Annotated in this window: 111 protein-coding genes, 4 tRNA genes and 2 pseudogenes (1 of these 117 cut by a window edge); 24 read left to right on the top strand and 93 right to left on the bottom strand. The window is 69.0% G+C overall.

Annotated elements, in window-relative coordinates:
* The 9 genes from ACZ63I_RS31775 to eccD form a co-directional block, all read right to left on the bottom strand.
* Nucleotides 1-7,234, bottom strand: the 5' portion of a protein-coding gene (locus ACZ63I_RS31775) for a lonely Cys domain-containing protein (protein WP_469342750.1). Its footprint begins 39,860 nt before the window's first position; the window shows 7,234 of its 47,094 coding nt (coding positions 1-7,234); the start codon lies at nt 7,232-7,234; its stop codon lies off the left edge, out of view.
* Nucleotides 7,235-7,645, bottom strand: coding sequence for a hypothetical protein (locus tag ACZ63I_RS31770; protein WP_469342748.1), 411 nt, complete (start codon nt 7,643-7,645; stop codon nt 7,235-7,237).
* Complete coding sequence (locus ACZ63I_RS31765; protein WP_469342747.1) at nt 7,642-8,106, bottom strand: YbaB/EbfC family nucleoid-associated protein; 465 nt, start codon at nt 8,104-8,106, stop codon at nt 7,642-7,644. The genes ACZ63I_RS31770 and ACZ63I_RS31765 overlap by 4 nt, the downstream gene beginning before the upstream one ends.
* A gap of 28 nt (nt 8,107-8,134) precedes the next feature.
* Nucleotides 8,135-11,671, bottom strand: coding sequence for an AAWKG family protein (locus ACZ63I_RS31760; RefSeq protein WP_469342745.1), 3,537 nt, complete (start codon nt 11,669-11,671; stop codon nt 8,135-8,137).
* Between the two features lie 89 nt (nt 11,672-11,760).
* The gene (locus tag ACZ63I_RS31755) at nt 11,761-12,276 is read right to left on the bottom strand and encodes a type VII secretion system-associated protein (protein ID WP_469342743.1); all 516 of its coding nucleotides are present in this window, start codon (nt 12,274-12,276) and stop codon (nt 11,761-11,763) included.
* 130 nt (nt 12,277-12,406) lie between these two features.
* Nucleotides 12,407-12,739 carry a WXG100 family type VII secretion target gene (locus ACZ63I_RS31750; RefSeq protein ID WP_469342741.1) on the bottom strand — a complete coding sequence of 111 codons (333 nt, stop codon included), beginning with the start codon at nt 12,737-12,739 and terminating at the stop codon, nt 12,407-12,409.
* Between the two features lie 44 nt (nt 12,740-12,783).
* Nucleotides 12,784-13,113, bottom strand: a complete 330-nt coding sequence (locus tag ACZ63I_RS31745) for a hypothetical protein (protein ID WP_469342740.1) — start codon at nt 13,111-13,113, stop codon at nt 12,784-12,786.
* Between the two features lie 41 nt (nt 13,114-13,154).
* The gene (eccB, locus tag ACZ63I_RS31740) at nt 13,155-14,684 is read right to left on the bottom strand and encodes a type VII secretion protein EccB (RefSeq protein ID WP_469342738.1); all 1,530 of its coding nucleotides are present in this window, start codon (nt 14,682-14,684) and stop codon (nt 13,155-13,157) included.
* A gap of 15 nt (nt 14,685-14,699) precedes the next feature.
* Complete coding sequence (gene eccD, locus ACZ63I_RS31735; RefSeq protein WP_469342737.1) at nt 14,700-16,100, bottom strand: type VII secretion integral membrane protein EccD; 1,401 nt, start codon at nt 16,098-16,100, stop codon at nt 14,700-14,702.
* 240 nt (nt 16,101-16,340) lie between these two features.
* Here eccD and eccCa point away from each other — a divergent pair, with 240 nt between their 5' ends.
* Nucleotides 16,341-20,300: a type VII secretion protein EccCa gene (gene eccCa, locus ACZ63I_RS31730; RefSeq protein ID WP_469342773.1), complete on the top strand. Its 3,960-nt coding sequence runs from the start codon at nt 16,341-16,343 to the stop codon at nt 20,298-20,300.
* Nucleotides 20,301-20,532: 232 nt separating this feature from the next.
* Here the strand turns inward: eccCa and ACZ63I_RS31725 are convergent, their stop codons facing one another.
* On the bottom strand, nt 20,533-21,756 hold the full coding sequence (locus ACZ63I_RS31725) for a S8 family serine peptidase (protein WP_469342736.1): 1,224 nt from the start codon (nt 21,754-21,756) through the stop codon (nt 20,533-20,535).
* A 297-nt stretch (nt 21,757-22,053) separates the two neighbouring features.
* Here ACZ63I_RS31725 and ACZ63I_RS31720 point away from each other — a divergent pair, with 297 nt between their 5' ends.
* Nucleotides 22,054-25,368 (top strand): right-handed parallel beta-helix repeat-containing protein, encoded by a 3,315-nt coding sequence (locus ACZ63I_RS31720; RefSeq protein WP_469342734.1) that lies wholly within the window; start codon nt 22,054-22,056, stop codon nt 25,366-25,368.
* Nucleotides 25,369-25,462: 94 nt separating this feature from the next.
* On the opposite strand, the gene ACZ63I_RS31715 is transcribed toward ACZ63I_RS31720, so the two are convergent.
* Nucleotides 25,463-26,482: an SGNH/GDSL hydrolase family protein gene (locus ACZ63I_RS31715; RefSeq protein ID WP_469342732.1), complete on the bottom strand. Its 1,020-nt coding sequence runs from the start codon at nt 26,480-26,482 to the stop codon at nt 25,463-25,465.
* A 347-nt stretch (nt 26,483-26,829) separates the two neighbouring features.
* Here ACZ63I_RS31715 and ACZ63I_RS31710 point away from each other — a divergent pair, with 347 nt between their 5' ends.
* Entirely contained in the window at nt 26,830-27,729 is a 900-nt protein-coding gene (locus tag ACZ63I_RS31710) for a hypothetical protein (protein WP_469342730.1), read from the top strand.
* On the opposite strand, the gene ACZ63I_RS31705 is transcribed toward ACZ63I_RS31710, so the two are convergent.
* The gene (locus tag ACZ63I_RS31705; protein WP_469342729.1) at nt 27,724-28,131 is read right to left on the bottom strand and encodes an ATP-binding protein; all 408 of its coding nucleotides are present in this window, start codon (nt 28,129-28,131) and stop codon (nt 27,724-27,726) included. The genes ACZ63I_RS31710 and ACZ63I_RS31705 overlap by 6 nt on opposite strands.
* Before the next feature lie 112 nt (nt 28,132-28,243).
* Between ACZ63I_RS31705 and ACZ63I_RS31700 the strand changes: the two genes are divergently transcribed.
* The 3 genes from ACZ63I_RS31700 to ACZ63I_RS31690 are packed head-to-tail and all read left to right on the top strand — an operon-like array spanning nt 28,244 to nt 30,331.
* Nucleotides 28,244-29,077, top strand: a complete 834-nt coding sequence (locus ACZ63I_RS31700) for a helix-turn-helix domain-containing protein (RefSeq protein ID WP_469342727.1) — start codon at nt 28,244-28,246, stop codon at nt 29,075-29,077.
* Entirely contained in the window at nt 29,062-29,292 is a 231-nt protein-coding gene (locus ACZ63I_RS31695) for a DUF397 domain-containing protein (protein WP_469342725.1), read from the top strand. Before ACZ63I_RS31700 ends, ACZ63I_RS31695 begins: the two co-directional genes overlap by 16 nt.
* A gap of 37 nt (nt 29,293-29,329) precedes the next feature.
* Nucleotides 29,330-30,331, top strand: a complete 1,002-nt coding sequence (locus ACZ63I_RS31690) for a hypothetical protein (RefSeq protein WP_469342723.1) — start codon at nt 29,330-29,332, stop codon at nt 30,329-30,331.
* Between the two features lie 63 nt (nt 30,332-30,394).
* On the opposite strand, the gene ACZ63I_RS31685 is transcribed toward ACZ63I_RS31690, so the two are convergent.
* From ACZ63I_RS31685 to ACZ63I_RS31650, 8 genes are all read right to left on the bottom strand, one after another.
* Nucleotides 30,395-31,051 (bottom strand): contact-dependent growth inhibition system immunity protein, encoded by a 657-nt coding sequence (locus ACZ63I_RS31685; protein ID WP_469342722.1) that lies wholly within the window; start codon nt 31,049-31,051, stop codon nt 30,395-30,397.
* A 12-nt stretch (nt 31,052-31,063) separates the two neighbouring features.
* Nucleotides 31,064-31,363: an RNase A-like domain-containing protein gene (locus ACZ63I_RS31680; RefSeq protein WP_469342721.1), complete on the bottom strand. Its 300-nt coding sequence runs from the start codon at nt 31,361-31,363 to the stop codon at nt 31,064-31,066.
* 22 nt (nt 31,364-31,385) lie between these two features.
* Nucleotides 31,386-31,670: a hypothetical protein gene (locus ACZ63I_RS31675; RefSeq protein ID WP_469342720.1), complete on the bottom strand. Its 285-nt coding sequence runs from the start codon at nt 31,668-31,670 to the stop codon at nt 31,386-31,388.
* Between the two features lie 313 nt (nt 31,671-31,983).
* Nucleotides 31,984-32,580: a hypothetical protein gene (locus tag ACZ63I_RS31670; RefSeq protein WP_469342718.1), complete on the bottom strand. Its 597-nt coding sequence runs from the start codon at nt 32,578-32,580 to the stop codon at nt 31,984-31,986.
* A gap of 8 nt (nt 32,581-32,588) precedes the next feature.
* The gene (locus tag ACZ63I_RS31665; RefSeq protein ID WP_469342717.1) at nt 32,589-32,873 is read right to left on the bottom strand and encodes a hypothetical protein; all 285 of its coding nucleotides are present in this window, start codon (nt 32,871-32,873) and stop codon (nt 32,589-32,591) included.
* A 307-nt stretch (nt 32,874-33,180) separates the two neighbouring features.
* Nucleotides 33,181-33,510, bottom strand: coding sequence for a hypothetical protein (locus ACZ63I_RS31660; protein WP_469342715.1), 330 nt, complete (start codon nt 33,508-33,510; stop codon nt 33,181-33,183).
* Nucleotides 33,511-33,774: 264 nt separating this feature from the next.
* Nucleotides 33,775-35,559 carry an RNase A-like domain-containing protein gene (locus tag ACZ63I_RS31655; protein ID WP_469342713.1) on the bottom strand — a complete coding sequence of 595 codons (1,785 nt, stop codon included), beginning with the start codon at nt 35,557-35,559 and terminating at the stop codon, nt 33,775-33,777.
* Nucleotides 35,559-35,864, bottom strand: coding sequence for a WXG100 family type VII secretion target (locus tag ACZ63I_RS31650; protein ID WP_328583202.1), 306 nt, complete (start codon nt 35,862-35,864; stop codon nt 35,559-35,561). Before ACZ63I_RS31650 ends, ACZ63I_RS31655 begins: the two co-directional genes overlap by 1 nt.
* Before the next feature lie 161 nt (nt 35,865-36,025).
* On the opposite strand from ACZ63I_RS31650, the gene ACZ63I_RS31645 reads away from it, so the two are divergent.
* Nucleotides 36,026-36,493, top strand: a complete 468-nt coding sequence (locus ACZ63I_RS31645; protein ID WP_469342711.1) for an SAM-dependent methyltransferase — start codon at nt 36,026-36,028, stop codon at nt 36,491-36,493.
* A gap of 33 nt (nt 36,494-36,526) precedes the next feature.
* Here the strand turns inward: ACZ63I_RS31645 and truA are convergent, their stop codons facing one another.
* Nucleotides 36,527-37,411 (bottom strand): tRNA pseudouridine(38-40) synthase TruA, encoded by an 885-nt coding sequence (gene truA, locus ACZ63I_RS31640; RefSeq protein ID WP_469342710.1) that lies wholly within the window; start codon nt 37,409-37,411, stop codon nt 36,527-36,529.
* A gap of 10 nt (nt 37,412-37,421) precedes the next feature.
* Complete coding sequence (locus ACZ63I_RS31635; protein ID WP_469342709.1) at nt 37,422-38,600, bottom strand: methyltransferase domain-containing protein; 1,179 nt, start codon at nt 38,598-38,600, stop codon at nt 37,422-37,424.
* 407 nt (nt 38,601-39,007) lie between these two features.
* Between ACZ63I_RS31635 and ACZ63I_RS31630 the strand changes: the two genes are divergently transcribed.
* Nucleotides 39,008-39,376, top strand: coding sequence for a hypothetical protein (locus tag ACZ63I_RS31630; RefSeq protein ID WP_469342707.1), 369 nt, complete (start codon nt 39,008-39,010; stop codon nt 39,374-39,376).
* Here the strand turns inward: ACZ63I_RS31630 and ACZ63I_RS31625 are convergent.
* The 33 genes from ACZ63I_RS31625 to ACZ63I_RS31465 all read right to left on the bottom strand — a co-directional run bounded on the left by ACZ63I_RS31625 (nt 39,318) and on the right by ACZ63I_RS31465 (nt 59,095).
* Complete coding sequence (locus tag ACZ63I_RS31625) at nt 39,318-40,601, bottom strand: MFS transporter (RefSeq protein ID WP_469342706.1); 1,284 nt, start codon at nt 40,599-40,601, stop codon at nt 39,318-39,320. The genes ACZ63I_RS31630 and ACZ63I_RS31625 overlap by 59 nt on opposite strands.
* 241 nt (nt 40,602-40,842) lie before the next feature.
* Nucleotides 40,843-41,379 (bottom strand): 50S ribosomal protein L17, encoded by a 537-nt coding sequence (gene rplQ, locus ACZ63I_RS31620; protein ID WP_469342705.1) that lies wholly within the window; start codon nt 41,377-41,379, stop codon nt 40,843-40,845.
* Between the two features lie 136 nt (nt 41,380-41,515).
* Entirely contained in the window at nt 41,516-42,538 is a 1,023-nt protein-coding gene (locus ACZ63I_RS31615) for a DNA-directed RNA polymerase subunit alpha (protein ID WP_003956430.1), read from the bottom strand.
* A gap of 162 nt (nt 42,539-42,700) precedes the next feature.
* The gene (rpsK, locus tag ACZ63I_RS31610) at nt 42,701-43,105 is read right to left on the bottom strand and encodes a 30S ribosomal protein S11 (protein ID WP_003956432.1); all 405 of its coding nucleotides are present in this window, start codon (nt 43,103-43,105) and stop codon (nt 42,701-42,703) included.
* 67 nt (nt 43,106-43,172) lie between these two features.
* A complete protein-coding gene (gene rpsM, locus ACZ63I_RS31605; protein WP_469342704.1) occupies nt 43,173-43,553 on the bottom strand; it encodes a 30S ribosomal protein S13 in 381 nt (126 codons plus the stop codon).
* A 201-nt stretch (nt 43,554-43,754) separates the two neighbouring features.
* Nucleotides 43,755-43,868 (bottom strand): 50S ribosomal protein L36, encoded by a 114-nt coding sequence (rpmJ, locus tag ACZ63I_RS31600; protein WP_003956441.1) that lies wholly within the window; start codon nt 43,866-43,868, stop codon nt 43,755-43,757.
* 55 nt (nt 43,869-43,923) lie between these two features.
* Nucleotides 43,924-44,145, bottom strand: coding sequence for a translation initiation factor IF-1 (gene infA, locus ACZ63I_RS31595; protein WP_014047798.1), 222 nt, complete (start codon nt 44,143-44,145; stop codon nt 43,924-43,926).
* A 176-nt stretch (nt 44,146-44,321) separates the two neighbouring features.
* Entirely contained in the window at nt 44,322-45,158 is an 837-nt protein-coding gene (gene map, locus ACZ63I_RS31590; protein ID WP_469342701.1) for a type I methionyl aminopeptidase, read from the bottom strand.
* A 144-nt stretch (nt 45,159-45,302) separates the two neighbouring features.
* Nucleotides 45,303-45,965, bottom strand: a complete 663-nt coding sequence (locus ACZ63I_RS31585; protein ID WP_469342700.1) for an adenylate kinase — start codon at nt 45,963-45,965, stop codon at nt 45,303-45,305.
* Nucleotides 45,965-47,284, bottom strand: coding sequence for a preprotein translocase subunit SecY (secY, locus tag ACZ63I_RS31580; RefSeq protein ID WP_469342699.1), 1,320 nt, complete (start codon nt 47,282-47,284; stop codon nt 45,965-45,967). Before secY ends, ACZ63I_RS31585 begins: the two co-directional genes overlap by 1 nt.
* 226 nt (nt 47,285-47,510) lie before the next feature.
* Complete coding sequence (gene rplO, locus ACZ63I_RS31575; RefSeq protein ID WP_041985696.1) at nt 47,511-47,966, bottom strand: 50S ribosomal protein L15; 456 nt, start codon at nt 47,964-47,966, stop codon at nt 47,511-47,513.
* A gap of 1 nt (nt 47,967) precedes the next feature.
* Nucleotides 47,968-48,150: a 50S ribosomal protein L30 gene (rpmD, locus tag ACZ63I_RS31570; RefSeq protein ID WP_041985698.1), complete on the bottom strand. Its 183-nt coding sequence runs from the start codon at nt 48,148-48,150 to the stop codon at nt 47,968-47,970.
* Nucleotides 48,150-48,755: a 30S ribosomal protein S5 gene (gene rpsE, locus ACZ63I_RS31565; protein ID WP_041985700.1), complete on the bottom strand. Its 606-nt coding sequence runs from the start codon at nt 48,753-48,755 to the stop codon at nt 48,150-48,152. The genes rpmD and rpsE overlap by 1 nt, the downstream gene beginning before the upstream one ends.
* Before the next feature lie 46 nt (nt 48,756-48,801).
* Nucleotides 48,802-49,185 carry a 50S ribosomal protein L18 gene (gene rplR, locus ACZ63I_RS31560; protein ID WP_041985701.1) on the bottom strand — a complete coding sequence of 128 codons (384 nt, stop codon included), beginning with the start codon at nt 49,183-49,185 and terminating at the stop codon, nt 48,802-48,804.
* Between the two features lie 3 nt (nt 49,186-49,188).
* Complete coding sequence (gene rplF, locus ACZ63I_RS31555) at nt 49,189-49,728, bottom strand: 50S ribosomal protein L6 (RefSeq protein ID WP_041985705.1); 540 nt, start codon at nt 49,726-49,728, stop codon at nt 49,189-49,191.
* A 24-nt stretch (nt 49,729-49,752) separates the two neighbouring features.
* Nucleotides 49,753-50,151 carry a 30S ribosomal protein S8 gene (rpsH, locus tag ACZ63I_RS31550; RefSeq protein ID WP_041985707.1) on the bottom strand — a complete coding sequence of 133 codons (399 nt, stop codon included), beginning with the start codon at nt 50,149-50,151 and terminating at the stop codon, nt 49,753-49,755.
* Between the two features lie 209 nt (nt 50,152-50,360).
* Nucleotides 50,361-50,546: a type Z 30S ribosomal protein S14 gene (locus ACZ63I_RS31545; RefSeq protein WP_003948630.1), complete on the bottom strand. Its 186-nt coding sequence runs from the start codon at nt 50,544-50,546 to the stop codon at nt 50,361-50,363.
* 2 nt (nt 50,547-50,548) lie between these two features.
* Complete coding sequence (rplE, locus tag ACZ63I_RS31540) at nt 50,549-51,109, bottom strand: 50S ribosomal protein L5 (protein WP_041985714.1); 561 nt, start codon at nt 51,107-51,109, stop codon at nt 50,549-50,551.
* Nucleotides 51,109-51,432 (bottom strand): 50S ribosomal protein L24, encoded by a 324-nt coding sequence (rplX, locus tag ACZ63I_RS31535; protein ID WP_469342696.1) that lies wholly within the window; start codon nt 51,430-51,432, stop codon nt 51,109-51,111. Before rplX ends, rplE begins: the two co-directional genes overlap by 1 nt.
* A 2-nt stretch (nt 51,433-51,434) precedes the next feature.
* Complete coding sequence (gene rplN / locus ACZ63I_RS31530) at nt 51,435-51,803, bottom strand: 50S ribosomal protein L14 (protein WP_041985720.1); 369 nt, start codon at nt 51,801-51,803, stop codon at nt 51,435-51,437.
* 132 nt (nt 51,804-51,935) lie between these two features.
* Complete coding sequence (gene rpsQ, locus ACZ63I_RS31525) at nt 51,936-52,223, bottom strand: 30S ribosomal protein S17 (RefSeq protein WP_041985724.1); 288 nt, start codon at nt 52,221-52,223, stop codon at nt 51,936-51,938.
* A complete protein-coding gene (gene rpmC, locus ACZ63I_RS31520) occupies nt 52,223-52,447 on the bottom strand; it encodes a 50S ribosomal protein L29 (RefSeq protein WP_041985727.1) in 225 nt (74 codons plus the stop codon). Before rpmC ends, rpsQ begins: the two co-directional genes overlap by 1 nt.
* The gene (rplP, locus tag ACZ63I_RS31515) at nt 52,447-52,866 is read right to left on the bottom strand and encodes a 50S ribosomal protein L16 (RefSeq protein WP_041985730.1); all 420 of its coding nucleotides are present in this window, start codon (nt 52,864-52,866) and stop codon (nt 52,447-52,449) included. Before rplP ends, rpmC begins: the two co-directional genes overlap by 1 nt.
* Nucleotides 52,867-52,871: 5 nt before the next feature.
* On the bottom strand, nt 52,872-53,726 hold the full coding sequence (rpsC, locus tag ACZ63I_RS31510) for a 30S ribosomal protein S3 (protein ID WP_469342695.1): 855 nt from the start codon (nt 53,724-53,726) through the stop codon (nt 52,872-52,874).
* Nucleotides 53,726-54,073, bottom strand: a complete 348-nt coding sequence (rplV, locus tag ACZ63I_RS31505) for a 50S ribosomal protein L22 (RefSeq protein WP_041985736.1) — start codon at nt 54,071-54,073, stop codon at nt 53,726-53,728. Before rplV ends, rpsC begins: the two co-directional genes overlap by 1 nt.
* Nucleotides 54,074-54,115: 42 nt before the next feature.
* On the bottom strand, nt 54,116-54,397 hold the full coding sequence (rpsS, locus tag ACZ63I_RS31500; protein WP_041985739.1) for a 30S ribosomal protein S19: 282 nt from the start codon (nt 54,395-54,397) through the stop codon (nt 54,116-54,118).
* Nucleotides 54,398-54,409: 12 nt separating this feature from the next.
* Complete coding sequence (gene rplB / locus ACZ63I_RS31495; protein WP_041985742.1) at nt 54,410-55,246, bottom strand: 50S ribosomal protein L2; 837 nt, start codon at nt 55,244-55,246, stop codon at nt 54,410-54,412.
* 47 nt (nt 55,247-55,293) lie between these two features.
* Complete coding sequence (gene rplW / locus ACZ63I_RS31490; protein ID WP_469342693.1) at nt 55,294-55,704, bottom strand: 50S ribosomal protein L23; 411 nt, start codon at nt 55,702-55,704, stop codon at nt 55,294-55,296.
* A complete protein-coding gene (gene rplD, locus ACZ63I_RS31485; RefSeq protein WP_469342692.1) occupies nt 55,704-56,363 on the bottom strand; it encodes a 50S ribosomal protein L4 in 660 nt (219 codons plus the stop codon). Before rplD ends, rplW begins: the two co-directional genes overlap by 1 nt.
* A complete protein-coding gene (rplC, locus tag ACZ63I_RS31480) occupies nt 56,363-57,013 on the bottom strand; it encodes a 50S ribosomal protein L3 (RefSeq protein ID WP_041985750.1) in 651 nt (216 codons plus the stop codon). Before rplC ends, rplD begins: the two co-directional genes overlap by 1 nt.
* A gap of 14 nt (nt 57,014-57,027) precedes the next feature.
* Entirely contained in the window at nt 57,028-57,336 is a 309-nt protein-coding gene (gene rpsJ / locus ACZ63I_RS31475) for a 30S ribosomal protein S10 (protein ID WP_003948644.1), read from the bottom strand.
* A 456-nt stretch (nt 57,337-57,792) separates the two neighbouring features.
* Entirely contained in the window at nt 57,793-58,155 is a 363-nt protein-coding gene (locus ACZ63I_RS31470) for a DUF1304 domain-containing protein (protein WP_469342691.1), read from the bottom strand.
* A gap of 61 nt (nt 58,156-58,216) precedes the next feature.
* A complete protein-coding gene (locus tag ACZ63I_RS31465) occupies nt 58,217-59,095 on the bottom strand; it encodes a sigma-70 family RNA polymerase sigma factor (RefSeq protein WP_469342690.1) in 879 nt (292 codons plus the stop codon).
* Between the two features lie 76 nt (nt 59,096-59,171).
* Between ACZ63I_RS31465 and ACZ63I_RS31460 the strand changes: the two genes are divergently transcribed.
* Entirely contained in the window at nt 59,172-59,840 is a 669-nt protein-coding gene (locus tag ACZ63I_RS31460) for an FMN-dependent NADH-azoreductase (protein WP_469342688.1), read from the top strand.
* A gap of 7 nt (nt 59,841-59,847) precedes the next feature.
* On the opposite strand, the gene ACZ63I_RS31455 is transcribed toward ACZ63I_RS31460, so the two are convergent.
* The 15 genes from ACZ63I_RS31455 to ACZ63I_RS31385 form a co-directional block, all read right to left on the bottom strand.
* On the bottom strand, nt 59,848-60,474 hold the full coding sequence (locus ACZ63I_RS31455; protein ID WP_469342686.1) for a hypothetical protein: 627 nt from the start codon (nt 60,472-60,474) through the stop codon (nt 59,848-59,850).
* 144 nt (nt 60,475-60,618) lie between these two features.
* Nucleotides 60,619-61,812 (bottom strand): elongation factor Tu, encoded by a 1,194-nt coding sequence (gene tuf / locus ACZ63I_RS31450; protein WP_328583193.1) that lies wholly within the window; start codon nt 61,810-61,812, stop codon nt 60,619-60,621.
* A 154-nt stretch (nt 61,813-61,966) separates the two neighbouring features.
* On the bottom strand, nt 61,967-64,096 hold the full coding sequence (gene fusA, locus ACZ63I_RS31445; RefSeq protein ID WP_041985776.1) for an elongation factor G: 2,130 nt from the start codon (nt 64,094-64,096) through the stop codon (nt 61,967-61,969).
* Nucleotides 64,097-64,134: 38 nt separating this feature from the next.
* Entirely contained in the window at nt 64,135-64,605 is a 471-nt protein-coding gene (gene rpsG / locus ACZ63I_RS31440; RefSeq protein ID WP_469342684.1) for a 30S ribosomal protein S7, read from the bottom strand.
* A gap of 2 nt (nt 64,606-64,607) precedes the next feature.
* Nucleotides 64,608-64,979 carry a 30S ribosomal protein S12 gene (gene rpsL / locus ACZ63I_RS31435; RefSeq protein ID WP_003948652.1) on the bottom strand — a complete coding sequence of 124 codons (372 nt, stop codon included), beginning with the start codon at nt 64,977-64,979 and terminating at the stop codon, nt 64,608-64,610.
* 327 nt (nt 64,980-65,306) lie between these two features.
* Complete coding sequence (locus tag ACZ63I_RS31430; protein WP_041985781.1) at nt 65,307-69,212, bottom strand: DNA-directed RNA polymerase subunit beta'; 3,906 nt, start codon at nt 69,210-69,212, stop codon at nt 65,307-65,309.
* 99 nt (nt 69,213-69,311) lie between these two features.
* Nucleotides 69,312-72,794: a DNA-directed RNA polymerase subunit beta gene (gene rpoB, locus ACZ63I_RS31425; RefSeq protein WP_469342683.1), complete on the bottom strand. Its 3,483-nt coding sequence runs from the start codon at nt 72,792-72,794 to the stop codon at nt 69,312-69,314.
* Between the two features lie 578 nt (nt 72,795-73,372).
* The gene (gene rplL, locus ACZ63I_RS31420) at nt 73,373-73,756 is read right to left on the bottom strand and encodes a 50S ribosomal protein L7/L12 (protein WP_469342682.1); all 384 of its coding nucleotides are present in this window, start codon (nt 73,754-73,756) and stop codon (nt 73,373-73,375) included.
* A gap of 83 nt (nt 73,757-73,839) precedes the next feature.
* Nucleotides 73,840-74,397, bottom strand: a complete 558-nt coding sequence (gene rplJ, locus ACZ63I_RS31415) for a 50S ribosomal protein L10 (protein ID WP_041985792.1) — start codon at nt 74,395-74,397, stop codon at nt 73,840-73,842.
* A gap of 271 nt (nt 74,398-74,668) precedes the next feature.
* Nucleotides 74,669-75,598 (bottom strand): SCO4651 family lipoprotein, encoded by a 930-nt coding sequence (locus ACZ63I_RS31410; RefSeq protein ID WP_469342681.1) that lies wholly within the window; start codon nt 75,596-75,598, stop codon nt 74,669-74,671.
* Nucleotides 75,599-75,760: 162 nt separating this feature from the next.
* The gene (gene rplA / locus ACZ63I_RS31405) at nt 75,761-76,483 is read right to left on the bottom strand and encodes a 50S ribosomal protein L1 (protein WP_041985798.1); all 723 of its coding nucleotides are present in this window, start codon (nt 76,481-76,483) and stop codon (nt 75,761-75,763) included.
* Between the two features lie 83 nt (nt 76,484-76,566).
* Nucleotides 76,567-77,001 carry a 50S ribosomal protein L11 gene (rplK, locus tag ACZ63I_RS31400; protein ID WP_041985801.1) on the bottom strand — a complete coding sequence of 145 codons (435 nt, stop codon included), beginning with the start codon at nt 76,999-77,001 and terminating at the stop codon, nt 76,567-76,569.
* Between the two features lie 186 nt (nt 77,002-77,187).
* A complete protein-coding gene (nusG, locus tag ACZ63I_RS31395; protein ID WP_469342680.1) occupies nt 77,188-78,144 on the bottom strand; it encodes a transcription termination/antitermination protein NusG in 957 nt (318 codons plus the stop codon).
* A gap of 71 nt (nt 78,145-78,215) precedes the next feature.
* Complete coding sequence (gene secE / locus ACZ63I_RS31390; RefSeq protein WP_041985804.1) at nt 78,216-78,503, bottom strand: preprotein translocase subunit SecE; 288 nt, start codon at nt 78,501-78,503, stop codon at nt 78,216-78,218.
* Nucleotides 78,504-78,612: 109 nt separating this feature from the next.
* Nucleotides 78,613-78,685, bottom strand: a tRNA-Trp gene (locus ACZ63I_RS31385).
* Between the two features lie 225 nt (nt 78,686-78,910).
* Here ACZ63I_RS31385 and ACZ63I_RS31380 point away from each other — a divergent pair.
* Both ACZ63I_RS31380 and ACZ63I_RS31375 read left to right on the top strand, forming a co-directional pair.
* Nucleotides 78,911-80,137 (top strand): pyridoxal phosphate-dependent aminotransferase, encoded by a 1,227-nt coding sequence (locus ACZ63I_RS31380; protein ID WP_469342679.1) that lies wholly within the window; start codon nt 78,911-78,913, stop codon nt 80,135-80,137.
* 129 nt (nt 80,138-80,266) lie between these two features.
* On the top strand, nt 80,267-81,295 hold the full coding sequence (locus ACZ63I_RS31375) for an adenosine deaminase (protein WP_469342678.1): 1,029 nt from the start codon (nt 80,267-80,269) through the stop codon (nt 81,293-81,295).
* A 15-nt stretch (nt 81,296-81,310) separates the two neighbouring features.
* Here ACZ63I_RS31375 and ACZ63I_RS31370 read toward each other — a convergent pair whose 3' ends face one another.
* From ACZ63I_RS31370 to ACZ63I_RS31335, 8 genes are all read right to left on the bottom strand, one after another.
* Entirely contained in the window at nt 81,311-82,366 is a 1,056-nt protein-coding gene (locus ACZ63I_RS31370; RefSeq protein ID WP_469342676.1) for a UDP-N-acetylmuramate dehydrogenase, read from the bottom strand.
* A gap of 98 nt (nt 82,367-82,464) precedes the next feature.
* On the bottom strand, nt 82,465-83,928 hold the full coding sequence (locus ACZ63I_RS31365; protein WP_469342675.1) for a DHA2 family efflux MFS transporter permease subunit: 1,464 nt from the start codon (nt 83,926-83,928) through the stop codon (nt 82,465-82,467).
* Between the two features lie 97 nt (nt 83,929-84,025).
* Nucleotides 84,026-84,649, bottom strand: coding sequence for a TetR/AcrR family transcriptional regulator (locus ACZ63I_RS31360; protein ID WP_469342673.1), 624 nt, complete (start codon nt 84,647-84,649; stop codon nt 84,026-84,028).
* 120 nt (nt 84,650-84,769) lie between these two features.
* Nucleotides 84,770-85,198 carry a MaoC family dehydratase gene (locus ACZ63I_RS31355; protein WP_469342672.1) on the bottom strand — a complete coding sequence of 143 codons (429 nt, stop codon included), beginning with the start codon at nt 85,196-85,198 and terminating at the stop codon, nt 84,770-84,772.
* Nucleotides 85,199-85,203: 5 nt separating this feature from the next.
* Nucleotides 85,204-85,656: an FAS1-like dehydratase domain-containing protein gene (locus ACZ63I_RS31350; protein ID WP_469342671.1), complete on the bottom strand. Its 453-nt coding sequence runs from the start codon at nt 85,654-85,656 to the stop codon at nt 85,204-85,206.
* Nucleotides 85,657-85,743: 87 nt separating this feature from the next.
* The gene (rpmG, locus tag ACZ63I_RS31345) at nt 85,744-85,908 is read right to left on the bottom strand and encodes a 50S ribosomal protein L33 (protein WP_003956487.1); all 165 of its coding nucleotides are present in this window, start codon (nt 85,906-85,908) and stop codon (nt 85,744-85,746) included.
* Between the two features lie 129 nt (nt 85,909-86,037).
* Nucleotides 86,038-86,110 (bottom strand) — tRNA-Met (locus ACZ63I_RS31340).
* A 47-nt stretch (nt 86,111-86,157) separates the two neighbouring features.
* A tRNA-Thr gene (locus ACZ63I_RS31335) sits at nt 86,158-86,230 on the bottom strand.
* 242 nt (nt 86,231-86,472) lie between these two features.
* On the opposite strand from ACZ63I_RS31335, the gene ACZ63I_RS31330 reads away from it, so the two are divergent.
* The 3 genes from ACZ63I_RS31330 to ACZ63I_RS31320 all read left to right on the top strand — a co-directional run bounded on the left by ACZ63I_RS31330 (nt 86,473) and on the right by ACZ63I_RS31320 (nt 89,077).
* Nucleotides 86,473-87,699, top strand: a complete 1,227-nt coding sequence (locus tag ACZ63I_RS31330) for an amidohydrolase family protein (RefSeq protein ID WP_469342670.1) — start codon at nt 86,473-86,475, stop codon at nt 87,697-87,699.
* A gap of 99 nt (nt 87,700-87,798) precedes the next feature.
* The gene (locus tag ACZ63I_RS31325; RefSeq protein WP_469342668.1) at nt 87,799-88,458 is read left to right on the top strand and encodes an NAD(P)H-binding protein; all 660 of its coding nucleotides are present in this window, start codon (nt 87,799-87,801) and stop codon (nt 88,456-88,458) included.
* A gap of 73 nt (nt 88,459-88,531) precedes the next feature.
* Complete coding sequence (locus ACZ63I_RS31320; RefSeq protein ID WP_469342667.1) at nt 88,532-89,077, top strand: GyrI-like domain-containing protein; 546 nt, start codon at nt 88,532-88,534, stop codon at nt 89,075-89,077.
* 128 nt (nt 89,078-89,205) lie between these two features.
* Here the strand turns inward: ACZ63I_RS31320 and ACZ63I_RS31315 are convergent, their stop codons facing one another.
* Nucleotides 89,206-90,204, bottom strand: a complete 999-nt coding sequence (locus ACZ63I_RS31315; protein WP_469342666.1) for a glycoside hydrolase family 64 protein — start codon at nt 90,202-90,204, stop codon at nt 89,206-89,208.
* Between the two features lie 549 nt (nt 90,205-90,753).
* Nucleotides 90,754-91,296 (bottom strand): hypothetical protein, encoded by a 543-nt coding sequence (locus tag ACZ63I_RS31310; RefSeq protein ID WP_469342665.1) that lies wholly within the window; start codon nt 91,294-91,296, stop codon nt 90,754-90,756.
* A 992-nt stretch (nt 91,297-92,288) separates the two neighbouring features.
* Here ACZ63I_RS31310 and ACZ63I_RS31305 point away from each other — a divergent pair.
* The 3 genes and pseudogenes from ACZ63I_RS31305 (at nt 92,289) to ACZ63I_RS31295 (ending at nt 94,807) form a co-directional block, all read left to right on the top strand.
* Complete coding sequence (locus tag ACZ63I_RS31305; RefSeq protein WP_469342772.1) at nt 92,289-92,831, top strand: AAA family ATPase; 543 nt, start codon at nt 92,289-92,291, stop codon at nt 92,829-92,831.
* Nucleotides 92,832-92,963: 132 nt separating this feature from the next.
* Nucleotides 92,964-94,201 (top strand): annotated as a pseudogene (locus tag ACZ63I_RS31300) (IS701 family transposase).
* A gap of 237 nt (nt 94,202-94,438) precedes the next feature.
* Nucleotides 94,439-94,807, top strand: coding sequence for a hypothetical protein (locus tag ACZ63I_RS31295; RefSeq protein WP_469342663.1), 369 nt, complete (start codon nt 94,439-94,441; stop codon nt 94,805-94,807).
* A gap of 202 nt (nt 94,808-95,009) precedes the next feature.
* Here the strand turns inward: ACZ63I_RS31295 and ACZ63I_RS31290 are convergent.
* Nucleotides 95,010-95,091: transfer RNA gene (locus ACZ63I_RS31290), tRNA-Tyr, on the bottom strand.
* 219 nt (nt 95,092-95,310) lie between these two features.
* On the opposite strand from ACZ63I_RS31290, the gene ACZ63I_RS31285 reads away from it, so the two are divergent.
* Both ACZ63I_RS31285 and ACZ63I_RS31280 read left to right on the top strand, forming a co-directional pair.
* Complete coding sequence (locus tag ACZ63I_RS31285) at nt 95,311-95,799, top strand: YajQ family cyclic di-GMP-binding protein (protein WP_041985827.1); 489 nt, start codon at nt 95,311-95,313, stop codon at nt 95,797-95,799.
* 107 nt (nt 95,800-95,906) lie between these two features.
* Nucleotides 95,907-96,629 (top strand): alpha-ketoglutarate-dependent dioxygenase AlkB family protein, encoded by a 723-nt coding sequence (locus tag ACZ63I_RS31280; protein ID WP_469342662.1) that lies wholly within the window; start codon nt 95,907-95,909, stop codon nt 96,627-96,629.
* Here the strand turns inward: ACZ63I_RS31280 and ACZ63I_RS31275 are convergent.
* Entirely contained in the window at nt 96,586-96,858 is a 273-nt protein-coding gene (locus ACZ63I_RS31275) for a GlsB/YeaQ/YmgE family stress response membrane protein (RefSeq protein WP_469342660.1), read from the bottom strand. The two genes, ACZ63I_RS31280 and ACZ63I_RS31275, sit on opposite strands and share 44 nt — an antisense overlap.
* 214 nt (nt 96,859-97,072) lie before the next feature.
* Here ACZ63I_RS31275 and ACZ63I_RS31270 point away from each other — a divergent pair, with 214 nt between their 5' ends.
* Nucleotides 97,073-97,492, top strand: coding sequence for a YccF domain-containing protein (locus tag ACZ63I_RS31270; protein WP_469342659.1), 420 nt, complete (start codon nt 97,073-97,075; stop codon nt 97,490-97,492).
* A gap of 39 nt (nt 97,493-97,531) precedes the next feature.
* Here the strand turns inward: ACZ63I_RS31270 and htpX are convergent, their stop codons facing one another.
* The 11 genes from htpX to ACZ63I_RS31215 form a co-directional block, all read right to left on the bottom strand.
* The gene (gene htpX / locus ACZ63I_RS31265; RefSeq protein WP_469342657.1) at nt 97,532-98,395 is read right to left on the bottom strand and encodes a zinc metalloprotease HtpX; all 864 of its coding nucleotides are present in this window, start codon (nt 98,393-98,395) and stop codon (nt 97,532-97,534) included.
* A 161-nt stretch (nt 98,396-98,556) separates the two neighbouring features.
* Complete coding sequence (locus ACZ63I_RS31260; RefSeq protein ID WP_469342655.1) at nt 98,557-100,158, bottom strand: NADH-quinone oxidoreductase subunit N; 1,602 nt, start codon at nt 100,156-100,158, stop codon at nt 98,557-98,559.
* A complete protein-coding gene (locus tag ACZ63I_RS31255; RefSeq protein WP_469342653.1) occupies nt 100,155-101,798 on the bottom strand; it encodes a complex I subunit 4 family protein in 1,644 nt (547 codons plus the stop codon). Before ACZ63I_RS31255 ends, ACZ63I_RS31260 begins: the two co-directional genes overlap by 4 nt.
* A 3-nt stretch (nt 101,799-101,801) precedes the next feature.
* Entirely contained in the window at nt 101,802-103,808 is a 2,007-nt protein-coding gene (locus ACZ63I_RS31250; RefSeq protein WP_469342652.1) for an NADH-quinone oxidoreductase subunit 5 family protein, read from the bottom strand.
* Nucleotides 103,805-104,155: an NADH-quinone oxidoreductase subunit NuoK gene (gene nuoK / locus ACZ63I_RS31245; protein WP_469342650.1), complete on the bottom strand. Its 351-nt coding sequence runs from the start codon at nt 104,153-104,155 to the stop codon at nt 103,805-103,807. Before nuoK ends, ACZ63I_RS31250 begins: the two co-directional genes overlap by 4 nt.
* Nucleotides 104,155-104,745, bottom strand: coding sequence for an NADH-quinone oxidoreductase subunit J family protein (locus ACZ63I_RS31240; RefSeq protein ID WP_469342649.1), 591 nt, complete (start codon nt 104,743-104,745; stop codon nt 104,155-104,157). The genes nuoK and ACZ63I_RS31240 overlap by 1 nt, the downstream gene beginning before the upstream one ends.
* The gene (locus ACZ63I_RS31235) at nt 104,742-105,272 is read right to left on the bottom strand and encodes a 4Fe-4S binding protein (RefSeq protein WP_041995359.1); all 531 of its coding nucleotides are present in this window, start codon (nt 105,270-105,272) and stop codon (nt 104,742-104,744) included. The genes ACZ63I_RS31240 and ACZ63I_RS31235 overlap by 4 nt, the downstream gene beginning before the upstream one ends.
* Before the next feature lie 59 nt (nt 105,273-105,331).
* Nucleotides 105,332-106,300: a complex I subunit 1/NuoH family protein gene (locus tag ACZ63I_RS31230; RefSeq protein WP_469342647.1), complete on the bottom strand. Its 969-nt coding sequence runs from the start codon at nt 106,298-106,300 to the stop codon at nt 105,332-105,334.
* Nucleotides 106,297-107,184 (bottom strand): NADH-quinone oxidoreductase subunit C, encoded by an 888-nt coding sequence (locus ACZ63I_RS31225; protein ID WP_469342646.1) that lies wholly within the window; start codon nt 107,182-107,184, stop codon nt 106,297-106,299. The genes ACZ63I_RS31230 and ACZ63I_RS31225 overlap by 4 nt, the downstream gene beginning before the upstream one ends.
* A complete protein-coding gene (locus tag ACZ63I_RS31220; protein WP_469342644.1) occupies nt 107,181-107,876 on the bottom strand; it encodes an NADH-quinone oxidoreductase subunit B in 696 nt (231 codons plus the stop codon). Before ACZ63I_RS31220 ends, ACZ63I_RS31225 begins: the two co-directional genes overlap by 4 nt.
* On the bottom strand, nt 107,867-108,259 hold the full coding sequence (locus tag ACZ63I_RS31215; RefSeq protein WP_041985867.1) for an NADH-quinone oxidoreductase subunit A: 393 nt from the start codon (nt 108,257-108,259) through the stop codon (nt 107,867-107,869). The genes ACZ63I_RS31220 and ACZ63I_RS31215 overlap by 10 nt, the downstream gene beginning before the upstream one ends.
* Nucleotides 108,260-108,438: 179 nt before the next feature.
* Between ACZ63I_RS31215 and ACZ63I_RS31210 the strand changes: the two genes are divergently transcribed.
* From ACZ63I_RS31210 to ACZ63I_RS31195, 4 genes and pseudogenes are all read left to right on the top strand, one after another.
* The gene (locus ACZ63I_RS31210; protein WP_469342642.1) at nt 108,439-109,626 is read left to right on the top strand and encodes a sensor histidine kinase; all 1,188 of its coding nucleotides are present in this window, start codon (nt 108,439-108,441) and stop codon (nt 109,624-109,626) included.
* A 150-nt stretch (nt 109,627-109,776) separates the two neighbouring features.
* A complete protein-coding gene (locus ACZ63I_RS31205) occupies nt 109,777-111,093 on the top strand; it encodes a sensor histidine kinase (protein WP_469342640.1) in 1,317 nt (438 codons plus the stop codon).
* A gap of 194 nt (nt 111,094-111,287) precedes the next feature.
* Nucleotides 111,288-111,947: a response regulator gene (locus ACZ63I_RS31200; protein ID WP_469342771.1), complete on the top strand. Its 660-nt coding sequence runs from the start codon at nt 111,288-111,290 to the stop codon at nt 111,945-111,947.
* A 249-nt stretch (nt 111,948-112,196) separates the two neighbouring features.
* Nucleotides 112,197-112,447: pseudogene (locus ACZ63I_RS31195) on the top strand (2-oxoacid:acceptor oxidoreductase subunit alpha); the annotation flags it as partial.

Below are 112,447 nucleotides of genomic sequence, written 5' to 3'. Positions count from 1 at the left end.
ACTCCAGCAGCCGCGTCAGATGGTCGGCGGCGAGCCCGTTGATCTGTTCGACGTGATCGTTGAGGAACGTCCGGGTGCGGGGCCGCAGTGCCCTCAGGAGGTGCTCGAAGGAATGCCGGGACGCCGCGGGGAGGAAGTTCTTGATGAGGATGTGGCCGGGTGTCCGCTCCGAGATCGGCTCGGCCGCGGCTTCGTTGAACAGCAGCCAGGAGTATCCCCACACCTCCTCGACGTCCGGGACAGCGGCGAAGAAGGGGGTGAGCGCGTCCACCTGCGCCGGGTCGGCGTCGATGAGTCCGCGCACGTACTGACGGGCCAGGACGCGGCCGATGTCGCTGCCGCTGCGGAGGATCGGCTCCAGGGTCGGCACCGTCAGCCGGCGCAGGACCAGGTGCTGGACCGCCCGCAGACCGAGCACGCTCACTCCCGCCGTGAGCTGCGTGTAGTCGCCGGGGTCCTCGTCGGGGAAGGCCGGATGGACCTCGGTGGTCCGCGTGCCGAGATCGGTCAGCGTCCACCCGTCGGCCGACCGCAGGAGCGCGCTCAGCGGCAGCGGCTCCCCCAAGGCGTCGACGGTGCTCAGCCGCGACTGGGCCCGTTCCAGGGCCGACAGACCCTCTTCGACGGTCTGCCGCTCTTCCTCCTCCATCACCTGCATCGGATCGACGACAAGCTCGACGATGTAGGCGTATTCGGACGTCGGCGGGTCCTCCCCCGCCGCGACCTCCGGCGGCTTGGCCTGGAGCCTTCCGGTGCCGGGGTTCCGATAGACCGCCCTTCTGTCGACGACGGCCATCAGACCGTGCCCGTGGGCCAACGGGTGATGTACGAGATCGTCGGGGTCGCCGTCCCTGTGCTGGATCGTGATGATCCTGCGGTCCTCGACCTCCGGCCCCCACCCGGCGTATCCGTGGTTCGTCGGCGCGTCCACCAGCGCCTGCCAGGAGTCGGCGGACGGCGCGCCCTCGGACAGCGGCAGCGCCTCCGGCAGCACCTGCCCGGCAGGACCGACGATCACGGCCCGCGCGTCCAGCGGAACGGTCTCCGGCGGCCCGTCGCTCAGCCGGCTGTCCAGCGCCCGAGTCAGATCCGCCCAGGCCACACCACCGTCAGCGAGGCGGTACGCGGCCCACGCGTGCCCCAGCCGGCCGCCCTGGGCCCCCGCCAGTACGAATGCCACCGACCCGGGGCCCGCGCCCCTGGCGGCCAGCCCTGCGGCCACCTGGTCCCACGCCCGCACCGGCCGCCAGCCGGGACCCGCCGCCAGCGCGTGCTCCGTGGCGCTCCGGCCCACCGCCAGGTCGTCCAGCGCGACCGCAGCCCGTACCCCTTCGGGGAACAGCGCGTCGCCCAGACCCCGTACCAGCGCGGCGCACCGGCCGAACGTCGGCACGCCCACCGCGCCCCGCGGGATCACCTCGGCCACCAGGGCCGACAGTCCGTCCCGGGTCAGTCCGGCGCGGAAGGCCGCGCTCTCGGGCGGCGGGGGCAGCGCGTCCACGCGCGGCGCGCCCCCGGGCAGAGCTGTCGCCCGGTCCGGCGGCGGCACGGCCGGAGCCGCGGCGTCGCTGCCCTCGTAGTGGTCGGTGCCCGACGGGACCCAGCGGGCGGTGGTGACGCCGTTCTCGGTGACGGTCCGCCGCGCGTAGGACGCGGTGTGGAACAGCTCGACCGTGCGGGTGGCGTCCGCCGGGCCGACGGGCTGGTGCGTCCGGAAGTCGAGCGGCCCCGCCTCGCCGTACCGGCCGGCCCTGAAGACGTCGAGGCGCGCGTCCAGGACGTGCGCGAGCAGCGGCGCGAACGCCTCGCCCTCGGCGGAGTTCCAGTGCTCGGCCCAGTTCAGGACGGCGTCGGTGAGGGCGGTCAGCTCTCCGTCGCCGAGCGGTTCGTGACGCAGCCACAGGTCGGCCAGTTCGCCGCGCAGCCCCTCGTCGGTCGTGAAGCGGCCCTCGTCCGGCAGCGGGACACCCAGCTCGCCCAGCCTCGTGACCAGCTCCGGTACGTCCGTCCCGGCGGCGCGGGCCGCGAAGGAGCCCTCTCCGAGGGCGCTGAGGCGGTACTGCCACAGCGCCTCGCCCGCGCCCACGCCGCGGTGTGCCGACAGGCGGTCGGCGACCAGCCCGCGGGCGGCGGCGAGCACGGAGGCGTACGGGGTGTCCGCCAACGCCTCGGCGGGACCGGCCAGATCGCGCCTGACCCGCGCCGGGTCGGACAGCCACGCGTGCGCTTGCGGGTCGCGGCCCGCCAGGCCCGTCAGCCGGTCACGCAGCAGCGCGGGGTCGCTCGCCATGACGGCGGACAGCAGGCCGTTGCCGTCCTGCGGCACCGGTTGCACGGCACCCCGGGGACGGGACGCGGGTACGGTCTCCGCGACGGGTACGGACTCGGAGGCGGGTATGGACTCGGAGGCGGGTATGGACTCGGAGGCGGGTACGGGCTCCCCCGCGCGGTCGGCGAGGTCCTCCGGCAGGTGCGCTTCGGCGGTGTCCCACAGCGCGCGGAAGTCCGCCCACAGCTCGTTCTCCGCCCGCGTCCGGCGGTACGGGTTCGCCGGGGTGCCCTGCCCCGCTCCCGGATCCGGTCCGAAGAGCCGCTCCAGCAGGGGCAGCAGCGCGGGGTCGTTGTCCCGTACCCACTGGGCGCCGTTGTTGCGCGGCTGGCCGGTGTAGTGGTCGACGCCGTGATTGGTGCCGAGGTAGGCGTTGGTCAACTGGGCGAAGTACTCGAACTCGTCGCGGGACGAGTAGTTGGTCCACGGCCTGCGCCCGGTGGGGTCGTGCCGCGGTCCGTCCGGCCACGCCACGGGCGTGGCGTGCTGGCCCCGCCCGAGCCGCTTCGCGTTCTTCCGCTCCCTGTTGATCTTCGCGTCGTACACGTGCTTGATCCAGGCGCGGACGACCGGATTCAGCCCATCCCTGTGGAGGGCGTGCGCGAACTCGTGGGTGGCGGTGGAGTATCCGTCGGGGAAGTGACTTCTGAGCCCCACGCCGGTCTTCTCACCGAGCAGGTTCTCCTCGGTGAACGCGACCTGGCCGTTGTGGTGGCCGCCGCGGGTGGTCTCCCAGGAACGGCCGTCCGAGGTGGCCGCCCCGGCCAGCTCGGTGAACCGGCCGTGCGACGTCAGCGGCTCGTCCCGGGGCACCACCAGCACCCGCGTGCCCTGGCCGAGCAGGCGCAGGGCGACGTTCGGGCCCCTTCGCATCTCCTCGTTCGCGTCGGTGGGGGGCGGAGTGGACGAGTCACGCGGCGGGCCGTCCTGGTCCGCCAGCATCCCGGCGACCAGCTCCTCGGCCACTCGCCGTGCGGTGTACGGCTGCTGTACGCCGTCGGCCACGCGCACCATCAACTGGGCAGCCGTGGCCGCGAAGTCCTCCCGCGAGAGACCGTCGTACAGGGCCCGCACCAGCGTCTCGTCCGCGGCGAGGTGGTTCCGGTCGGGCTGCGAGAGGACCGCCAGCTCTCCCGCGCGCTCCCGCGCGGACATGCCGGGCAGCCGGCCTGCCAGGTCGGCGAGCACCGGCGAACGCGGGGAGACCGCCTCCAGGTCGCTCACCGACTCGCCGGTGGACGGCGCGGACCCGGGCACCGGCGCCGTGTCGAACGGCAGCTCGGGCAACGGCGGCTCGGACTGGGACGACGGCCCCGACTCCGGGGGCGCGGGCAGCGCGCCGGGGCGGCCGGAAGGTGCGCCGCCCGGGAGGCCGGAGGCCAGACCGAGACCGCGCCGGAGGCGGCCGGCGAGCACGGTGGCCGCGTCGTGGCTGCCGCCCGCCACCAGGAGCGCGGCAACCTGCTCCACGGAGTGCCGGTACGGATCGGCCGCGTACCGGAAGAGGGACTCCCGCTGGTACAGCTCGCGCGGCAGGATCAGGCCCATGGCCTTCTCCCAGGCCCGGGAGACGGTCGCTCCGGAACCCTGCCCCGCGCTCGTCACGAACTCCGCGCGGGTCTCCTGCCACTTCCTGCGCGCGACCTGCGCAGCGACGGTGTCGAGTGCGGAGGGCCACGGGCCCGGCCGGGTCATCAGGACCCGCACCCGGTCCACCGGCGGCAGGGTCCCGAGCGGCGTACCGCCGGTGGCCGGCCGTCCGGGCGGCATGGTGACGCCCGCCGCGCGCAGTTCGTCGGCCGTGACGAGAAGCCGCGGGTCGACCTCCGCCTCCAGCCGGTCCACCGGCACGTCCTCGGCCGTCACCTGCGCCGCGAGAACACTGCGGGCGGCGGCGTCGTAATCATCCCTGGGCACGGGCGGCTGCTCGCCGAGGCCCAGCAGCCGCGCCTCGGCGTCCGTCCAGTTCCGGTACGCCCGCACGGCGCGGGAACGGGCGTCGGCGAGCGCGTCGGAGAGGCCCACGCGCGGCGGGGAGCCGGCCGCCGCGTGCTGTTCCAGCGTCTCCAGGGCGCCGACGGCGGCGGCGTAGTCGTTCCACGCGGCGGTCAAGTCGCCCCGCACGAGCGCGATCTCGGCCTCGCGCGGGTCGGGAGCGGTGTCGTCCGGCGCGGGTCCCGGTGCCGGTGCCGGTGCCGTCCCGAGCATGGCCTCGGGCACGGGAAGCGCGGTCTCGTCCGCCGGACCGTCCGAGGTGGTGACGGTGGCGGCGGCGCGGGCGGTCGGCGGCAGCGGGGTCGCCTGGTCCGTGGAGCCGAAGTCGGGTTGCCCGGAGTCGAAGTCGGTGTCGGTCGACGTGGTCGCCGGACGTGCGGTCGCCGGGCGTACGAGGGGTGGCAGGCCCAGTTCACCGCGGGCCCGGTCGGCGAGCGCGATGCCGGATCGCGTGTCGGGTCCGGCGCTCAGCAGGTGGTCGGCCACCTTCCGTACGGCGCTCGGGAAGCCGGCGCCCACCGGCCGGGAGCCGGCCGGCGCCGGGCGCGCGTCCGGGTCCGAGGGCAGCACCAGGGAGAGTGCCGTGTCCCAGGCCCCTGCGACGTCCTCGGGCGCTGCGTCCGCGTAGTCCTCACCGGTGGCGAAGTCCTGGTACGCCGAGTCCCAGATCCGCGCGGAGGCGCGGGCGGCGACGGTGTCGAGCGGCGCTGTCCAGGGACCCGGCCCCGCCATGAGCAACCGCGCCTGCTCCAGGGGCGTGAGCCCGCTGTCCCGCACGGTCAGCGTGCCCCCGCTCAACGCGGCGACCGTGCGCTGGACGTTGTCGGGCGTGAGGCCCGCCGCCTCCATGTCCTCGACGCTGATCATCTCGTCCGGAGCGAGCGGCGGAGGGCTGCCCGCCAGGTCGCCTTCGACCAACTGGTCGGCGATCCAACGGCGTTGGGAGTCGTCCCGCTGGACGCGGGGCGCCTGGTCGCCGGGGACACGGCCGCCGGTGTCGGCCGGTGAGCCGCCACCTTGCGTGAGCGCGGGTGCCGGTGCCGGTGCTGGGTCGGGGGTCAGGTCACGGTCCGTCACCGTCACCTCGTCCGTCGCCCCGTCCGGGCGGACACCCGGCGACGCGGCCGCAGGACCGGAACCGAAAGCGGGAACGGGACCCGGGGCGGCCAGACCCGAGAGGTTCTTGTCGGCGTCCAGCCCGGCCGCCTCCGGCCCCACGCCGTACGGCAACGGGTTGACCGTACCGCTCTGACCGGGCAGCGGGCTGTAGCCAGGGATGTCGCCGAAACCCTTGGTCAACGGCGGGTTGAGGTTCGCGACCTGCGGCGGACCGCCCAGGAAGGACCCGGAACCGGACCAAGAACCGGACCCGGAACCGGAACCTGAACCGAACTCCGACCCGAACTCCGACCCGGAACCGAACTCCGACCCGGACTCGAACCCGGAAACGGACCCGAAACCGGACCCGGACCCGGCGTCCGACCCGCCGAACACACGCTCGTTGCCGCCGGTGTAGCGCGTCAGGTCCGTGTCGTGGCCGAGGTCCGAGGACACCGTGCCGGGCGTACGGGAGGGGGCGGCGGGCGGCGCCGAGTACGGCGTGGCTCCCGTACCGGGAAGCGGCACGGACCCGGCGAGCGGATCACCTCCCACCACCGGGGGCGGCGGCGAGGCGACCGGCCCGGGGGGAGGCATGACCGGCGTCGTGAACGCCCCGCTGGGGCCGCCCGCCGTGTTCACACCCCCTCCCGGACCGCCCGACCCGCCGGTGGGGCCGTTCGAACCGCCGGAAAAATGGGTGGTGTTGATGTACCGGGTGAACAGATTCCCGTTGCGGAAAGCCTTGCCGTGCAGCCAGCTCGCCGGCCCCGTGATCCCGGAATGCAGACCACCGTGCACATTGCCGCTGATGCCCGCACCCGCGAAGTCAAGGGCGCTGAAGTTCCACGTACCGAACAAGGCACCCTGGATGATGTACCCGGCCAGCGCCTCGCCGAGGCCCTGCGTCAAGAACGTCTCCGGCACGTTGTACAGGGTGTTCGCCACCGGGTCGGGCCTCTTGAAGAAGTCCCGCAGATTCGGGTTGTCGAAGTAGTCCTTGCCGTTGAACAAGTCCTTGTCGACACCGGGAAACCTGGTCTTGTCGAACTTGTTGAACAGATCCGTGTCGAAGTTCTTCTTGAAGACGTCCGAAAGACCGTCCTTGAAGATCCTGCTGATCTTCGTGAACACCTTGATGAAAGCTGCCGCGCCCGCACCGAACAGGCCGCTCTGCCAGATGTTGTCGCCGTTGATGCCGTCCGGACGCTGCTCGGCCGGGTTGATCATCAACTGCGCCAGATTGACCGCGAGGGCCTGGATCATCTCCTCCAGCGCCTCCATGATGCTGGAGCCGATCGGCAGGTAACTCATCATCCGGTGCAGCGTCATGAGGATGTTCATCGCCGCACGCGCCCGCGCGAAGACGGCCCCCATCATGGAGGCGCCACCGGTGAAGAACGCCATCGCGGCGGCTGCCGCCAGCTCGATCAGCAGCGTCGCCAGCTCGGCCCAGATCTCCCACTGCCCCGCCTGCAGTTTCTGCGACAGCGTCATCTGCTGATCGCCGAGCCGGCGCAACTGACCGCGGAACTGGTCGAAGACATTGTTGCCGCCGTAGATACCCGTCAGCGACTGGATACCGTCCTTGAACGGACCCGCCACCTCGTCAGGAAACGCGTCCGCGGCCTTCGCGACAGCGTCCTGGATCTGCGACTCGTACGCCGAAACCTTCTCGATCATCCCCGAGAACAGATCGACGCTGTCGAAACCGAGATCCGGCACGCCGGAAGGCGGCAACTCCCCGATAAGACCGAACATCAACCACCGCTCTTCCTCGGTGTAGATGTCGTTCTCGTACTTCTTCAGCATCTAGTGCTTCCCACCGCCGGTGCCGCCGTCGCTGCCGGAGCCGGAGTCGTCCGACAGGTCCAGCGACTCGGTGTCACTCGTCGCGTCGTGGATCAGGTCGTCGGCCAACCCCTTGGTGCCGTCGATGCTCTCGACCTGCTTCAACACAGCGAGAGACAGTGCGGAAACAGCGCCCCCGATGGCGTTGAGGAACGTGACCGGCGCGTCTTTCGCACCCGTCCAATCCGGTTCCGTCTGCTGCTTGAACTGGTCGACGACACCTTCCTGGCCGTTCCACCCGTCGTAGAAGCGGCTCTCCTGCTGGAAGTCGTCCACCATCTTGCCCGGGGCGCCCGCCACGGAACGGAGTTCCTCGGCCGCCTGCCGCGCCTTGACCGGGTCGCTGTCGTACGTGCCGCTCGTCGCGCTCATGCCCGGCCTCCCGGCGCCGTGTCGGTGTCGTCCTCGTGGATCTCGTCGCGCAGCCGGTCGCTCGGCCGTCCGCCCGCCTGCCGTCCACCGGAGAGGGCCGAGCCGAAGATCCCCTCCCAGTCGATGTCCACGCCGCGAGATCCCGGCACCTGCGGATTGCCGCCGGTCAACGGCGCGAACGTCGCCATGACGCGCTCGGCGATCCGCCTGCGCCCCTCGTCGCACGCCTCCAGCACGGAGGCGGCGAGCTGCGGTCCCGTCAGGGCGGCGAACTTGTTGTCGGGGAAGGTGAGTCCGGTCAGCTCGCCCTGTGCTCCGACGGTGACCTCCACCACGCGGTCACGCGAGCGCACGGTCTCCGATGTGCCGCGCAGATCCTGTTCGGCACGGGCGATCGCCGCCTGGGTCGCCTCCAGATGAGCACGGGCCTTGGCCATGCGCTCCGCCATGGACTCCGTCATCGTGTACTCCCCGCCGTCCACTGGTAGTTCATCGTCCGATCACCGCCGGCGCGCCGCCTTCGTCGGAGCCCCACACGTCCTCGTCCTCCGGCACCCAGGCCTCACGCTCGCGGTCACCGCTCTGCGTCTGCTGCCGGCCGGGACCTCCGCCCGGACCGCCGCCCGCGGCAGGCAGGTAGGGGTTGCCACTGCTGGTGTTGATCACGGCTTCCCGGTCGTCGTAACGCCCGTTGCCCGGGAGGCTGTTCGCAAGACGCCTGCGGCTGCTGACCACATTGGCGCTGTCGAAGACATTCCGGGCGCGCTCGCTGGGCCCGCCCTCGCCCCCGCGGCCGCCGCCACCGCCCATGCCGCCCATGCCGCCGCCCATCATTCCCGGGCTCATCGGAGCGCCGGGGGATGACCCGCTCCCGCTCGACGAGGACCCGCCGAGGCTGGCGGCGGCGTTCGCGGCGCCCAACTGCTCCCCGGCGCCACCGGACTGCGGGTCGTACAACTCCTGCTCGTAGTCCGGCATACCGCCGCCGTACGAGCCGAGGCCGCCGCCTCCCTGCGGAGCGCCGGCCCCCGAACCGCCGTTCAGGTAGCCACTGGTCGTCGTACCGTCAGAACCGGTGATCGAGGTGGCGCCGCTGTGCGGGTCCACGGTGGTCCTGCTGCCGTCCGGGTACTCGGTGACGACCTGGCCCTGCGAGTCGAGGTGCGAGACGCTGCCGTCCGGGTTGGTGAGCAGGTCACCCGCGTTCAACGGCCCTGAGTGGGTCGAGCCGTTGGGGTCCATGACGGTCGACGTCTGTGTCTGCGGGTCGATCGTGGTCGAGCTGGTGTCCGGGTACTCGGTGACGACACGGCCGTGCGAGTCCACGTACGAGTGGCTGCCGCCGGGATTCGTCAGCGAATCGTCGCCGTTCACCGGCCCGCTGATGTCGTCCGGATAAAGGCTCTGCCGGTAGTCGCTGTTCGCGTCGCCCTGCCGGTCCAGGATGTCGCTTGCCCTGTCCTGGTACTGCTGCTGCCGCTGCTCCTGCTTGGCCTGCAACTCCTCCTGACGCTTCTGCTGCGCGTCCTGGCGCTGCTCCTCTCGGCGCTGCTGTTCGTCCTGGCGCTGCTCCTGGTGCCGCTGCTGCTCGTCCTGGTGCTGCTGCTGTTCCTTCTGCTGCTGCTCCTGCCTGGCCTCCTGCTCCCGCTGCTCCTGCTTCTGCTCCGCCTCCTGCCGCTGCTGGCGCGCCAGGTCCTCGGCGCGCTGCCGGTCGGCCTTCGCCTCCTGTTCCTTCTGCTGCTGCTCCTGCTTGGCCTCTTGCTCCTTCTGCTCCTGCTTCTGCTCCGCCTGCTGCTGTTCCTGCTTCGCCTCCTGCTCCCGCTGCTCCTGCTTCTGCTCCGCCTCCTGCCGCTCCTGCTTCGCCTCCTGTTCCTTCTGCTGCTGCTCCTGCTTGGCCTCTTGCTCCTCCTGTTCCTGTTTCTGCTCCTTCTGCTGCTGCTCCTGCCTGGCCTCCTGCTCCTTCTCCTTCTGCTCCTGCTTGGCCTCCTGCTCCCGCTGCTCCTGCTTCTGCTCCGCCTCCTGCCGCTCCTGGCGCGCGAGGTCCTCGGCGCGCTGCCGGTCGGCCTTCTCCTCCTGCTCCCGCTGCTGTTGCTGCTGCTCCTGCTGCTGCTTCTGCTGGTCTTTCCGCTGCTGATCCTGCTGGGCCTTCTGCTGATTCATCTGCAGGATCTGCATCTGCTCCTGGCGGCGCTGCTGTTCCTCCTGTTTCTGCTCCTGCTCCTTCTGCTGCTGTTCCTGTTTGGCCTCCTGCTCCTTCTGCTGCTGCTCCTGCCTGGCCTCCTGCTCCCTCTGCCGCTGCTCCTGTTCCTTCTGCTGCTGCTCCTGCTTGGCTTCCTGCTCCTTTTCCTGCTGCTCCTGCTTGGCTTCCTGCTCTTTCTCCTTCTGTTCCTGTTCTTTCTCCTGCTGCTCCTGCTTGGCTTCCTGCTCCTTCTCCTTCCGGTCCTGCTCGGCTTCCTGCTCCTTCTCCTTCCGGTCCTGCTCCGCCTCCTGCTGCTTCTGGTGCGCGAGGTCCTCGGCGCGCTGGCGATCGGCCTTCTCCTCCTGCTCCTTCCGGATCTTGTCCTGCCGCTCCTGCTCCGCCTTCTGACGCGCGAGTTCCTCCGCGCGCAGGCGTGCGGCTTCCTCCTCCTGCTCCTTCCGGAGCCTTTCCTGCTCGGCCTTGTCCGCCGCCCGGTCCTTCGCCATCTGGTCCAGGTAGGCGTCCATCTTGGCCTGGTTCTCTTTGTTCTCCTTGTCCTGCTTGTCCTTGTCGGCCTCCGCGTCCCTCTTGTCCTTCTTGGCTTGATCGTCCTGGAGGCTGGTCTGGAGGTCCTGACCCGACGGCGGGCGGATGTCACCGATATCGAGATTGGTCCCGTTCCACGCGTTGGTGACGTTCCTCAGCGCGGTCTCCGCAGGTTTCCCCAAGTCCTCGCGTACCGCCCTCCACCAACGGTTCTTCGCCTCTTCGCCGATGGCTTTCCAGGTGCCCATGCTGTCCAGCGGACCGTACGTTCTCTCGTCGTCCCTGGCCATGTTCTCGAAGCCCGGCTGCGGTTCGAGGCTTTCCGTATCGGGCATGTAGCCGCGCGCGGCGTTGTCACTTCCGCTGGTGTTCGACGTGTATTCCGTGCTCACCTTGAAGAGGTTGTTGTCCCAGACGTTGTTCATGACGTCGTAGAGGATGCGGTTCAGGAAGAACAAGGGGTTGGCCCTGTCCCAGCCCGACCAGTCGTCCCACGCGTCGTAGAGATTCTGGGCCTCTTTCCTGAACACCTCGCTCGCATAACGGACCGCGGCCCCCTGCTTCGATCCGCGCGACTTTCCTGTGGTGTTCTCCATGTCATCGGCCAGGCGGTCGTACCGATGCACGATCAGATGGACCAGATTCCACCAGACACCGGCCGCCTGCCCCTGCCAGTTCTCGTTCTCGACCGCACCGAAGATCTTCTCCCAGCCGTCGAGATCGGCCTTGCGGTCGTTGACGAATATCTGGACACGGTCGAAAGCCTGAGCCGTCGCCTCGAAGGTGGACAGATCCACGTAGCTGGAGTCAGGGACAGCCGGCGACCAGTCGAAATCCTTCGTGCCCCGCTCCTTGGTGAGCAGCCAGTCCAGCGCATGGCCCGTACCGAAGGAGTACCGGGCCAGGTCTTTGCTGTCCCAGTCCGTCTTGTCCGTCTCGTCCTTGCCTTCGATCGACCCGCTGGAACCTCCGCCAGATATGGCACCCTTCGTGTCCTGGATACCGATAAGGGTGATCTTGGCGTAGTGCTTCAAGATGCCGTCGTTGTCCGTGTAGAACGGGATGGAGATATCCATCGTCTTGATGTCGTCGACGACATTCACCCCCTGCCAACTGGTCTCCTCCAGCTCGGGCAGGTCGTTGTTGTCCGCTTCCTCGACCGTGACCCGCATCAGCGGAATGTCGTCATTGCCCGTCAGGCTCTTGAAAAGAGTGTCGACCTTCGGCGCCGAATATCCGGTGAAGGTGCTGACGACTTTCTGCCAGTCATCGTTGTCGGGACTGATCGGCACGTCATCCATGGCGGAACTCCAACGGCAGAAATACGGGCGGGACTCAGGCTCGGCGGTGTACGGCGGGAAGAGCTGTCAGCCGGTGACGGTTCAGCGGTTCACGCGTCGCCACCGCCACCGCCACCGCCGCCACCGCTGCCGCCCAGGGAGTCGGTGATGTCGTCATTGACGTCCTCGAAGACATCGAGGAACTTCTCGCCGTCGATCTTGTTCAGGCTGTCGCCCTCGGTCTTGAGCAGCGTCTCCATCGCGTCCCGCAGATTGCTCTCGATGTCGTCGAAGAGCGTCTTCTGGTCCTTGACGAACTCCGCGAGCTGGTCGGCCGTGTCCTTGACCGCCTTCACCAGATCCCCGGCGAGACCGTCGTCCCCGGCCAGGGCGCCGATCGCGAGCGGGATCGCGTTCCCGGTGTGGATGCTGCTCGGGCGGATGTGTCCGAGATTGACGATGCTCTGCACATCGGCTCCGTGCATGTCGCTCGCGAACCGCTCCGAGGGCGCGTCGGCCAGTATTTTCCCGATCGCCGTCTGGAACTCGTGGAGATCGCCGTTGATGAAGCCCTTGATCCACTCTTTGTTCAGGACGAGCGGTCCGTCCTTGCCGCCGTCTGCCATGGTGCCGCTCCTCTTTCCACTCCGGTGGTCCGCCGCGGCGCCGCCCTCTCGCGCCTTTGCGCAGGTGGGGGCGGCCATCCACGTCCGCCATCGACGCCGACAGCCGCCCGTCACCGCGATTCCTCGCCGGTCAGGCGCCGATCCGCACGCCTTCCCAGCCCTGGGCGGAGCGCTTCTGGTTCTGGTCGAAGGCGTTCGACACGTCGTCCAGTACCTGGGCGTGACTGGTGAGCAGCTTGCTCATGGCGTCGGCCGCGTTGTTCCACGCCGTCTGCTTCTTGTGGTAGACCTCCGCGTCGTCACCGACCCAGCTCTCGTTCAACGCGCCCAGCTCCTGGTTCAACTGCTGGAGCCAGCTCTGAATCTGGTTGGTCTGCACGCGCATGTCTTCGACCGCGTTGTTGGAGCGGCTGAAGTCGACGTAGATATTGCCGTCTGTGAAGTCGTTTGCACCACCGGGCATGGCAAACCTCGTTTCGATCGGTGGGTACGTTCAGGGAGATGCGCTCAGCCTGCGAGAGCGTTGAAAATCGAGTCGGACCGCTGGTACGCCTGATTCACGTCGTCGTTCGCCGAACCCCGGGTCTGACCGCTCTGCTGCAACGTGTTGTTCAGCTCGTTGACCATGTCGCGGAGGTTCTTCGAAATGATCTCGGCCTGGTCGTCCCACTTGTCGAGCAGCGCACGGTAGTTACCGCCGACGTCACCGCCGACACCCACGTTGTTCTTGGTGTTTTCGAGTTCCTGCCGGCTCCGCTGCACACCTGAGAACGCCTGCTCCAAGGCGTTGATGCCGTTCCGGGTGGCATTCTCTTCCTGCTGTGAAATTCCTTGCATGGTGTCCCCTTCGGCTGGAATCTGCCCCGTGCAACGCGATACTAGAAGCCCGTCAACCCCTTTCGCAATAGCGTCTGTTGTGAATCGGAGTGATTCGCACGACGCTGCGGCGATGCTATTTCGGATTCATTTCCGCACAGCGCCGCCGTTGTTTTCGCCTGCCCGGAACTCGCCGCCTCGGGCGTGAGATCGGGGCCGGTCGGAATCATGGAAAGCAGTGCGGAGGGAAGGCCCTGTGCGCGGGCCTCCGTATAACCGAGCGCCTTCAACGACTCCTGCGAAGGAAGCCGGTACTTCATTCCGGTGTCGGTCACCAGGTACAGCGTGCTGCCGACGTCGCCGCCACCGGCGCCGAGCGCGTGGACGAGGGCGCCGCGGCCGGGCCGTACGGCGATCCGGTTGACCGTCACGCACGCCGGGGTCAGGCCCTCGGCCGGTGGCTGCGCGGTGGGACCGAGATCGCCGGGGTCCGCCAGGGACACGCTCACCCGGGTGCCGTCGCCGGCCGCCCGCACCCCGACGCAGGGTGTCTGCCCCAGGCCGAGGTCCACCGGCTCCGGCGGCGCCTCCGGCATGCCCTCCGCGCGGTTGACCGGGTCCGTGTCCTTGGCCAGGTTCCCGTTCAGCGCGTCGGTGCCCAGGCTGCGCGCGGCGGTCGAACGCCCGCCGTACGCCTTCTGCTTGGTCTCGGGGTCGCCGAGCACGAGGGCAGCGCCGGTCGCGGAGAGCGGGGCCAGGCCGCCCTTCTGCAACTGGTAGTAGTGGGTCCGTGCGCCGGAGGCGGTGACCTGGTAGATCTCGCCGACCTTGGTCTGCCGGCCCGCCAGCTCCCGGCCGGGTTCGCCGAGCCCCGGCACGTCGGGCGGGGTCAGGTCGGGTCCTGACGGCAGTGAGTTGAGGAGTGCGGCCGAGACCGGTACGGGCCTCTCCTGGGCGTACCCGAGCGCCTCGGTGGCGTTCGCCTTGTCGTCCAGCCGCAGCTTGCGGCCCTGCCACACCAGGTAGCCGGCCTTGTCGGGCCCGGTGACCAGCAGTCCCTGGTTCTCGTCGAGCCCCGGTCCTGACGGCTCGGCGCCCACGGCGACGGTGGTGCCGGTCGAGCCGGTGGTGGTCCCCGAGCACACCTGCCAGGGGCCGTCGTCGAGGTCGCCTGCGGCCGGGGTCTCGTCCGGGGCGCCGACGATGCCGACGGGCGCCCCGTGCGGGGTGCCCTCCAGCGACGTGCCGCCGATCGACAGCACCTTCATCCGGTCGCCGGCCAGCAGCGCGGCCGAGGTGAAGTTGCGGACCGGTCGCAGCCGGCCGTCGAGGTAGAAGTAGCGGGCGCCGGTGTCCTTGTTGACGACCAGCGTGCCCGGGTCCCGCCAGGAGGTCTTGGTGCCGGGCTTCAGCAGTCCGAAGACGAAGGCGCCCGCGCAGATCAGGATCGCGACCAGCACGCTGATCGCGATGCCTCGGTTGGTGCGGCCCTGCGGGCTCTCCGGGGCGTCGGGATCGGCGCGCAGCATGCCGGAGGTCAGCCGCCCCATCATGAACATGTGCGCCTGTACCTGGTCGCGTCGGTCCTGCATCGCTCACACCCCCGCTCAGGCCATCAGTCCGCGCAGGGCGCCGTACACGCCGAGCACCCACAGGGCCAGCGGCAGCAGGCTGACCGCCGCCAGGGTGTGCAGGATCTCCGCGAGCCGGCCCCAGTACGGCACGAGCCGGGCACCCGGCACGGTCCAGGACGCGATGGCGATGGCGGCGGTGAGCGCCAGCAGCGCTGCCAGCAGCAGGGGCCGCCGGTCGGGTGCGTAGGAGACGGCGCCGACGAGGATCAGCAGCAGCGGGCCCAGCGCGCCGGGGACGGTCAGCGAGAGCCGCTGCCAGGCGTTGCCGAGGCCGCGGCTGTGCAGCAGCAGGAGCAGTGACAGCGCGCAGACCAGGAAGACGGCGGCCAGGTCCGCGTACCACGCGAGCACGCCGAGGCAGCCGGCGCAGACCGCGCCCACGGCCCCGTACAGCGAACTCATCCAGCCGTCGCCGAGGATCGCGCGGGCGGCGACACCGCTCGGCGAGTGCGGCTCGATGCCCTCCTGCAACTGCTGGGCGTTGGTGGGCAGGGGCGGCATCCGCAGCCCGGCCATCCGGAAGGACAGCGAGGGGACGAAAGCGCCGAGGATCACCGCCACCAGGGCGACGACCCCGGCGACCTGATGGGGCGCCAGGTCGGCGGCGATCATCAGGGTGCCGGCGAGCGCACCGAACACGGCGAAGACCGCGACACCGAGGAAGAGCGCGGCGAAGGCCGAGACCGCCGCGAGTACGACGATGGCGCCGCCGGCGCCCGCCGCGCAGGCGGCCAGCAGCCGGGAGCCGACCACCTCGTGCACGTGCGGCCCGGTCAGCTCACCGCCGGGCAGCACCCACCCGGCGTACGCGAGATACGGCGCGGCCATGACGCCCAGTGCCGCACCGGCCCCCGCGTCACCGACGGCGCGGCTGGCCGATCCGGCCCCGGCTATCAGCAGCAGCGCGACGACCGCCGCGCACAGCGCACGCGACTCCGTCGAGCCGCCGGGCAGCGCCAGGAGGACCAGCCCGCCGGTGAGGGCGAGCACCGCGAGGCCCAGCAGCAGTCTGCGGCTGGCCTTCGGGCTCCAGCCGTAGGGACTGCCCGCCATGGTGGTGGAGATGCCGTCGACCAGGTCGTCGAGCTGGACCTCGGGCAGGGCGGCGATGCGCGGCCTGAGGTAGAGGTCCTCGCCGTCGCGCAGGTCGTACGAGTCGAGGGTGCGCTCCTCGTCGAGGGGTTCGCCGCCGAGGCGTTGCAGGACCCAGCCGCCGTGGTCGATCCCGGTCTCTTTGAGGTCGTCGCCGGCGTAGCCCACGACAGCGGGCAGCAGGTCGGCGACGGGAACGTCGGAGGGCACCCCGAGGTCGATGTTCCTGCCGGGCGCGCGGACGGTCAGACGGCACAGACCGGCCGTCTGGGTGCCACTCATCGCACGTACTCCCGCTTCTGGTACTGGTTCACAGCTCTCCGGACGTGTCTGGTTGGGGGATACACATGCCGGTGCAGCCACAGTAAGCAGCAGAAAAGCCAACTGGCGTGGCTAATGAGCACGTTGGACCGAAGTTGGCAATGGAATGAACATGCCGATCAGGTCAACGGCCTCGCGCGTCCTTGAGGATTCACCTTGAGTCGCGTGAATGCCGCCCCGTGAGGAGACCGTCCGTTGAGTGTGGTCCTGTTCCGCAGGCCGGCCCGTCGCCGTGGCCCGGACATGCCCGAAGGGGAGTTGTCCCTGCAGGAGCCGCCGACGCTGCCCGAAGTGGTGCCGGACAGCTCCGCCGTGTGGACGTATCTGCCCATGGCGATGATGTCGGTCTCCATGATGCTGATGTTCATGCGGCCGGGCATGAGCGGCGCCTCGGGGGGCCACTTCATGTACCTGGCCATCGGCATGATGGTGCTGGCGTCCGGCGCGATGATGGTCGGCCAGATGATGCGCAAGGCCAGTGAGCGCAAGCAGCGGCTCAAGGGCGAGCGCCGGGACTATCTGCGCTACCTCACCCAGACCCGGCGCAAGGTGCGCACCGCGGTGGCCGACCAGCAGAAGGCGCTGGCCTGGCGGCACCCGGAGCCGGCCGCGCTGTGGTCGATGGTGGGCACCACCCGGCTGTGGGAACGCCGCCCGCAGGACGAGGACTTCGGCGAGGTACGGGTGGCCGTCGGCGAGCAGCAGCTAGGTCTGCGGCTGGTGCCGAACTCCACCACGCCGGTGGAGGACCTCGAACCGCTGTCCGCGCACGCGCTGCGCAGCTTCATCCGGACCTACGCCACCGTGCCCGAACAGCCCATCGCCATCTATCTGCGGGCCTGGGCCCGGGTGCTGCTGCGCGGCGACGAAGAGAGCATGCGCTCGCTCGCCCGTGCCATGGTCGCCCAGTTGGCGACCTTCCACGCGCCGGACGACGTGTGGGTGGCCCTGTGCGTCTCGGACGAGCGGCGCGCGGACTGGGAGTGGGTCAAGTGGCTCCCGCACAACCTGCATCCGCAGGAGACCGACGGCGCGGGCCAGGCCCGGATGTTCGTCTCCGCCTTCAACGAGCTGGAGGATCTGCTCGGCGCCGAGTTCCTGGAGCGTCCTCCGTTCGACCCGGAAGCCGCCGCCGGGCGCGAGGAGCCGTTCACGGTGATCGTGCTGGACGGCGGCGGTGTCCCGGCCGGGCACCGGCTGGACGGCGCCGGCTTCCGCAACGCCGTGGTCATCGACCTGGAGGGGGCGCTGACCTGGCGGCCCGGCCGGGTCACGCTGCGCTTCGAGGTGTCGGAGAACGACTTCGCGCTGGTACGCACCGACCGCGACCGCAAGGAGCAGACCACCCGGCTCGGTCGGCCCGACCGGTTCGGCCCGACCGGCTCCACGGCGCTGGCCAAGGGCATCGCCCCGTACCGGATGGGCGTGGGGTCCGACGCCTCGGCGCCCCTCTCCTCCGATCTGGAGCTGACCACGCTCCTGGGCATATCCGACCTCTACCGCCATGAGCCGCACGCCCATTGGGAGCGCAGCACCGGACCCGCCCGGCTGCGGGTGCCGATCGCGGTGAGCGCCGACGGGGCGCCGGTGGAGCTGGACATCAAGGAGTCGGCGCAAGGCGGCACAGGACCCCACGGCATGCTCATCGGGGCCACCGGGTCCGGCAAGAGCGAGCTGCTGCGCACCCTGGTGCTGGCGCTGGCGCTGAACAACTCGTCGGAGACCCTCAACTTCGTCCTCGTCGACTTCAAGGGCGGCGCCACGTTCCTCGGCCTGGACGAACTGCCGCACACCTCGGCCGTCATCACCAACCTGGCCGGCGAGGCCACGCTGGTCGGCCGGATGCAGGACGCGCTGCACGGTGAACTGATGCGCCGCCAGGAGCTGCTGCGCTCGGCCGGCAACTACACGTCCGCGCTGGACTACGAGAAAGCGCGCGCCTCCGGCACTGCGCTCGCGCCGCTGCCCAGCCTGTTCGTCGTCGTCGACGAGTTCAGCGAACTGCTCGCCGCGCACCGGGAGTTCATGGAGCTGTTCGTGATGATCGGACGGCTCGGGCGCAGCCTGGGCGTGCATCTGCTGCTCGCCTCCCAGCGGCTGGACGAAGGCCGTATGCACCAGTTGGAGAGCCACCTCTCCTACCGGATCGGGTTGCGTACCTTCTCCGCGATGGAGAGCCGCGGCGTGCTCGGCGTGCCGGACGCCTACCAACTGCCGCCGCAGCCGGGCAACGGCTACCTCAAGTCCGGCGTCGAGGCGCTGACCCGCTTCCGCGCCGCCTACGTGTCCGGCTCGTACCAGGAGCGCCGCTCCAGCGCCAACAAGGCCAGGGTGGCCAGTCAGACCGTGCCGTGGACCGCCGGCTACGTGGTGCCGCGCCAGGTGCCCGACCTGCCAGGCCCTGAGCCGGCGGAGGAGGAGGAAGAGACCACCGACACCCTGCTGTCGGTGGCTGTCGACCGGCTGCGCGGCGCGGGGCCGCCGGCCCACCAGGTGTGGCTGCCGCCGCTCGACCGGCCCGCCACCCTCGACCAGATCCTGCCGCCGCTGGTCCCCGACCCGGAGCTGGGGCTGACCACCGTCGGCTGGCCGGGCCGCGGCAAGCTGGCCGTGCCCATCGGCATCGTCGACAAGCCGTTCGAGCAGATGCGCGACCTGCTGACCATCGACCTGTCCGGGTCCGGCGGCCATGTGGCCATCGCCGGCGGCCCGCAGAGCGGCAAGAGCACCCTGGTGCGCACCTTGCTCACCGCTCTCGCCGTCACCCACACCCCGCGCGAAGTGTCGTTCTTCTGCCTGGACTTCGGCGGTGGCACGCTGGCCGCGCTGGCCGAACTGCCGCACACCGCCGGTGTGGCGGCGCGGCTGGAGAGCGAGCGGGTGAGCCGGACGGTCGCCGAGATCACCTCGCTGCTCGCGTCGCGGGAGCGGTTCTTCCTGGAGCACGGCATCGACTCGATGCCGACCTTCCGGCGCCGCAGGGCCGCGGGCGAGTTCCCGGAGCAGCACTACGGCGACGTGTTCCTCGTCATCGACGGCTGGTCCACGGTGCGGGCCGACTACGACCGCTACATCCAGACGTTCAACGGGATCGCGGCCCGCGGCCTGAACTACGGCGTGCACATCATCGTCACCACGTCCCGCTGGGTCGAACTGTCCGCCGGCGTACGCGACCAGGCCGCCACCCATCTGGAGCTGCGGATGGGTGACGCGATGGACTCCGAGATCGACACCCGGCGCGCCTCCACCGTGCCGCGGCTGCCCGGCCGCGGTCTGACCCGCGAGGGCAAGCTGCACTACCTCGGCGCGCTGCCCCGTATCGACGGCATGGAGAGCGCCGACGACCTCGCCGACGGTGTGTCAGGTCTGGTGTCCGCCCTGAAGGAGAGCTGGCCGGGGCAGCGGACCCCGCAGGTGCGGATGCTGCCCACCAGGCTGTCGGTCGGGCAACTGCCTTCACCTGAGGGCAACTTGCGGATGCCGATCGGTCTGGAAGAGGAAGAACTCTCCGTCGTCTGGCACGACTTCGCGGAGAATCCGCACCTGTTCGCGGTGGGCGACGCGGAGAGCGGCAAGACGAACCTGCTGCGGCTGACCGCCAAGGCCATCATGGACCGCTTCACCCCGGCCGAGGCCCGGATCATGGTGGTCGACTACCGCCGCGACCTGGTCGAGGCGATCCCGGACGAATACCGCCTGGGGCACGCCGTCTCCATCGACGCGCTGAAGGACCTGGTCGACGGCGCGGCCCGCGCGGTCCGCACCCGGCTGCCGGGAGAAGAGATCTCCCCGGCCCGGATGCGGCTGTGCGACTGGTGGACGGGGCCGCGGCTGTTCATCCTCGTGGACGACTACGACATGCTGGGCACCGGTATCGGCAACGCACCGTTCGACCCGCTGCTCCCGCACCTCGCGCTCGGCTACGAGGTCGGACTGCACATGGTGGTCACGCGCTCGGCGTCCGGCGCCGGCCGGGGTCTGAGCGAGCACTTGCTGCGGCGCTTCCAAGAGGTCAACACCCCGGCCCTGCTGCTGTCATGCCCGCCGACCGAGGGCTATCTCATCGGCAACATCAAGGGCCGCACGATGGCACCGGGCCGAGCCACCCACGTCGTACGCCGGAAGGCGACCCAGGTCCAGACGGCGCTGGTGGACACGTAAGCCCGCATTGAGAGCCCACCCGGCGCCCCATCCCCAACCGCCGGCCAGGCCGCTTTCAGAGCCCGTCCGGCGATTGAGGACAAACCGGCCCACCGGACGGACCCGGTCAACCTCACCGGACACGACCCAGGGCCCATCCCCAACCGCCGGGCAGGCCGCATTTTGAGCCCGTCCGGCGATTGAGGACGAACCGGCCCACCGGACGGACCCGGTGAACCTCTCCGGACACGACCTAGGGCCGGTCGCCGGCGCCCGCGTCACCCTCAGCCGCCCCCGCCGGCTGCCAGCCCCTCGCCCGCCCCCGGGGAATCACCACCGCACCGCCCGCCACCAGCAGCACCAGCGCACCGCCCCCGCCCGCGATCATCAGCGCCCGGTTACGCGGTCCCGTGGCGGCCGCCGCCGGGACGTGGGCCGCCGCCTCCCGGGGCGCGGTGCCCTGCGGGTCGGTGAGGAGTGTCGTCAGCGCCCCGTACGGGTCGAGCCGCGGCGGGTCGTCCGGGTAGCCGGCCACCGTGAGCTGGTCGGCGACCTGCGCGGCCGTCATCTTCGGCTGCCGGGCCCGGACCAGCGCCGCGGCCCCCGCCACATGGGCGGCGGCCAGCGAGGAGCCCGAGCCGAAGTAGTGCCCCGATCCGGTGGGCCCGACGCTGACCACCGCGTCGCCGGGGGCCGACAGGTCCGCGTTGTGCGCGGGCGGGGCGGCTTCGGGGCGCAGGCCGCCGGGGCCGTAGTCCACGACGGAGAGGACCCCGGGCGCGGCCCCGGGCCAGTACCAGGGGGCGGGCTGCGCGGTCTTGCCCGTATTGTCCTTCGGGAGGTAGTCGGGGACGTTCGGCGCGACGACGAGGGAGTCGTGCTTCGCCGCGTACGCGACGGCCTCGGTCAGCTCCTCCTTGCCGGTGGCGATCGCCCGCGCGACGTAGATGACCCCGGCGCCCCGGTCGGCCGCCGTACGGATACCGGCCGCGAGTCGCGACGCGGTCGTCTCGCCCCGGGTGTCCGTGCCGCGCACCGCCAGGATGCGGGCCCGCGGGGCGAGTCCGGCCACCCCGACGCCCTCACCCGGCGCGGCGGCGATCAGCCCCGCCGCGAAGCTGCCGTGGCCCACGCAGTCCTCGCCCGCGTCGCCGACCGCCTCGACCCGGCCCGAGAGGGCGGGGATGCCGGTTCCGACCCCGGTGTCCACGACGGCGACGGTCACCCCGTCGCCCTGGCTGAACTGCCAGGCCTTGGTCATCCCCAACGTCTGCCAGGTCCAGGGCTGTTGGCCGGCCTTGTCGGTGGATGCCTTCGCGCACGGCGCACCGGCGGGCAGTACCGACGAGACGACGGGGAGCTGGATGTCGTCCGCCGCCGCCGGGACGGCTCCCGCGGCCGACGAGAGTGCGGCCAGCACCACGGCGGCCACCGCCCGCGGCACCGGACGGCGGTGGGAGGGAGCTGCGCGTCGCATGTGCGCAGAATACGTGGGTCGTTGTCCAGCCGGTCGGCCCGAACTGTCCAACTTCTGCTCAGTGTTGTGTCGTCGGCGTGGGCAGAAAAACCCCCGGGTGGGCGCCGTGACGGCATCGGCCCACACCGGCGGCCTGCGCCGTGTCACACCCCCCGTGAGCAGCCCTGACATGCCTGGCTGAGGGGCAGTGGGTTCCCGTAGCCTGCAACGAGTGCGCGTCCCGCTGATCCCGCCCGCCACGACCGCTTCCCCTCAGGTCGCCGGGGCCGGCGCGCACCACAACGAGGAGGTCCCAGCGTGTCACGGCAGTTGCTCAGGGTCGATCCGGACGGGAGGGACAGCTTCCCCACGATCGGCGAGGCGCTGGCGCAGGCGCGCACCGGAGCCGTCATCCGCGTCAGGCCCGGTCGTTACCGGGAGAACCTCACCATCAACACCCGGCTGACCATCGCCGCCGACGGGGAGCGCGGCAGCGTCGAGATCTGCCCGCCCCGCGGCACCGCCGTCGTCCTGGTCGCGGACGCCGTGATGCTCACCGACCTGACACTGCGCGGCGGCAGCGAGGACCTGCCGGTGGTGGACGCGCCGCGCGGCCAGATCGTCATGGACGGCTGCACGGTGGTGGGTTCGGGCTGGACGGCGGTGCTGGCCAGGGAGAGCGGTTCGCTTGCCATGCGCGACTGCCGGGTCTCCAACCGGCAGGGCGCGGGTGTGGTGGACACCGCGAGCGCCGAGAGCGTCGTCGCCGACTGCCTGATCGAGCACCTCGGCACCTCCGCCGTCGTCATCGGCGAGCAGGCCCGCACCACGGTGCGCGGCTGCCGGATACGGGACGCCAAGGGCAACGGCCTGCTGGCCAACGGCGAGGCGCAGGGCCGGGTGGAGGAGTGCGACATCTCCGGTACCGAGAAGCCGGCCATCGCGCTGGAGGGCCGGTGTGCCACCCGCGTGTCGCGTGTGACCGTGCACGACACCTCGGTCGGCGTCTATGTGACCAGTGGGTCCCGGCCCACGCTGGAGGACGTCACGGTCACCGACACCACGGGGCCCGGCATCGTGCTGTCGGCCGGCGCCGACCCCGAGCTGCTGCGCTGCGTCACCCAGCGGACCCAGGGCAACGGCCTCGCGGTGACGGAACGCTCCCGCGGCACCTTCGACGGCTGCGAGTTCACCGCCGCCACCGCCTCGGCGATCCGGGTGAACGGCTCCAGCGCGCCGCTGCTCACCGGCACCGTGGTGCGCGACTGCGCCGACAAGGCGGGCGCGCTCCTCCTGACGGAGGACTCCTCCGCCGAATTCGACCGCCTGGAGGTGCTGGACGCGGCAGGCGTCGGCGTCTCCGTCCGCACCGGCGCCGACCCGCTGCTGCGCAAGGCCCGGATCACCGGCGCGGGCGGCCACGGCGTCGAGGTCCTGGAGGACGGCCGCGGCCGGCTGCACGGCTGCACGGTCGAGGGCTCAGCCGGCGCCGGGGTGTTCGCCGCGAACGGCGGCGCGCCCGAACTGCTCGACTCCGTACTGCGCTCCACCACCCAGGCCGGCCTCCGGGTCGGCGCCGACGGGCGGGCCACGGCCGCCGACTGCCACATCGACGCGTGCGCCACCACCGGCCTGCACGTGGAGACCGGGGGCGAGTTGACGGCCAACAGGACCCATGTGACGGGCTCGGCGGCGCACGGCGTGCTGGTCGCGAACGGCGGCCGGGCCACCTTTGAGGGCTGCCAGGTGAGCGGCGCGGGCGGCGACGGTGTCCGGGTCGACAGCTCGGAGCAGGTCACCCTCACCGACTGCGTCGTACGGGACAACGGCGGCGCCGGGCTCAAGCAGTCCCGTGCCACCGGGCGGCTCACCGTCGAAGGACTCGTCAGCAGTGGCAACACGGCCGAGGACGCCTGGGGCGAGACGGCAGGCGACCTCGCGGCGGAGGGCGCGGCCACCGACGCGGCGAAGCAGGGGCCGCAGAGCCCGCTGAAGGAGCTGGAGTCGCTGGTCGGGCTCGGCGACGTCAAGCACCAGGTACGCACCCTGGTCAACCTCAACCAGCTCGCGCAGCGCCGCGCCAGCCTCGGCATGCCCGTCCCGCCGATGAGCCGCCACCTCGCGTTCTCGGGCCCGCCCGGCACCGGCAAGACCACGGTGGCCCGGCTGTACGGCGGCATCCTGGCCGAGCTGGGCGTCCTGCCCTCCGGCCACCTGGTCGAGGTGTCACGCGCGGACCTGGTCGCCCAGGTCATCGGCGGGACGGCCATCAAGACCACCGAGGCGTTCAACGAGGCGCTCGGCGGTGTGCTGTTCGTCGACGAGGCGTACACCCTGCTGTCCGACGGCAAGGGCTCAGGCGCCGACTTCGGCAAGGAGGCCGTCGACACCCTGCTCAAACTCATGGAGGACCACCGGGACGACGTGGTGGTCATCGTCGCCGGCTACACCGCCGAGATCGCCTCGTTCCTGTCCTCCAACCCGGGTCTTGCCTCGCGCTTCACCCGCACCGTCGAGTTCGCCAACTACTCCGTGGCCGAACTCGTCACCATCACCGAGAACATGTGCCGGGCCCACCGCTACGAGCTGGCCCCGAGCACCCTGGACGCACTCGCCCGGCACTACGAACGGATGCCGCGCGACGCCGGGTTCGGCAACGGCCGCGCCGCCCGGCAGGTGTTCGAGGAGATGGTGGACCGGCAGGCGTACCGGCTCGGTTCGCAGTCCGACGCCGCGTGGAACGACCTGTCGCTGCTGCTGCCCGAGGATGTCGCCGACGAGTCGGCGGACGGGCGGACGGCGGACGGCCGCGGCGCCGACGAGCTGCTCGCCGAACTCGACGCGATGGTGGGGCTGCACGCGGTGAAGCGGGAGGTCACCGACCTGGTCAACCTCCTCTCCGCCACCAGGCAGCGGCAAGCGGTCGGCCTGCCCACTCCGAAGATCAGCAACCATCTGGTCTTCGAAGGCCCGCCCGGCACCGGGAAGACGACGATCGCCCGGCTCTACGCGGACCTGCTGCACTCCCTCGGCGTCCTGCGCACCGGCAGGCTCGTGGAGGTGGCGCGAGCGGACCTGGTGGGCCGCTACGTGGGCCACACCGCGCAGCTCACCAAGGACGCGTTCGAAAGCGCCCTGGGCGGCGTGCTGTTCATCGACGAGGCGTACACCCTCACCCCCGAGAACGCCGGATCGGACTTCGGCAGGGAGGCGGTGGACACCCTGCTGAAGCTGATGGAGGACCACCGCGACGAGATCGTCGTCATCGCCGCCGGCTACACCGAGGAGATGCGCCGCTTCCTCGCCTCCAACCCCGGCCTGGCCTCCCGCTTCGCCCGCTCGGTGAAGTTCGAGAACTACTCCACCGACGAACTGGTGGACATCATGAACGGGTACGCGACCGCCTCGGGCTACGACTGCGCCCCGGAAACCCTGGAGGCGCTGCGCGCCTACGTGTCCCAGCTCCCCCGGGACCGCTCCTTCGGCAACGCCCGCACGGCCCGGCAGACCCTGGAGTCGATGATGACCCGGCAGGCCCGCCGCATCGGCACGATCGCGGCACCGAGCATGGACGACCTGCGGCTGCTGGCGCCCGAGGACCTGCCGGAACGGGCGGGACTGGCGGCGGGGTGACGGATGACGGGGTGACGGGCCGGGGCCCGCCCTCCGGCCCGCTGTCTCGCGCGGGCCGGAGGGCGGGTCGGCGGGCGGGCCGGAGGGCGGCCGGTCAGCGGTCCAAGAGAGCGACGCGGACGGCTCGTTCGACGTGTGCGGCGGTGTTGGCGTATCCCGCACCGTTGGGGTGCACCAGGGTGACGCGCTTCTGAATGAGGCCACAGTTCAGCGGGGTGCCGGTGAGCTTGGTGGGCCAGTAGTCCTCGGCGTCGCCGCAGATCCCCTCGACCCACTTCGTGGCCGCGGGCTGGCAGGCGTCGTGGCCCACGCTGGAGGAGTAGATGTCGACGTAGCGGTCGCCGAAGAACGAAGAGACCTGCTGGATCGTGCTGTTCAGCCGCTTGAGGACGTCGTCACGGAGCCAGTCGATGTCGGCGTGCTTGATCGAGCCCAGCTCCGTGAGGGAGAGGCGGTTGCAGGCACTGGCCTCCTGCGGCAGCACGGCCGGGTAGCCGACGGTGATCACCTTGGCGTTGGGTGCGGCCTCATGCACCTTGGACAGCATGTCGACGTACTCGTCCTGAACCCTGCCCAGCTTGGCCTGGATGCTTTCCTCCCCGGCGGGCGGGTCGGTGTAGTACTCACGGCAGGACCCGCCGAGCGTCGCGCCCAGTTCGAGGCACTTGAGGAGCATGCCGCCGAAGGGCAGGCTGTTGCCGCCGACGCCGATGGTGACGACATCGGTCTGGTCGTTCAGGTTCGCCCGCTGGATCTGCGGGTCGACCGCGGGCCACCCGTCGGCGGGGGGCTGGACCGGGCTGATCGGTGTCTGCTTGGTGGCGGCGATGTTGTCGATGGTGGCGTTGCCGCAGCTCACGTTGGTCAGGTGCACGTACTTGCCGGGCGGGAACTCGTCGAGCTCCCGCTCGACAAGGCCGGGGTACGCGCCGCTGGTGCGGTCGCAGCCGTCCCGCGACGCGTCACCGAGCGCGGGCTGCGGGTCCCCGACGAAGCCGCCGGCCGTGTAGGAGTCGCCCAGGGCGGCCCACTGATACTGATCCGCCGCACCGGCGGAGCCCGCGGGCACGAGTGCGCCGGCAGCCAGGACAAGCCCGACCGCCAACGCTCGCATGCGCAGACGAGAGACAGGGTGTCGCATCGATCCTCCAGAACCGAGGTGGGACGCCCCGGAGCCTTGATATGCCCCACACAAGGAAGGCGCCTCACCCAAGAGCGTCCACACCGCCGTTCCACCGCTCCACTAAATGGGACCTATCAGACCCGATCGAGCTAAAAGATCAGATCTTCACGCTAATCGCCCGCCACCAGCCGACACAGCCGCCGGACCGGCGAGTCGGCCGCGGGCGACCGGGCCCCCGACACAGCGTGCAGACCCCGGACCCAGCTCTCTGCCACCCCCCATTTCGTTGGCCACAGCAGCGACTTGGGCCGTCACCTCTGGGGTCTAAACTGCGCGCTATGAGCTTTGGGCAAGGGGGACCCCAGTGGGGCGGTCCTGGGGCACCAGGACAGAGACCGTACGGGTCGCAGGACCGCGACACACCGGACTGGGCAGCGCTGGCCGACGCCTCCGCCGCGCGCGCCCGCCGCAAGCGGTGGCTGCTCGCGGGCGGCGGTGTACTCGCGACCGCCGCGATAGCCGCCATCGTGGCGACGGCCGTGGTGTCCACGAGCAACGGCAGCGACGCGAACGCTGCCAACGCCTCGGAAACCGCCGCCACCACACTCCCCCCGGACTCCGCCCTGCCCGGCGGGGCCGGCGAGCCCGAGCCGTCCTTCTCCTCGGTCGCCCCGCAGGCACCGCCGACCCCGAAGGACTTCATCGACAGCGCGGACAAGGACAAGGCCCCGCTCAGCGCCGAAACCCTCTTCCCCGGCGCCAAGTTGACGATGCCCGGCAACCACGTCTACCTGAAGGCCGCCACCGCCCGCACCACCAACTGCGCGGCAGCGGCCCAGGGCGCCCTCGGCTCGATCCTCGCCTCCAACAGTTGCGACCAGGTCATCCGCGCCACGTACCACGACGGCGGAGTGGCGGTGACGGTCGGCGTCGCCGTCTTCAACAAGGAAGCGCAGGCCCTGAAGGCGAAGTCCGAGGCCAGGGACGGCATCGCCTCCCTCTCCGGCGCGGGCGTCCCGACCTACTGCCGGGCCGGCGCGATATGCCGGAAGACGACCAACTCCTACGGCCGGTACGTCTACTTCACCGTCAGCGGCTTCACCAACCGCAAGGACGTGACGAAGGCCGACAAGGACGTCTTCGCCATCAGCGACGACCTGGCCCAGTTCACGTTCCAGCAGATCGTCCAGCGCGGCGAGATGCAGGCATCAGCGGCGGCGACGGCCCCCATCTCATAGCCGGGGCCGCCCCCACGAACACCACACGATCTTCCCGGGGTTCCGCTCCCCCACCCCCCACTCGTCGGCGAGCGCGGACACGAGCATCAACCCGCGCCCCGCTTCGTCCCCGCTGTCGGGATGCCCCTCCTTCGGCGCACCGTCCCCGCTGTCATGCACCTCGACGGTGAGCACGTCCCCGTCCCACCGCAGAAACAGCCGAAAACCGCGCCCCGGCGGTACGCCGTGCAGCAGCGCGTTGGTGCACAACTCGCCCACGCAGAGCAACACTTGCTCGGCGTACGACCCCAACTCCCACGCCTCCAGAGCAGCGGCGGCGAACCGCCGCGCGGCGGGGATGGACCGACGTTCCCGCCGGTAGAAGCGTTCCCTGACGGACGCGAATTCGGTATGTGTGTTCACGGTACGAGGGTCGCGGAGAGTGACTAGTCTCTGGCAGTGAGCGAGGTCGTACAGATTTTTTGTACGGGTTCCCGGTGTTAGAAGCACGCGCGTGTTGGGGGAGTTGGCCGGTATGCACCCAAAGAACCGCCGCCGCAAGAACGGCTCGGCGATGAAGATGCTCGGAGCGCAGCTCGCCAACTTCCGTAAGATCGCGGGCTACACACAGGAGTCGCTGGCGGAGACGGCGCTGATGGGCGTGGACTTGATCGCGTCGATCGAGCAGGGCCGAAGGGCGCTGAAACTGGATCAGGCGATCCTGCTGGACAAACTGCTCGACACCAAGGGCGCGCTGGAGGCAGCGCTGGAGTTCATGCCAGAGATCGACAGGTTTCCGGCGTGGACGGCGGAATTCGTGGACCTGGAGGAGCAGGCGATCACCCATTCCTCCTACGAGAACCAAGTACTGCCCGGCCTGTTGCAGACCGAGAACTACGCACGAGCAGTACTGGGCAACCGGCTCCCCCCGTTCAGCGAGGACGAGTTGGCGACGCAGACGTCAGGCCGTCTTGACCGTCAGGCCATCCTGCAACGCAAGAATCCTCCGACCGTCAGTTTCGTCATCTGGGAGCCGGTGCTTTCCCTTCGCCTGACCAACGACGCGGACTACGCAGCGCAAATGCGGCACCTACGCGAATATGCCGACCTCCCCTGCCTGACCATCCAGATCCTGCCCCTCAACGCCCGGACCCACGCGGCTCTAAGCGGCACGTTTGTCCTGCTGGAGACGCCCGATCACCAGCACGTTGCTTATGCCGAATCTCCGCGCGCGAGTTCGCTCATCTCGAACCCCGATGAGATCAGCATCCTTGCCCGGAAATATGCAATGCTGCGGACACAGGCCCTCAACGCTGAGGATTCCAGGGACCTGTTGGATCGACTGGGAGCAGCATGCGAGCAGTACTGACGTGGTTCAAGTCCAGCTACAGCAGCGAGGAAGGCAACTGCCTCGAAGTCGCCTACGACTGGCGCAAGTCCAGCTACAGCAGCGATCAGGCCGGCCAGTGCGTCGAAGTCGCCGCGCACCCCACCACCATCCACGTCCGTGACAGCAAGAACCCGGACGGCCCGACACTCACCCTCTCCCCCACCACCTGGGCCGCCTTCACCCGGCACGCGTAACCCGTAAGCCGCCCGCGCCGCGGTCACGGAGGTACTGGTGGTACACCCTGACCGCCGCGCATTCCTCGCGCTCACCACGACCGCCCTCGTCGGTGTCGCCCAGGCATGGGCGGCGATCGAGCCCGGCCGACTGGCCAGTGCCCTGCACGGCCGACGTGTCGACGCGACCACGCTGGCCTGGCTGGAGGCCCGCGTGGACGAATTACGGGCCATGACCAACGGCGGCCCCGAGTTCGCCACGCTGGTGCGGGCCCTGCTGACGACCACGATCCAGCTCGTCGACAACGGGGTCTACGACCAGGCCGCCGGCCGGCGGCTGCACCAGGTGTTGGCGGCTGCCGCTCAGAGTTCCGGATGGCTCCATTTCGACCAGGGCGAGTACGCCGCCGCCCAGCGGCAGTGGCATGTCGCACTGCACGCGGCACACGCCGCCGCCGACCGCGACCTCGGCGCCGGGGTGCTCTCCGACCTCGCGTACGCCGCTACGTGGCTCTCCCACCCGGACACAGCCGTGAGCATCCTCGAACACGCCCGCACCAGAACCCGGTCCGAGGCCGCCTGCTCGCTCCTGGACCTGCGCCGCGCCCGCGCGCTCGCCGTTCTCGGCGACGGCCGTGCCACCGGCCGCGCCCTCGTCTCCGCCGAGAAGGCGCTCGACCGCGCGCAGCCCGGCACCGCGCCGTCCTGGGTGGCCTGGATGAGCCAGGCCGACCTGACTGCGGACGCCGGCCGCGCCTGGCTGGACCTCGGCGATCCGGACCGGGCCGACCTCTCCCTGGACGAGGGGCTCGGACTGCTGGATCCCACCCGCCGGCGCACCCGTTCCGTCATCCTGGCCTATCGGGCCGAAACCGGCCTCGCCCGCCACGACATCCCTGCGGCAGCCGCCGCCGCGCGCACGGCGCTGGACACCGCACTCGGTACCCGAGCGGCCCGCTGCATCGGCCTGGCACGGACCACGATCAGCCGGTTCGGGCCGTACCGGAACGAAGCCGCTGCCCGGGAGCTGTACGAATACGAGCGCCACGCCTACCGCTGATCGACTCGGCCGCTCTCTCCCCCGCCTGGGCCGCCTTCACCAGGCACGCGCACGCGTAACGCTTCAGGTGCTGGCCAGCGTCGTCGCCAGTGACTGGAACCACGCGCCGTGCGAGAACGGCTCGGGCGGGGCGATCTCCATGCCGAACTCGGCGGCTGCCAGGGCGTAGTCGCCGTCGTCCAGTGGGAGGGCGAGCAGTTCGTGGAGTTCGCCCACGAGGCGCGCGACCACTTGGGGGTGGGTCGTGGCGGCGTAGTCGGTGACGGCGGCGGCGTGGTCGGGGAACTCGTCCACGATGTCCTGCGAGAACCAGCCGCCGAGGAGTTGCGCGGTCTCGGGGAAGCGGGCGTGCCACTCCCAGTGGGTCTGCGGTGTGGACGGCTCCGGGACCTCGCCTTCCTCGATGCTCTTCTTCAGGTGGTCGGCGAGCACCGTCAGCCAGTCGCCGATGTCCGCCTGGGGCAGCCCGGTGTCGGGGATCGCGTAGAACTCACCCAGGTCGCGCCGGACACGGCCCGGCGGATTGCGGCTGTACTCGCGAAGCTGGCGCTCCGCCTCGGCGAGGGCCTGCGGGCGGGTGTGCCAGGTGTGACGGAGGTACGCGTCCAGGGCGCGGCTGCGCCGCTCCGGGGTGTCGTCGGCGGGCTGTCCCAGGTAGGCGCGCATCACCTGGTCCAACTCGCCGTACCGGCGGTCGTGTTCGAGGGGCTTCATGGACATGGGGTGCGGCCCCTACAGGTAGAACGGAACGGTCGTCTGGACGACGAAGCCGTGCGGGCTCGACGGCTCGCGCCGCAGCACCACTCGTGCCGCACGGACATCGACGGGCCCATGGCCCGCGAGCAGGTCCCCCTCCAACTGGACCCGGCCCACGGCGCCCTCACGGGAGGGCCAGGCGGCCTCGATGGTGAGCCGGGCCCGGGTGTTCTGGGCGAGCCAGCGATGAACGGCCTGCTCGTTGGCGGTCACCACCTGCTGGGTGGCCCATTGGGCGGTCTCCCGATCGGGATAGGTCGCGGCTCGCGTCAGCATGGGGGCATCCTCTCGCACAAGATCACCAGTCGGCGAAGTTCCAGAACATGCCCACCTCGGTATCGGTCACGACGACGAGGCCGGTGTCCTCCGTGTAGACGGTCAGCGGGTTGTACCCGAAGCTCTCCAGCGTGAAGTCGACTGTGCCGGGCGGGCTGCCACGCTTGATGACGTTGGTGTGGTAGCCGGCCTTGTCCCCGTAACGCGCGAGGACCGTCAACGCCATCGCCCGCAGCTCCTCCTGGCTCTCCGTGAAGCGCGCCAAGTTGGCCAGGGTGGCTCCGTCGTCCGTGAGGGCCAGGAGCAAGTTCTCGGCACTCTCCCGGTCGATCTTCCAGAGGCGCTCAGCGACATACTCAGAAGGGTGGACAGCGAAGGGGTACGTGTCCCCCGCTCCCCCGTGCTGCGGGTCCCGAGCCGCCGGGTCGAGACCCGTCCAGCCCCGAGGATCCGCAACAGACCGGGACATCAACGCAAAGACATCAAGCACCCAGTCCTCATGAAGCCGGGGACCCGTAGCGATGAACGCGTACGCGTCGTCGTACAGATGGAATACCGCCGCTTCCCACGACGACTGATCAACAGACACGTACTGCTGGCCTTTCTCGGCGGAGCAATCGTTAATCGGAAAAGGTCCAGAACATGCCCACCTCGGCGTCCGTCACGGTGACGAGACCGCAGTCCTCCATGTAGACGCCCAGAGGGCTGTATCCCACGCCATCCTGCGTAAAGTCGAGTGTGCCGGGCGTACTTCCGTGGGTGCTGACATTGGTATGAAAGGCAACCTCGTCCCCGTAGCGCGCGAGGACCGTGCGGACCAGCACCCTCAGCTCGTCAGGTGATTCGGTGAAGTATCTGAGGTTGGCCAGGGTGCACCCGCCGTCCGTGATGGCGAGCAGCAAGTTTTCGGCACTGTCCCGGTCGATCTCCTGGAGGCGCTCCGCGACGTACTCCGGAGGGTGGACGGCGAAGGGGTACGTGGGGAACCCCGCGCGCTTCGGGCTCTGAGCCTCGTCGTCGAGCCCGGTCCAACCCCGGGGATCGGGGACGGTCCGAGCCATCAACGCAAGGACATCGAGCGTCCAGTCCTCATGGAGCCGCGGGCCCGTAGCGGTGTACGAGACCGCGTCCTCGTACAGGCGACGCACCGCGGCTTCCCAGGACGGCTGATCGACAGACACGTGCTGCTGGCCTTTCTCGGCAAGGGCGTTCAGCATCGGCAAGGTCACCAGTCGGCGAAGTTCCAGAACATGCCCACCTCGGTATCCGTCACGACGACCAGGCCGGTGTCCTCCGTGTAGATGGTCAACGGACTGTACGACCAGTCCGACGTCGTGAAGTCGAGCGTGCCCTGCAGGTAGCCGGGCTTCTTGACGTTGGTGTGGTAGCCGGCCCCTTCTCCGTAACGCGCGAGGATCGTCACCACCATCGCACGCAGCTCTTTCTCGCTTTCCGTGAAGCGCGCCAGGTTGGCCAGGGTGACCCCGTCGTCCGTGAGGGCCAGGAGCAAGTTCTCGGCACTCTCCCTGTCGATCTCCCGAAGTCGTTCAGCGACATACTCACCAGGGTGGACAGCGAAGGGGTACGGGTCCCCCGCTCCCCCGTGCTGCGGATCCCGAGCCGCCGGGTCAAGACCCGTCCAGCCCCGAGGATCCGCAACAGACCGGGACATCAACGCAAAGACATCAAGCACCCAGTCCTCATGAAGCCGGGGACCCGTAGCGATGAACGCGTACGCGTCGTCATACAGATGAAACACCGCGGCTTCCCACGACGACTGATCGACAGACACGTGCTGCTGGCCTCTCTCGGCAAGGTCACCAGTCGGCGAAGTTCCAGAACATACCCACCTCGGTATCCGTCACGACGACCAAGCCAGTGTCCTCCGTGTAGATGGTCAACGGGTTGTACCCGAAGCTCTCCAGCGTGAAGTCGAGTGTGCCGGGCGGGCTGCCACGCTTGATGACGTTGGTGTGATAACTGGCCTTGTCCCCGTAACGCGCGAGGACCGTCAGTACCATCGCCCGCAGCTCCTCCTGGCTCTCCGTGAAGCGCGCCAGGTTGGCCAGGGTGGCTCCGTCGTCCGTGAGGGCCAGAAGCAGGTTCTCGGCACTCTCCCGGTCGATCCCCCGGAGTCGCTCAGCCACGTACCCCGGGGGGTGGGCGGCGAAGGGGTACGTGTCCCCCGCTCCCCTGTGCTGCGGATCCCGAGCCGCCGGGTCGAGACCGGTCCAACCTCGAGGATCCGCGACAGACCGGGACATCAACGCAAAGACATCAAGCACCCAGTCCTCACGAAGCCGGGGACCCGTAGCGATGAACGGGTAAGCGTCGTCGTAGAGGTGAAACACTGCGGCTTCCCACGACGACTGATCAACAGACATGTACTGCTGGCCTTTCTCTGCAAGGGGCTAGGGCTGGTAGGGCATCGACGTCATCACGGTGAACGGCGGATTGCGGCTGCTGTCGTACCGGAGTCGCGTCTCGATGCCGTTCACGTCGTACGCCTTGGCGTTGAGTCCACCCTGCCTGTACCCGGACAACGGGTCGTTCGGGTCCACCAACTGCTTCTTTACGCTGCGTCCGCTGATCTCACCGTCCGGCGCGGTTGACTGAAACTTTTCGACAGTCCCCTCCCCCGGCGGAGGTGGGCCCTTGATCCACGCCTCAATGTCAGGCTTCCTCTGGTTGAGGGTGTATTCAGTCAGTTTCTCCGCCCGCTGGTAGTCCGGGAAAGCCGAAGCGCTGCCGATCCCCGGCCTGCGCCCCTCCGGCCAGTTGTTGTGAGGCTCCCCCTGGTCACGCAGACGCTGCGCCAACTGCTCGTCCGTCTTGCCCACATGCCTGTCCAGGGTATGGCCGCCGTTCAGGTACTCGTTGGAGGCCAGATTCAAGTCGTACTTGCCGTTCGAGTCGACCTTCAGCCAGTCCTGGGGCTCCTTGAACTCCCCCAGCGCCCGCTTGCCGAAGCCATGCGCGCGGGCGATGCCCGCCTCGAACTTCGGGGCGCTGCGGTACGCCTCGTCCAAGGGGCCCTTCAGCGCGTTCATGCGCGTGGTCAGGCCCCCCAGCGTGCCGGTGTATCTGTCGACGATTCCGTTGAGCTTGGCCGTGTTGATGTTCAGGACGGTCTTGACGTCGAACGACAGGAGCAGGCCCGCGCCCTTGCCGATCACGGATGTGACCGTGCCGAGGAGGCTCTTGGGGTCCTTGGGCTTGGCCAGGTCGTCGATGACGTCCTTGGCCGCCGACAACAGCGCGCGCCGGAGTTCCTCCCACACGTCGCGGTTCAGGTCGACGGCGGCCTCCGCGTACTCGCGCAGGATGGTGGCGATCTCGTCGGCCGTGTCCTTGAGCACGGTGATGACGGGCTCACTGCCCGTCGGGACGCGCGGCGTGCCGTGGCCGGAGTTGGCCGTGTGCGCCCACTGGTAGCCGCCGAGCGACTGTCCCCACGACGTCCCTCCCCACAGCGCGCTGCAGAACGTCCGCATGGCCGCTTCCCACTCGGCCTGCTGGTGGTTGGTGATCATTCCGATCGCCTGGGTGAGCTGGTCCGCACCCGTCATCCCGACGATGGAGACGTTCATCCAGCTATGGCACAGGGAGTTGAGATAGTGCTGCTGCGGGAAGGGGTAGACGTCCGCGACCCTGCCGACCCGGAACACGTGCTTGCACAGGGGCTGGAGGATGTCCCGGACGATCTCCGGGATGCCCTCCATCAGGCCGCGCAGAAAGTCGTCGCCGCCGTCGTCGTCACCCCACTTGATGTCGGGTATCGGGCCCAGCTTCGGGGCCTGGTCGATGACCGCCGGCCGGGGGCGCTGCTCGGCCACCACGCCGGGCTTGGGGTGGGCCGCCGCGTCCGCCTTGCTGTACGTGTTGGCGGTCTCCGTGAAGCCCACGGCGACGCCGCCGACGCTCACCACGGACCGGCCCCAGACGTCGAGCCAGCGGTCGCCGATCGTCTTGTACGCCTGGGCGAACGTCTGCGCCTCGGTGCCCGCGCCTCCGGCGTCGGGGTACTGGCCCAGCTCCTCCAGGAGCTGGTTGACGCCCCGCATCAGGAAGTCCTGCTGCATGGCGACCCGCCCGGAGACCGTCCACAGGTCGCTCGGCTTGACGTCGATGGTGCCGCTGCCGCCCGGCCCCTGGGCAGGGGTGGCGCCCTGGGCAGGGGTGGCGGGGCCCGCCATCAGCCGCCGCCTCCCCAGCCCTGGAGCACGGATCTGTGGGCCGCCGCGTAGTTGAGGTGCCCGTTGACCACGACGTCGTGGAGCCATGCCTGGGTGGCCTTGAGGTCGTCGGCCGAGCGGCTCCACTTGTCCAGCTCGTCGATGAACGCCTCGCGGGCTTCGCCGTCCCAGCTCAGTACGACCTTGGTGGCCCGTTCGTACAGCGCGTCCAACTTCTCGTTCAGGGCGCGGAGGATGTCCTCCAGGTCCGCCGAAAGCCGTTGCAGAGTGGCGAAGCTGACGGTTATCCGGTCGTCGTCCTGCATGGTGCTGATCCCCCGTGGTTCAGACGTCCAAGGTCCGGTGCCCGTCCGTACGCGTCCGGTGCTCGTCCGATGCATTCTTGTGGATCAACGTCGCGATCTGAACAGGGTTTACGGTCATCGGCGCGCTCGACGGCAGCCAAGCGCAGAGATAGAACGTTGCTATGCCACGCTTCGAGATCACATCGATCGGTACGGTCCGCAACGACCGGACGGACGTCCAGCACACCGACAACTGGGGTGCCGTCCGGAGCACGATCACCGTCGACGAGCAGTTCGGGGAGGCATGCCTCCAGGGGCTTGAGGGCTTCTCCCACGTCGAAGTGCTGTTCGTCTTCGACCAGTTCGCCGAGGCCGACGACTACCGCGAACCCCGTCCCTACCGCGGCCGCGCCGACCTGCCGCCCGTCGGGATCTTCGCCGGCCGCGGCCCCCGCAGACCGAACCGCATCGGGGTCACCTGCTGTGCCATCGAGTCGGTGCGCGGGCGCGAGTTGACGGTGGTGGGCCTCGACGCGGTGTCGGGTACGCCGGTCATCGATCTGAAGCCGACGATGGCGGAGTTCCGCGCGGTCCACACCGAGCAGCCGGAATGGGTGACCCGGATGATGTCGGAGTACTTCAAGCCGTAGGCGGACCGACCCGGCCGAGCCGCAGCACGCTGCCTAGCCGCAGCACCCGGCGCCGTCCCCGGCGCCCGAAACCCCCGGCAGCGTGCGCTTGTTGCGGGCTTCGCGGCTGCGGGACAGCAGCAACTCGTCGGCCGGGTAGCCGACTTCCTCCAGGGTGAGGCCGTGCGGGCGTACGACGTGGACCGCCGAGTCGCGGACGCCCGCTGCGAGCACCTTCGCGGGCCAGTCGACGCCACGGTGGCCGTCGCCCACGAACAGCAGCGCGCCGACCAGGGAGCGCACCATGTTGTGGCAGAAGGCGTCGGCCCGCACGGTCGCGGTGATGATGCCGTCGCCGCCGCGGACCCACTCCAGCCGCTGGAGCGTACGGATCGTCGTCGCGCCCTCGCGGCGCTTGCAGTACGCGGCGAAGTCGTGTTCGCCGACCAGGCCGGCCGACGCGGCGTTCATCGCGTCGACGTCAAGTGCCCAGTCGTGCCAGAGGACATGGCCGCGCAGCAGCGGGTCGACTCCCCCCGGGTTGTCCGTGACGCGGTACGCGTACCGCCTCCAGACCGCCGCGAAGCGGGCGTTGAAGCCAGCCGGGGCCTCGGCGACGCTCCACACCCGTACGTCGTGCGGCAGCCGCCCGGCGAGGCGCCTGACGAGTTTGTCGCCGTGCTCGGCCCACACCTCGTCCGGCAGGTCCACATGCGCCACCTGCCCGCGCGCGTGCACCCCCGCGTCCGTCCGCCCGGCCACGGTCAGCTCGTACGTACGCGCCGACCGCGTCACCGTACGCAGCGCGTCCTCGATCTCGCCCTGCACCGTGCGCCGGGTGGTCTGCTTCGCCCAGCCGGAGAAATCCTTGCCGTCGTACGACAGATCCAGCCGCACCCGCACATGCCCGGCCGCCGCGCCCTCGTTCTCTTCGCTCACCGACCCATTCTCACAGGCCGCGACGGTAGCCAGGCCCGGCGACCGGGTTGTCCGGTCCGTCGAGCCAGACCGTCGTCCGGCCCCCCGGGCCGACATCGAGCCCGTACCGGGTCCGCGCGGGCGCCCCAAGGCGCTGCCACGCCTCGTACGCGGCCATCATCCCGTCCCACACCCGGCGGGGCCCGAACTGCTGGATCTCGAACTCGGTCGCCCCCGGCTCGTAGTCCACGGACGCCCATGAGTCGGACGCGGAGTCGGCCAGCCAGAGGGTGAACTGCCCGTCCGGGCCGTGCCCGACCGAGTACCGCACGGTCGGGCAGCCGACACCGACGGCGAACGCGGCGTCGGCCACGCCCAGCACGTAGCGGGGGTCCAGCGGGCCGTGCGAGGTGTCCGCCAGCTCCTGGTCATGGACGGAGTCCATGACGTCCCGGCGCGCCTGCGGCTCGGCGGTGGCGTGCCGCCGCATCCACATGAACGCGGAATCTCCGATCACCGGCCCGGAAGCTACGCGGCCCTCTTCCCCCTCCGCGACGGTCAGGCGCACCAGGACGCCGTTGTAGAGGCCCGTGCCCCACGGGGCCACCACGATCCCGCCGGGGGCGCTCTGCTCGACCAGCGGGTACGGGACGTCCGCCAGGGCGCACGTCACGACGACCCGGTCGTACGGGGCCCCGCCCGGCAGACCGGCCGCGCCGTCCCCGACGGCGAGCGTCGGCTGCCACCCGGCGGCCGCCAGCCGGGCCCGCGCGGCTTCGGCGAGCAGCGGGTCGATCTCGATGCTGGTCACCCGGGTATCGCCGAGCCGGTGGCACAGCAGGGCCGCGTTGTACCCCGTACCGGTGCCCACCTCCAGGACCCGCTGCCCGTCACGGACGTCGAGCGCGGCCAGCATGCCGGCGACCATCCGAGGCATCGAGGCCGACGAGGTCGGTACGCGGGCCACGTCCGCGTCCGGGGTGTCGACCTGCACGACGACCGGCACATCCCCATGGACGGCGGCCTCCCACCGGCCGGGGGCGCGGGTGCGGTCGACGGGCCGGTAGCCGTCGTCGTCGCGCAGCCAGATCCGGTCCGGGATGTAGTGGGCGCGGTCGACGTCGAGGAACGCGGCAGCCCAGCCGTCCGGGAGGTGACCGTCGGCCTTGAGCAGGGCGGTGAGCGCGGCCGAACCGACGGAGCCGGCCACGCTCACGGCTTCTTGGGTGGTGGCGGCGGGATCGGCCGGTCGGGCTTGTGCCCGTCGCCTTCCGCGTTGTCAGGTTTGCCGCCGTGCTTGCCCATGGCGTGCTCCCGTGAGGAAGGGCTGGTCAGACCCCCACGCTAGCCAGCCGGGGGCCGGTCGGGCAGGGGCGCACGGAGCGCGAAGCAGCGGCCCGAGCCCCCTCCCACGCCCCCGTCCGCCGGTCGCCGGTCGGCCGGTCGCCGGTCGGCCGGTCGCCGGTCGGCCGGTCGCCGGTCGGCCGGTCGGCCGGTCCGCCGGTCCGCCGGTCCGCCGGTCGCCGGTCCGCCGGTCACCGGTCTGCCGGTCGCGGTTGCCGGTGCCCCGCGCCGCGCGCGGAACCGCGCACCATCCCCGCCGCGTCCCTTGCCGGCATGGACGACGAAACCACAGGAGCGACCCCGCGCCCGAAGAGCGACCTCGGCGGGGCCGGGTGTCTGCTCGCCGGGGTCGGGGCGGCGGTCGCGCCGATCGTCTGGGCTCCGCAGGCCGCCGTCAGTATCGACGGCGGGTTCGAGGGGCACGCGCGCGATCTGAGCGTGCTCTTCATCGATCTGCCGCTCATCGTGCTCGGCGGCGCCCTCGTCCCGCTCTGCACCTGGGCGTTGGCCACCCGGTGGGGCCAACGGCCCTACGTCGCCGTGCTCGTGGCCCTCGGCTCGCTCGCCTTCGCCGTATGGGGGCTCACGGAATGGTGGACCCCCCGGAAGCAGCCGGACCCCGGCTACGGTCCCGGGCTCTGACCCGCAGCGCACCCACGGCCAGTAGCGCCATCACCATCGTGGCCGCCGCCCCGATCGCGAAGCCGCCCCGCGCGCCGAACGCGTCCACCGTCCGGCCGGACAGCGCCGCCGCAGCCGCCGCGCCTGCCGCGCTCGCCGAGTTGAGCCAGGTGAAACCCTGCGTCAGAACAGCCCGGTCGACGGCGGATTCGGCCAGGACCGACAGCAGCACCAGGACGGGCGGCACAGCGGCGCCGGTGAGTACGGCCACGGAGCCCAGCGCCAACGGCGAACCGGCCGCGAGCAGCAGCAGGCTGCCGAGCGCCAACACGGCTGTGGCCACGGCCAGTTGCGTCCGTGGCGGGGTACGCCAGCGCCGCAGCCCGTACAGCCACCCGGCCAGCAGACCGCTGCCGCTCGACACCGCGAAGATCGGCGCCGCGGTGGCCGCCGCGTGGTGTTCGGTCGCGAAGGCCGTCACGGACACCTGTACGGCGCCGAAGTACACGCCGATGGCGAGGTTGAGCCCGACCAGCACCGCGAACGCGGGCCGCAGCAGCGAGCTGCCCGGCCCCGCGACCGACGCGACCGACGCGACCGACGCGGACGCCGCCCCCGCCCCCGACACCGCCCCCGCCCGCACAGGCCGCGGCGCCGTACCCCGCTGCGCGGCGAAGGCCCCTCCCCCGGCCACCACCAAGGCCGCCGCCAGTACGGAACCCAGCGCCGGATGCCCGCCCGCTCCCAGCGCGCTGACCAGCGTCGGCCCCGCCAAGTAGCCCAGCGCGTTGCTCAGCGACTCCAGCGCGAAGGCGCTGGGCAGCTCGGCCGGCCGCTTCTCGCTCAGCAGCGCCACCCACCGCGCTGCGGACAGCGCGCCCAACTGCGGGATCGTGGCGCCCGCCAGCACCCCGCCCGCCGTCATGAGCCACGCCGGGCTGCCGGCGGCGACCAGGGCCAGCAGCGCCGCCACGGCCGCCGCGTGGCCGAGCAGCGCGGGCGGCAGTACCCGGGTCTGGCCGAAGTGGTCGATGAGACGCGCCAGTTGGGGCCCGGCCAGGGCCTCGGCGACAGCGAACCCGCCGCTCACCAGCCCCGCCGTCGCGTACGAGTCCGTCCGGCCGTGCACCAGCCAGACGATGCCGAGGCTGGTCATCGCGATACCGATACGGCCCGCTGTGGCGGTCAGGAAGAAGGCTGCGGCACCAGGCGTGCGCAGCAGATGACGATAAGGCGCCGACGACACGGCGTATCCTCTTCGCTGCCCGGCGGGGCGCGCGACCACTCGGGGTCGTCGCCTGGAGCCGTCCAGTTGTGGCGCGGAGCGGGAACACACACCCCACGCCGACTCCGTCACCGGGCAGAAATCTCTGTCTTTCGTAGTCCGCAACTCTCGTACGGTTGCGTCATTCAAACACAAGAACGGGCCCGCCCCCCAAGGGGAGCGGGCCCGCTCGTCAGTCGTCAGCCGACAAAGGCGTCGGACCTCAGGCGTCCTTGGACTCGTCCGCCGCTTCCGCGGGCTTCGCGTCCTCGACCGGCTTCGCGTCCTCGACCGGCTTCGCGTCCTCGACGGTCTCGGCGGGGGCGCCCTTCTTCTGGGCGTCCTCCTTGACCGCGCGCTTCGTCGCCGCCTCGGCCTCACCCGTGGCAGCCTGCGCCACGGTCAGGGCCTCGACCAGCTCGATGACCGCCATCGGGGCGTTGTCGCCACGACGGTTGCCGATCTTGGTGATACGGGTGTAGCCACCGGGGCGGTTCTCGTACCGGGGCGCGATCTCGGTGAAGAGGGTGTGCACGACCGACTTGTCGGTGATCGACTGCAGCACCTGGCGACGGTTGTGGATGTCGCCCCGCTTCGCCTTGGTGATCAGACGCTCGGCGACGGGCCGCACACGGCGGGCCTTCGCCTCGGTGGTGGTGATACGGCCGTGCTCGAAGAGCGACTTCGCGAGGTTCGCGAGGAGAAGCTTCTCGTGCGCGCCGCTGCCGCCCAGACGGGCACCCTTGGCGGGCTGAGGCATGGTGTTACTCCTTCATATCTGCACCGGCCGTGTCAGGTACCGATGTCAGTTCCCCCGGAGCGGCCGCCCCGGGAAAGTCAGGTCCAGCGATGATGCGGTGAGGACTGCTCGTACTGCTCGTACTGCTCCGTACCGCTCAGTACTGCTCGGTCTCCACGAAACCCGCGTCCGCGTCGTCGTCGGCGCCGAAGGCGTCGGCGGCGGCGGTCGGGTCGAATCCGGGCGGGCTGTCCTTGAGCGCCAGGCCCATGCCGGCCAGCTTCGCCTTGACCTCGTCGATCGACTTCGCACCGAAGTTGCGGATGTCGAGCAGGTCGGCCTCGGAGCGGGCGACCAGCTCACCCACAGAGTGGATGCCCTCGCGCTTGAGGCAGTTGTACGACCGAACGGTGAGCTCAAGCTCCTCGATCGGCAGGGCGAGATCGGCGGCGAGCGCCGCGTCCGTCGGCGACGGGCCCATGTCGATGCCCTCGGCGTCGATGTTGAGCTCGCGCGCCAGACCGAACAGCTCGACCAGCGTCTTACCTGCGGACGCCATGGCGTCGCGCGGCCGCATGGCCTGCTTGGTCTCGACGTCGACGATCAGCTTGTCGAAGTCGGTGCGCTGCTCGACACGGGTCGCCTCGACCTTGTACGTGACCTTGAGCACCGGCGAGTAGATGGAGTCGACCGGGATCCGGCCGATCTCCTGGCCCACCTGCTTGTTCTGGACGGCGGAGACGTAGCCGCGACCGCGCTCGACGGTCAGCTCCATCTCCAGCTTGCCCTTGCCGTTGAGCGTGGCGAGGACGAGGTCCGGGTTGTGCACCTCGACACCGGCCGGGGGCGCGATGTCGGCGGCGGTGACCAGGCCGGGACCCTGCTTGCGCAGGTACATCACGACCGGCTCGTCGTGCTCCGAGGAGACGACGAGCTGCTTGATGTTGAGGATGAGGTCGGTCACGTCCTCCTTGACGCCCGGCACGGTGGTGAACTCGTGCAGGACCCCGTCGATCCGGATGCTGGTGACAGCGGCACCGGGGATCGAGGAGAGGAGCGTACGGCGGAGGGAGTTACCGAGCGTGTAGCCGAAACCCGGCTCCAGCGGCTCGATGACGAACCGGGAGCGGTATTCGTCGACGACCTCTTCGGTCAGCGACGGACGCTGAGCGATAAGCATGCGTGATTCCTTCTTTTGGGGACGCCCGCTATTTGACGTCCTTCAGTACTGCTCAAACTCACCGTGCAGCCAAAACCCACTGCACAGTCTCAAGGGTACGGGCGGCACGGCCCTTACGAGCCGTACCGCCCGGACACTCGGAGCGTGCGAGACAACCTGGCCTCAGACGCGGCGGCGCTTGGGCGGACGGCAGCCGTTGTGCGGGGTGGGGGTGACGTCCTGGATCGAACCCACCTCGAGGCCGGTGGCCTGGAGGGAGCGGATCGCGGTCTCACGGCCGGAGCCGGGACCCTTGACGAAGACGTCGACCTTGCGCATGCCGTGCTCCTGCGCGCGACGGGCGGCCGACTCGGCGGCCATCTGCGCGGCGAAGGGGGTGGACTTGCGCGAGCCCTTGAAGCCGACGTGGCCGGCGGAGGCCCAGGAGATCACGTTGCCCGAGGGGTCGGTGATCGAGACGATGGTGTTGTTGAACGTGCTCTTGATGTGGGCGTGCCCGTGAGCGACGTTCTTCTTTTCCTTGCGGCGCACCTTCTTGGCTGCGCCCTGACGGCCCTTCGGAGGCATGTCTTTACTCCTGCGTGGAGGTGGTCGGTCCTACAGCGAAGACCGCTGATAAGCGTCCGGCTGAGGACTACTTCTTGCCCGGCTTCTTCTTGCCGGCAATGGCGCGACGCGGACCCTTGCGGGTACGGGCGTTCGTGCTGGTGCGCTGACCGTGCACCGGCAGGCCACGACGGTGCCGAAGACCCTGGTAGCAGCCGATCTCCACCTTGCGGCGGATGTCGGCGGCGACCTCACGGCGGAGGTCACCCTCGGTCTTGAGGTTGGCGTCGACGTACTCGCGGATCTTGACGAGGTCTTCCTCGGCAAGGTCGCGGACGCGGACGTCGGGGTTGACTCCCGTGGCGGCGAGCGTCTCCTTGGACCGGGTGCGCCCGATACCGAAGACGTACGTGAGGGCGACCTCGACGCGCTTTTCGCGCGGGAGGTCAACGCCTGCGAGGCGTGCCATTCATGGCTCCTGATGATGTCGGAGGTCTTCCGCAGTGTCGGTCCCGGTGTCCGCGGCGGCTTCACAGCGACTGCGGTCGGGTCTCCGGCCCCCGCCGGAGGTGTCGGCATTCGCACACCAGGTGTGCTCGATGTCGGACACTGCGTGATTACGATTGCTCGCGTCGCGCGAAGTACTGCGGTAAGGCAGGGGGGTCGTACGTCAGCCCTGGCGCTGCTTGTGGCGCAGGTTGTCGCAGATGACCATGACCCGGCCGTGACGGCGGATCACCTTGCACTTGTCGCAGATCTTCTTGACGCTCGGCTTGACCTTCATGGGATTGAGGTTCTCCGGGTCAGTGCCAACGCCCAAGAACGGGCGGCGGCAAGATCTACTTGTATCGGTAGACGATCCGGCCACGCGTCAGGTCGTACGGAGACAGCTCCACCACGACCCGGTCATCGGGAAGGATCCGGATGTAGTGCATCCGCATCTTGCCGCTGATGTGCGCGAGGACCTTGTGACCGTTCTGGAGCTCCACCCTGAACATGGCATTCGGGAGGGACTCGATCACGGTGCCCTCAATTTCGATGGCACCTTGCTTCTTGGCCACGCTTCGCCCTTCGAATCGGCTACCTTGATCGACTCCGGCCACTCGGCGTCCTCATGCGTTGCTGCATGCGGACGCACGGATACACCAGAGCCGACGCGTCAGTCTACGACAGCCCTCTCGAAAACACGAATCCGAGAAGTTTGCCCACTACCAGAGATTTTTAAGCAACGAGCACATCAGGCCAGCGGATCGGGCGCCGCCGTCACGCCCAGCTCGGCCAGTTTCGCCTTGCCGCCGTCGGGGGCCGTCAGGACCAGCGGGCCCTCCTCGGTCAGCGCGATCGAGTGCTCCCAGTGCGAGGACCAGGTGCCGTCGGTCGTGATGACCGTCCACTCGTCCGCCAGCACCTCGGTGTGCGGGGTGCCGAGCGAGACCATCGGCTCGATCGCGAGGCAGAAGCCGGGGACCAGCTTGGGGCCCTTGCCGCGCTTGCGGGAGACATAGTTCAGCAGGTGCGGGTCCATGTGCATCTCGGTGCCGATGCCGTGGCCGCCGTAGTCCTCGACGATCCCGTACTTGCCGCCGCCGGGCCGCGGCTGGCGGCGGATGTACGTCTCGATCGCGCGCGACACGTCGACCAGCCGGGCGCCGGCCCGCATCGCGGCGATGCCCGCCCACATCGACTCCTCGGTCACCCGGGACAGCTCGACCAGCTCGGGCGCGTGGCCCTCGCCGACGAACGCGGTGAAGGCGGCGTCGCCGTGCCAGCCGTCCACGATCGCGCCGGCGTCGATGGAGATGATGTCGCCGTCCTTCAGGACGGTCTTGTCGTCCGGGATGCCGTGCACCACGACCTCGTTCACGGACGTGCAGATCGTCGCGGGGAAGCCGCCGTACCCGAGGAAGTTCGGCTTCGCGCCATGATCGGCGAGCACCTTGCGGGCGACCAGGTCGAGATCCCTCGTGGTGGCACCGGGAACCGCGGCCTCCGCCGTGGCCGCGTGCACTGCGGCGACGACCAGGCCCGCCTCGCGCATCTTCGCGATCTGCTCGGGGGTCTTGATCTGCACCATGGTTGTGCGCCTTCCACCTGACTCGGGACGATCCGTACGCCGACGATCCGTGCGCCGACGATCCGTACTCAACAGTACGGCCGCGGGGTCCGGGGACACCGCGGCCGTAACGTCACTCTGAACTGCACACACCCGCCGGAGGCGCTACGCGGCCTCGACGTCGCGCCGGAGCGCCTCCATCGCGCGGTCGGTCACCTCGGTGACCTTGCCGAGCGCGGAGATCGTGATCACGAGGCCCTGGGACCTGTAGTGGTCGATGATCGGCTCGGTCTGCGTGTGGTAGACCTCAAGACGGGTCCGGACGGTCTCCTCGGAGTCGTCGTCCCGCTGGTACAGCTCGCCGCCGCACTCGTCGCACACACCCTCCCGCTTCGGGGGGCTGTACGTGACGTGGAAGACGTGCGAGCTGTCGTTGCGGCAGACCCGCCGGCCGGCGATCCGCTTCACGACCTCGTCCTCGGGGACCTCCAGGTCGAGCACCGCGTCCAGCTTCACACCGTCCGCGGCGAGCGCCGCGTCCAGTGCCTTCGCCTGCGACACGTTGCGCGGGAAGCCGTCCAGCAGGAAGCCGTTGACGGCGTCCGGCTGCTTCATCCGGTCCTGCGCCATGGCGATCGTGATCTCGTCGGGGACCAGCTTGCCCTCGTCCATGAACGACTTCGCCTGTTTGCCCAGGTCCGTGCCTTGACTGATGTTGGCACGGAAGAGGTCGCCCGTGGAGATGTGCGGAATCGAGAGGTTCTTGGCAAGGTACGCGGCCTGCGTTCCCTTGCCGGCACCGGGCGGTCCGACGAGGACGATTCGCATCAGCGGAGGAACCCTTCGTAATTGCGCTGCTGAAGCTGGCTCTCGATTTGCTTCACGGTCTCCAGACCCACACCCACGATGATCAGGATGCTTGTCCCGCCGAACGGGAAGTTCTGGTTCGCGCCGCCGTATCCCGCCAACGCCAGTGTCGGCACAAGAGCGATCAGTCCCAGGTACAGCGAGCCTGGCCAAGTGATCCTGTTGAGCACGTAGCTCAGGTACTCGGCGGTGGGCCGGCCCGCCCGGATACCCGGGATGAAGCCACCATACTTCTTCATGTTGTCAGCGACTTCTTCAGGGTTGAACGAGATCGCCACGTAGAAGAAGGCGAAGAACACGATCAACAGGAAGTACGTGACGATGTAGTACGGGTGGTCGCCCTTGACGAAGTGGCCCTCGATCCAGGTCTTCCAGCCCGACTGCGAGTTGGAGAACTGCGCCACCAGCGCCGGGATGTAGAGCAGCGACGAGGCGAAGATGACGGGGATCACACCCGCCTGGTTGACCTTGAGCGGGATGTAGGTCGACGTACCGCCGTACGACCTGCGGCCGATCATGCGCTTCGCGTACTGCACGGGGATGCGGCGCTGCGCCTGTTCGACGAAGACCACGAGCCCGACCATCACGAAGCCGATGAGGATGACCGTCCCGAACTCGATCCAGCCCTTGGCCAGGTGACCGCTCTGCTTGATGGCCCAGAGCGAACCGGGGAAGCCGGCGGCGATCGAGATGAACATGAGGATCGACATGCCGTTGCCGATGCCCTTGTCGGTGATCAGCTCACCGAGCCACATGACGGCGCAGGTACCGGCGGTCATGGTGACCACCATCACGACGGTGGTGAAGATCGACTGGTCGGGGACGATCTCCGAAGCGACCGGACAGCCGCTGAAGAGCGCTCCGCTGCGGGCGGTGGCGACGAGGCCGGTGCCCTGCAGGATGGCGAGGGCCACGGTCAGATAACGCGTGTACTGCGTGATCTTCGTCTGACCTGACGAGCCCTCCTTCTTGAGGGCTTCCAGCCTGGGGATGACCACGGTCAGAAGCTGGAGAATGATGCTCGCTGTGATGTACGGCATGATGCCGAGTGCGAAGATCGTGATCTGCAGCAGTGCCCCGCCGCTGAACATGTTCACCAGACCGAACAGGCTGTTGTTGCCCTTCTGGGCCGCGTCGACACACGTCTGGACATTCGTGTAGCTGACACCGGGGACGGGGATGTGCGCCCCGAGCCGGTACACCACGATCATGCCGAGTGTGAAGAGCAGCTTCTTGCGCAGGTCGGGCGTCCTGAACGCCCGGGCGAACGCGGTGAGCACGGTGCCTCCTGCGACCCCCGCGCTACTGCGTCAGAGGTGACGGTATTGAGGATCGACGGATACGGTCCGAGAGCGAACCCTCGGTGTGATGCAGCGGCAATGCAACGCCACCATACCGGCGGCAGTGCGTCAGGTGGAACGGCCAACCAACGACCAACCGGGGATGCCCCCTTAGTAGAGGCATCCCCGGCTGGTTGAATCAATCCACCGACGTGTCCGAAAAGTCTCAGACCAGCTCGGTGACGGTGCCGCCGGCGGCGGCAATCTTCTCCTTGGCGGAGCCGGAGACGGCGTCAACCGAAACCTGCAGCGCCACGGAGATCTCGCCCTGGCCCAGGACCTTGACGAGGCTGTTCTTGCGAACCGCGCCCTTGGTGATCAGATCGGCCACCGTGACCTCGCCGCCCTCGGGGTAGAGAGCGCCGAGCTTGTCCAGGTTGACGACCTGGTACTCGGTACGGAACGGGTTCTTGAAGCCCTTGAGCTTCGGCAGACGCATGTGGAGGGGCATCTGCCCGCCCTCGAAGCGCGCCGGAACCTGGTAACGGGCCTTGGTGCCCTTGGTACCACGACCCGCGGTCTTACCCTTGGACGCCTCACCACGACCCACACGGGTCTTGGCGGTCTTGGCGCCCGGGGCAGGCCGGAGGTTGTGGACCTTCAGCGGGTTGTTCTCCGCCATGTCAGTCGACCTCCTCGACCGTGACGAGGTGCCGCACGGTGTTCGCCATGCCGCGGAACTCGGGACGGTCCTCCTTGACAACCACGTCGTTCAGGCGCTTGAGCCCGAGCGAACGCAGGGTGTCGCGGTGGTTCTGCTTGCTGCCGATGTACGACTTCGTCTGCGTGATCTTGAGGCGAGCCATTACGCACCCGCTCCCGCACGCGCACGGAGCAGAGCCGCGGGGGCGACGTCCTCAAGGGGCAGACCGCGGCGGGCCGCGATCTCCTCGGGACGCTGCAGGCCCTGGAGGGCCGCCACGGTCGCGTGCACGATGTTGATGGGGTTCGAGGAACCGAGCGACTTCGACAGGATGTCGTGGACGCCGGCGCACTCGAGCACGGCACGCACCGGACCACCGGCGATAACGCCGGTACCGGGGGAAGCAGGCTTCAGCAGGACGACGCCCGCGGCCTTCTCACCCTGGATCGGGTGCGGGATGGTGCCCTGGATACGGGGGACCTTGAAGAAGTGCTTCTTGGCCTCCTCAACACCCTTGGCGATGGCGGCCGGCACCTCCTTGGCCTTGCCGTAACCGACACCCACGGTGCCGTCACCGTCACCCACCACGACGAGCGCGGTGAAGCTGAAGCGACGACCACCCTTGACAACCTTGGCGACGCGGTTGATCGCGACGACGCGCTCAACGTACGCGGTCTTCTCGGCGGCAGACGCGCCGCCGTCACGGCCCTTCCGGTCCCGCCGCTCGCCGCCACCGGCACCGCTTCCGCGGCGCTGGGGTCCAGGCATTTGTTTACCTCTCTCTGTTACGTCCGCTTTGCGTAGGAACCGGGGCTCAGAACTTCAGCCCGGCTTCGCGGGCGGCGTCAGCCAGAGCGGCAATCCGCCCGGCGTACTGGTTGCCACCACGGTCGAAGACGACAGCCTCGATACCGGCGGCCTTGGCGCGCTCGGCGACCAGGGCCCCGACCTGCTTCGCCTGGGCGCTCTTGTCGCCCTCGGTGCCGCGGATCGAAGTGTCCAGTGTCGACGCCGAAGCGAGCGTGTGGCCCGCGATGTCGTCCACGACCTGAGCCACCATGTGGCGGTTGGAACGCGTCACGACGAGGCGGGGGCGCTCCTGCGTGCCCGACACCCTCTTGCGGACGCGAATGTGACGGCGCTTGATGGCAGCGGCCTTGTAGGCCTTGCCCTTGGCGATCTTCACACCGTATGCCATGGCTTACTTACCAGCCTTTCCGACCTTGCGGCGGATGACCTCGCCCGCGTACCTGACACCCTTGGCCTTGTACGGGTCAGGCTTCCGCAGCTTGCGGATTTTGGCGGCGACCTCGCCGACCTTCTGCTTGTCGATGCCCTCGACGGAGAACTTCGTCGGGTTCTCGACCTTGAAGGTGATGCCCTCAGGGGCCTCGATGAGGATCGGGTGGCTGTAGCCAAGCGCGAACTCCAGGTTGGAGCCCTTCGCCTGGACACGGTAACCAACGCCACTGATTTCGAGCGCCTTGACGTATCCCGTGGTCACGCCGGTGATCATGTTCGCCACCAGCGTGCGAGACAGGCCGTGGAGGGCCTTGTTCTGACGCTCGTCGTTGGGGCGCAGCACCGAGATGATGCCGTCATCGCCCTTGGTGACCTCGATCGGTGCCGCAACAGTGTGCGTGAGGGAACCCTTGGGGCCCTTCACAGCGACCGTACGGCCATCGATGGTGACGTCCACACCGGCGGGAACCTGGATGGGGAGCTTGCCGATTCGCGACATGAGCTTTTCCTCCTCCGTTCCCGACTACCAGACGTAGGCGAGGACTTCCCCACCTACGCCCTTCTTGCTGGCCTGCTGGCCGGTCAGGAGACCGTGGGACGTGGAGATGATCGCCACGCCCAGGCCGCCGAGCACCTTCGGCAGACTCGTGGACTTCGCGTACACACGCAGACCGGGCTTGGAGATGCGCTTGATGCCGGCGATCGAACGTTCACGGTTCGGGCCGAACTTCAGCTCCAGGACGAGGTTCTTGCCGACTTCGGCGTCCTCGACCTTCCAGCCGGTGATGAAGCCCTCCTGCTGGAGGATCTCCGCGATGTGCGACTTGATCTTGCTGTGCGGCATCACGACGTCGTCGTGGTATGCCGAGTTCGCGTTACGCAGACGCGTGAGCATGTCTGCGATGGGATCAGTCATGGTCATGTATTGGCCTTCGGCCTCTCTCGCCGGGGTTTCCTGTATGCGCCATCCCTCTCCCCGATCAGAGCCGGGACGGGTGCGGTGCGGGGACCTACGGCGTAGTAAGTCGTTTGGGACGGCGGGCGCCCAACCCCACTAGCCTACGGCATTTGGGGGTGGGCTCCCGCCAACCAATTACTTACCGAGAGCTTCGGGGAATCCCAGGAAAGGGATTACCAGGAGCTCTTGGTCACGCCCGGCAGCTCGCCGCGGTGGGCCATCTCACGAAGGCACACACGGCAGAGGCCGAACTTGCGGTAGACGGAGTGGGGCCGGCCGCAGCGCTGGCAGCGGGTGTAACCGCGCACGCCGAACTTCGGCTTACGGGCGGCCTTAGCGATCAGAGCCTTCTTCGCCACGGTCAGTTCTCCTTGAACGGGAAGCCGAGGTGACGAAGGAGGGCACGACCCTCGTCGTCGTTGGTCGCCGTGGTGACCACGGTGATGTCCATGCCCCGGACCCGGTCGATCTTGTCCTGGTCGATCTCGTGGAACATGACCTGCTCCGTGAGACCGAAGGTGTAGTTGCCACGGCCGTCGAACTGCTTCGGCGACAGACCGCGGAAGTCACGGATACGCGGAAGCGCGAGCGACAGCGTACGGTCCAGGAACTCCCACATGCGGTCACCACGGAGTGTGACGTGGCAGCCGATCGGCTGACCCTCGCGCAGCTTGAACTGCGCGATGGACTTCCGGGCCTTGGTGACGGCCGGCTTCTGGCCGGTGATCGTGGTGAGGTCGCGGATGGCGCCCTCGATCAGCTTGGAGTCGCGGGCGGCGTCGCCCACACCCATGTTGACCACGATCTTCACAAGACCGGGGACCTGCATGACGTTCTCGTACTTGAACTGGTCACGCAGCTTGCCGGCGATCTCTTCGCGGTAGCGCGTCTTCAGACGCGGCGAAGTGGTGGTGGTCGTCATCAGATGTCCTCACCGGTCCGCTTGGCAACGCGGATCTTGTTGCCCTCGTCGTCAAAGCGGTAGCCGACGCGCGTGACGACCTTCTTGCCGTCCTTCTCCACAACGAGCTGAACGTTGCTGATGTGGATGGGGGCCTCGGTGGTGACAATGCCGCCGGTCTGCGAACCGCGGGCCGTCTGACCGGCCTTGGTGTGCTTCTTGACCCGGTTGACACCCTCGACGAGGACGCGGTCGCGCGTGGGGTAGGCCACGATGACCTTGCCCTGCTTGCCCTTGTCCTTACCGGTGATGACCTGGACCAGGTCGCCCTTCTTGATCTTCATGCTTACAGCACCTCCGGCGCGAGCGAGATGATCTTCATGAACTTCTTCTCGCGCAGCTCACGGCCGACCGGGCCGAAGATACGGGTGCCGCGAGGGTCGCCGTCGTTCTTCAGAATGACGGCGGCGTTCTCGTCGAAGCGGATGTACGAACCGTCCGGACGGCGGCGCTCCTTCACGGTGCGAACGATGACCGCCTTGACGACGTCACCCTTCTTCACGTTGCCACCGGGGATCGCGTCCTTGACGGTGGCGACGATGACGTCACCGACGCCCGCGTAGCGGCGACCCGAGCCACCGAGAACACGGATGCAAAGGATCTCCTTGGCACCAGTGTTGTCGGCGACACGCAGTCGCGACTCCTGCTGGATCACGTCTATCTCCTGATCGTCTGCCGGTTCCCGGCGAGGTCCGTGAGTCGACTCACGCAGCTCGACTTGCGGACCTCGCCGAGCCTGGCGGAACTGCTCCGGGGGAATGCCCCCGGAGGGATTACTGCCTGGGGACTACTTGGCCTTCTCGAGGATCTCGACGATGCGCCAGCGCTTCGTGGCGGACAGCGGCCGGGTCTCCATCAGGAGGACGCGGTCGCCGATGCCGGCGGCGTTCTGCTCGTCGTGGGCCTTGAGCTTGTTCGTACGGCGGATGACCTTGCCGTACAGGGCGTGCTTCACGCGGTCCTCGACAGCGACGACGACGGTCTTGTCCATCTTGTCGCTGACGACAAGGCCCTCACGGGTCTTGCGGTCGCCGCGTGCGGCCGTGTTGTTGTCGGTCACGTTGCTCTCAGTCATCAGGCGCTCTCCACCGTCTCGATGCCCAGCTCGCGCTCACGCATCAGGGTGTAGATCCGCGCGATGTCCTTACGGACGGCCTTAAGCCGACCATGGTTCTCGAGCTGTCCCGTCGCCGCCTGGAAGCGGAGGTTGAACAGCTCTTCCTTGGCCTCGCGGAGCTTGCCAACAAGCTCCTCGCTGCCCAGCTCGCGCAGCTCGGATGCCTGGGTACCGGCCGCCATCACGACTCACCTGCCTCGCGCCGAACAATCCGGCACTTCATCGGAAGCTTGTGAGCAGCGCGGGTAAGCGCCTCACGCGCAATCTTCTCGTTCGGGTAGGACAGTTCGAACATCACCCGACCGGGCTTGACGTTCGCGATCCACCACTCGGGCGAACCCTTACCGGAACCCATGCGGGTCTCGGCGGGCTTCTTCGTGATGGGACGGTCCGGGTAGATGTTGATCCAGACCTTGCCGCCACGCTTGATGTGGCGGGTCATCGCGATACGAGCGGCCTCGATCTGACGGTTCGTCACGTACGCCGGGGTCAGCGCCTGGATGCCGTACTCGCCGAACGAAACCGCCGTACCACCCTTGGACTTGCCACTGCGGCTGGGGTGGTGCTGCTTACGGTGCTTGACCCTACGGGGGATCAGCATGTCGGTCAGGCCTCCGATCCGCCGGTAGAAGTGGGCGTCGCCTCCGCGGCGGGAGCTGCTGCCGCTGCCTCGGCCTTGGGGGCCTCGGTCGCGGGAGCGCCCTGCGGCTTGCGGCCACCGCGGCCGCCACGCTCGCCACCGCGGCCACCGCGGCCGGCCGGACGGTCGTTGCCGCCGCCACGTGCCGGACGGTTGCCCGCGCGCGCCGCGGCGTTCTCGGCGCGCACCTCGGCGATGTTCTTGACGTCGCCCTTGTAGATCCAGACCTTCACGCCGATGCGGCCGAAGGTCGTCTTGGCCTCGAAGAAGCCGTAGTCCACGTTCGCGCGGAGCGTGTGCAGGGGCACCCGGCCCTCGCGGTAGAACTCCGAGCGGGACATCTCGGCGCCGCCGAGGCGGCCACCGCACTGGATCTTGATGCCCTTGGCGCCGGCCTTCATCGTCGACTGCATGCTCTTACGCATGGCGCGACGGAAGGAGACACGCGAGGAGAGCTGCTCGGCGACGGCCTGGGCCACCAACTGAGCGTCCACCTCGGGGTTCTTGACCTCAAGGATGTTGAGCTGCACCTGCTTGCCGGTCAGCTTCTCCAGCTCGCCGCGGATACGGTCGGCCTCGGCGCCGCGGCGGCCGATGACGATGCCCGGACGCGCGGTGTGGATGTCGACGCGGACGCGGTCGCGGGTGCGCTCGATCTCGACCTTCGAGATGCCGGCCCGCTCCATGCCCTTCGTCATCATGCGACGAATGGCGACGTCCTCTTTGACGTAGTCCTTGTACAGCTTGTCGGCGTACCAGCGGGACTTGAAGTCCGTGGTGATGCCGAGCCGGAACCCATGCGGGTTAACCTTCTGGCCCATTACCGGGTTCCTTCCTTGCTGCTGAGGACCACGGTGATGTGGCTGGTCCGCTTACGGATCCGGTAGGCACGCCCCTGGGCGCGCGGCCGGAACCGCTTGAGGGTCGGACCCTCGTCCACGTACGCCTCGCTGATGACCAGCGTGTTGGCGTCGGAGTGGTCGTAGTTGTGCGCGGCGTTGGCAATGGCGCTGTCAAGCACCTTGCCTACCGGCACGCTCGCGGCCTGCGGGGCGAAACGCAGGACCGCCTGAGCCTCCGTGGCGTCCATGCCACGGATGAGGTCCACCACGCGGCGGGCCTTCATGGGCGTGACGCGGATGTACCGCGCCTGGGCCCTGGCTTCCATGGTTGTCCCTTCGGTGTGAGTCATAGTCGGTTCCACCCCGCGTTAGCGGCGCTTCGACTTCCGGTCGTCCTTGACGTGGCCGCGGAAGGTGCGAGTCGGCGAGAACTCGCCGAGCTTGTGGCCGACCATCGACTCGGTGATGAACACCGGGACATGGATCTTGCCGTTGTGCACCGCGATCGTGTGGCCCAGCATGTCCGGGACGATCATCGAGCGACGGGACCAGGTCTTGATGACGTTCTTGGAGCCCGCTTCGTTCTGGACAGCCACCTTCTTGATGAGGTGGTCGTCGACGAAGGGCCCCTTCTTGAGACTGCGCGGCATCTAAACCCGCTCCTAGCGCTTCTTGTTCGTCTTGCGGCGGCGGACGATGTACTTGCTGCTCGCCTTCTTGGGAGAGCGAGTACGACCTTCCTTCTGACCCCACGGGGAGACCGGGTGGCGACCACCGGAGGTCTTGCCCTCACCACCACCGTGCGGGTGGTCGACCGGGTTCATGGCGACACCGCGGACGGACGGGCGGACGCCCTTCCAGCGCATACGGCCGGCCTTGCCCCAGTTGATGTTCGACTGCTCGGCGTTGCCGACCTCACCGATCGTGGCGCGGCAGCGGACGTCGACCATGCGAACTTCACCGGACGGCATACGAAGGGTGGCCATGGAGCCCTCCTTCGCCAGCAACTGGACCGAAGCACCCGCGGAACGGGAGATCTTCGCACCGCCGCCGGGACGCATCTCGATGGCGTGGATCGTCGTACCCACCGGGATGTTGCGCAGGGGAAGGTTGTTGCCCGGCTTGATGTCGGCGCCTGCGCCGTTCTCAACCCGGTCGCCCTGGCTCAGCTTGGCCGGGGCGATGATGTAGCGCTTCTCGCCGTCCGCGTAGTGCAGCAGCGCGATCCGCGCGGTGCGGTTCGGGTCGTACTCGATGTGCGCGACCTTGGCCGGCACGCCGTCCTTGTCGTGACGACGGAAGTCGATCACGCGGTAGGCGCGCTTGTGGCCGCCACCTTGGTGGCGCATGGTCACACGACCGGCGTTGTTACGGCCGCCCTTGCTGTGCAGAGGGCGGACCAGCGACTTCTCCGGCGTGGACCGCGTTACCTCGACAAAGTCGGCGACGCTGGAGCCACGACGGCCCGGCGTCGTCGGCTTGTACTTGCGGATACCCATTTCTCAGTCCTCGGAAGATCTCGGACTTCTGAACGACTCGACCTCCGTCAGGAGGTCGGGCCGCCGAAGATGTCGATTCGGTCGCCCTCAGCGAGGGTCACGATGGCGCGCTTGGTGTCAGCACGCTTGCCGAAACCGTTGCGGGTGCGCTTGCGCTTGCCCTGGCGGTTGATCGTGTTGACCCCGGTGACCTTGACCGAGAAGACCGCCTGGACGGCCTGCTTGATCTGGGTCTTGTTGGCACGCGGGTCGACGACGAACGTGTACTTGTTGTCGTCGAGCAGTGCGTAGCTCTTCTCGGAGACGACCGGCTTGACGAGGATGTCGCGCGGGTCCGAGAGGGTCTTGCTCAGCGGGGTCTCAACGGTGGGGCCGGGTTCGCGGCGGGCCTTGGCCTGCCGTGCGGCCTTGGCGGCCTTGGCCGCCTTGGAGGCGATGCTCGGGTGACGCGTAGCCATCAGGCTTCGCTCCCTTCGGTCTCAGCAGCCTGTGAAGCCGGCGCACCGGACACGAAAGACTCGAAAGCGGCCTTGGTGAAGACCACGTCGTCGGAGACGAGCACGTCGTACGTGTTCAGTTGGCCCGGCGCCAGGATGTGCACCTGGGGCAGGTTGCGAGCGGACAGCCACGCGGCCTCGTCGGCCCGCTCGGCGACCAGGAGCACGTTCTTGCGCTCGCTGACCTTGCCCAGCAGGGACTTGGCAGCCTTGGTGGACGCCGCACCCTCGACCACGTCGGAGACGACGTGGATACGGGAGTGACGGGCCCGGTCGGTGAGGGCACCGCGCAGTGCGGCGACCTTCATCTTCTTCGGGGTGCGCTGCGAGTAGTCACGCGGCTGCGGGCCGTGGACGACGCCACCGCCTGCGAACTGCGGGGCGCGGGTCGAACCCTGACGGGCCCGGCCTGTGCCCTTCTGGCGGTACGGCTTCTTGCCACCGCCGCGGACTTCGCCGCGGGTCTTGGTCTTGTGCGTGCCCTGACGGGCAGCCGCGAGCTGGGCGACGACGACCTGGTGGATCAGCGGGATGCTGACCTTGGCGTCGAAGATCTCCGCGGGGAGTTCGACGGTCCCGGCCTTGTCGCCCGCCGGCGAGAGGATGTCAACGGTGCTCATCAGTTACCGGCCCCCTTGGCAGCGGTACGGACCAGGACGAGGCCGCCGTTCGGACCAGGAACCGCTCCCTTGATCAGGAGCAGGCCCTTCTCCGCGTCAACGGCGTGAACGGTCAGGTTCTGTGTGGTCACGCGCTCGTTGCCCATCCGGCCGGCCATGCGCATGCCCTTGAACACACGGCCAGGGGTGGCGCAGCCACCGATGGAACCGGGCGAGCGGTGCTTGCGCTGGACGCCGTGACCGGCGCCGAGGCCGTGGAAGTTGTGACGCTTCATGACACCGGCGAAGCCCTTGCCCTTGCTCTTGCCCGTGACGTCTACCTTGACGCCGGACTCGAACACCTCGGCAGTGACCTCCTGGCCGAGCGTGTACTCGGACGCGTCGGAGGTGCGGAGCTCCACCAGGTGGCGGCGCGGGGTCACGTCGGCCTTGGCGAAGTGGCCCTTGAGGGGCTTGTTCACCTTGCGCGGGTCGATCTCGCCGAAGGCGATCTGGACCGACTCGTAGCCGTCGGAGTCATTCGTACGGACCTGGGTAACGACGCAGGGTCCGGCCTTGACCACGGTCACCGGGACGACACGGTTGTTCTCGTCCCAGACCTGGGTCATGCCGAGCTTCTCGCCCAGGACGCCCTTGATCTGCTTTGCCATCTCTTCCGCGCCTCTCAGAGCTTGATCTCGATGTCGACGCCGGCCGGAAGGTCCAGGCGCATCAACGAGTCAACGGTCTTGGGCGTCGGGTCGAGAATGTCGATCAGGCGCTTGTGCGTGCGCATCTCGAAGTGCTCGCGCGAGTCCTTGTACTTGTGCGGCGACTTGATGACGCAGTACACGTTCTTCTCAGTGGGCAGCGGCACCGGGCCTGCGACCGACGCGCCGGTGCGCGTCACGGTCTCGACGATCTTCTTGGCAGAAGAGTCGATGACCTCGTGGTCGTAGGCCTTGAGCCGGATGCGGATCTTCTGTCCCGCCATGGCTGCTTCGTAATCCTGTCTCTCGTAACGCTCTGGTACCCGGTGGACGTACGACGTCTGCTCCGACCCCCGTGGTCGGGCGTGTCGCATCCCCTCCAACAAGAACTCCCGAAGGATTTCCCTACCAGGGGGGTGCGGACCGCGAGGCCGCGAGCCGGGGGCAGACCACCCGCCGGGTGCCTGGCCGGCACCACTCTGACACTTCCCGGAAGATTCCCGTACGTCCGTCCCATTGCTGCCCCGGAGGGCAGTTAGGACGACGAGTACTGTGGGACTCGCTTCCGGTCCTCCCGGCGGGAGGCGTGCAGCATTGGCGCTCAACCGAGCAACTGGAACAGTGTGCCATAGGGGCCGTGGCCCTGGCCAATCGCGGCCGGAAAGAGTACCCCACGGGGGCAGATACGAATCCTCGTGCCCCTTCGAGGCGTTTCCCGGCCGTCCCCGAGGCGTTACGGCTCAGCCGGCGACGAGGACGGCGGCGAGCGCCACGGCGCCGGGCAGCGCCTGCGCGACGAGGATCCGCCGGTTCGCCGTGAGCCCGCCGTACACCCCGGCGACAACCACGCAGCAGAGGAAGAAGACCCGCACGCGGTACCCGGTCGGGTCGTCGGCGATCAGGCCCCAGACGAGCCCCGCGGCGAGAAAGCCGTTGTAGAGCCCCTGGTTGGCGGCGAGCGGCGCGGTGGCCCGCGCCATGTCGGCGTCGAAGCCGGAGAGACCGCGGCCGGGGCCCCGCTCCCAGAGGAACATCTCCATGATCATGATGTAGAGGTGGAGCAGGGCCACCAGACCCACCAGCACACCGGCGGCTATGTCCACGGTCGAACTCCCTCTGGGATCAAGCGGATCAACGGGTCCGCAGAGAGTAGCGGGCGCGCGGTCAGCCGAGGACGGCGAGGTCGAGATGGCGCAGCCGCTCGGGGTCGGCGATCACGTCGTACGCGGCGATCCTGTCGCCCTCGACCGTGAAGGAGAGCGCGAACAGCAGCCGCCCGCCCGGCGCCACGACGGCGCCCACCGCGCCGTTGACCAGGACCAGTTCGGCGAGCCTGGACCGGTCGGCGAGGACGACCACCCCCTCGGCGACCTCGCGCGCGCCGCGCGCCGCCGGCGACCCGCCCGGCGGTACGGCGGCGAGGTCGGCGGTGCGCACCACGTCGGGGGCGAGCACGGCCAGGACGGCGGGGAGGTCGCCGGCGCGGGCGGCCGTCAGGAACGCCGAGATGACCTCGCGGTGCCGGGCCAGCTCGGCGGGCGGGGCCGCGGGGACGCCCCGGACCTTGTGCCGGGCCCGGCTGGCGAGCTTCTTGGCGGCGACCGGGGTGCGCTCCACGATGGGGGCGATCTGGTCGAACGGCACGGCGAACATGTCGTGCAGCACGAAAGCGACCCGCTCGGCGGGCGCGAGCGTACCGAGCACCACGAGCAGCGCGCGGCTCACCGAGTCGGCCAGCAGCGCCTCGTCCTCGGGCCGGCCGGCCGGGGCCGGGTCGGGGACCTCGTCCAGCGGCTGCCCGGTCACGTACTCGGGGCGGGCCCTGCGGGAGCGCAGCACGTCGAGGCAGAGCCGGGTCACCACCGTGCGCAGCCAGCCGGGCAGGTTGTCCAGCTCGCCGGCGTCGACCCGGCCGAGGCGCAGCCACGCCTCCTGCACGGCGTCGTCGGCCTCGGCCACGGAGCCGAGCATCCGGTAGGCGACGGCGCGCAGCATGCCGCGCTGCGCCTCGAAGAGTTCGGCCAGTTCGTCACGCTCGTCCATGGGTCACCTTTGGTCGCCCCGCTACGTCACTCACCCTGACGCGCACGACAGACCCGAAGTGACAGGAGAACCGCAGATGCCGTCCTTGCCATCCTTGCTGCACCTGGATTCCAGCGCCAACCGCTCCGGCGAGTCGGTCAGCCGGCAGCTCACCGCCCGGTTCGCCGACACCTGGCGGGCCACGCACGGCCCGGCGGCCGGCTACCGCTACCGCGACCTGGCGGCCGACCCCGTACCGCCGCTCGACACCGCGTACTGCGCGCTCGGGCGGCGGCTGGAGCGGGAGGGCCTCGTCCCGCCGCAGGAGGTGGACGCGCGGCTCGGGACCCCGGCCGAGAAGGAGACCTGGGAGCTGACGCACCCGCTCATCACGGAGGTACTGGCGGCGGACACGGTGGTGATCGGCGCCCCGATGTACAACTACGCGGTGTCCGCGTCGCTGAAGGCGTGGATCGACCGGATCACCTTCCCCGGCGCCTTCACCGACCCGGCCACCGGCGAGAGCGCGCTGCGCGGCACGAAGGTGGTGGTGCTGGGCGCGCGGGGCGGCGCGTACGGCCCCGGGACGCCGCGCGAGGGCTGGGACTTCCAGACGCCTTACCTGCGGACGTACTTCGCGGGTCTTGGCGTACGGGACGAGAACCTGCGCTTCGTCACGGCCGAACTGACGGTGGCGCCGGCCCTTGAGGCGGCGGCGGAGTCGCTGAGAACGGCGCGAGCAGAAACCACAGCCCTGGCGCACTGACGAGGAGCTACCCGAGAGCGTCCCGGGCGGCGTCCAGGTTCTTGGCGAACTCACGGCCGTACGCCTGGGCCATCTCGACCCGGTAGTAGGGACCGCCGTTGTACCGGGTGGCAAGCTCCCGCATCTGCTCCCGGGTCAGCAGCTCGGGCGGCACATCGGCGCAGTCGCTCTCCGCCTTGACGTGCGCCAGGTAATGGGCGGCGATGAAGATGTTCTGCCGCGGCTCCCTGACGGCCTCCACCACCACATCCCGCTGCGCCCCGGCCAACGACTCGGGGTCGTACCCCAACACCTCGGCCGCCCGCCGCACTTGCACGGCCAGCGGCCCCATGGACGTCCTGTCGGGATCCTCAAGCCCCGGCACGACCGACCGCACCTCGTACGCCACGTCGTCCACGATGCGCGGATTGCCCCCGATCTCCTGCCAGGCGATCCCGGCAAGCAACTCGGCGGGCAGGGCGCAGTGCTGGGCGGCGGCCCGGATGATCTCCCGGTTGGCGAAGATGTAGGCCCGCCGCTCGTCCTCGGACCCGGAGGGCAACCAGTACCCGTTCCCCTGCCCCTCGGGCAACTCGGCCAGCCGAGCCCGAATCCGCTGAAGCGCCTCGGAGACCACGACGTCCTCGATAGCCATTGCCGACTTCCTCCCACCGCCACCAACACCGAGCGCCCAGCTTCCCACGGACAGGACAGGGGCCCCGTACCGCCGTCCTCTCGGACGGGATACGGGGCCCCTGTAACGGCTGCTCCGGAGAGCGGCCAGGTCAGACCGGCAGAACTACTTGTCGATCTTGGTGACCTGGCCGGCGCCCACGGTCCGGCCACCCTCGCGGATGGCGAACTTCAGGCCCTCTTCCATGGCGACCGGCTGGATCAGCGAGACGTTCATGAGGGTGTTGTCACCCGGCATGACCATCTCGGTGCCCTCGGGGAGGGTCACGACGCCCGTCACGTCCGTGGTACGGAAGTAGAACTGCGGGCGGTAGTTGTTGAAGAACGGGGTGTGACGGCCACCCTCGTCCTTCGACAGGATGTAGGCCTGGGCCACGAACTCGGTGTGCGGCGTGACCGAACCGGGCTTGATGATGACCTGGCCGCGCTCGACGTCCTCGCGCTTGATGCCACGGAGGAGCAGACCGACGTTCTCGCCGGCCTGGCCCTCGTCGAGCAGCTTGCGGAACATCTCGATGCCGGTGACCGTGGTGGTGGTCTTGTCCTGCTTGATACCGACGATGTCGACGGTCTCGTTGACCTTCAGGACACCACGCTCGATACGACCGGTGACGACGGTGCCACGACCGGTGATCGTGAAGACGTCCTCGATGGGCATGAGGAACGGCTTCTCGACGTCACGCTCGGGCTGCGGGATGGACTCGTCGACGGCCTTCATCAGGTCGAGGACGGTCTGGCCCCACTCCTTGTCGCCTTCGAGCGCCTTGAGCGCCGAGACCTTGACGACCGGCAGGTCGTCGCCCGGGAACTCGTACTCGGAGAGCAGCTCACGGACCTCGAGCTCGACGAGCTCCAGGATCTCCTCGTCGTCCACCATGTCGGCCTTGTTCAGGGCGACAACGATGTACGGCACGCCGACCTGGCGGGCCAGGAGCACGTGCTCCTTGGTCTGCGGCATCGGGCCGTCGGTGGCGGCGACCACGAGGATGGCACCGTCCATCTGGGCGGCACCCGTGATCATGTTCTTGATGTAGTCCGCGTGACCGGGGCAGTCGACGTGGGCGTAGTGACGCGACTCGGTCTGGTACTCGACGTGCGCGATGGAGATGGTGATACCGCGCTGGCGCTCTTCGGGAGCCTTGTCGATCTGGTCGAAGGCCGAGGCCTCGTTCAGGTCCGGGTACGCGTCGTGCAGCACCTTGGTAATGGCGGCCGTGAGGGTCGTCTTACCGTGGTCGATGTGACCGATGGTGCCGATGTTGACGTGCGGCTTGGTCCGCTCGAACTTCGCCTTCGCCACTGGGGTCCTCCTGTGGAGTGGTTCTGGTACGCCTTACTCATCGGCGCCAGGTGATCTTTGCTGGGATGCCGGAGCCCGGGGCATTTCCTCGCTGTCGCGGAAGAAACGCCCCAGTGCCTGCCGGTGACAAGGCTACGGGCTGAACTCGGGTGAGTTATTCGCCCTTGGCCTTCGCGATGATCTCCTCGGCGACGTTCCTCGGAACCTCGGCGTAGGAGTCGAACTGCATCGAGTAGCTTGCGCGACCCGAGGTCTTGCTACGGAGGTCTCCGACATAGCCGAACATCTCCGAGAGGGGCACGAGGCCCTTCACGACACGAGCGCCGCTCCGCTCCTCCATGGCCTGGATCTGGCCACGGCGGGAGTTGAGGTCGCCGATCACATCGCCCATGTAGTCCTCGGGCGTGGTGACCTCGACAGCCATCATCGGCTCCATGAGCACGGGGGACGCCCTGCGGGCACCCTCCTTGAACGCCTGCGAGCCGGCGATCTTGAAGGCCAGCTCCGAGGAGTCGACCTCGTGGTAGCCACCGTCGAGCAGGGTGATCCGCACGCCGGTCATCTCGTAACCGGCCAGGATGCCGAACTGCATGGCCTCCTGCGCGCCCGCGTCGACCGAAGGGATGTACTCCTTCGGGATGCGGCCACCGGTCACCTTGTTCACGAACTCGTACGACGCGTCGCCGCCCTCGATGGGCTCGATCGCGATCTGCACCTTCGCGAACTGACCGGTACCACCGGTCTGCTTCTTGTGGGTGTAGTCGACCCGGTCGACGGCCTTACGGATCGTCTCACGGTAGGCGACCTGCGGCTTACCGACGTTCGCCTCGACGCGGAACTCGCGCTTCATGCGGTCGACAAGCACTTCGAGGTGAAGCTCGCCCATACCACCGATGATGGTCTGGCCGGTCTCCTCGTCCGAGTGAACCTGGAAGGAGGGGTCCTCCTCCGCGAGCCGCTGGATGGCGACACCCAGCCGCTCCTGGTCACCCTTGGACTTGGGCTCGATGGCGACCTGGATGACCGGCGCCGGGAAGTCCATGGACTCCAGGATCACCGGGTTCTTGTCGTCGCACAGCGTCTCACCGGTGGTGGTCTGCTTCAGGCCCATCACGGCGACGATGTCACCGGCGCCCACCGACGCGATCTCCTCACGCTTGTTCGCGTGCATGCGGTAGATCTTGCCGATGCGCTCCTTGCGGCCCTTCACGGAGTTCAGCACCGCGGTGCCGGCCTCCAGACGGCCGGAGTACACCCGGACGAAGGTGAGCTTGCCCAGGTGCGGGTCGCTCGCGATCTTGAAAGCCAGACCGGCGAACGGCTCGTCCTCGGACGGCCGGCGCTTGATGACCGTCTCCGGGTCCTTGACGTCGTGACCCTCGATGGCGTCGACGTCCAGGGGAGAAGGCAGGTAGCGCACGACAGCGTCGAGCAGGGGCTGGACGCCCTTGTTCTTGAACGCGGTGCCGCAGAAGACGGGGGTGACGGTGACGGAGTCGGCCGCGCCCTTGGACGCGAGCGTGATGCGGCGGATCGCCTCGTACATCTGCTCCACGGTGGGCTCCTGGCCCTCCAGGTACAGCTCCATCATCGCGTCGTCGTGCTCCGCGACGGCCTCGACGAGCTTGCCGTGCCACTCTTCAGCGGCCTCGGTGTGCGACGCCGGGATGTCGACGGTGTCGTACATCTCGCCCTTGGTCGCCTCGGCGGACCAGACAAGGGCCTTCATCGTCACGAGGTCGACGACGCCCTTGAAGTCGGCTTCGGTACCGATCGGGAGCTGCATGACCAGCGGAACAGCGCCGAGGCGGTCCACGATCATGTCGACGCAGCGGTGGAACTCCGCGCCCGTACGGTCGAGCTTGTTGACGAAGCAGATGCGGGGGACGCCGTACCGGTCGGCCTGGCGCCAGACCGTCTCGGACTGCGGCTCCACACCGGCGACACCGTCGAACACGGTGACAGCACCGTCGAGGACGCGGAGCGAACGCTCCACCTCGACCGTGAAGTCCACGTGACCCGGGGTGTCGATGATGTTGATGGTGTGGTCGACGTCGTCGAGCGGCCAGTGACAGGTCGTCGCAGCAGACGTGATCGTGATGCCGCGCTCCTGCTCCTGCTCCATCCAGTCCATCGTGGCAGCGCCGTCGTGGACCTCACCGATCTTGTAGCTCACACCGGTGTAGAACAGAATGCGCTCGGTGGTCGTCGTCTTGCCCGCGTCGATGTGGGCCATGATCCCGATGTTGCGGACCTTGGCCAGGTCAAGCGAAGTGGTGGCCATAAGGCTCAATCTTCTCTCGGTCTCGATGGGGGTAGCGACTACCAGCGGTAGTGCGCGAAGGCCTTGTTGGACTCGGCCATCTTGTGCGTGTCCTCACGCTTCTTGACCGAAGCGCCGAGGCCGTTGGAGGCGTCGAGCAGTTCGTTCAGGAGGCGCTCGGTCATGGTCTTCTCGCGACGGGCGCGGGAGTAACCCACGACCCAGCGCAGAGCGAGCGTCGCGGCGCGACCGGGCTTGACCTCGATCGGCACCTGGTACGTGGCACCGCCGACGCGGCGTGACTTGACCTCAAGAGCGGGCTTGACGTTCTCAAGCGCGCGCTTCAGCGTGATGACCGGGTCGTTGCCGGTCTTCTCGCGGAGGCCTTCCATCGCGCCGTACACGATCCGCTCGGCAGTGGAACGCTTGCCGTTGAGCAGGATCTTGTTGATCAGCGAGGTGACAAGAGGAGAACCGTAGACCGGGTCGATGATGACCGGGCGCTTGGCTGCGGGGCCCTTACGAGGCATTCTTACTTCTCCTTCTTGGCGCCGTAGCGGCTGCGGGCCTGCTTGCGGTTCTTGACACCCTGGGTGTCGAGAGAGCCGCGGATGATCTTGTAGCGAACACCCGGCAGGTCCTTCACACGGCCACCACGCACGAGCACGATCGAGTGCTCCTGCAGGTTGTGTCCCTCACCCGGGATGTAAGCCGTGACCTCGATGCCGGAGGTCAGTCGCACACGAGCGACCTTCCGCAGCGCCGAGTTCGGCTTCTTGGGGGTGGTCGTGAACACACGCGTGCACACGCCACGGCGCTGAGGGGAGCCCTCAAGCGCAGGCGTCTTGTTCTTCTCGACCTTGTCCTGCCGGCCCTTCCGGACCAACTGCTGGATCGTAGGCACTACTTCTCCGGTTTCTGTGTGCCGTTCGTCAAACTAACCTGGAACATCGCCGACCCACGCGGTCGGGTGTGTCGAATGCTGCATAATCCCGCCGAGGGCGGAGAAGGCGCAGATTACGGTGGCCGATACTCGAACTCCGCGTGCGGTTGAGGACACGCACAGGAGCCCAGGCACACCCCAGGCACAAGGCTTGAGCGTACCTACCTCATCGACTCCGGTCAAAACAAATGCTGAGAGGCCGTTTGACGGACCTGTCACACGTGATTCACACACGCCGGAGGGCGGCCGCCCCAGGGGGTGACCGCCCTCCGGTGTGTGCGCTACGCCTTACTGGTTGTACGGACCGTAGTCGTAGTCCTCCAGCGGCACGGCCTGACCCGAACCGGTGCCGAACGGCGAGTAGTCGATGTCGTCGTAGCCGACGGCCGAGTACATCGCGGCCTTGGCTTCCTCGGTCGGCTCGACCCGGATGTTGCGGTAACGGGACAGACCCGTACCGGCCGGGATGAGCTTACCGATGATGACGTTCTCCTTGAGGCCGATCAGGGAGTCCGACTTGGCGTTGATCGCCGCGTCGGTCAGGACCCTGGTCGTCTCCTGGAAGGACGCCGCCGACAGCCACGACTCGGTGGCCAGCGAGGCCTTGGTGATACCCATCAGTTGCGGACGGCCGGAGGCCGGGTGGCCGCCTTCCGTGACCACACGACGGTTCTCGGTCTCGAACTTCGAGCGCTCGACCAGCTCACCCGGCAGCAGTTCCGCGTCGCCGGACTCGATGATCGTCACCCGGCGCAGCATCTGCCGGATGATGATCTCGATGTGCTTGTCGTGGATCGACACACCCTGCGAGTTGTAGACCTTCTGGACCTCGCCGACCAGGTGGACCTGGACCGCGCGCTGACCGAGGATCCGCAGCACGTCGTGCGGGTTGGTGGCACCCACGGTGAGCTTCTGGCCCACCTCGACGCGGTCGCCCTCACCCACGAGCAGACGGGCGCGCTTGGAGATCGGGAACGGCGTCTCCTCGCTGCCGTCGTCGGGAGTGACGACGAGCTTCTTCGTCTTCTCGGTCTCCTCGATGCGGACGGTGCCCGCGGCCTCGGAGATCGGGGCGACACCCTTCGGCGTACGGGCTTCGAACAGCTCGACGACTCGGGGCAGACCCTGGGTGATGTCGTCACCGGCCACACCACCGGTGTGGAAGGTACGCATCGTGAGCTGCGTGCCGGGCTCACCGATGGACTGGGCGGCGATGATGCCGACCGCCTCACCGATGTCGACCAGCTTGCCGGTGGCCAGCGAACGGCCGTAGCAGAAGGCACAGGTGCCGACCGCGGACTCGCAGGTCAGGACCGAACGGGTCTTGACCTCCTCGACCCCGGCGCCCACCAGCGCGTCGATCAGGACATCGCCCAGGTCGACGTTGGCCGGCGCGATGACCTTGCCGTCCACGACGACGTCCTCGGCGAGCATGCGCGCGTACACGGACGTCTCGACGTCCTCGGTCTTGCGCAGCTTGCCGTCGGCGCCCTTCTCCGCGATCTTCAGCTTCAGACCGCGGTCGGTGCCGCAGTCCTCCTCGCGGATGATCACGTCCTGCGAGACGTCCACCAGACGACGGGTCAGGTAACCCGAGTCGGCGGTACGCAGGGCGGTGTCGGCCAGACCCTTACGGGCACCGTGCGTGGAGATGAAGTACTCCAGCACGGACAGGCCTTCACGGAAGGACGCCTTGATGGGACGCGGGATCGTCTCGTTCTTGGCGTTGGACACCAGACCACGCATACCGGCGATCTGACGCATCTGCATCATGTTTCCGCGAGCGCCCGAGTTCACCATCATGGAGACCGGGTTGGTCTTCGGGAAGTTCGCGTTCATCGCCTCGGCGACCTCGTTGGTCGCCTTGGTCCAGATCGCGATGAGCTCCTGCGTGCGCTCTTCCTTGGTGATCAGACCGCGCTCGTACTGCTTCTGGACGCGCTCGTCCTGCGCCTCGTAACCCTGGACGATCGCCTTCTTCGCCTCGGGCACGACGATGTCGGAGATGGCCACGGTGACACCGGAGCGGGTCGCCCAGAAGAAGCCGGCCGCCTTCAGGTTGTCGAGCGTCGCCGCCACGATGACCTTGGGGTAGCGCTCGGCCAGGTCGTTGACGATCTCGGAGAGCTGCTTCTTGCCCACCGAGTAGTCGACGAACGGGTAGTCCTCGGGCAGCAGCTCGTTGAAGAGCGCGCGGCCCAGGGTCGTCCGCAGCCGGAACGGGTCGCCCTGCTGCCACTCGGTGTCGGGCGCGCCGTCCTCGCCGGCCGGCGGGGTCCAGCCGCGCGGCGGGATGGTGCCCACCGGGAAGCGGATGTCGACCTTCGCCTGCAGCGACAGCTCGCGGTTGTCGAACGCCATGGTGGCCTCGGCACTGGAGCCGAAGGACCGGTCGGCGCCGATGACCTTGCGCTCTTCCTCGTCCGTCGTGAGGAAGAAGAGTCCGAGCACCATGTCCTGGGTCGGCATCGTGACGGGACGGCCGTCGGCCGGCTTCAGGATGTTGTTCGAGGACAGCATCAGGATGCGGGCCTCGGCCTGCGCCTCTGCCGACAGCGGCAGGTGCACGGCCATCTGGTCACCGTCGAAGTCCGCGTTGAACGCGGTACAGACGAGCGGGTGGATCTGGATGGCCTTGCCCTCGACCAACTGCGGCTCGAAGGCCTGGATGCCCAGGCGGTGCAGGGTCGGCGCACGGTTCAGCAGCACCGGGTGCTCGGCGATGACCTCTTCGAGCACGTCGTACACGACCGTGCGGCCGCGCTCGACCATGCGCTTGGCCGACTTGATGTTCTGCGCGTGGTTCAGGTCCACCAGGCGCTTCATCACGAACGGCTTGAAGAGTTCGAGCGCCATGGCCTTCGGCAGCCCGCACTGGTGCAGCTTGAGCTGCGGGCCGACGACGATCACGGAACGCGCCGAGTAGTCGACACGCTTGCCGAGCAGGTTCTGCCGGAACCGGCCCTGCTTGCCCTTGAGCATGTCGCTCAGGGACTTCAGGGGACGGTTGCCGGGACCGGTCACCGGGCGACCGCGGCGGCCGTTGTCGAACAGCGCGTCGACGGCCTCCTGCAGCATCCGCTTCTCGTTGTTCACGATGATCTCGGGGGCACCGAGGTCGAGGAGACGCTTGAGGCGGTTGTTGCGGTTGATCACACGGCGGTACAGGTCGTTCAGGTCGGAGGTCGCGAAGCGGCCACCGTCGAGCTGCACCATCGGACGCAGGTCCGGCGGGATCACCGGCACGCAGTCCAGCACCATGCCCTTGGGGCTGTTGCTGGTCTGCAGGAACGCCGAGACGACCTTGAGGCGCTTGAGCGCACGGGTCTTCTTCTGGCCCTTGCCGGTACGGATGATCTCGCGGAGGCGCTCGGCCTCCTCGTCCAGGTCGAAGGACTCCAGGCGCTTCTGCAGCGCCGCGGCACCCATCGATCCGTCGAAGTACGTGCCGAAGCGGTCACGCAGCTCGCGGTAGAGCAGCTCGTCGCCCTCCAGGTCCTGGACCTTGAGGTTCTTGAAGCGGTTCCACACCTCGTCGAGCCGGTCGATCTCGCGCTGCGCACGGTCGCGCAACTGCTTCATCTCACGCTCGGCGCCTTCGCGCACCTTGCGGCGCACGTCGGCCTTGGCGCCCTCGGCCTCCAGCTCGGCCAGGTCGGTCTCGAGCTTCTTGGCGCGGGCTTCGAGGTCGGAGTCGCGGCGGTTCTCGGTCTGCTGGCGCTCGACGGAGACATGCGCCTCCAGCGACGGCAGATCGCGCGTACGACGGTCCTCGTCCACGAACGTGATCATGTAAGCGGCGAAGTAGATGACCTTTTCGAGGTCCTTCGGCGCGAGGTCGAGCAGGTATCCCAGACGGGAAGGGACGCCCTTGAAGTACCAGATGTGGGTGACGGGGGCGGCAAGCTCGATGTGGCCCATCCGCTCACGGCGCACCTTGGCGCGGGTGACTTCGACGCCACAGCGCTCACAGATGATGCCCTTGAAGCGGACACGCTTGTACTTGCCGCAGTAGCACTCCCAGTCCCGGGTGGGGCCGAAGATCTTCTCGCAGAAGAGTCCGTCCTTCTCGGGCTTGAGCGTGCGGTAGTTGATGGTCTCCGGCTTCTTCACTTCGCCGTGGGACCAGGTCCGGATGTCGTCCGCGGTGGCGAGGCCAATCCGCAGCTCGTCGAAGAAGTTGACGTCGAGCACTTGTCGTCAATCCCTCTTTCGGGGTCGAGTCTCAAATCATGGTCTGTACGGGTCCGGGGAGAGCCGGCCGCCCCGAGACGAGGGCGGCCGGACAACCCGTCAGACCTCTTCGACGCTGCTCGGCTCTCGCCGGGACAGGTCGATTCCGAGCTCCTCCGCCGCGCGGAAGACGTCCTCGTCCGTGTCGCGCATCTCGATGGACATACCGTCCGAGGACAGCACCTCCACGTTGAGGCAGAGCGACTGCATTTCCTTGATGAGCACCTTGAAGGACTCGGGAATGCCGGGCTCGGGGATGTTCTCGCCCTTGACGATGGCCTCGTAGACCTTCACGCGGCCGGTCACGTCGTCGGACTTGATCGTCAGCAGCTCCTGGAGGGCGTAGGCGGCGCCGTAAGCCTCCAGCGCCCACACCTCCATCTCACCGAAGCGCTGACCGCCGAACTGGGCCTTACCACCCAGCGGCTGCTGGGTGATCATCGAGTACGGTCCGGTCGACCGGGCGTGCAGCTTGTCGTCGACCAGGTGGTGGAGCTTGAGGATGTACATGTAGCCGACCGAGATCGGCTCGGGGAACGGCTCGCCGGAGCGGCCGTCGAACATCCGCGCCTTGCCGGAGCCCTTGACCATGCGCTCGCCGTCGCGGTTCGGGATCGTGGACTCGAAGAGTCCGGAGATCTCGTCCTCGCGAGCACCGTCGAAGACCGGGGTGGCGACGTTGGTACCGGGCGCGACCTCGTCGGCGCCGATGACCTTCAGCCGCTCCATCCAGTCCTCGCTGCCCTCGACCTTCCAGCCCTGGCTGGCGAGCCAGCCGAGATGGATCTCCAGGACCTGCCCCGGGTTCATTCGGGACGGGACACCCAGCGGGTTGAGGATGATGTCGACCGGGGTGCCGTCCTCCAGGAACGGCATGTCCTCGATCGGCAGGATCTTCGAGATGACGCCCTTGTTGCCGTGCCGGCCTGCGAGCTTGTCACCGTCGGTGATCTTGCGCTTCTGCGCCACGTACACGCGCACAAGCTGGTTCACACCGGGCGGCAGCTCGTCGCCCTCTTCACGGTCGAAGACCCGGACGCCGATGATCTTGCCCACTTCGCCGTGCGGCACCTTCAGCGAGGTGTCACGGACTTCACGGGCCTTCTCACCGAAGATCGCGCGGAGCAGACGCTCTTCCGGGGTCAGCTCGGTCTCGCCCTTGGGCGTGACCTTGCCGACCAGGATGTCGCCGGCGACGACCTCGGCACCGATACGGATGATGCCGCGCTCGTCGAGGTCCGCGAGGACCTCTTCGGAGACGTTCGGGATGTCCCGGGTGATCTCCTCGGGGCCGAGCTTGGTGTCACGGGCGTCGACCTCGTGCTCCTCGATGTGGATCGAGGAGAGGACGTCGTCCTGGACCAGCCGCTGGCTGAGGATGATCGCGTCTTCGTAGTTGTGGCCTTCCCACGGCATGAACGCCACGAGGAGGTTCTTGCCGAGGGCCATCTCGCCCTGCTCGGTGGCCGGGCCGTCGGCCAGCACCTGGCTCTCGACAACGCGGTCGCCCTCGTTGACGACGACCTTCTGGTTGACCGAGGTGCCCTGGTTCGAGCGGGAGAACTTGGCGATGCGGTACGTCGTGTACGTGCCGTCGTCGTTGGCGACGGTGATGTAGTCCGCGGATACCTCCTGGACCACACCTTCCTTCTCCGCCTTGATGACGTCACCGGCGTCGACCGCGCAGCGGTACTCCATGCCGGTGCCGACGAGCGGCGCCTCCGACGTGATGAGCGGCACGGCCTGGCGCATCATGTTCGCGCCCATCAGGGCGCGGTTGGCGTCGTCGTGCTCCAGGAACGGGATCATCGCGGTCGCGACCGACACCATCTGGCGCGGCGAGACGTCCATGTAGTCGACGTCGTCACCGGGGATGTAGTCGACCTCGCCGCCGCGGCGGCGGACGAGGACGCGCGGCTCGGTGAACCGCATCTCCTCGGACAGCGTCGCGTTGGCCTGGGCGATGACGAACCGGTCTTCCTCGTCGGCGGTCAGGTAGTCCACGTCGTCGGTGACGACGCCGTTGACGACCTTGCGGTACGGGGTCTCGACGAACCCGAACGCGTTGACCCGGCCGTAGGAGGCGAGCGAGCCGATCAGGCCGATGTTCGGGCCTTCCGGGGTCTCGATCGGACACATCCGGCCGTAGTGCGAGGGGTGCACGTCACGGACCTCGAAGCCGGCCCGCTCACGGGAGAGACCACCCGGGCCAAGAGCCGACAGGCGGCGCTTGTGGGTGAGACCCGACAGCGGGTTGTTCTGGTCCATGAACTGCGAGAGCTGGCTGGTGCCGAAGAACTCCTTGATGGAGGCGACGACCGGCCGGATGTTGATCAGGGTCTGCGGCGTGATCGCCTCGACGTCCTGGGTCGTCATGCGCTCGCGCACGACGCGCTCCATCCTCGCCAGACCCGTACGGACCTGGTTCTGGATGAGCTCGCCGACGTTGCGCAGACGGCGGTTGCCGAAGTGGTCGATGTCGTCGGTCTCGACGACGATCTGGTTGCCGCTCTCGCCGACCGTCTCGGTCTCGCCCGCGTGGAGCTTCACGAGGTACTTGATGGTGGCGATGATGTCGTCGGTGGTGAGCACACCGGCGTCCAGCGGCTCTTCGGCGCCGAGCTTCTTGTTCACCTTGTAGCGGCCGACCTTGGCGAGGTCGTAGCGCTTCGGGTTGAAGTAGAGGTTCTCGAGCAGCGTCTGGGCCGCCTCGCGCGTCGGGGGCTCGCCCGGACGCAGCTTGCGGTAGATGTCGAGCAGTGCGTCGTCCTGGCCCTGGGTGTGGTCCTTCTCCAGGGTGGCGCGCATCGACTCGTACTCGCCGAACTCCTCCAGGATCTGCTCGGTGCTCCAGCCGAGCGCCTTGAGGAGGACGGTCACGGACTGCTTGCGCTTGCGGTCGATGCGGACACCGACCATGTCGCGCTTGTCGATCTCCATCTCCAGCCAGGCACCCCGGGACGGGATGATCTTCGCGGAGAAGATGTCCTTGTCGGACGTCTTGTCGATGGAGGAGTCGAAGTAGACACCCGGCGAGCGCACCAACTGGGACACCACGACACGCTCGGTGCCGTTGATGACGAAGGTGCCCTTGTTGGTCATGAGCGGGAAATCGCCCATGAAGACCGTCTGGGACTTGATCTCGCCGGTCTCGTTGTTGGTGAACTCTGCGGTGACGAAGAGCGGAGCCGCGTACGTGAAGTCGCGCTCCTTGCACTCGTCGATCGAGTTCTTGGGAGGCTCGAAGCGGTGGTCGCGGAAGGTCAGCGACATCGACCCGGAGAAGTCCTCGATCGGAGAGATCTCCTCGAAGATCTCCTCCAGACCTGACTTCCTGGGGACGTCCTGCCCGTTCTCGAGAGCCGCCTCGACACGAGCCTTCCAAGCGGCGTTCCCGAGCAGCCAGTCAAAGCTCTCGGTCTGCAACGCAAGGAGGTTCGGAACCTCAAGGGGCTCCTTGATCTTTGCAAAGGAGATGCGCAGCGGGGCGGTGCTGGCGCCGTTGTTCATATTCGTGGTCGAGGCGTTGCGCGAGGCGGCCAAGAGGGGGTCCTTCCGAGGGCTCGGACTCACTACGCGCGTACCGGTCCCAGGTACGGACACGGAGACAGAAACCCCAGCTAGGGCTTTTGATCGCCGATGTTCGTACGAGAGGGTGCCCCTGGTGACGGGCAGGGAGCAGCTAACAGGCAGCGCAAAGGGTCAGTGTAGCCACTCGGCACACTGATGTCCAGCGCGGGTTTTGGAAGACCCTCGTCGCTCTCAACACCTTGTCTCAACTGCGGCAAGCCTCGCGCCGTAGGCGCACATCGATACTGCCCTCTTCGCCTTCGATCCATGCCTCGGATCCGGATCGATTGTGACGACGCGTCCTGAGAATTGCGCGCTGCGTGCGGTTCGTCAAGGCCCCCGCCCTCGGGAGCCGTCCCGCGGATCCCCACCGGGCGCACGGAAGGCGCGGTAATGATCACGATACTCGCAGGCGTACGGAGAACAAGGTACCCCTCGCGGGCACGCCGAAGGGCGACCACCCGGATGGGTGATCGCCCTTCACGTCAACGCTGCGCCCCGGGGCCTCCCAGACGGACGGGAGGCCCTGGCGGCGCGAGGTCGCTACGAGGTCACTTGACCTCGACGGAGGCGCCGGCGGCCTTGAGGGAGTCGGCACCCTTCTCGGCCTGCTCCTTGGTGACCTTCTCCAGGACGGGCTTCGGGGCGCCGTCCACGAGGTCCTTGGCCTCCTTGAGGCCCAGCGAGGTCAGCTCACGCACGACCTTGATGACCTGGATCTTCTTCTCGCCGGCACCCGTGAGGATGACGTCGAACTCGTCCTGCTCCTCGACGGCCTCGGCCACGGCGGCGCCGCCACCGACAGCGGCGGCGGCCACGGGGGCAGCAGCCTTGACGTCGAACTTCTCTTCGAAGGCCTTCACGAACTCGGAGAGCTCGATGAGGGTGAGGGACTCGAACTGCTCAAGCAGCTCGCCCTGGGACAGCTTCGCCATGATGGCGTCCTTCCACTAAGTCGGCAGGTGCCGGATGTATATAGACGGCGGGCGTACGGGGCCCGCTGTGACGCGAAGCCGAACTATTCGGCGTCGGCCTCGGCGGGAGCCGGCGTACCGGCACCGCCCTGCTCGACCTTGGCGCGAAGTGCTTCCGCGGTGCGGGCGAACTCCGTGAGCGGAGCCTGGAAGGTCGCCGCGGCCTTGGCCATGGACGCCTTCAGGCCACCGGCCAGCTTGGCGAGCAGAACCTCGCGGGACTCGAGGTCCGCGAGCTTCTTGAACTCATCGGCGGACAGCGCCTTACCGTCAAGGACACCGCCCTTGATGATGAGGTTGGGGTTGTCCTTGGCGAAGTCACGAAGACCCTTCGCCGACGCCACCGGGTCACCGGTGACGAAGGCAACCGCCGTCGGACCTGTGAACAGGTCGTCCAGCGTGTTGATCCCGGCCTCGTTGGCCGCGATCTTGGTCAGCGTGTTCTTCACCACGGCGTACTGGGTGTTCTCACCGAGCGAACGACGCAGCTCCTTGAGCTGCGCCACGGTGAGACCCCGGTACTCGGTCAGCACGGCGGCGTTCGAGCTGCGGAACTGGTCCGTCAGCTCGGCTACCGCGGCAGCCTTGTCGGGCCTTGCCATGAGCGTCGGCCTCCTTCCGGGTGATGAGGACCGCTCAGAAGGGGCTGCGCAAAACGAAACGCCCCGGCGCAGGCGCACGGGGCGTAGCTCAACCGGACAGCATCCGGGAACTCTCCACGATCACCTGCGCGGGTCGTCCGCAGCTAGCGGATCCTTCGGCCGCTTTGCCCTCTTGCGAGCGCAAAGCAACGACCAGCGGTCTTTGGCTTCAACGTGAGAGTACGGGAGCGGGGGTCCGGCAGGCAAATCGCCTGCCGGACCCCCACCGGGATCAGGCTCCGGAGGCCGAGTCGCTGATCATCTTGAACAGGTCGACCGTGTCGGCGGCGGCCGGCGGCGCCGCCTTGACCGCGGTGCCGTAGTCCGAGAAGTGCTCGCTGATGGTGGTCTTGCCCTGCTTCATGTCCATCACGACGTCGAGCCGGACCGGGTAGCCGTCGGCGTTGACCCACACGTCTGTGTTGTAGGTCTTCATGCCGGCCTTCTTCATGGCGGCGACGAGGTCCTTGCGCTGCTTCGGCGTGAGCGTGTCGGCGGCGGAGTTGGTGTCCAGCATCTCCTGGAACGTCAGGCTGCCCCTGTAGTGCTCCGCCTGGACGCCGTCGACCTTCTCCGGGCCGACGTGCTTGATGCTGGGCGAGTCCACCAGCATGGCGAGCTGCTGCGACGGGTCCTGGTTGGCGCTCTGCAGGCCGCCCAGCGAGCCGATCGAGCCCGCGCTGTCGCCGCCGCCCTTCGCCAGCTCGGCGAGGTCCAGCTTGATCCAGCGCTTGCCGTCCATCTCCTTCGCGGCGGCGGCTCCGCCGTCCACGTACATCACGTTGTCCAGCATGAGCATCCGGACCTTCTCCGGCGCCCCGGCCTCGGCGCCGAGCGCCGAGCCGTCCACGGTCATGTCCATGGCCGTCGGGTCCCAGCCCATCACGCCGGACATCGTGACCGTCTCGGTCTTGCCGGCGCCCTGGGCCGCGGCGGCCGGGGTCGTCATCTTCATGCTGATCTTCGCGGACTTCGCCCCGGAGGTCTTCTTGTACGCGGCGGTCAGGACCTCGGCCGGATTGGCGTCCGCCTTCTTCGACGCGGCCGGCTTCGCCGCCCCGTCGTCCTTCTTGCCGTCATCGCTCGTACAGCCCGCAACGCCGGCAATGACGGCCACAGCCGTCAGTGCCACGCCCCCACGTGTGAATGCGGACATGTTCATTTCCCACCCCAGATTGTGCAGTTGGCGCTGACCCCGATGGTCAAGACCACCCCAAGAAGATAACCCACCCCACTGACAGCAAATCAACAGAAAAGCCGGTCCCCGCACCTCAACGAGGTGCGGGGACCGGCCGGTTCCAGCCTTTGTCGGACGTCGGGGACGTCAGACGGACGCCGGGTCCTCCTCGACGAGGAGGTTGCGGGTGCGGTTGGCGTCCAGCGGGATGCCGGGGCCCATCGTCGTCGCGAGGACGGCCTTGCGGATGTAGCGGCCCTTCGCGGCCGACGGCTTGAGACGGAGGACTTCCTCCAGCGCCGCGGCGTAGTTCTCGACCAGCTTCGTCTCGTCGAAGGAGACCTTGCCGATGATGAAGTGCAGGTTCGAGTGCTTGTCGACCCGGAACTCGATCTTGCCGCCCTTGATGTCCGTCACAGCCTTCGTGACGTCGGGGGTGACGGTGCCGGTCTTCGGGTTCGGCATCAGACCACGCGGGCCGAGGACCCGGCCGAGGCGGCCGACCTTGCCCATGAGGTCAGGGGTGGCGACGACGGCGTCGAAGTCCAGACGGCCCTTCGACACCTCGTCGATGAGCTCGTCGGCGCCGACGATGTCGGCGCCCGCGGCGCGCGCTGCCTCGGCACGGTCACCGGTCGCGAAGACCAGGACCCGGGCGGTCTTGCCGGTGCCGTGCGGAAGGTTGACGGTGCCGCGGACCATCTGGTCCGCCTTGCGCGGGTCCACACCCAGGCGCATGGCGACCTCGACGGTGCCGTCGAACTTGGACGTGCTGGTGTCCTTGGCAAGGCGGACGGCTTCGAGCGGGGCGTAGTTACGCTCCGCGTCGATCTTCGCGTCCGCGTTGCGGAGAGACTTGCTGCGCTTCACTTCTTCTCCTGTGGTTCTTCAGGTGTGGAGTTCGTGGTGCGGGCCGCGCATGGCCCTGCCACTGGGGACGTACGGGGCTGGACTCAGCCCTCGACCGTGATGCCCATCGAACGGGCGGTGCCGGCGATGATCTTCTCGGCGGCGGCCAGGTCGTTGGCGTTCAGGTCGGGCATCTTGGTCGTGGCGATGTCGCGCACCTGGTCGCGCGTGAGCTTGGCGACCTTCTTGACGTGCGGCTCGCCGGATCCCTTGTCCACACCGGCAGCCTTGAGGATCAGCTTCGCGGCGGGCGGCGTCTTCGTGATGAAGGTGAACGAGCGGTCCTCGTAGACCGTGATCTCGACCGGCACGACCATGCCGCGCTGCGACTCGGTCGCGGCGTTGTAGGCCTTGCAGAACTCCATGATGTTGACGCCGTGCTGACCCAGCGCGGGGCCGACCGGCGGGGCCGGGTTGGCGGCGCCGGCGCTGATCTGGAGCTTGATGAGCCCCGTGACCTTCTTCTTCTTGGGAGGCATTGCTCTCTCCGGGTCCTAGTGAGAGTTATCGGCCAGCCACCCGGTCATCCGGATGGAGGCATACCGCACAACGATAACGGGTATAGCTGCACGGCCAAAACCGACAGGTCAGACAGGTAGGAACACCTGTCTGACCTGGTCGGAAGCTGTTGTTCCAGAAGCTGCTGTGCCAGAAGCGGGGACCGCTCAGTTCTTCTGGATCTGGTCGAAGCTCAGCTCGACCGGGGTCTCGCGGCCGAAGATCTCGACAAGGCCCTTGACCTTCTTCGAGTCCGCGTTGATCTCGTTGATCGTCGCCTGCAGCGTCGCGAACGGGCCGTCGGTGACGGTGACCGAGTCGCCCACCTCGAAGTCCAGCACCTGGACCTCGACCTTGCGGGCCGGCATCGGCTTGCCCTCGGCCTCTGCGGCCTCGCGGGCTGCCTTCTCCTCGGCCTCGGGGGCGAGCATCTTGACGATCTCGTCCAGCGTCAGCGGGTACGGGTCGTAGGCGTTGCCCACGAAGCCGGTGACACCGGGGGTGTTGCGGACGACGCCCCAGGACTCGTTCGTCAGGTCCATGCGCACCAGGACGTAGCCCGGGAGCTTGTTCTGGCGGACGTTCTTGCGCTCGCCGTTCTTGATCTGGACGATCTCTTCCTCGGGGACCTCGGCCTGGTAGATGAAGTCCTCGACGTTGAGCGAGACGGCGCGCTGCTCCAGGTTGGCCTTCACGCGCTTCTCGTAGCCCGCGTAGGTGTGGATCACGTACCACTCGCCGGGCAGACCGCGCAGCTCCTGGCGGAGCGCCTCGACGGGGTCGACGGCGGGAACGGCCTCGGCCGGCTCCTCGTCGGTGTCGTCGGCGTCGGCCTCGGCCTCAGCCTCGCTGCCTTCGGCGTCGCTGTCGTCAGCTTCGGCGTCCGCGTCCAGGCCCTCGCCCTCGGCGGCCGCGACGGCCTCTTCGACCTCGTCAGCCTCGGTGCCGTCTTCGTCCTCGACCTGTTCGGCGTTGACCGCTGCCTCTTCGGCCGGCTCGCCCGCCTCGGCGTCAGCGGCTTCGGCCTGGTCTGGCTCGACAGCGTCCGCCGCCTCCACGATGTCGGTTTCGTCCTCTCGGGACTCGACCGCCTCGCCGGCGTCGTTCAGGTTCGGGTCAGACACGGTGGCTGCTTCTTCCTGGCTAAATGGGTGGCACACGCGAAAGGGGCGCCGCGTCGGGCGCCCTCGCGAGATCAGCCGAAGACGTACTTGATTGCGTTGTTGAAGCCATAGTCAATCACGGTCACCAGACCGATCATGATGACAACAAAGACAATCACCACTGTGGTGTACGTCGTTAGCTGGTTGCGAGTCGGCCAGACGACCTTGCGCAGCTCTGCGACGATCTGACGGTAGAAGAGCGCGAGCCGGCCCAGAGGGCCCTTCTTGCCGCGCTTGCCACCCTTACGGGGCTTCTTCGACTCTACGGACTCATCATCATCGGCATCAGGTTTGTCGATGGAGCCCACGGCGTCCGTCACGCTCTCTCACCTGATTCCGGGTCGTGGCCATGCCGCGCCCGGGGGGAGCCGCACGGCGATGCAGTGAATGTTCGTACATGCGCACACACCCTGGCGAAGGTGTGCGTAGCAGGGCCGGAGGGACTTGAACCCCCAACCGCTGGTTTTGGAGACCAGTGCTCTACCAATTGAGCTACGACCCTTTGTGTTTGCCCCAACCTACCGCATCCGACCGGGTGCACGGAGTGCCCTGTGGGACGTGACTGACGAAGGCCAACGACGAGTGAGTGTACGTGGTCACAGGCCCGACGTCGAACAGCTAACTCCGCGACGAGCGGGGACTGCCCGGTTCGCTGCGCATCGTCTTATGTGTCCATCGTACGAAACCTGTGTACCCAGGAGGTTTCCGGTCTGGGAGCATGGGACGCATGAGCGCTGCCATCCCTCCGACCGAGCGCCGGGTCTCCGCGCGCATCGGCGCGATCTCCGAGTCCGCGACCCTCGCCGTCGACGCCAAGGCCAAGGCCCTCAAGGCCGCAGGGCGTCCGGTGATCGGCTTCGGCGCGGGCGAGCCCGACTTCCCGACCCCCGGCTACGTCGTCGAGGCGGCCGTCGAGGCTTGCCGCAATCCCAAGTACCACCGCTACACGCCGGCGGGCGGCCTCCCCGAGCTGAAGGCCGCCATCGCGACGAAGACCCTGCGTGATTCGGGTTACGTGGTCGACGCGTCGCAGATCCTCGTGACCAACGGCGGCAAGCAGGCCATCTACGAGGCGTTCGCCGCGATCCTCGACCCGGGCGACGAGGTCATCGTCCCCGCGCCGTACTGGACGACGTACCCGGAGTCGATCCGGCTGGCCGGCGGGGTCCCGGTCGAGGTCGTGGCCGACGAGACCACCGGCTACCGCGTCTCGCTCGACCAACTGGAGGCGGCCCGCACGGACCGTACGAAGGTGGTGCTCTTCGTCTCCCCGTCCAACCCGACCGGCGCCGTCTACAGCGAGGCCGACACCGAGGCGATCGGCCGGTGGGCCGTCGAGCACGGCCTGTGGGTCCTGACGGACGAGATCTACGAGCATCTCGTGTATGGCGACGCGACGTTCACCTCGCTGCCCGCTGTCGTGCCCGAGCTGCGCGACAAGTGCATCGTCGTCAACGGCGTGGCGAAGACGTACGCGATGACGGGCTGGCGGGTGGGCTGGTTCATCGGCCCCAAGGACGTCGTGAAGGCGGCGGCCAACCTCCAGTCGCACGCGACGTCCAACGTGGCCAACGTCTCGCAGGCCGCCGCGCTCGCCGCCGTCTCCGGGGACCTGTCGGCCGTCGCCGAGATGCGCTCCGCCTTCGACCGGCGCCGGCAGACCATGGTGCGGATGCTGAACGAGATCGACGGCGTCGTCTGCCCCGAGCCGGAGGGCGCGTTCTACGCGTACCCGTCGGTGAAGGCCCTGCTGGGCAAGGAGATCCGCGGCAAGCGCCCGCAGTCCTCGGTCGAGCTGGCCGCGCTGATCCTGGACGAGGCCGAGGTCGCCGTCGTACCGGGCGAGGCCTTCGGCACCCCCGGCTACCTGCGGCTCTCGTACGCGCTCGGCGACGAGGACCTGGCCGAGGGCGTCGCGCGGATGCAGAAGCTGCTGGCCGAGGCCAAGGACTGAGCATCCCCTCCGCGCGCGTACGGTGAATCGGGCTTCCGGCGGCCGCCGGGGGCCCGATTCTTCGTTCGGCCGGAACCCGATGGGGGAAAGTGGGTGCCGGGAGACGTTTTCTTACGGCAGGATCTTGGAATGGAGAGCACCACCCGCCCGCGCGACCTGAGCCTGTTGCCCAAGGCCCATCTGCATCTGCACTTCACCGGGTCCATGCGGCCCACGACCCTGCTCGAACTGGCCGACAAGTACGGCGTACACCTGCCCGAGGCGCTGACCGGGGGCGAGCCGCCGAAGCTGCGCGCCACCGACGAGCGGGGCTGGTTCCGCTTCCAGCGGCTCTACGACATCGCCCGGTCCTGTCTGCGCTCGCCCGAGGACATCCAGCGGCTGGTACGCGAGGCCGCAGAGGAGGATGTGCGCGACGGCTCGGGCTGGCTGGAGATCCAGGTCGACCCCACGTCGTACGCCCCGCATCTCGGCGGCCTGATCCCGGCCATCGAGATCATCCTGGACGCCGTGGACAGCGCGTCCCGTGAGACGGGCCTCGGCATGCGCGTCCTGGTCGCCGCGAACCGGATGAAGCACCCGCTGGAGGCCAGGACACTGGCCAGGCTCGCCGTGCGCTACGCGGACCGCGGCGTGGTCGGCTTCGGGCTGTCCAACGACGAACGGCGCGGTATGGCCCGGGACTTCGACCGGGCGTTCGCCATCGCCAGGGACGGCGGGCTGCTCGCTGCGCCGCACGGCGGTGAACTGACCGGACCCGCATCCGTACGGGACTGCCTGGACGATCTGCGCGCCGCCCGGATCGGCCACGGCGTACGGGCGGCCGAGGATCCGCGGCTGCTGCGCAGACTGGCCGAGCGCGGGGTGACCTGCGAGGTCTGCCCCGCCTCGAACGTGGCGCTCGGGGTGTACGAGAAGCCGGAGGACGTGCCGCTGCGGACGCTGTTCGACGCGGGCGTCCCGATGGCGCTGGGCGCCGACGACCCGCTGCTGTTCGGCTCGCGGCTGGCTGCGCAGTACGAGCTGGCCCGTGAGCACAACGGCTTCTCCGACGCCGAACTGGCCGAGCTGGCACGGCAGTCGGTGCGCGCTTCGGCCGCGCCCGAGGGCGTGCGGGAAGCGCTGCTGGCGGGGATCGACGGCTGGCTGGCGAGCTGACGACAGGGCGTCCGCTCAGAGGCTGACGCCTACCGTCACCGGTTCGTTGACGAGGGTGATCCCGAACGCGTCGCGCACTCCCCCGACCACTTCGCGCGCGAGTGCGAGCAGGTCCTCGGTGGTGGCGGCGCCGCGGTTGGTGAGCGCCAGGGTGTGCTTGGTGGAGATACGGGCCGGGCCCGTGCCGTACCCCTTCGTGAAGCCGGCCTTGTCGATCAGCCAGGCCGCGGACGTCTTCGTACGGCCGTCGTCGGCGGGGAAGGCGGGCGGCGTGACGTCGGCGCCGAGGCGGGCCCTGGCGCGGGCGACGAAGGACTCGTACGCGTCGTGGTCGAGGATCGGGTTGGTGAAGAAGGACCCGGCCGACCAGGTGTCGTGGTCCTCGGGGTCGAGGACCATGCCCTTGCCCGCGCGCAGTTTCAGCACGGTGTCGCGTGCGGTGGCGGCGGGGACCCGCTCGCCCGCCTCGACGCCCAGCGCGCGCGCCGTCTCCGGGTACTTGAGCGGGGCGGACAGGCCGCCGGCGTCCTCCAGGGCGAAGCGGACGCGCAGCACGACCCAGCGGGCGGGCTGTTCCTTGAAGCGGCTGTGCCGGTAGGCGAAGGCGCACTCGGCGTTGGTGAGGGTGGTCACCTCGCCGGTCGTGCGGTCGTAGGCGACGACCTCGGTGATGGTGGCGGACACCTCCTGGCCGTAGGCGCCGACGTTCTGGATCGGGGTGGCACCGGCGGAGCCCGGGATGCCGGCGAGGCATTCGATGCCGGCGAGGCCCGCTTCGACGGTGCGGGCGACGGCGTCCGTCCAGACTTCGCCCGCCGCCAGCTCCAGCGCTGTGCCGTCGAGCCGGAAGCCGGTGGTGGCGATGCGCAGGGCGGTGCCCTCGAAGCCCTTGTCCCCGATGACCAGGTTCGAGCCGCCGCCGATGATCAGCAGCGGGGTGCCGGTCGCGTCGGCCTCCCGTACGGCGGTGACCACCTCGTCGTCGGTGGTGGCCGTGACGAGCCGGGTCGCCGGGCCGCCGAGGCGGAAGGTGGTCAGGGGGGCGAGGGGGGCGTCGTGTAGTTCCTGCACGGGGACAAGAGTACGGTCCGCGGCCCGCCTCGACGGCGGACCACGGACCGTGGTGCCAGGTGCCAGGTGCCAGGTGCTGGTGCCGGCCGGTGGCGGGATCAGACCGCCGCCGGCGCGCGCTCGCCGGTCGGCTCGCCGCTCGCCTCTTCCGCCGCCGCGTCCTGCTTGGTGCGGTGACCGGGGATGAGGAGGGCGAGCAGCGCGCCGACCGCGACCATACCGGCGCCGATCCACAGGGCGGGGACGGTGCCGTCGACGAAGCTGTCGGGGGTCTCGTAACCGCCCTGGGCCGCGAAGACCGCGCCGAGGACCGCGACACCGAGGGCGCCGCCGACCTCGCGGAGCGCGTTGTTGGTACCGGAGGCGATGCCCTGTTCTGCGGGGCGGACGCTGGACATGACCACGGTGGCGGCGGGGGCGAAGTACAGACCCATGCCGATACCGCTGATGATCAGGGCGGGGAGCTGCGCGCCGTACGAGACGCCGGGGTCGAGGACGGTGGCGAAGAGGCCGAGACCGATGGCCTGCAGGGCGAGTCCCGCGACCACGACGGGCCTGCCGCCGATCCGGTCGGTGATGAGTCCGGCGACCGGGGCGACGATCAGCGGCATCGCGGTCCACGGGAGCATCCGCAGCCCCGCCTCGGTGGGCGAGTAGCCGACGACCGTCTGCAGGAACTGGCTGAGCAGGAAGATCGAGCCGAACATGCCGAGGAACATCAGCAGGCTGGCGCCGTTGATGCCGGCGAAGGCGCGGTTCTTGAAGAGCCGCATGGGCAGCATGGCGTCCGGGCGGCGGATGCCGTGGCGTACGAAGGCGGCGATCAGGACGGCGCCGCCGATCAGGCCGAGCAGCACGGTCGCGCTGGTCCAGCCGTCGGAGTTCGCGTTGACCAGGGCGTAGACGATGCCGAAGAGGCCGGCGCTGATGAGGATCGTGCCGGGGACGTCGAGGCGGGCGTGGGGGGCGCGGGACTCTTCGAGGCGCAGCCGGGCGAGCGGGATCAGCGCGAGGCCGATCGGCACGTTCAGCCAGAAGATCCACTCCCAGGAGAGGTGCTGGGTGAGGCTGCCGCCGACGAGCGGTCCGCTGGCGACGGCGAGTCCGGTGATGGCGCCGTAGATGCCGAGGAACGCGCCTCGCTTGGCGGCGGGGACCGCGGCGATGAGCAGGGTGAGGGTGAGCGGCATCATGATCGCGGCGCCGACCCCTTGGACGGCCCGTGCGGCGATGAGTGTGTTGATGCCGGGGGCGAGCGCCGCCGCCGCCGACGCGCCGGTGAAGACGGAGAGGCCGACGATGAACAGCTTGCGGCGGCCGAACCGGTCGCCGAGGGCGGCGCCGAACATGAGGAGGACGGCGAAGGTGAGCGTGTAGGCGTTCACCGTCCACTCCAGGTCCTCCAGCTTGCCGCCGAGGTTCTCGCGGATGGAGGGCAGTGCGGTGGTGACGACGAGGTTGTCCAGGGCCGCCATGAAGCTGGCGGCGCCGGTGATGACGAGGGCCCAGGTGGCTCGGGAGCCGCGGGCTTTCGGCTGTGTGAGTTCTGCCGGCTGGTTCATGGCTCTCCCCCGTCGGCGGCTCGGATGCCGCCGACTTTGTTAGTTATCGATGACTAACTTTCTTGGACATGGAGCGGCCCGCGCGGTGCGGGGTGGTTCAGTTCGCCGGGTCGCCGACGGGTTGCGGGTCACCGGCGGGGTGCGGATCGCCGGCGGGGTGCGGATCGCCGACCGGGTGCGACGACTCGTAGATCTCCGACCAGACGCGGTGCCCGGCCGGGAACCCCAGCGAGACCAGGGTGTTGATGAGCATGCCGAACGCGAGGAAGACCGTGGTCTCGCCCTCGTCGGCACCGAGCGCCAGATGGACGGTGTCCCACAGCCGCTCCCAGCCGGCCCGCACCGAGTCGCCGAACTCGTGATCGCCCTCGGCCTCGGCGGCGGCGACCGCCGCGTACATCTGCATCTGCATGAGCAGCTTCTCGGGGTCCTCGGCGATGGTCCGCTGGTAGGCGATCCCCATGGCGTGGACGGCGTCTTCGCCCTCCAGCCCCTCTGACGCCTCCTTGAAGAGCCGCCTGGTGTCGTCCAGGCAGCGCTGCGAGGCGGCGAGGAACATCGCCTGCTTGTTCGGGAAGAGCCGGAAGAGGTACGGCTGCGAGACGCCGACCCGGCGGGCGATCGCCTCCGTGGACGTGCCGTTGTAGCCGCTGCGGGAGAACTCGGTGACCGCCGCGCGGATGACGCTCTCGCGTCGCTCTTCTGCGCTCATCCTGACCATACGAGAAGGTTATTGGCCACTCACTTACTTTGTCAACCGCAGTGCTGCGACGCATGCGTAAGGGGTGTCCGCCATTGCGGACACCCCTTACCTACGCGCAGCTCAGTACGTATACGCGGCTCAGGCCAGCGCGACGACGGCGCGGGACATCCCCAGCACCTTCTGGCCCGCGCTCATGGCCGTCAGATCCACCCGGACCCGGTTGTCGTCCAGCTTGGCGGCGACCTTGGCGCTGACCTCGACCAGCGCGCCCTTGTCGTCGTTGGGCACCACCACGGGCTTGGTGAAGCGCACGCCGTACTCGACGACGGCCGCCGGATCCCCCACCCAGTCGGTCACCACACGGACCGCTGCCGCCATGGTGAACATGCCGTGCGCGATCACGTCCGGCAGGCCGACCTCCTTGGCGAACTTCTCGTTCCAGTGGATCGGGTTGAAGTCCCCCGACGCCCCCGCGTACCGCACGAGCGTCGCCCGCGTGACGGGGAAGCTCTGCGCCGGCAGCTCCGTGCCGACCTCGACCTCGTCGTAACCGATCTTCGCCGTCACCGGTCTCACGCCTCCTCGGCGGCGCGCGCCACCAGCTTGGTCCAGGCGGTCACGACATGCTCGCCCGACTCGTCGTGCACCTCGCCGCGTACGTCGATGATGTCGTTGCCCGCGAGCGACTTGATCGCGTCGATCGTCGACGTGACGGTCAGCCGGTCGCCGGCCCGTACCGGGCGCGAGTACGCGAACTTCTGGTCGCCGTGCACCACCCGGCTGAAGTCCAGGCCCAGTTGCGGATCGGCGATGACATCGCCCGCCGCCTTGAAGGTGATCGCGAACGGGAACGTGGGCGGGGCGATCACATCGCTGTGCCCCAGCGCCTTCGCCGCGTCCTGGTCGGTGTACGCCGGATTGGGGTCGCCCACCGCCTCGGCGAACTCGCGGATCTTCTCCCGGCCGACCTCGTAGGGCTCGGTGGGCGGGTAGCTCCGTCCCACGAAGGACTGATCGAGCGCCATGGACTCGCTCCCTCCTGATGAGTGTGTGCCCACATCAAACGACACGAGGCCGCCCCCAGCGGGGACGGCCTCGCGTACGAGCCTGATTCAGCGCGTTTCGCGGTGCGCTGTGTGCGAGTTGCAGCGCGGGCAGTGCTTCTTCATCTCAAGACGGTCCGGGTTGTTACGCCGGTTCTTCTTGGTGATGTAGTTCCGCTCCTTGCACTCCACGCAGGCCAGCGTGATCTTCGGGCGGACGTCGGTGGCAGCCACGTGAGTGCTCCTTGGACGGAATGGACGATGAACGAAAACGAACGAGAAAAACGGACAAACACTTCAAACAGATGAACGCAAAGAAGAGTAGCCGATTGAAGGACCGACCCCGCAATCGGCTACTGTGTGTAGCGGTGACCGGACTTGAACCGGTGACACAGCGATTATGAGCCGCTTGCTCTACCGACTGAGCTACACCGCTTCGATGTTGGATCTCCCCGCCCGGAGGCGAGGATCACCGAACACCGGAGCCCCAATACGGAATCGAACCGTAGACCTTCTCCTTACCATGGAGACGCTCTACCGACTGAGCTATTGGGGCGAGCGATGAAGACATTACACGGTCCCTCGCCGATCGCCCAAATCCGTTTCCATGCCCCTTGCACGCCTCTCGCCCCACCTGTCCCCCGGTGTCGCGTAGGCCACAGGTGGGCTCGCCGGTACGACTATTGCGCCCCTCCCGGAAGGCTGCCGGGAGCCCGCTTAGGCTCGACTCACGCTGCGTGATCTTGCCCACCGCAGGCCCGACCCAGCACCCCGAGAGCCGAGCCGACCAGGAGCGCGATGCCCGACAGCCAGCAGCAGCCGTCCGACGGCGCCACGGCCGACACCACGGCGCTCGTCCTGTGCGGCGCCCGGCTCGCCGACGGCCGCACCGTCGACGTACGGCTCAGCGCCGGCCGGATCGAGGCCGTCGGCACGGCGGGCAGCCTGGTCGCGCGCGGCGCCCGGGTCGACCTCGACGGCTATCTGCTGCTCCCGGCCCCGGCCGAGCCGCACGCCCACAGCGACACGGCGCTCACCGCCGAAGGGCCGGTCCCCTACTCCGCGGACGACGTGCAGCGCCGCGCGACCGAGGCGGCGCTGCTCCAGCTCAGCCATGGCGCGACCGCGCTGCGCTCGCACGTACGGATCGGCGGCGCCCAGGAGTTGGGCCGCCTTGAGGCGGTCCTCCAGGCCCGGCGCTCGCTGCGCGGGCTCTGCGATCTGACGGTCGTGCCGGTGCCCCGGCTGCTGACGGGGGTCGCGGGCGCCGACGGCCTCGCGATACTGCGGGACGCGGTGAAGATGGGCGCGGGAGCGGTCGGCGGCTGCCCCGATCTCGACCCCGACCCGGCCGGATTCGTGGAGGCGGTGCTGGAGGTGGCGGCCGAGCACGGCTGCCCGGTCGATCTGCATACGGACGGTGACGATCCGGCGCGGCTCGCCCGGCTGGCGGCGATGGTGGCCGGGCTGCGGCCCGGCGTGACGCTCGGCCCCTGCGGCGGGCTGTCCCGGCTGCCCGCGGACGCGGCGGCGCGGGCGGCGGACCAGCTCGCCGCCGCCGGGGTGTCGGTGGTCTGCCTGCCGCAGGGCGGCTGCGGCGGTGTCGAGCAGCGAGGTGTCGCTCCCGTACGGCTGCTGCTGAGCGCGGGGGTGCGGCTCGCGGCGGGCAGCGGGGCGCTGCGGGACGTGTCGAACCCGGTGGGGCGCGGGGATCCGCTGGAGGCCGGCTATCTGCTGGCGGCGCAGAGCGGGCTGCGGCCCGCCGACGCGTACGGGGCGGTGAGCACGGCGGCGCGGGCGGCGATGGGGCTCGGCGAGGTCCGGGTGGAGGCGGGGTTCCCCGCCGAGCTGCTGGCGGTGCGCGGCGAGCGGATCGCGGGTGTGCTGTCGCAGGCGTACAGCAGGATCGTCATCCACCGGGGGCGGGTGGTGGCGCGGACCAGTGCCGTACGGGAGTACTGCGACTCGGCGACGGCGGTCGTGACGGAGCTGCCCCGGCAGGGGCGGTCGGACCCGGGCGCGTGAGCGGTGCCCGGCTTCCGGTGACCGTGTCCGGGCGCGCGGTGGGCCTCCGGTGACCGTGTCCGGGCGCGCGCTGGGCCTCCCCGACGTACCGTCGTGAGCATGCGAATTGTGATCGCCGGAGGACATGGTCAGATCGCGCTACGGCTGGAGCGGGTGCTCGCCAGGCGCGGACACGAGGTGGCGGGCATCATCCGCAACCCCGCACAGGCGGACGAGCTGCGGGCGGCGGGCGCCGAACCGGTCGTCCTCGACCTGGAGTCGGCCTCGGTCGAGGAGACCGCCGAGGCGCTGCGGGGCGCGGACGCCGCGGTGTTCGCCGCGGGCGCGGGGCCTGGCAGCACGACGGAGCGCAAGGACACGGTGGACCGGGCGGCGGCCGTGCTGTTCGCCGACGCCGCCGAGCGGGCCGGCGTGCTGCGCTACGTCATCGTCTCGTCGATGGGCGCGGACGCGAACCATCAGGGCGACGGTGTCTTCGACGCGTATCTGCGGGCCAAGGGCGCGGCGGACGACGACGTACGGGCCAGGGCGGGCCTGGACTGGACGGTGCTGCGGCCGGGTGCCCTGACGAACGACGACGCCATGGGCGGGATACGGCTGGCGAAGTCGACGGGCCGGGGCGAGGTGACGCGCGAGGACGTGGCGGAGGTGATCGCCGAGCTGCTGGCGACCCCGGGGACGGGGAAGCTGACGCTGGAGCTGATCGGCGGTACGACCCCGGTGGCCGACGCGGTGAAGGAAGTCGCCGAGGACCGATGAGTTCCGGTTCCCCGGGCGGTCGTCCCTGGACCGTGTGTATCCGCATACCAGTGACGACAGGGACGGCGAAGGCATGAGCGAGTCCATGGGGGACGAGATGAGCGGAACCCGGCCGCCGGTGGTCGTCCGGCGCCAGGAGCAGCCGTACGTGGCCATCGGCAGGTCCGTCCGGATGGGCGGCCTCGCGGAGGTCGCCCACCAGATCCCGAAGGTCATCGGCTGGCTGCGCGACCGGGGCCTGGAGCCGGCGGGACCGGTGTTCTTCCGCTACCGGACCGTCGACATGGCGGCGGAGCTGGAGGTGGAGGCCGGGGTGCCGGTCGCCGTGCCGCCCGAGCCGGACGGCGAGATCACCGTCGGCACACTGCCCGCGGGCCATTACGCGACGCTGACGTACATCGGACGGCCCGACGGGCTGGTGGAGGCGACCGGGCGGCTGCTGGACTGGGCGGCGGGCGAGGGCCTGGAGTGGGACATGACGGAGGAGGGCGGCGCGCAGCGCTGGGGCTGCCGGATGGAGTCGTATCTGACGGACCCGGCGGACGAGCCGGACACGGCCAAGTGGGAGACGGAGCTGGCGTTCCGGCTGGCGGACCTCGACCGGGTCGGCATCAACTGACGTACTGCCGCGGCGCGAACCTGCTGTGACGGGAGCGCCGCGCCGGCGGGGAACGTGCGGGCCCCCGATCCGCGTCCCGGCGGATCGGGGGCCCTGTCATCCGGGTGGTCCCTCAGGTACTCCCGCGATTACCAACCGACGGCGACCTCAAGCCACTGCGGGTCGCCGTGCGAGACGAAGGACGACTGGCCGGCGTAGTCGTCGTACGGGAAGCCGTACGCGAGGTTGTTGATGCCGTGGTCGTGCCAGAACTTGGCGTAGTAGTTCGCCGGCGCGGACTGGTAGTACAGCCCGGGTGTCGACCAGTCCGACTGGGGAAGCTGCGCGACGTGGCGGTTGAGCGCCGAGCACATCCCCGGGTCGTTGGCGAGCACTCCGGCGCATCCGGTGATGTCGGAGGTCGGCGCGTTCACGCCGACCGACTGGGCGTAGCTGGTGAAGTAGTCGGCGTACTGGCCGCCGGCCCGGAAGTCGGGAGCGCTGCCGGGCGCGGGGATGCGGTACGGCGCCTCGATGTCGGCCAGTCCCTTGAACTCGGTGGGCACCTCGTCCTTGAACTGCTGGAACGTGGCCTCCCTCGACTGCTGGAAGGTCTGGTAGTCGTCGCCGACCTGGACGTCGTACCCGTCGCTGGCGTGCAGCCGCATGGCGAGCTTGAGCGCGAACGCGTCGACGCGGGTGGTGTTGCCGTTGAACACGTCGTCGCCGACGGTGAATTCGATGAAGTCGGAGTACTTGCTGTCGGGCGCGCCGAGGAAGAAGTACATCCGGCCGGCCGAGTTGGCCGGCATGTCGATGTAGGGCTGCTCGGCGATGGAGTGCACCTGGCCGTTGAAGCTCCAGTACACCTGGTCGTCCGGGTACTGGCCGTTGGTCTTGTTGAGGACCTTGACGGTGAGGACGTTCTGGGCGGGCGGGATGGTGCTGGTGTCGCCCCAGAACGAGTCGGGCGGCGGGTCACCGGCGGCCACGCTCGCCTCGGCGGTCCCGCCGGCGGACGCGCTCACCGCGTGCGCGGACGGCGCTGAGGTGGCGAAGGCGCACATGGCGAGGAGCGCCATGGCGATGGCGGCGATCAGATAGGTGGAGCGCCGGCGTGCGTACGCCGACGTTGCTGTGGGGGGCATGTGTCCTCCCTGGCACGGATGGACGGCTGCGGACACTGCGGGCCGCCGGCCAGGTGGCGACCACGTCCGACCTCGGGGAAGCGCGCCCCGCCCAGCCGGTGTGTGGGGACCGGACCTGAACCTGAGAGCGCTCTCTTCGAGAGTCACGCGCCTTACATGTCCTTGTCAATACACGTGCGTCGACCGATCCCTGCCGGGGTACAGCACGACGACGGCCCCCACTCCGCGTCTCCGCGGAGTGGGGGCCGTCGTTTCCGTGTGGCGGCGCCAGGATTCGAACCTGGGAAGGCTAAGCCGGCGGATTTACAGACCTCTGGCGATTGCGGTTCCGTACCTTTGCTGAGCTGGAACGGAACGTTTTACGAGGTCGGCCTGCGGGCCTGCGGTCCACACCTCGTCCAGAGCTTGCACCTACAGAGCAGAGACTCATCGGAATCCCCTAGCGGCCTCTGACGACTACGGAACGCCCGGGAATGAGGCGTCGTTGAGACCACAACTGAGACCGTCGCCGGCTTCGTCGGGGTGGTTGAGAGGCTGTCAGCGGCCTAGCTAGCTTCGACCGTGCGTCTTGCGTTCCAGCTCGTTCAGTCGAGAGAGAGCTGAGCGCACGTCGAGCTGCGCCGTGTTCGCGAGTTCGGTCATCTGTTGAATCTGCGCGATATCGCGGGCGTCTTGAAGGGCGGCACTCCGATTGTGGCGGACCTCTTCAATCCCACCGAGGAAGCGAACTTTGGTGCGGGGCGGTGGAGCCAGCGCGAAGATTTCGTCCCATGCTTCGGCAAGTCGGTTCAGTGACAGCTTCAGAATGAGGTCGTCCCGGCGGTCGGCAGCGTCGCCCAGCGCCCGACTGGTCTCGCGTCGGTCTTCATGCATGAACCAATCCGACCGGCGGAGACCGGAGGTCACATCGTCCAAGAGAGCTCTGAACTCCGTTAGCTGCTTGCGCACTTCCTCCGCCTCCGGCCCCAGGGCGAGTTGGTGGCGGCGCAGCCATACCCTGCGTCCTCCGATTCCCAACGTCCAAGCGAACGCGAGCCAGCCAGGAACGAACTTGAGCCAGTCGCCCCACCAGGGGGCAATAGCAGCAACCATGACCCGAGTGTGCCGAACATCGGCCCGTCGGTCAGCCGTTTCATCCACTATTTCTGTCCGTTGTTACACAGGCACGGCGATGGCGGTCGCCCAGTGTCGCTTCGCGTGGCTGGATACCTGGGCTGAACTTTGATGCCTTGCCCGGGTCCACTCTTCCGGGGACCCTCAGGACCGAGGTCGCGATCTACCGAAGCCTGCTAAACCGCCCCCGCCGCGCAGCCATCTCGCCATCGCGAGACAACTGCCGACGTAAGCGATTGCAGAAGCGGAGTCTGGGCGCATCATACTCATCCGTGTTGCCCAGTGGTGTACGTCATAGAGTTCTCCAAAGGCACGGACAACTTCTTCGGGCAGGTCGAGATCGTGCAGCAGGTCAGGTCGAATACGCCTCGGTTGTAGTACTCCTCGCTCATCTGCCAACGCGCGCAGAGCCTGTTCCACATTGCTGTAGGCGGCCATCATGGCTTGGACTGGACTATCGATCGCTGTGACGTACAGGCGAACCCAGACGGGATCATCCAGGACTATCTGCTCCGAGTCCGGTGGGCGAGGTTCTTCGGCCGCGGCCGGAGGAAGGGGGGGCTGCGGTGGCGGTTCTTGACTGGGTTGTGAATGCGGATCTGCATCAGGTGCGGTCGGTTCAACGGGGCCTGTCGGCTCCGGTGGCGGACTCTGCCCCAATGCCTCCTCGACATCCTGACTTGCTTCAATCACTCGGTCAGAGAACTCGGCATCGACGCCAGGAGCACTGAGTGTCCGGACTCGGTGCACAAGCTCTTCAAGTGAGGAGCGGAACTTAAAGATGATGACCAATGTCGCAACAGGCCAGACGAGAGCCTTGATGTAGTCAAGTGCCACGCGCGCTATGTCCACTTGGGCATCATGCCCTAGTACTCCAGCCGTAGATCGTGATCATGCCCGCAGAGCTTTCAGCATGGGAACGGATCGATATTGGATCGCGTGAGGCGGTCGCCCGCTGGCACGCTGCCCTCATGGATCACGCAGAAGTACTGCTCATCGGAGGGCGAGCCGGTGTTGGTAAGACGACGGTGGGGTGGGAGGTCTCGGTGCTGCTGCGCGCCGCGGAGGTCTCTCACGCGATCATCGAGGGTGACTTCATGGGGCAGGTGCATCCGGCACCCGAGGGGGATCCTCACCGTGCGGAGATCGCCGAGAGCAATCTGACCGCAGTGTGGGCGAACTTCGCCCGGCGCGGGTATCGACGCCTGATCTACACGAACACCGTGAGTGTGCTGCCTGAGACGACGGGCATGTTTGAGCGTGCCATGGGGGCCGGGGTGGGGATCGTACGAGTCCTGCTCACCGCTTCCGACGCCACCGCCCGTGAGCGGCTGGTGGGACGCGAACTCGGGTCTGAGCTGGAAGTCAGTGTCCGCAAAGCACGGCTCCTGGACCAGCGGGCCCCGGCAGAGGCACTGCGGGTAGTGACAGACGGACGGCCTGTCGTGGACATCGCGCGAGAGGTGGTGGCCGCCACCGGTTGGACAGGGGCTCAGGTCGCCCGTAGGTCGTGATCGTGTTGGCGGGCTGCTCCGGAGACGGGCGCGGCCACCGGTGATCATCGGTGTGTGAAGACTGAAGATCATGCGGTGGCCGCCGGCCACAGCGTAGACCCTGCCCGCTGGCAGGAGGCGTTCGAGGTCCTGATGGGGCGGATAGCGGGCCGGTTTGTGCGAGTTGAGCCCCGGCGTCGGGTGAGGGACTTGGTGCTGGGGCTGTTGTCGGACCTGCCGCGTAAGTACTGCTGGTCGATTGCCGAGTGGGCCGGGGAGGCGAGTCCGGACGGCATGCAGCATCTGTTTGGCCGGGCCAGGTGGGATGCCGACCGCGTGCGTGATGACGTGCGTGAGTACGTGCTGGAGCATCTGCACGATGAGGATGCGGTGCTGGTCGTCGACGAGACTGGGGACGTGAAGAAGGGCACGCGTACCGTCGGTGTCCAGCGCCAGTACACCGGCACCGCCGGCAGGATCGAAAACGCCCAGGTCGCGGTCTACCTCGTCTACGCGGGATTGCGCGGGCACGCGGCGGTGGACCGTGAGCTGTACATCCCGCGCTCGTGGACGCGCGACCCCGACCGCTGCCGAGCCGCCGGCCTGGGCGAGGACACGGTCTTCGCGACGAAGCCGGAACTTGCCGCCCGCATGATCGGCCGGTTCCTCGACGCCGGGCACCACGTGGGCTGGGTCGCAGGCGACGAGGTCTACGGCGGTAACCCCAAGCTGCGGTCCGCGCTGGAAGAGCGCGGCACCGGCTACGTGCTTGCCGTCGCCTGCTCATCTGACGTCACAACCGGTGCGGGGAAGTTCCGCGCGGGTGCCCTGGCCGCGAAGGTGCCGAAGCGTGCCTGGCAGAAGCTGTCGGCCGGGGCCGGCGCCAAGGGGCACCGCTTCTACGACTGGGCCGTCATCGGCCTGGTCGAACCCCGGCCCGGCAGTCACTAGCTGTTGTTACGCCGCAACCGCACCACCGGCGAACTCGCCTACTACCGCTGCTTCTCGCCCGCCCCGGTACCCCTGGCCATGCTGGTCCGCGTCGCCGGGTCGAGATGGCGGGTGGAAGAGACTTTCCAAGCCGGAAAGGCCTGGCCGGACTAGACGAGCACCAGGTCCGCGGCTACACCTCGTGGTCTCGCTGGGTCACTCTGGCCATGCTCGCCCACGCCTTTCCCGCTGTTGTCCGCGCCGACGAACACACCTGCCGTCCCTCATTCGACGGGCTCATCCCGCTCACCTGCAACGAGATCCAGCGGCTGTTCACGAAGCTGGTCGTCCGGCCCGTGCAGGACGTGACCCACCGGCTCGCCTGGTCCACCTGGCGACGTCGCCACCAGGCCCGAGCCCAGGCCAGCCATTACCGCAGGCAAGGCGCGAGTCAGACATGAAGATCACGATCTACGGCTGGAGTACTAGAAGCGTTCTTTGGCTGCATTCTCTACGCCGCTTCCCGTCCGGGCGAAACCGTCGGCCTGCGAGACGTTGACTTCCACCTGCCCCGCCGGGGATGGGGGAAAGTCTGGCTTCGCGAGAGTCGCCCGCGGCCCGGAAGCGCCTGGACAAACTCAGGCGAGGCTCACGACCGAAAAGGGCTCAAGCACCGGTCACGGAGCGCCGTACGTACCGTGCCCATCCCGCCGCGACTGGTCGCACTCCTCCGATGGCACATCACCGTGCACGGCATCGCTCCGGACGGCCGGCTCTTCCGAACCGCGCGGGGCGGCATGGTGCAGGAGAGCGGCTACGGCGAAGTGTGGGCCCGCGCCCGGCGAGATGTGCTCTCCGCTGACGAGCAGGCAACCAAGCTCGCCAAGAGGCCGTATGACCTTCGCCATACGGCAGTCTCCACATGGCTGAGCGCGGGAGTGGAACCGCAGCTCGTAGCCGAGCGGGCCGGGCACAGCGTCGGTGTCTTGTTCCGGGTGTACGCGAAGTTCCTCACCGGCGGCGACGACGTGGCCAACGCGAAGATCTCGGCTCGCCTGGAACGGTGACAAGCATCCCCCGTCCGGACCTGTCCCCGACGTCTCACGTCACCGCAGGTCGCCGCACGGATTCCCGTCCACAGTCCGTCCACGACTACTGGTAGAGAGCGTTCGCGAACGAGAGAGAGCGAGACAGTGCGGCGCTCTTACCCGATACACGACGATGACCCCTGACCGGCGTTTCCGCTGATCAGGGGTCGTCGTTTCCGTGTGGCGGCGCCAGGATTCGAACCTGGGAAGGCTAAGCCGGCGGATTTACAGTCCGCTCCCATTGGCCACTCGGGCACACCGCCATGGGATTCGCTGCCGGTGGGAGCGGCCCTCGTGGGCGGTGCTCCGTGGCAACGACGTAAACGATACCCGATGCCCGGGGGTGCTCCGCCACCCGATTGATCAGCCGTCGCACCGCCCCCGGTTGACTAGGCTTGACGGCGGCGGCCGGCGGCGGCCGGCTCGTCGCAGGAGCACAGGACGAGCACCCCACAAGCACCCGATACAAGGAGCCACAGGACATGGCCGACTCCAGTTTCGACATCGTCTCGAAGGTCGAGCGGCAGGAGGTCGACAACGCCCTCAACCAGGCCGCGAAGGAAATCCAGCAGCGCTACGACTTCAAGAACGTCGGAGCCTCGATCGGCTGGTCCGGCGACAAGATCCTGATGGAGGCGAACGGCGAGGAGCGGGTCAAGGCGATCCTCGACGTCTTCCAGTCCAAGCTGATCAAGCGCGGGATCTCGCTGAAGTCGCTCGACGTCGGCGAACCGCAGCTCTCCGGCAAGGAGTACAAGATCTTCGCCTCGATCGAGGAGGGCATCTCGCAGGACAACGCCAAGAAGGTCGCGAAGATCATCCGTGACGAGGGCCCGAAGGGGATCAAGGCGCAGGTGCAGGGCGACGAGCTGCGGGTCAGCTCGAAGAGCCGGGACGACCTGCAGACCGTGATCTCACTGCTCAAGGGCCAGGACTTCGACTTCGCGCTGCAGTTCGTCAACTACCGCTGACCGGTGGCTGAGCGCGGCACAGCGGGGGCGCGTCGCCGGGAACTGCGGGCTCGGCGGCCCTCGTTGTGCGGCTTCGGCCTGGAGGTTCGCGGACGGGAGGTGAGGGTGTGAACGGCGAGCTGTTTCCTCGGCCGCGTGCCGTCCTCGCGCCCGGCGCCGTGCATGTGCCCGGGTGGCTGTCCGAGGAGCGGCAGCGGGAGTTGGTGGGCGCCTGCCGGGAGTGGGCGCGCGGGCCCGTGCCGATCCGGCACACCGTGCTTCCGGGCGGCGGCGTCATGTCCGTACAGACCGTGTGCCTGGGCTGGCACTGGCAGCCGTACCGGTACACCCGCACGGCGGGGGACGTGAACGGTGCGCGGGTGGCGGAGCTGCCCGGCTGGCTCGTGGAGCTGGGCCGGGCCGCGCTGGCCGACGCGTACGGCGACCCCGGGGGCGAGGGGCCGGCCGCCGGCGCCTCGTACGACTCCGTCTACACGCCAGACACCGCCCTGATCAACTTCTACGAGGGCGGCGCCGCCATGGGGCTGCACCAGGACAAGGACGAGAAGTCCGGGGCGCCCGTGGTGTCTTTGAGCATCGGTGACCGGTGCGTGTTCCGCTTCGGCAACACGGAGACCCGCGGGCGGCCCTACACGGATGTGGAGCTGGCGTCCGGGGACCTCTTCGTCTTCGGCGGGCCCTCGCGCTTCGCCTACCACGGCGTGCCGAAGGTCTACCCGGGGACCGCGGGTCCCGGGACGGGCATGGCCGGCGGGCGGCTGAACATCACCCTGCGCGAGACGGGCCTCAGCGACGCGAGGACGAGTTCCCGAACAGCAGCCGGTAGATGATCAGCAGCACGAGCGCCCCGCCTATCGCGGCGAGCCAGGTCGGGCCGTCGAAGAAGTCCTTGCTGATCGGGTGGTCGAGCCACTTGGCCGAGATCCAGCCGCCGACGAAGGCGCCCAGGATGCCCACGACGATCGTGCCGAGCAGACCGCCCGGGTCCTTGCCCGGAAGAAGGATCTTGGCGATGGCCCCGGCGAGCAGTCCGAGGATGATCCAGCCGACAATGCCCATGGCATGACCTCATCTTTCGTCGCGTGCTGATCGATGCGTCTTCCTGCTGCCCACAGAGACGTAGTTGAGACACGTAGCGGTTGCGTCTTCATCGTGGACCACACCACTGACAACCGGCCCCGGTATCGCACAGGCCCTGCTCGGCCTGATACTGGCTGTGAGCGGCGACGACGGATGTCACCACCCGGATGTCACACACGGAAGGCGCGCGATCATGAAGCTCTTGGAGCTGATCCTCAATGTCCTGTGGCTGATCTTCTGCGGGATCTGGATGGCGATCGGGTACGTGATCGCGGCCGTCATCTGCTTCGTCCTGATCGTGACGATCCCGTTCGGCATCGCGTCCCTGCGGATCGCGGGCTATGTGCTGTGGCCGTTCGGCCGCACGACCGTGGAGCGTCCCGACGCCGGCGACCCGTCGTTCGTCGGAAATGTGATCTGGGTGGTCTTCGCCGGCTGGTGGCTGGCCCTCGGCCATCTGCTGACCAGCATCCCGCTCTTCGTCTCGATCATCGGGATCCCGTTCGGCTGGGCGAATCTGAAGCTGATCCCGATCTCGCTGATGCCGCTGGGCCGCGAGGTCGTCCCGTCGGACGAGCGGTTCGCGGCCACCGGGTCCACGTCAGGCTGGTAGGCGCCGGTCAGGGCCGTACCCGGTCAGGGCCGTACCCGGTCAGGGCCTGCCGCCCGCCATCTTCTCCAGGCGGGCGATACGTTCCGCCATGGGCGGGTGCGTGGAGAACAGCCTCGAGAAGCCCTGGCCCGGCCGGAACGGGTTGGCGATCATCATGTGGCTGGCCGCCTCGATCCGCGGCTCCGGCGGCAGCGGGAGCTGCTTCGTGCCCGCGTCGAGCTTGCGCAGCGCGCCGGCGAGCGCCAGCGGGTCGCCGGTGATCTGGGCGCCCGACGCGTCGGCCTCGTACTCGCGGGAGCGGCTGACGGCGAGCTGGATGACCGAGGCGGCGAGCGGGCCGAGGATCATGACCAGCAGGAAGCCGAAGATGCCGGGGCCCTCGTCGTCGTCGGAGCGGCCGAAGGGGATCAGCCAGGCGAAGTTCACCAGGAACATCACGACCGAGGCGAGGGCTCCGGCGATCGACGAGATCAGGATGTCGCGGTTGTAGACATGGCTCAGCTCATGGCCGAGCACCCCGCGCAGCTCGCGCTCGGTGAGGATCTGCAGGATGCCGTCCGTGCAGCAGACCGCCGCGTTGCGCGGGTTGCGGCCGGTCGCGAACGCGTTCGGCGCCTGGGTCGGCGAGATGTACAGCCGGGGCATGGGCTGGCGCGCGGTCGTCGACAGCTCGCGCACGACGCGGTAGAGGTCCGGCGCCTCGAACTCGCTGACGGGGCGGGCGCGCATGGCGCGCAGCGCGATCTTGTCGCTGTTCCAGTACGCGTACGCGTTCGTACCGAGCGCCACGACGACGGCGACGATCAGTCCTGTCCTGCCGAAGAGACCGCCGATGACGACGATCAGCGCGGACAGCCCGACGAGAAGTACGGCTGTTCTCAGCCCGTTGTGCCGGCGGTGCACGGTACGCCCTCCAATCTGCGGCAGGGGAACCCTTGCTCGGTGCTCCTCCACTCTTCAGTGGACCCTTCCGTACTGGTCAACGCCAGGCGGCGGGTACGGGTTCCCCTGCCCCCGGGCGGCCGTCGTACGCCGTACGGGTGGCGGGGAGCGGGGCGGAGCCCTCAGAAAAGGCCGGTGTCGGCGAAGCGCAGGACGAGCTGGGGCGCTCCGGACAGGGCGACGGCCACTGCCGCCGTCAGGGCGATGGTGGCCGTGACGGCCGCCGGGGCGCGCAGGGCCGCCGGCTGGAGGGCGGCCTGCGGTCCTTCGGCGCCGGCGAGGGCCTCGCCCTCCTGGTCGGCGGCCGGGCGGAACAGGATCGCCGTCCACTGGAGGTAGTAGTACAGCGCGACGACGACATTGACCGCCATGACGACGGCGAGCCAGCCGAGGCCCGCGTCGACGGCCGCCGAGAAGACCGTGACCTTGGCGAAGAGGCCGATGATGCCCGGGGGCAGTCCGGCCAGGCAGAGCAGGAAGAAGCCCATGGCGACGGCGACGACGGGGCGGCGGTCGTACAGGCCCTGGTAGTCGGCGACGCGGTTCAGCGGCTTCGTACGGGCCACCAGGGCGACGACGGCGAACGCGCCGAGGTTCACCACGGCGTACATCAGGGCGTACGCGACGGTGGAGCCGATCCGCCGCTCGCCCGCGTATCCGGCGGCGGCGATCGGTACGAGCAGATAGCCGGCCTGGGCCACCGACGACCACGCCAGCAGCCGTACCGCGCTCCACGCGCGCGTGGCCGACTGGCGCAGTGCGGCGACGTTCCCGACGGTCATGGTGAGCGCGGCGAGTACGGCCAGTACGGGGCCCCACTCGTCGGCGTACGAGGGGAAGGCGACGACGGTCACCAGGATGAGCCCGGAGAAGCCGACGGCCTTGCCGACGACCGACAGGTAGGCGGCGATGGGCAGCGGCGCGCCGACGTAGGTGTCGGGGACCCAGAAGTGGAAGGGCGCGGCGGCCGTCTTGAAGGCGAAGCCGACGAGGGTGAGGGCGACACCGGCCTGGGCGAGGGTCTGGAACTGGCCGGGTACGTGGTCCAGTTCGGCGGCGATCTCGGTGAGGTGCAGGGAGCCGGTCGTGACGTAGACGAAGCTGACGCCGAGCAGCATCACGGCCGTCGCGGCGACCGAGGAGAGGAAGAACTTGAGCGCAGCCTCGGCGGAGCGCCGGTCGCCGCGCTTGATGCCGACGAGCGCGAAGGCGGGCAGTGAGGCGACTTCGAGGGCGACGACGAGCGTGGCGAGGTCGCGTGCGGCGGGCAGCAGGGCGGCGCCGGCGGCCGAGGAGAGCAGCAGGAACCAGTACTCGCCGAGCGGCGGCTTTCCGGTGAGGGCGGGGTCGGCCGGGTCGGTGGAGTCGGTGAGCGAGAGCAGCGCGGTGAGCAGCGCCCCGCCGAGTACGAGGAGCTGGATGACGAGGGCGAAGTGGTCGGCGGTGTAGCTGCAGGCGTGGGCGTCGTCGGCGAGGCAGAAGGTGGTGCGGTCGCCCGCGCGCAGCGGCAGCAGCATGGCGAGCGCGGCGACGAGCCCGGCGACGGTGACGGCGCCGAGGAGCCGCTTGCGGTGGTCGGGGACGAACAGGTCGGCGACGAGGACGATCAGCGCGGCCAGGGCGGTGATGGTGGGGGGCGCGATGGCGAGCCAGTCGACGGACTGGACGAGTCCGGCGGCCTGGGTGAGCCCGGCGCTCCCTGCGGTCTCTGCGGCCACGGTCACGACTTGCCTCCTGCGAGGAGCTTCTGCACGGCCGGGTCGGTGAGGCCGAGGAGGACCGCGGGCCACAGGCCGCCGAGGACGGTGAGGGCGACGAGCGGGGTCCAGGCGGCGAACTCGTAGCCGCGTACGTCGGGGAGGTGCGGGAGGTGCGGGACCTGCGGGGCTTGTGCGGCTCGGGCGCTCTGCGCGGCTTCCCCGCTGGGGGTGCCGCCCATGCACACGCGCCGTACGACGACCAGCAGGTACGCGGCGGTGAGCAGCGTGCCGAGGCCCGCGACGGCCATGAAGGTGAGGAAGGCGGGGCGGCTGAGCCCGTCGGCGGGGTCGAAGGCGCCGAACATCGTGAGCATCTCGCCCCAGAACCCGGCGAGTCCCGGCAGTCCGAGGGAGGCCACGGCGGCGAAGGCGAGGAGGCCGCCGAGGCGGGGGGCCCGGCCGTAGAGGGCCGCGCCGGTGGCGCCGGCGAGCGTGTCGAGGTCGGCGGTGCCGTAGCGGTCCTTGAGCGCGCCGACGAGGAAGAACAGCAGGCCGGTGATGAGGCCGTGGGCGATGTTCGCGAAGAGCGCGCCGTTGACCCCGGTGGGGGTCATGGTCGCGATGCCGAGCAGGACGAAGCCCATGTGGCCGACGGAGGAGTACGCGATCAGCCGTTTGAGGTCGCCGCCCGCGCCCTGCCGGGCGAGGGCGAGGCAGGCGAGGGACCCGTAGATGATGCCGGCGACGGCGAAGGCCGCGAGGTACGGCGCGAAGGTGTGCATCCCGTGCGGGGCGACGGGCAGGACGATGCGGACGAATCCGTACGTGCCCATCTTGAGCAGGACCCCGGCGAGGAGGACCGAGCCGACGGTCGGGGCGGCGGTGTGGGCGTCCGGGAGCCAACTGTGCAGCGGCCACATCGGGGTCTTGACCGCGAGCCCGATCCCGATCGCGAGAACGGCGATGACCTGCACGGATGTGCTCAGTCCACGGCCGTTGTCAGTGGCGAGTGCCACCATGTCGAATGTGCCCGCCTTGATCCCGATCAGGAGCAGGCCGAGCAGCATGACCACGGAACCGAGCAGGGTGTAGAGGATGAACTTCCAGGCGGCGGCCTGCCGGCCGCCCGCCACGCCTTCCGAGCCGCCCCAGCGGGCGATGAGGAAGTACATCGGGACGAGCACCGTCTCGAACGCCAGGAAGAACAGGATCAGGTCGAGGACGGCGAAGGTCGCCAGCGTGCCGGATTCGAGGAGGAGCAGCAGGGCGACGAATGCCTTGGGCGAGGGGCCCTGCGGCATTTTGAAGTAGCTGTGGAGCGCGCAGAGGAAGGTCAGCAGCGCCGTCAGGACGAGGAGGGGGAGCGAAATGCCGTCGATGCCGAGATGGATCCGCACGTTCAGTGCCGCGATCCAACTGATGTCCGTGGTCGCCTGCATCGTGGACGCCTGGCCGTGGCCGCGGTCGAAGCCCAGGGCCAGCACGATCGCGGCGGCGAGGATCACGCCGGTGACGACGACGCCGTGCCGCAGCACGGCCTGGTCGGGGCTCTTGCCGCGCAGCCCGGGAGGTGCCGGGAGCAGGGCGGCGAGCGCGCCGACGAGCGGCCCGGCGACGATCAACGCCAGAAGGGCCTGCATCACGGACTCATTGATATCGATCACGGCTCACGCTCCGGCGGCGACGAGTACGGCGGCGATCGCCAGGACGAGCGAGCCGGCGAGCAGGGCGCTCAGATAGGACTGCACGTTGCCGGTCTGCGCCCGGCGTACGGCGGCGCCGAGCCAGCGGGTGCCGGTGCCCGCTCCGCGTACGTACGTGTCGACGACCTCGCGGTCGAGGAAGCGGACCAGCCGGGCCGCCGCGAGGACGGGCCGTACGAAGAGGGCGCTGTACAGGGCGTCGAGGTGGAAGCCGGCCGCCGCGTGCCGGTGCAGCCGGCCCAGCAGCAGCCGGCCGGGGTCGGCGGGGTCGTACGAGCCGGCGATGTCGCCGTAGACGGCCGTGTGGCTCTCGATGGCCTCTTCCTCGGAGAGGGCGGGCTCGGCGTCGGGGTGGGCGGAGACCGCACCCATCGGGCTGCCCGCCGCCAGCGTGGAGGTGTGCTTCCAACTGGCGTAGGTGGTCAGCCCGCCGACGAGCGCGACCCCGGTGCCCAGCACGGAGGTGGTGAGGGTGGGGGCGAGGCTGTGGCCGTCGAACCAGTCCGCGAGGTAACCGATCGTCAGGCCGAGCCCGACGGTGGGGATCGCGAGCACCCACAGCACGGCGCTCATGGCGACGGGCTGCCTGCCGTGGGCCACGGCCTCGGGGCCGTGGCCGTGGAAGGCCAGCAGCCACAGCCGGGTGGCGTAGGCGGCGGTGAGCAGGGCGGTGACCAGACCGGAGACGAGCACGGTCCAGCCCGCCGCTCCGGGGGCGAGGGCGGAGTCGCCGAAAGCGGCGTGTTCGGCGGCGCCGAGCACGGACTCCTTGGAGAAGAAGCCGGCGAAGGGAGGGATGGCGGCGAGCGCGAGCAGGGCGACGGTCATCGTCCAGTACGCGTCGGGGATGCGTTTGGCCAGCCCGCCCATGCGGGACATGGCGGCGAGCGAGTTGGTGCCGGCGGCGTGGATGACCACACCGGCGCCGAGGAACAGGAGCGCCTTGAAGGCGCCGTGTGCGAGGAGGTGGAAGACGGCGGCGCCGCGGTCGCCGACGGCCAGCGCGCCGGTCATGTAGCCGAGTTGGCCGAGGGTCGAGTAGGCGAGGACGCGTTTGATGTCGTCCTGGGCGAGCGCGGCGAGCGCCGAGCCGACCATCGTGATCGCGGCCATGGCGGCGAGGACGACCAGGGCCGCCCGTGAGGCGGCGAAGACGGGGAGGAGCCGGGCGACGAAGTAGACACCGGCGGCGACCATGGTCGCCGCGTGGATCAGCGCGGAGACGGGCGTGGGGCCCGCCATCGCGTCCGGCAGCCAGGTGTGCAGCGGGAACTGCGCGGACTTGCCCGCGACACCGGCGAGCAGCAGCAGCGCGATCAGCGTCGGATGGTCGAGCCCGCCGTCGCCGACGGCCGTCAGCACCCCGGTGATCCGGAACGTGCCGGTGTCGGCGGCGAGCGCGAACAGGCCGATCAGGAAGGGGACATCGCCGAGTTTGGTGACCAGGAACGCCTTGAGGGAGGCGGCGCGCGCCTCGGGCGTCTCCCAGTAGTGGCCGACGAGGAAGTACGAGCAGATGCCCATGATCTCCCAGCCGACCAGCAGCACCATCAGGTCGCCCGAGTAGACGACGAGCAGCATCGCGGCGGTGAACAGCGAGACCAGGGCGGCGTAGGAGGGGTAGCGGGCGTCGTCGCGCAGATAGGCCGTCGAGTAGATCTGCACGCAGGAGGCGACGACGGCGACGAGGACGGCGACGAGCGCGGCGAAGCCGTCGATGTGCAGGGCCAGGTCGACGGGGACCGAGCCGGTCGGGGTGAGCTGGGTCGCCGCGTCCAGCGGTGCCTTGCCGCCCCCGGCGCCGCCGCCCTGCCGTACGGCCACCAGCACGGCCAGTACGGCGGAGACCAGCGGCGGCAGGACGGCCAGCGGGCGGACGAATTCGGGTGCGGTACGGCCGAGCAGCAGCCCGGCTGCCGCGCCCAGGAACGGAAGGAGCGGGACGAGTACGGCGAGGGTCGTGGTGTTCACGCGCCGGCCTCGGCAATCTCGGCGGGTCCCTCGGGCGTGGCCGCCTCGGCGGTGTCCCGGAGCCGGTCGATGTCCGAGGTGCCGCGGTTGCGGTACACCGCGAGGACGATCGCCAGGCCGATGCCGATCTCGGCGGCGGCGATGGCGATGACGAACAGGGTGAGCGCCTGGCCCGCGTGCAGGGTGTCGCGGAGCCAGGCGTCGAAGGCGACCAGGTTGAGGTTGACGGCGTTGAGCATCAGCTCGACCGACATCAGCACGAGGATCGAGTTGCGGCGCGCGAGCAGCCCGTAGACGCCCGTGCAGAAGAGGAGGGCCGCCAGCACGGCGGGATAGACGAGATGCATCAGTGCTGCTGCTCCTCACCGCTGGCGGCACGGCTCTTCTTGCGGGACAGGACGATCGCGCCGACGAGCGCGGCCAGCAGCAGCACGGACAGCGCCTCGAACGGCAGCACCCAGTGCCGGAACAGGATCTGCCCCGACACCTTCGTGGAGCCCTGGGCCGGCCCGTCCAGATCGATCCAGGTCGTGCGGAACGCGTCCACGACGACCCAGACCAGGGCCGCGGCGGCGAGGACGGCGACCGCGAGCGCCACGAGCCGGTTGCCCGAATCGGCGTCCGGCGAGCGGCCGATGGGGGCCCGGGTGAGCATCAGACCGAAGAGCAGGAGGACCACCACGGAACCGACGTAGATCAGGACCTGCACCCAGGCGATGAACTCCGCCGTCAGCAGCAGGTATTCGACGGCCAGGCCGCCGAGCGCCACGATCAGCCAGAGCGCGGCGTGCACGAGCTGCTTGGTGGTGACGGTCACGAGCGCGGCGCCGAAGGTGACCAGGCCCACCAGCAGGAAGGTGATCTCGACGCCCGTCGGGGACAGGAAGCCGGGTCCGGTGGTGGCTGCCGCTGTGGTCGCGGTCGCGGCGAGGGTCACTCGCCCGCCCCCGCTTCCCGCTGCTCTCCCGGCTGCTCGTCCCGCTGCTCCGCCAACTGCCGGGCGGCCTCGGCCTTGTCGACGGCCTTGCGCGCGGCGCCGATCTCCTTGGGCTCCTCGGCGCCGGGGTCGAGCGCGGGCGGCGCGGGGACCGTCCACATCCACTCGCGGAGCTTGTCGCGTTCATGGGTCAGCTCGTGGATGTCGGTCTCCGCGTACTCGAACTCCGGTGACCAGAACAGCGCGTCGAAAGGACAGACCTCGATGCAGATACCGCAGTACATGCACAGCGCGAAGTCGATGGCGAACCGGTCGAGGACGTTGCGGCTGCGCTCGCGCCCGCCGGGGGCCGCCGCCGGGACGGTCTCCTTGTGGGAGTCGATGTAGATGCACCAGTCGGGGCACTCGCGGGCGCAGAGCATGCAGACCGTGCAGTTCTCCTCGAACAGCCCGATCACCCCGCGGCTGCGGGGCGGGAGTTCGGGCTGGGCTTCCGGGTACTGCGCGGTGACGGTCTTCTTCGTCATCGTGCGCAGGGTGACGGCCAGGCCCTTGGCGAGGCCGCTGCCGGGGATCGGCGGAGCCACTAGGTGATCACCACCTTGACGATGCCGGTGAGGGCGATCTGAGCGAGGGCGAGCGGGATGAGGACGGTCCAGGCGAGCTTCTGCAACTGGTCCTCGCGCAGCCGCGGATAGCTCACCCGCAGCCAGATGACGACGAAGGCGAGCACGGCGGTCTTGAGCAGGGTCCAGACCCAGCCGAGTCCTTCGGCGCCGAACGGACCGTGCCAGCCGCCCAGGAACAGGACGGCGGTCAGCCCGGACAGGACGACGATGCCCGCGTACTCGGCGAGCAGGAACAGGGCGAAGCGCAGCCCGGTGTACTCGGTGTAGGCGCCGAAGATGATCTCGGAGTCGGCGACCGGCATGTCGAAGGGCGGGCGCTGGAGTTCGGCGAGCCCGGCGACGAAGAAGACGACGCCGCCGACGATCTGCCAGGGCACCCACCACCAGGCGAAGGCGTCGAGGATGCCGGGCAGTGAGACCGTGCCGGCCGCCATCGCGACGGAGGCGGCGGCGAGCAGCATCGGCAGCTCGTACGCGAGCAGTTGGGCGGCGGTGCGCAACCCGCCGAGGAGGGAGAACTTGTTGGCCGACGCCCAGCCAGCCATGAGCGAGCCGAGCACCCCGACACCGAGCACGGCGAGTACGAAGAAGATGCCCGCGTCGACGGCCTGGCCGACGGCGCTCCCCGAGGGTCCGACGGGGATCGCGACCAGCACGATCAGATACGGCAGCAGGGCCACGGCGGGGGCGAGTTGGAAGACGCGGCGGTCGGCGGCAGCGGGGACGATGTCCTCCTTCTGCGCGAACTTCACCCCGTCGGCGACGAGCTGGGCCCAGCCGTGGAAGCCGCCCGCGTGCATGGGGCCGAGCCGGCCCTGCATATGGGCCATCACCTTGTGCTCGGTCTGCCCGACGACAAGGGGGAGGACCAGGAACGCGACGAAGACGACGACCAGCCGCAGGACGACGTCGAGCACGTCACTCACGCGTCTCCTCCGGGGCGGTCGGTGTCCGGGCGGTCGGTGTCCGGGCGGTCAGTGTCCGGGCGGTCAGTGTCCGGGCTGCCTGACGGGCTGTCGCCGGGTTCCGGCGCGGGCTCCGGCTTGGATTCCGGCTTGGATTCCGGCTTCGGCTCGCGCCACGGTGCGTCGGCGGCCGGGGCGCCCTGCTGGCTCGCCGAGCCCTCCGACACGCTGCGGGCGCGGCGTACGGGGCGCTCCCCGGCCGGCCGCTCCCCCCGTGCGGGCCGCTCCCGGCCCGGCCGCGCCGGGGCCGGCGGGAGCTGGCCCTTGAGCGGGCCCCATTCGTTCGGGTCGGGCACGCCGGGCGGCAGCATCTGCCGTCGGCGCGGGCCGCCGCCCTCGGACTCCCCCGGCTCCTTCGCCCCAGGCCACGCCTTGGCGACCCGCGCCGCCAGGACGAAGTCCTTGCGCAGCGGGTGGCCTTCGAAGGTCTCGGGGAGCAGCAGGTGGACGAGGTTCGGGTGGTCGGTGAAGGAGACGCCGAACATCTCGTGCGTCTCCCGCTCGTGCCAGCCGGCGCCCGCGTACACGCCGAGCGCGGTCGGCAGCACGGGCGCTTCGTGCGGGACGGTCGTACGGAGCAGCAGTTTGCGGACCGTGCCGCCGCCCAGGGCGACGACATGGGCGCAGACGCGGAAGCCGGTGTCCGGTTCGTCGACGGCGCTGAGCCAGTCGAAGAAGCCGCAGCCCAACTGGTCGCGTGCCGCTTCGAGCGCGGTGATCCAGGAGGCGGCAGGGACATCGACGGTGAGGAGTTCGTACGCCCGCTCCGCCGTCGCGCCCTCGCCGAAGACCTCGGCCACGGCCGCCGGGTCGGGCAGCCGGTCGTACGCGTCGTACGCGTTCACGACGCTCCCTCACCAGGGACGCCAGGGACGCCAGAGGCGCCAGGCGTGCCGCCCGGCGCCGGAGGTGCGACCAGATCGCTGCGCAGCGCGGCGGTCGAGGGCCCGGCGGCCGACGCGTACCGGTCGCCGAGCGTCTCGCGGGCGATCTTCTCCTGGAGCTTGAGGATGCCCTGGAGGAGCGCCTCGGGCCGGGGCGGGCAGCCCGGTACGTACACGTCGACGGGGATGATCTGGTCGACGCCCTTCGTGACCGAGTACGAGTCCCAGTAAGGGCCGCCGCAGTTGGAGCAGGCGCCGAAGGAGATCACGTACTTGGGCTCGGGCATCTGCTCGTACAGCCGCTTCACTGCGGGCGCCATCTTGTCCGTGACCGTGCCGGACACCACCATCAGGTCGGCCTGGCGCGGCCCCGGCGCGAAGGGGATCACCCCGAGCCGGATGAAGTCGTGCCGGGCCATCGAAGCGGCGATGAACTCGATGGCGCAGCAGGCGAGTCCGAAGTTGAAGACCCACAGGCTGTAGCGGCGGCCCCAGTTGAGGACGACCTTCATCGGTTCGGGCGCCAGCCGCGAGAGCACGCCCAGACGCCTCGGCTCGGGCAGCAGCTCGGGCGCGGGAAGCAGTTCGGGCGCGGGCAGCAACTCGGGCTCGGCGGCAGGTGCGTGGCCCTGGTGCTGGGGGGTCACGTCCATTCCAGGACGCCCTTCTTCCATGCGTAGAGCAGTCCGACGGCCAGGAAGCCGAGGAAGACGAACATCTCGACGAGTGTCGTGGCGCCGTAGCCGGGGGCGGCGAAGACCGTGGCCCACGGGAAGAGGAAGACCGAGTCGACGGCGAAGATCACATAGAGGAACGCGTAGACGTAGTACCGGACCTGGGTGTGTGCCCAGCCCTCGCCCACCGGGTCGACGCCGCACTCGTAGGTGAGCATCTTCTCCTGGGTGGGGACCACGGGGCGCAGCAACTGGCCCGCCCCGAAAGCCACCGCGACGAACAGCACCCCGATGACGGCGAGCAGCCCGACCACCGTGTAGCCGTGGAAGTAGTCCCCCGCGAGAACGGTCGGTTCCGACACGTCCGCCCCTCGCTCCCTGACCTCGTAGCAGCCTCTTCGACGATCTGTACGGACGGGAGTCTAGGCCCTGTTAAAGATTGGGTAAGCAGCCGCGTCCGGCAAGGGTGGGGTTATCCCTAGTTCCCTCCTCCCAGCTTCCCCATGGCGCCCGCGACCGCGGCCCGGCAGGCTGGGGGGTTATGACCGCCAGTGCCAGCCCCGCCTCGTCCGATCTGCCGCCGCCCGCGCGCTTCGCCTACGACCGGCACACGTGGAAGGAGGTCGCGTACCTCCTGGCGAATCTGCCCATCTCCATCGCCGCCTTCGTGCTTGTCGTGTTCGCCGTCACCACCGGTGCGGGGCTCTCCGTGACGGTGATCGGCCTGCCGTGGCTGGCGCTCGGCCTCGCCGGTACGCGGCTGTACGGCAAGGGGGAGCGGGCGCGGGCGCGCGGTCTGCTGGGGGTGCGCATCGACGAGCCGAGTCCGCTGTTCCGCAAGGGCAGGCGCGAGCCGGGCACGGAGGGCTTCTTCGGCCGGCTCTGGACGGGGCTCAAGGACACGGTGGCCTGGCGGACGGCGCTGTACGCGTTCATCCGGCTGCCCTGGGGGATTCTGACCTTCGCCGTCACGCTCGTCGGTCTCGTCGTGCTGTGGCCGGTGCTGCCGTTCGTGGTGCGCGGGCTGGCCAACGCCGACCGGGCCATGGTGCGCGGGCTGCTGTCGCCGTCCGACGGTCTTGAGCGGCGGATCGCCGAGCTGGAGTCGGACCGGGGTGTGGTCGTGGACACGGCAGCCGCCGACCTGCGCCGCATCGAGCGCGATCTGCACGACGGCGCGCAGGCCCGGCTCGTCGCCCTCGCCATGGGGCTCGGTCTGGCGAAGGAGAAGCTGCTCGAAGATCCCGACGCGGCGGCCGTGATGGTCGACGAGGCGCACGGCGAGGTGAAGCTGGCCCTCCAGGAGCTGCGGGACCTGGCGCGCGGCATCCATCCGGCGATCCTCACCGACCGGGGCCTGGACGCGGCGCTGTCCTCCGTCGCCTCCCGCTGCACGGTGCCGGTGAAGGTGACCGTGGAGCTGGCCGACCGGCCGGCGCAGGCGATCGAGGGCATCGCGTACTTCACCGTCTCGGAGCTGCTGCAGAACGTCAGCAAGCACAGCGGCGCGCGGACGGCCTCCGTCGACCTGTGGCGGGCCGACGGCCGGCTGCTCATCCAGGTCGGCGACGACGGCCACGGCGGTGCGCGGCTCGACGGCGGTACGGGGATGGCGGGGCTCGCCGAGCGTCTTGGCGCCGTGGACGGGCTGCTGGTACTGGACTCGCCCGAGGGCGGTCCGACGACGATCACGGCGGAACTGCCCTGGTGGGACCGCGGCACGGCCTGACCCGCCGCCGACCCTGCCGGGGACAAGGGCGGGGACAAGGGCGGGGACAAGGGTGGGGCCGAAGGTGGGGCCGAGGGTGGGGAAAACCCCCGGTCAAGTAGGAGAAGGACCTCATGGTGCGCGAGCCTCGGCCCCGGGAGCATGGAGTACATGGAGACCTACATCAACAGCGGCTCGGAGCCCCGGCGCCATGTCCTGCCTCCGGTGCTGCGCGCTCCGGTCGAGGCCCGCACCTGGCGTGAGTTCGGCTATCTGCTGCTCAGTTTCCCGATCAGCGTGACCGCTTTCTGTTTCGCGCTCACGATGACCGTGCTCGGCTCGGGGCTGCTGATCACCTTCCTCGGGGTGCCGGTGCTGGCGCTCGCGCTGGCCGCCTGCCGCGGTCTCGGTGTGCTGGAGCGGGCCAGGGCCAGGACCCTGCTGCGGATGGAGGTGGCGAATCCGGAGCCGGTGCGGAGCGCGAAGGGCGGGCCGCTGGCCTGGATGGGGGCGACGCTGAAGAGCGGGGTGTCCTGGCGGCACCTGCTCTACGCGCTGCTGCACTTCCCGTGGGCGACGTTCGCCTTCACGGTCTCCCTGACCTTCTGGGCCACGGCCTGGGGACTGTTCACCTATCCGCTGTGGCAGTGGATCTCCCCCGACTCCGGTGACGCGCGCATCCAGCTCTTCAGCGACGCGCAGGGCAACGCGGTGGTGCTGGACAACCCGTTGGAGATCGCGGCGGTCAGCGCGGTCGGTCTGGTGCTCGTGCTGGCGTCCCCCTGGCTGATCCGGGGGCTCACCAGCGTGGACCGGCTGTGGGTCACCGGCCTGCTGGGCCCGTCCAGGCTCGCGACCCGCGTCACGGAGCTGGAGTCGGACCGGGGTGTGGTCGTGGACACGGCAGCCGCCGACCTGCGCCGCATCGAGCGCGATCTGCACGACGGCGCGCAGGCCCGGCTCGTCGCCCTGGCGATGGATCTGGGTCTGGCGAAGGAGAAGCTGACGGAGGACCCGCAGGCCGCGGCGCGCATGGTCGGTGAGGCGCACGGCGAGGTGAAGACGGCGCTCCAGGAGCTGCGGGACCTGGCGCGCGGCATCCACCCCGCGGTCCTCACCGACCGGGGTCTGGACGCGGCGCTGTCCTCCGTGGCCTCGCGCTGCACGGTGCCCGTCGGGGTCACGGTCGAGCTGCCCGCAAGGCCGGCTCCGGCCATCGAGGGCATCGCGTACTTCACCGTCTCCGAACTCCTGCAGAACGTCAGCAAGCACGCCAGGGCCAGGCGCGCGGCGGTCGACGTGTGGCGCACCGCGGACCGGCTGATGCTCCAGGTGACGGACGACGGCAGGGGCGGCGCCGACATGACGGCGGGCAGCGGTCTCGCGGGGCTCACGGAGCGGCTCGGCGCCGTGGACGGGATCCTCGTCGTGGACTCCCCCGCCGGGGGTCCGACGGTGGTGACGGCGGAGCTGCCCTGGCGGGGCTGACGACCGGTCCGCACGACCGGTCCGCGCCGCCCTCCACCGCATCGCCGCTGCTCATCCGTGCGCGGCCCCGGATCTCCCTAGATTCGCCACAGGTGCGGGCGGAGCGATCCGAAGCCTGGGATGCTGGGGACACCTGGACATTCACAGGTGCGGACGGAAAGCGACATGGGGGCTGCGGGGACGTGGAGGACAGAGTGCGGGTGGTCATCGCCGAGGACTCGGTGCTGCTCCGGGAGGGCCTGACCCGGCTGTTGACCGACCGCGGGCACGACGTGGTGGCGGGCGTCGGGGACGCGGAAGCGCTGATCAAGACGGTGGGGGACCTCGCGGCGCAGGACACGCTGCCGGACGTGGTCGTCGCGGACGTGCGGATGCCGCCGACGCACACCGACGAGGGCGTACGGGCCGCGGTGCGGCTGCGCAAGGAGTACCCCGGGATCGGGGTGCTGGTGCTGTCGCAGTACGTCGAGGAGCAGTACGCGACGGAGCTGCTGGCCGGATCCAGCCGGGGTGTGGGTTATCTGCTCAAGGACCGGGTGGCGGAGGTCAGGGAGTTCGTGGACGCCGTGGTCCGGGTGGCGCGGGGCGGTACGGCCCTCGACCCGGAGGTGGTGGCCCAGTTGCTGGGCCGCAGCCGCAAGCAGGACGTGCTGGCAGGGCTGACCCCCCGGGAGCGCGAAGTGCTCGGTCTGATGGCCGAGGGACGGACGAATTCGGCCGTCGCCAAGGCGCTGGTGGTGAGTGACGGAGCGGTGGAGAAGCACGTCAGCAACATCTTCCTGAAGCTCGGCCTCTCCCCCAGTGACGGAGATCACCGGCGGGTGCTCGCCGTCCTGACCTACCTGAAGACATGAGCCGCTCCGGACCCGATCCCCCGGATGGTCCTGCGGGACCTAGACCCAAAGGATGAGTGCGGCCCAGCCGGCACCGAAGCCCCGCAATGTGGGGCACATCACCCCAAAACATGGTGTTCAGACGTCTCACCATGCGACCCAGCACGCAAGCGGTCCAAGGTAGGCCACCCTTACCGACGTAGGGTGGCTTCCGGGACTGCCGGGTGGCCGGCCGGTCCCGAGCCGCCGCCTCGAGGGAGGTCCAGTTCAGTGACCAGCCAGGTCAGTAGCCCAGCCGATGAGGCCAACGACGCCGATGAGGCAGTCGTCGGGGAACAGCGCGCCCGTCTGTCCGGACAAGGGGGTGCGGGCGAGAAGGAGGTCCGCCGTCTTGACCGGGTGATCATCCGTTTCGCGGGTGACTCCGGGGACGGTATGCAACTGACGGGTGACCGGTTCACCTCGGAGACGGCGTCGTTCGGCAACGACCTGTCGACGCTGCCGAACTTCCCTGCCGAGAT

The sequence above is a fragment of the Streptomyces sp. NPDC087906 genome (genome assembly GCF_055584925.1).
The sequence above is the reverse complement of the archived record's forward strand: the minus strand, read 5'-3'. Positions and strand labels throughout refer to the sequence as shown.

Bases quoted from the DNA above. Each gene is read 5' to 3' on its own strand.
- ACZ63I_RS31765 (WP_469342747.1), bottom strand. From the start codon at position 8,106: ATGACGGAGTCCATGGCGGAGCGCATGGCCAAGGCCCGTGCTCATCTG.
- ACZ63I_RS31725 (WP_469342736.1), bottom strand. From the start codon at position 21,756: ATGCGACGCGCAGCTCCCTCCCACCGCCGTCCGGTGCCGCGGGCGGTG.
- rplD (WP_469342692.1), bottom strand. From the start codon at position 56,363: ATGAGCACCGTTGACATCCTCTCGCCGGCGGGCGACAAGGCCGGGACC.
- ACZ63I_RS31205 (WP_469342640.1), top strand. From the start codon at position 109,777: ATGGAGACCTACATCAACAGCGGCTCGGAGCCCCGGCGCCATGTCCTG.
- ACZ63I_RS31760 (WP_469342745.1), bottom strand. From the start codon at position 11,671: ATGGATGACGTGCCGATCAGTCCCGACAACGATGACTGGCAGAAAGTC.
- ACZ63I_RS31745 (WP_469342740.1), bottom strand. From the start codon at position 13,113: ATGCAAGGAATTTCACAGCAGGAAGAGAATGCCACCCGGAACGGCATC.
- ACZ63I_RS31650 (WP_328583202.1), bottom strand. From the start codon at position 35,864: ATGCAGGACGACGACCGGATAACCGTCAGCTTCGCCACTCTGCAACGG.
- ACZ63I_RS31585 (WP_469342700.1), bottom strand. From the start codon at position 45,965: ATGCGAATCGTCCTCGTCGGACCGCCCGGTGCCGGCAAGGGAACGCAG.
- rplB (WP_041985742.1), bottom strand. From the start codon at position 55,246: ATGGGTATCCGCAAGTACAAGCCGACGACGCCGGGCCGTCGTGGCTCC.
- ACZ63I_RS31375 (WP_469342678.1), top strand. From the start codon at position 80,267: ATGGAGAGCACCACCCGCCCGCGCGACCTGAGCCTGTTGCCCAAGGCC.
- ACZ63I_RS31350 (WP_469342671.1), bottom strand. From the start codon at position 85,656: ATGGCGCTCGATCAGTCCTTCGTGGGACGGAGCTACCCGCCCACCGAG.
- map (WP_469342701.1), bottom strand. From the start codon at position 45,158: ATGGTGCAGATCAAGACCCCCGAGCAGATCGCGAAGATGCGCGAGGCG.
- ACZ63I_RS31360 (WP_469342673.1), bottom strand. From the start codon at position 84,649: ATGGTCAGGATGAGCGCAGAAGAGCGACGCGAGAGCGTCATCCGCGCG.
- ACZ63I_RS31655 (WP_469342713.1), bottom strand. From the start codon at position 35,559: ATGGCGGGCCCCGCCACCCCTGCCCAGGGCGCCACCCCTGCCCAGGGG.
- ACZ63I_RS31305 (WP_469342772.1), top strand. From the start codon at position 92,289: ATGGATCACGCAGAAGTACTGCTCATCGGAGGGCGAGCCGGTGTTGGT.
- rplF (WP_041985705.1), bottom strand. From the start codon at position 49,728: ATGTCGCGAATCGGCAAGCTCCCCATCCAGGTTCCCGCCGGTGTGGAC.
- ACZ63I_RS31235 (WP_041995359.1), bottom strand. From the start codon at position 105,272: ATGACGAAGAAGACCGTCACCGCGCAGTACCCGGAAGCCCAGCCCGAA.
- ACZ63I_RS31615 (WP_003956430.1), bottom strand. From the start codon at position 42,538: ATGCTTATCGCTCAGCGTCCGTCGCTGACCGAAGAGGTCGTCGACGAA.
- rpmJ (WP_003956441.1), bottom strand. From the start codon at position 43,868: ATGAAGGTCAAGCCGAGCGTCAAGAAGATCTGCGACAAGTGCAAGGTG.
- rplP (WP_041985730.1), bottom strand. From the start codon at position 52,866: ATGCTGATCCCCCGTAGGGTCAAGCACCGTAAGCAGCACCACCCCAGC.
- ACZ63I_RS31770 (WP_469342748.1), bottom strand. From the start codon at position 7,645: ATGAGCGCGACGAGCGGCACGTACGACAGCGACCCGGTCAAGGCGCGG.
- ACZ63I_RS31365 (WP_469342675.1), bottom strand. From the start codon at position 83,928: ATGAACCAGCCGGCAGAACTCACACAGCCGAAAGCCCGCGGCTCCCGA.
- rplK (WP_041985801.1), bottom strand. From the start codon at position 77,001: ATGCCTCCCAAGAAGAAGAAGGTCACGGGGCTCATCAAGCTCCAGATC.
- ACZ63I_RS31710 (WP_469342730.1), top strand. From the start codon at position 26,830: ATGAGCTTTGGGCAAGGGGGACCCCAGTGGGGCGGTCCTGGGGCACCA.
- rplO (WP_041985696.1), bottom strand. From the start codon at position 47,966: ATGGCGGAGAACAACCCGCTGAAGGTCCACAACCTCCGGCCTGCCCCG.
- rpsK (WP_003956432.1), bottom strand. From the start codon at position 43,105: ATGCCTCCGAAGGGCCGTCAGGGCGCAGCCAAGAAGGTGCGCCGCAAG.
- rplC (WP_041985750.1), bottom strand. From the start codon at position 57,013: ATGGCAAAGCAGATCAAGGGCGTCCTGGGCGAGAAGCTCGGCATGACC.
- rpmC (WP_041985727.1), bottom strand. From the start codon at position 52,447: ATGGCGGCCGGTACCCAGGCATCCGAGCTGCGCGAGCTGGGCAGCGAG.
- ACZ63I_RS31325 (WP_469342668.1), top strand. From the start codon at position 87,799: ATGCGAATTGTGATCGCCGGAGGACATGGTCAGATCGCGCTACGGCTG.
- ACZ63I_RS31330 (WP_469342670.1), top strand. From the start codon at position 86,473: ATGCCCGACAGCCAGCAGCAGCCGTCCGACGGCGCCACGGCCGACACC.
- rplW (WP_469342693.1), bottom strand. From the start codon at position 55,704: ATGGCTACGCGTCACCCGAGCATCGCCTCCAAGGCGGCCAAGGCCGCC.
- ACZ63I_RS31695 (WP_469342725.1), top strand. From the start codon at position 29,062: ATGCGAGCAGTACTGACGTGGTTCAAGTCCAGCTACAGCAGCGAGGAA.
- rpsH (WP_041985707.1), bottom strand. From the start codon at position 50,151: ATGACCATGACTGATCCCATCGCAGACATGCTCACGCGTCTGCGTAAC.
- ACZ63I_RS31645 (WP_469342711.1), top strand. From the start codon at position 36,026: ATGCCACGCTTCGAGATCACATCGATCGGTACGGTCCGCAACGACCGG.
- ACZ63I_RS31680 (WP_469342721.1), bottom strand. From the start codon at position 31,363: ATGCTGACGCGAGCCGCGACCTATCCCGATCGGGAGACCGCCCAATGG.
- ACZ63I_RS31210 (WP_469342642.1), top strand. From the start codon at position 108,439: ATGACCGCCAGTGCCAGCCCCGCCTCGTCCGATCTGCCGCCGCCCGCG.
- ACZ63I_RS31310 (WP_469342665.1), bottom strand. From the start codon at position 91,296: ATGGTTGCTGCTATTGCCCCCTGGTGGGGCGACTGGCTCAAGTTCGTT.
- rpsM (WP_469342704.1), bottom strand. From the start codon at position 43,553: ATGGCACGCCTCGCAGGCGTTGACCTCCCGCGCGAAAAGCGCGTCGAG.
- rpsJ (WP_003948644.1), bottom strand. From the start codon at position 57,336: ATGGCGGGACAGAAGATCCGCATCCGGCTCAAGGCCTACGACCACGAG.
- ACZ63I_RS31715 (WP_469342732.1), bottom strand. From the start codon at position 26,482: ATGCGAGCGTTGGCGGTCGGGCTTGTCCTGGCTGCCGGCGCACTCGTG.
- ACZ63I_RS31465 (WP_469342690.1), bottom strand. From the start codon at position 59,095: ATGGACGAGCGTGACGAACTGGCCGAACTCTTCGAGGCGCAGCGCGGC.
- ACZ63I_RS31460 (WP_469342688.1), top strand. From the start codon at position 59,172: ATGCCGTCCTTGCCATCCTTGCTGCACCTGGATTCCAGCGCCAACCGC.
- ACZ63I_RS31275 (WP_469342660.1), bottom strand. From the start codon at position 96,858: ATGGGCATTGTCGGCTGGATCATCCTCGGACTGCTCGCCGGGGCCATC.
- ACZ63I_RS31285 (WP_041985827.1), top strand. From the start codon at position 95,311: ATGGCCGACTCCAGTTTCGACATCGTCTCGAAGGTCGAGCGGCAGGAG.
- ACZ63I_RS31380 (WP_469342679.1), top strand. From the start codon at position 78,911: ATGAGCGCTGCCATCCCTCCGACCGAGCGCCGGGTCTCCGCGCGCATC.
- rplR (WP_041985701.1), bottom strand. From the start codon at position 49,185: ATGGCATACGGTGTGAAGATCGCCAAGGGCAAGGCCTACAAGGCCGCT.
- ACZ63I_RS31220 (WP_469342644.1), bottom strand. From the start codon at position 107,876: ATGGACGTGACCCCCCAGCACCAGGGCCACGCACCTGCCGCCGAGCCC.
- rpsG (WP_469342684.1), bottom strand. From the start codon at position 64,605: ATGCCTCGTAAGGGCCCCGCAGCCAAGCGCCCGGTCATCATCGACCCG.
- rpsC (WP_469342695.1), bottom strand. From the start codon at position 53,726: ATGGGCCAGAAGGTTAACCCGCATGGGTTCCGGCTCGGCATCACCACG.
- rpmD (WP_041985698.1), bottom strand. From the start codon at position 48,150: ATGGCTCGCCTCAAGATCACGCAGACGAAGTCGTACATCGGCAGCAAG.
- ACZ63I_RS31455 (WP_469342686.1), bottom strand. From the start codon at position 60,474: ATGGCTATCGAGGACGTCGTGGTCTCCGAGGCGCTTCAGCGGATTCGG.
- ACZ63I_RS31270 (WP_469342659.1), top strand. From the start codon at position 97,073: ATGAAGCTCTTGGAGCTGATCCTCAATGTCCTGTGGCTGATCTTCTGC.
- fusA (WP_041985776.1), bottom strand. From the start codon at position 64,096: ATGGCCACCACTTCGCTTGACCTGGCCAAGGTCCGCAACATCGGGATC.
- ACZ63I_RS31410 (WP_469342681.1), bottom strand. From the start codon at position 75,598: ATGAACATGTCCGCATTCACACGTGGGGGCGTGGCACTGACGGCTGTG.
- ACZ63I_RS31315 (WP_469342666.1), bottom strand. From the start codon at position 90,204: ATGCCCCCCACAGCAACGTCGGCGTACGCACGCCGGCGCTCCACCTAT.
- ACZ63I_RS31685 (WP_469342722.1), bottom strand. From the start codon at position 31,051: ATGTCCATGAAGCCCCTCGAACACGACCGCCGGTACGGCGAGTTGGAC.
- rpsE (WP_041985700.1), bottom strand. From the start codon at position 48,755: ATGCCTGGACCCCAGCGCCGCGGAAGCGGTGCCGGTGGCGGCGAGCGG.
- ACZ63I_RS31670 (WP_469342718.1), bottom strand. From the start codon at position 32,580: ATGCTGAACGCCCTTGCCGAGAAAGGCCAGCAGCACGTGTCTGTCGAT.
- rpsS (WP_041985739.1), bottom strand. From the start codon at position 54,397: ATGCCGCGCAGTCTCAAGAAGGGGCCCTTCGTCGACGACCACCTCATC.
- eccD (WP_469342737.1), bottom strand. From the start codon at position 16,100: ATGAGTGGCACCCAGACGGCCGGTCTGTGCCGTCTGACCGTCCGCGCG.
- rpsQ (WP_041985724.1), bottom strand. From the start codon at position 52,223: ATGACTGAGAGCAACGTGACCGACAACAACACGGCCGCACGCGGCGAC.
- nuoK (WP_469342650.1), bottom strand. From the start codon at position 104,155: ATGCATCTCGTCTATCCCGCCGTGCTGGCGGCCCTCCTCTTCTGCACG.
- ACZ63I_RS31630 (WP_469342707.1), top strand. From the start codon at position 39,008: ATGGACGACGAAACCACAGGAGCGACCCCGCGCCCGAAGAGCGACCTC.
- rplJ (WP_041985792.1), bottom strand. From the start codon at position 74,397: ATGGCAAGGCCCGACAAGGCTGCCGCGGTAGCCGAGCTGACGGACCAG.
- ACZ63I_RS31750 (WP_469342741.1), bottom strand. From the start codon at position 12,739: ATGCCCGGTGGTGCAAACGACTTCACAGACGGCAATATCTACGTCGAC.
- rplQ (WP_469342705.1), bottom strand. From the start codon at position 41,379: ATGCCTCAGCCCGCCAAGGGTGCCCGTCTGGGCGGCAGCGGCGCGCAC.
- rplL (WP_469342682.1), bottom strand. From the start codon at position 73,756: ATGGCGAAGCTGTCCCAGGGCGAGCTGCTTGAGCAGTTCGAGTCCCTC.
- eccB (WP_469342738.1), bottom strand. From the start codon at position 14,684: ATGCAGGACCGACGCGACCAGGTACAGGCGCACATGTTCATGATGGGG.
- ACZ63I_RS31320 (WP_469342667.1), top strand. From the start codon at position 88,532: ATGAGCGAGTCCATGGGGGACGAGATGAGCGGAACCCGGCCGCCGGTG.
- ACZ63I_RS31755 (WP_469342743.1), bottom strand. From the start codon at position 12,276: ATGGCAGACGGCGGCAAGGACGGACCGCTCGTCCTGAACAAAGAGTGG.
- rplX (WP_469342696.1), bottom strand. From the start codon at position 51,432: ATGAAGATCAAGAAGGGCGACCTGGTCCAGGTCATCACCGGTAAGGAC.
- rplE (WP_041985714.1), bottom strand. From the start codon at position 51,109: ATGACGACCACCACCACTTCGCCGCGTCTGAAGACGCGCTACCGCGAA.
- rplV (WP_041985736.1), bottom strand. From the start codon at position 54,073: ATGGAAGCCAGGGCCCAGGCGCGGTACATCCGCGTCACGCCCATGAAG.
- ACZ63I_RS31700 (WP_469342727.1), top strand. From the start codon at position 28,244: ATGCACCCAAAGAACCGCCGCCGCAAGAACGGCTCGGCGATGAAGATG.